This window comes from Bacteroides xylanisolvens, assembly GCF_018289135.1.
GTDB lineage: Bacteria > Bacteroidota > Bacteroidia > Bacteroidales > Bacteroidaceae > Bacteroides > Bacteroides xylanisolvens.
Genome location: NZ_CP072216.1, coordinates 6113175 through 6228517, shown reverse-complemented (window position 1 = coordinate 6228517; position 115343 = coordinate 6113175). Strand labels below are relative to the sequence as shown.

General features: G+C 40.9%; 59 protein-coding genes and 1 pseudogene (2 of these 60 cut by a window edge). 23 read left to right on the top strand and 37 right to left on the bottom strand.

Annotation, left to right across the window (positions count from 1 at the left end; genetic code table 11):
• The 14 genes and pseudogenes from INE92_RS25195 to INE92_RS25130 all read right to left on the bottom strand — a co-directional run.
• On the bottom strand, positions 1 to 416 hold the start of the coding sequence (locus INE92_RS25195; protein ID WP_008645532.1) for a DUF4450 domain-containing protein. It extends 2848 nt beyond the left edge of the window; only the first 416 of its 3264 coding nucleotides appear in the window; it begins with the start codon at positions 414 to 416; its stop codon lies beyond the left edge, outside the window.
• 16 nt (positions 417 to 432) lie between these two features.
• A complete protein-coding gene (locus INE92_RS25190; protein ID WP_008645533.1) occupies positions 433 to 2544 on the bottom strand; it encodes a hypothetical protein in 2112 nt (703 codons plus the stop codon).
• Between the two features lie 121 nt (positions 2545 to 2665).
• Positions 2666 to 4348, bottom strand: a complete 1683-nt coding sequence (locus INE92_RS25185; protein WP_008645534.1) for a hypothetical protein — start codon at positions 4346 to 4348, stop codon at positions 2666 to 2668.
• Positions 4348 to 7491 carry a SusC/RagA family TonB-linked outer membrane protein gene (locus INE92_RS25180; RefSeq protein WP_008645537.1) on the bottom strand — a complete coding sequence of 1048 codons (3144 nt, stop codon included), beginning with the start codon at positions 7489 to 7491 and terminating at the stop codon, positions 4348 to 4350. Before INE92_RS25180 ends, INE92_RS25185 begins: the two co-directional genes overlap by 1 nt.
• A gap of 21 nt (positions 7492 to 7512) precedes the next feature.
• The gene (locus tag INE92_RS25175) at positions 7513 to 9183 is read right to left on the bottom strand and encodes a hypothetical protein (RefSeq protein WP_008645540.1); all 1671 of its coding nucleotides are present in this window, start codon (positions 9181 to 9183) and stop codon (positions 7513 to 7515) included.
• Between the two features lie 3 nt (positions 9184 to 9186).
• Positions 9187 to 10893, bottom strand: coding sequence for a DUF5108 domain-containing protein (locus INE92_RS25170; RefSeq protein WP_008645548.1), 1707 nt, complete (start codon positions 10891 to 10893; stop codon positions 9187 to 9189).
• A gap of 17 nt (positions 10894 to 10910) precedes the next feature.
• The gene (locus INE92_RS25165) at positions 10911 to 12449 is read right to left on the bottom strand and encodes a RagB/SusD family nutrient uptake outer membrane protein (RefSeq protein ID WP_008645551.1); all 1539 of its coding nucleotides are present in this window, start codon (positions 12447 to 12449) and stop codon (positions 10911 to 10913) included.
• A 13-nt stretch (positions 12450 to 12462) separates the two neighbouring features.
• On the bottom strand, positions 12463 to 15714 hold the full coding sequence (locus INE92_RS25160; protein WP_008645553.1) for a SusC/RagA family TonB-linked outer membrane protein: 3252 nt from the start codon (positions 15712 to 15714) through the stop codon (positions 12463 to 12465).
• A gap of 20 nt (positions 15715 to 15734) precedes the next feature.
• Entirely contained in the window at positions 15735 to 17996 is a 2262-nt protein-coding gene (locus INE92_RS25155) for a fasciclin domain-containing protein (RefSeq protein ID WP_032842379.1), read from the bottom strand.
• 99 nt (positions 17997 to 18095) lie between these two features.
• Positions 18096 to 19781, bottom strand: a complete 1686-nt coding sequence (locus INE92_RS25150) for a pectate lyase family protein (protein WP_008645557.1) — start codon at positions 19779 to 19781, stop codon at positions 18096 to 18098.
• A 180-nt stretch (positions 19782 to 19961) separates the two neighbouring features.
• Entirely contained in the window at positions 19962 to 21074 is a 1113-nt protein-coding gene (locus INE92_RS25145; RefSeq protein ID WP_008645558.1) for a hypothetical protein, read from the bottom strand.
• A 69-nt stretch (positions 21075 to 21143) separates the two neighbouring features.
• Complete coding sequence (locus tag INE92_RS25140; protein ID WP_015532417.1) at positions 21144 to 23573, bottom strand: glycoside hydrolase family 88 protein; 2430 nt, start codon at positions 23571 to 23573, stop codon at positions 21144 to 21146.
• Positions 23574 to 23875: 302 nt separating this feature from the next.
• The gene (locus tag INE92_RS25135; RefSeq protein ID WP_004324943.1) at positions 23876 to 25186 is read right to left on the bottom strand and encodes a rhamnogalacturonidase; all 1311 of its coding nucleotides are present in this window, start codon (positions 25184 to 25186) and stop codon (positions 23876 to 23878) included.
• Positions 25187 to 25548: 362 nt separating this feature from the next.
• Positions 25549 to 25842, bottom strand: a pseudogene (locus tag INE92_RS25130) (right-handed parallel beta-helix repeat-containing protein); the annotation flags it as partial.
• A gap of 260 nt (positions 25843 to 26102) precedes the next feature.
• On the opposite strand from INE92_RS25130, the gene INE92_RS25125 reads away from it, so the two are divergent.
• Positions 26103 to 28073, top strand: a complete 1971-nt coding sequence (locus tag INE92_RS25125) for a rhamnogalacturonan lyase (protein ID WP_008645566.1) — start codon at positions 26103 to 26105, stop codon at positions 28071 to 28073.
• 96 nt (positions 28074 to 28169) lie between these two features.
• On the opposite strand, the gene INE92_RS25120 is transcribed toward INE92_RS25125, so the two are convergent.
• Genes INE92_RS25120 through INE92_RS25100 form a run of 5 tightly spaced genes read right to left on the bottom strand, consistent with a single transcriptional unit; the run spans position 28170 to position 38868 of the window.
• Entirely contained in the window at positions 28170 to 29759 is a 1590-nt protein-coding gene (locus INE92_RS25120; protein WP_004308514.1) for a fimbrillin family protein, read from the bottom strand.
• Positions 29760 to 29780: 21 nt separating this feature from the next.
• Positions 29781 to 30773 (bottom strand): fimbrillin family protein, encoded by a 993-nt coding sequence (locus INE92_RS25115; protein WP_008650787.1) that lies wholly within the window; start codon positions 30771 to 30773, stop codon positions 29781 to 29783.
• Between the two features lie 42 nt (positions 30774 to 30815).
• A complete protein-coding gene (locus INE92_RS25110; protein ID WP_149958675.1) occupies positions 30816 to 34058 on the bottom strand; it encodes a DUF4450 domain-containing protein in 3243 nt (1080 codons plus the stop codon).
• 38 nt (positions 34059 to 34096) lie between these two features.
• Entirely contained in the window at positions 34097 to 35716 is a 1620-nt protein-coding gene (locus INE92_RS25105; protein ID WP_004308511.1) for a RagB/SusD family nutrient uptake outer membrane protein, read from the bottom strand.
• An 11-nt stretch (positions 35717 to 35727) separates the two neighbouring features.
• Positions 35728 to 38868, bottom strand: a complete 3141-nt coding sequence (locus INE92_RS25100; RefSeq protein ID WP_149958677.1) for a SusC/RagA family TonB-linked outer membrane protein — start codon at positions 38866 to 38868, stop codon at positions 35728 to 35730.
• A gap of 302 nt (positions 38869 to 39170) precedes the next feature.
• Here INE92_RS25100 and INE92_RS25095 point away from each other — a divergent pair, with 302 nt between their 5' ends.
• The 5 genes from INE92_RS25095 to INE92_RS25075 all read left to right on the top strand — a co-directional run bounded on the left by INE92_RS25095 (position 39171) and on the right by INE92_RS25075 (position 49858).
• Positions 39171 to 43529 carry a hybrid sensor histidine kinase/response regulator transcription factor gene (locus INE92_RS25095; RefSeq protein WP_004312562.1) on the top strand — a complete coding sequence of 1453 codons (4359 nt, stop codon included), beginning with the start codon at positions 39171 to 39173 and terminating at the stop codon, positions 43527 to 43529.
• Between the two features lie 124 nt (positions 43530 to 43653).
• The gene (locus tag INE92_RS25090; protein ID WP_008642253.1) at positions 43654 to 44433 is read left to right on the top strand and encodes a hypothetical protein; all 780 of its coding nucleotides are present in this window, start codon (positions 43654 to 43656) and stop codon (positions 44431 to 44433) included.
• Positions 44434 to 45096: 663 nt separating this feature from the next.
• Positions 45097 to 46173: a glycoside hydrolase family protein gene (locus INE92_RS25085; protein WP_004312563.1), complete on the top strand. Its 1077-nt coding sequence runs from the start codon at positions 45097 to 45099 to the stop codon at positions 46171 to 46173.
• Positions 46174 to 46212: 39 nt separating this feature from the next.
• Positions 46213 to 46722, top strand: coding sequence for a DUF4450 domain-containing protein (locus tag INE92_RS25080; protein WP_004308507.1), 510 nt, complete (start codon positions 46213 to 46215; stop codon positions 46720 to 46722).
• On the top strand, positions 46688 to 49858 hold the full coding sequence (locus tag INE92_RS25075) for a DUF4450 domain-containing protein (protein WP_008642250.1): 3171 nt from the start codon (positions 46688 to 46690) through the stop codon (positions 49856 to 49858). The genes INE92_RS25080 and INE92_RS25075 overlap by 35 nt, the downstream gene beginning before the upstream one ends.
• Before the next feature lie 68 nt (positions 49859 to 49926).
• Here the strand turns inward: INE92_RS25075 and INE92_RS25070 are convergent, their stop codons facing one another.
• Positions 49927 to 51390, bottom strand: a complete 1464-nt coding sequence (locus INE92_RS25070) for a glycoside hydrolase family 28 protein (RefSeq protein ID WP_004308505.1) — start codon at positions 51388 to 51390, stop codon at positions 49927 to 49929.
• 220 nt (positions 51391 to 51610) lie between these two features.
• Here INE92_RS25070 and INE92_RS25065 point away from each other — a divergent pair, with 220 nt between their 5' ends.
• From INE92_RS25065 to INE92_RS25045, 5 genes are all read left to right on the top strand, one after another.
• Positions 51611 to 53512 carry a rhamnogalacturonan lyase gene (locus INE92_RS25065; protein ID WP_004308504.1) on the top strand — a complete coding sequence of 634 codons (1902 nt, stop codon included), beginning with the start codon at positions 51611 to 51613 and terminating at the stop codon, positions 53510 to 53512.
• Between the two features lie 14 nt (positions 53513 to 53526).
• Positions 53527 to 56490, top strand: coding sequence for a glycoside hydrolase family 2 protein (locus INE92_RS25060; RefSeq protein ID WP_004308503.1), 2964 nt, complete (start codon positions 53527 to 53529; stop codon positions 56488 to 56490).
• Positions 56491 to 56561: 71 nt separating this feature from the next.
• Positions 56562 to 56810 (top strand): DUF3791 domain-containing protein, encoded by a 249-nt coding sequence (locus INE92_RS25055; RefSeq protein ID WP_004308502.1) that lies wholly within the window; start codon positions 56562 to 56564, stop codon positions 56808 to 56810.
• A complete protein-coding gene (locus tag INE92_RS25050) occupies positions 56807 to 57331 on the top strand; it encodes a DUF3990 domain-containing protein (RefSeq protein ID WP_004308501.1) in 525 nt (174 codons plus the stop codon). Before INE92_RS25055 ends, INE92_RS25050 begins: the two co-directional genes overlap by 4 nt.
• Positions 57328 to 57534 carry a DUF3791 domain-containing protein gene (locus tag INE92_RS25045; RefSeq protein WP_004308500.1) on the top strand — a complete coding sequence of 69 codons (207 nt, stop codon included), beginning with the start codon at positions 57328 to 57330 and terminating at the stop codon, positions 57532 to 57534. The genes INE92_RS25050 and INE92_RS25045 overlap by 4 nt, the downstream gene beginning before the upstream one ends.
• A gap of 70 nt (positions 57535 to 57604) precedes the next feature.
• Here INE92_RS25045 and INE92_RS25040 read toward each other — a convergent pair whose 3' ends face one another.
• The 4 genes from INE92_RS25040 to INE92_RS25025 form a co-directional block, all read right to left on the bottom strand.
• On the bottom strand, positions 57605 to 61897 hold the full coding sequence (locus INE92_RS25040) for a hybrid sensor histidine kinase/response regulator transcription factor (RefSeq protein ID WP_149951306.1): 4293 nt from the start codon (positions 61895 to 61897) through the stop codon (positions 57605 to 57607).
• Positions 61898 to 62122: 225 nt separating this feature from the next.
• The gene (gene rhaM / locus INE92_RS25035) at positions 62123 to 62437 is read right to left on the bottom strand and encodes an L-rhamnose mutarotase (protein ID WP_004308498.1); all 315 of its coding nucleotides are present in this window, start codon (positions 62435 to 62437) and stop codon (positions 62123 to 62125) included.
• A gap of 19 nt (positions 62438 to 62456) precedes the next feature.
• Positions 62457 to 63866 carry a glycoside hydrolase family 88/105 protein gene (locus INE92_RS25030; protein ID WP_149951308.1) on the bottom strand — a complete coding sequence of 470 codons (1410 nt, stop codon included), beginning with the start codon at positions 63864 to 63866 and terminating at the stop codon, positions 62457 to 62459.
• A 3-nt stretch (positions 63867 to 63869) separates the two neighbouring features.
• Positions 63870 to 65711 (bottom strand): rhamnogalacturonan lyase, encoded by a 1842-nt coding sequence (locus INE92_RS25025; RefSeq protein ID WP_004312572.1) that lies wholly within the window; start codon positions 65709 to 65711, stop codon positions 63870 to 63872.
• Between the two features lie 244 nt (positions 65712 to 65955).
• Between INE92_RS25025 and INE92_RS25020 the strand changes: the two genes are divergently transcribed.
• From INE92_RS25020 to INE92_RS25010, 3 genes are all read left to right on the top strand, one after another.
• A complete protein-coding gene (locus tag INE92_RS25020; protein ID WP_004312573.1) occupies positions 65956 to 67095 on the top strand; it encodes a glycoside hydrolase family 88/105 protein in 1140 nt (379 codons plus the stop codon).
• 129 nt (positions 67096 to 67224) lie between these two features.
• Positions 67225 to 68859, top strand: a complete 1635-nt coding sequence (locus INE92_RS25015; RefSeq protein WP_195436060.1) for a rhamnogalacturonan acetylesterase — start codon at positions 67225 to 67227, stop codon at positions 68857 to 68859.
• A 712-nt stretch (positions 68860 to 69571) separates the two neighbouring features.
• The gene (locus INE92_RS25010; protein ID WP_004301572.1) at positions 69572 to 71332 is read left to right on the top strand and encodes an ATP-binding protein; all 1761 of its coding nucleotides are present in this window, start codon (positions 69572 to 69574) and stop codon (positions 71330 to 71332) included.
• On the opposite strand, the gene INE92_RS25005 is transcribed toward INE92_RS25010, so the two are convergent.
• The 8 genes from INE92_RS25005 to INE92_RS24970 all read right to left on the bottom strand — a co-directional run bounded on the left by INE92_RS25005 (position 71313) and on the right by INE92_RS24970 (position 89893).
• Complete coding sequence (locus INE92_RS25005; RefSeq protein WP_195436061.1) at positions 71313 to 74711, bottom strand: exo-rhamnogalacturonan lyase family protein; 3399 nt, start codon at positions 74709 to 74711, stop codon at positions 71313 to 71315. The genes INE92_RS25010 and INE92_RS25005 overlap by 20 nt on opposite strands.
• 171 nt (positions 74712 to 74882) lie before the next feature.
• Positions 74883 to 77018 (bottom strand): rhamnogalacturonan lyase family protein, encoded by a 2136-nt coding sequence (locus INE92_RS25000; RefSeq protein ID WP_015532405.1) that lies wholly within the window; start codon positions 77016 to 77018, stop codon positions 74883 to 74885.
• A gap of 77 nt (positions 77019 to 77095) precedes the next feature.
• The gene (locus INE92_RS24995) at positions 77096 to 78817 is read right to left on the bottom strand and encodes a RagB/SusD family nutrient uptake outer membrane protein (RefSeq protein ID WP_015532404.1); all 1722 of its coding nucleotides are present in this window, start codon (positions 78815 to 78817) and stop codon (positions 77096 to 77098) included.
• Positions 78818 to 78838: 21 nt separating this feature from the next.
• Entirely contained in the window at positions 78839 to 81889 is a 3051-nt protein-coding gene (locus INE92_RS24990; RefSeq protein WP_195436062.1) for a SusC/RagA family TonB-linked outer membrane protein, read from the bottom strand.
• 46 nt (positions 81890 to 81935) lie between these two features.
• Positions 81936 to 83948, bottom strand: coding sequence for a RagB/SusD family nutrient uptake outer membrane protein (locus tag INE92_RS24985; protein ID WP_004308490.1), 2013 nt, complete (start codon positions 83946 to 83948; stop codon positions 81936 to 81938).
• A gap of 21 nt (positions 83949 to 83969) precedes the next feature.
• Positions 83970 to 87149: a SusC/RagA family TonB-linked outer membrane protein gene (locus INE92_RS24980; RefSeq protein WP_004301566.1), complete on the bottom strand. Its 3180-nt coding sequence runs from the start codon at positions 87147 to 87149 to the stop codon at positions 83970 to 83972.
• A 59-nt stretch (positions 87150 to 87208) separates the two neighbouring features.
• Complete coding sequence (locus INE92_RS24975) at positions 87209 to 88834, bottom strand: fimbrillin family protein (protein ID WP_004301565.1); 1626 nt, start codon at positions 88832 to 88834, stop codon at positions 87209 to 87211.
• A gap of 45 nt (positions 88835 to 88879) precedes the next feature.
• Positions 88880 to 89893 (bottom strand): fimbrillin family protein, encoded by a 1014-nt coding sequence (locus INE92_RS24970; protein ID WP_157133807.1) that lies wholly within the window; start codon positions 89891 to 89893, stop codon positions 88880 to 88882.
• Between the two features lie 399 nt (positions 89894 to 90292).
• On the opposite strand from INE92_RS24970, the gene INE92_RS24965 reads away from it, so the two are divergent.
• Positions 90293 to 91471: a tyrosine-type recombinase/integrase gene (locus INE92_RS24965; RefSeq protein WP_032856251.1), complete on the top strand. Its 1179-nt coding sequence runs from the start codon at positions 90293 to 90295 to the stop codon at positions 91469 to 91471.
• Positions 91472 to 91594: 123 nt separating this feature from the next.
• On the opposite strand, the gene INE92_RS24960 is transcribed toward INE92_RS24965, so the two are convergent.
• Positions 91595 to 92746 carry an ISAs1 family transposase gene (locus tag INE92_RS24960; protein WP_008018700.1) on the bottom strand — a complete coding sequence of 384 codons (1152 nt, stop codon included), beginning with the start codon at positions 92744 to 92746 and terminating at the stop codon, positions 91595 to 91597.
• Positions 92747 to 93286: 540 nt separating this feature from the next.
• Between INE92_RS24960 and INE92_RS24955 the strand changes: the two genes are divergently transcribed.
• Entirely contained in the window at positions 93287 to 96418 is a 3132-nt protein-coding gene (locus INE92_RS24955; protein WP_004315619.1) for a SusC/RagA family TonB-linked outer membrane protein, read from the top strand.
• Positions 96419 to 96442: 24 nt separating this feature from the next.
• Positions 96443 to 98524, top strand: coding sequence for a RagB/SusD family nutrient uptake outer membrane protein (locus INE92_RS24950; RefSeq protein ID WP_195436428.1), 2082 nt, complete (start codon positions 96443 to 96445; stop codon positions 98522 to 98524).
• 92 nt (positions 98525 to 98616) lie between these two features.
• Here INE92_RS24950 and INE92_RS24945 read toward each other — a convergent pair whose 3' ends face one another.
• The 4 genes from INE92_RS24945 to INE92_RS24930 form a co-directional block, all read right to left on the bottom strand.
• Entirely contained in the window at positions 98617 to 99306 is a 690-nt protein-coding gene (locus INE92_RS24945; protein WP_008642203.1) for an SGNH/GDSL hydrolase family protein, read from the bottom strand.
• Between the two features lie 88 nt (positions 99307 to 99394).
• Positions 99395 to 100777: an alpha-d-galacturonidase gene (locus INE92_RS24940; RefSeq protein WP_015532398.1), complete on the bottom strand. Its 1383-nt coding sequence runs from the start codon at positions 100775 to 100777 to the stop codon at positions 99395 to 99397.
• 62 nt (positions 100778 to 100839) lie between these two features.
• Complete coding sequence (locus INE92_RS24935) at positions 100840 to 102930, bottom strand: beta-galactosidase (RefSeq protein WP_015532397.1); 2091 nt, start codon at positions 102928 to 102930, stop codon at positions 100840 to 100842.
• A 429-nt stretch (positions 102931 to 103359) separates the two neighbouring features.
• Complete coding sequence (locus INE92_RS24930) at positions 103360 to 105717, bottom strand: family 43 glycosylhydrolase (RefSeq protein WP_074706739.1); 2358 nt, start codon at positions 105715 to 105717, stop codon at positions 103360 to 103362.
• A gap of 243 nt (positions 105718 to 105960) precedes the next feature.
• Here INE92_RS24930 and INE92_RS24925 point away from each other — a divergent pair, with 243 nt between their 5' ends.
• From INE92_RS24925 to INE92_RS24900, 6 genes are all read left to right on the top strand, one after another.
• Positions 105961 to 108837, top strand: coding sequence for an exo-beta-1,4-galactosidase (locus INE92_RS24925; protein ID WP_195436429.1), 2877 nt, complete (start codon positions 105961 to 105963; stop codon positions 108835 to 108837).
• Between the two features lie 130 nt (positions 108838 to 108967).
• On the top strand, positions 108968 to 110206 hold the full coding sequence (locus INE92_RS24920; protein WP_008771097.1) for a rhamnogalacturonan acetylesterase: 1239 nt from the start codon (positions 108968 to 108970) through the stop codon (positions 110204 to 110206).
• Positions 110207 to 110254: 48 nt separating this feature from the next.
• Positions 110255 to 111790 carry a glycoside hydrolase family 28 protein gene (locus INE92_RS24915; RefSeq protein WP_195436430.1) on the top strand — a complete coding sequence of 512 codons (1536 nt, stop codon included), beginning with the start codon at positions 110255 to 110257 and terminating at the stop codon, positions 111788 to 111790.
• Complete coding sequence (locus INE92_RS24910) at positions 111741 to 112343, top strand: DUF4450 domain-containing protein (RefSeq protein ID WP_195436440.1); 603 nt, start codon at positions 111741 to 111743, stop codon at positions 112341 to 112343. Before INE92_RS24915 ends, INE92_RS24910 begins: the two co-directional genes overlap by 50 nt.
• Positions 112340 to 113743: a rhamnogalacturonidase gene (locus INE92_RS24905; protein WP_195436431.1), complete on the top strand. Its 1404-nt coding sequence runs from the start codon at positions 112340 to 112342 to the stop codon at positions 113741 to 113743. The genes INE92_RS24910 and INE92_RS24905 overlap by 4 nt, the downstream gene beginning before the upstream one ends.
• Positions 113743 to 115343, top strand: the 5' portion of a protein-coding gene (locus INE92_RS24900) for an alpha-L-rhamnosidase (protein ID WP_195436432.1). Its footprint extends 1210 nt past the window's final position; 1601 of the gene's 2811 nt are visible here — the first part of the coding sequence; it begins with the start codon at positions 113743 to 113745; the stop codon falls past the right edge of the window. Before INE92_RS24905 ends, INE92_RS24900 begins: the two co-directional genes overlap by 1 nt.

Genomic DNA, 115343 nt, shown 5'->3' with positions numbered 1-115343 from the left:
AAATAATAGGTACGTTTTCCAGCCGAATAACGGGATTCACAATGCCCGGTGCAGTCAAGCGCCAATTCTGTTCCGTCACGAAGAATGACTTTGAAACTTATATTTCCTCCGCGTCCGTTATTATAAAAAGCAAAAACCGGCCGGTCACTTGTTTCTACCCGAAAGGGACTGTGACTACCGTACAAAGCACGGGTATACCGATTCTTACCATTGACACAAACAAACTCATCACCATCGGGACGATATTGCAACGTCCTTTTTGTACCTCGCAGATGTTCATTCAAGGAGATGGATTCTTTAAAGTCACCGATCTGCTTTGCCTCTCTTTGAGCATTTAATGGCATCGCCGACAACATCAAGAGGCAACAAACAGTCAGCTTTCCTTGTAAAATAAGATTCAGATGAAAATAACTCATATTTTTTTGTGTTTGATTATGGTAATGGCTTCAATCCTTCCCAACGGACATTCCAAGTTCCATCTTTCGGAAATCCCGGATTAGTCTCCGTACATCCGTCCCAACCGGCACACATCATCGCAATAGCAGTCAGCAAGCCGCCATTACCCGGTAAATAAATACGTAAACGACCGTCCTGATAATTATGACCATTCGGCAAGTATGTGTTTGTACGTTTGTCCATCAGTAAAGCTCCGACGGCCTTTTCCGGTTCACCCAAACGGGCAGCATTCATAGCCGTCATCGGATAATCCCATCCCCAGGTTTTACCCCAATTCCAGTTATCCCAAATCCAGTGCAATGTATTTTTCATATAATCTTCCCGGATAAGTTTATTCATCGGAAGAATACCGACTGCACCTAATACTGCCATGTGGTCGGAAGTATAACGAATATCTTTATAAGTATCTATGGCTGTTTCAGCAGCCAGATAAAGTCCTTCATTATTAGATGCTAAAGGGGAAAGTTTATCGATCATTTCATCCCATTCCAAACTGCGTTGCTGTCCCATACGTTCACGCCATTGTTGGGCGGTCTGCATGGCAAAATGCCAGTAAGAAAGTTCAAAAGGAGGATTAACTGTTTCTGCAGCACGCAACGTTTCTTGTGCAGGAATGGCACCTTTCAATATGTAACGTCCTTCCAGTTCATCGTATGTAGCAAAAGAGTACATAAATTCTGCAGTCTCCTGTACCAAACGATTATATTTCTCCAATACTTCTTTAGTCGGATCAGCACGATAAAGTAATTCTGCCAAATAAATTAAATGAGGTTGTTGCCAAATCAGAAAACTTCCTACTTTGGAAGGGGCTTCTGTTCCTGAAGGATCGGTCATTTTCATCCAGCGAACACCATCAAACCCTTGTCTTTGAGCTATTTGACGCGCTATCGGTTCAGCCTTTTCATACCAGCCTAATGTACGGTCAAGTAAGTTGCTACGATTCCAAAGAGCAAATTGAGCCTCGTGCCACCAGATCATTTCAAGATGGAATTTGCCAAACCACGAATTATAGGTAAGCCCCGTCTCTTGCGGAGGAGTAGTACCTGCGCTCTGAATAGCAAGCAAATATTGGCTAAGTACCACACGTCGTTCCAGTTCTTTGGCCCGTGGGTCTGTACATGCCGAAAAGTCAACAGCTGCACCTTCCTTCCAAAACGAATTCCAATAGTTTTTTGCTTCTTCTTGAGTTTGTGCTACAGTAACAGGCTGCATTGAAGGAGCTGTACTAGTAAAAGCACATGCAAAAGCTAAATGATCGTCCATCGGAGTCAGGACAAAATAATGTTTTGCTTTCTCATTGAAAGTAGCCTTCCCTTCCCAATACAAAGTTACGAAATACTCTATGCTATCTAAAGTATGTTTCAAAACTGCGGAAGATTCATTTTGAGTAACAATAGTCGTTGTATGTTTATCAACGGCTTCCCAATTACATGCATCATCACAATGAGCGCCCGTAGGATACGGAAAGCGAAAACAAATCCCGGTATGCGCCTTAGAGGTAATATTTGCAGCAATCATATCATTAGAAGGATGGCAGACTGTCTCTACTTGATAATCTTCACCGTTTAATTTAAACCGACTTTCGATTTTTCCATCCCACAAGCAAAGTTTCTGATGAACATCAGTTACCTGTTCAATATCCGTACCTTCCTCCACGTCAAAACCGACAATTCCTAAATGAAGACGATGCGGATTGACACGAAACCAATTAGCGGCATCCTGCTGTCTGCCTTCTTCTTTGAATTGAGTAGCGTAAAGTTCTTTCTTTCCCCTGCCAAAATCGTATTCTTTCAGGGTTTCTTCCGAAGTAAGCCGGTCCGGATTGGCGAAGCTATGCCAACCCCACTGGCTCTGCGTTCCCAACGGAACTCCTTTTTTATAATTGTCCGGAAACGTCTGTAATCCGGTTATGTCTACCGTATAAGCAAACTCTCCATTTCCTACAGAAAGTGAAGCTAATGAATCGAATGCCGTCACAACAGGACTATTCCTTTCTACTAATGCCTCGCGGTCAATTATCGGCTGATTTCCATCTCCGCAAGCTGTCCAAATAAAAAGTGCTGCAATAGATACTGCGAATGTTTTCATGATTCTTTATTATTGTTATTTACAAAAGTATTTATTTTTGAAACAAATGACGCGGATTCTCATTCAAAAACCCGCGTCACTCCACCCTAATAATCCAATCCAAAGGATGATTTGAGGATCTTTATTTTAAATTCCATTTGATAAAATAGTCTCCATTCATTATTTTGGAACGAATGTCTTCAGCATTGCCGGTAGTTTCGTACTTTTCCGAAATATACTTCGCCATGAAACTATTATCATTATAACGTTTTGCCATACGAATCATAGCCGGATAAACTTTTCCTTCGCATGCCATTTCCAGCATCATTTCTTTCAATATTTCTTCGTCATTGTTTTGCTTATCGGAGGTAAAGGTACGTGATCCTAAACCACTATAACTTACTTCCGTTCCACGAATCCCCTTGTCACCATATTTACGGCTAGCGATTCCTGAAGTTCCATTTGAATAATTGTATACGGTACTAGCATTTGTCCAATGAGGGGTAAACCCATACCAGTTACCAGAATAAGTTCCTTCTTCATTAACGTCGAATTCACTAATATACCCACTAACACCAACATTAATTAAAGCGTCTATTACCGCTCTTCTACCCAACTGATTGAAAGCTTCCGCCAACATGAAATAGAGGTCTGCCCCTCGATAAGTATACACAAATACGTCATCACGATAAGCAGCACGCAAAGGACTGGAAATCGGACGAAATTTACAAACCACCCATTTTCCATTGTAATCATAAACCGTACGATCCATTCGGAAATCTTTGGTTTGATTACCCAGCGGATCGAATTCATTGTCTTTGAAACGTTCAACTGCCACTTCGGCCGGTGCTAACCAATATTTATTCGGATAATCAGAATCGAAATGTTTCAACAGATTGTTCGTCTGTCTGTTTTGATAGTCATACATGATTGCTGATGCAGATTCATAATCATACGGTGTCTCATTATTAAAAAAATTATTATAATGACTGAACAACATATCATTACGTAAAAAAGCAATAGATTGATTGTTGGTCTTTTCATACATACTATTCATTTTGTTAAGTATCATATTGATACACTGCTGGTATCTACCTAACCACAAGCAAATCTCTGCATATAAAGCATAATAAGGCGGAGTCATCATATCCCAACGACGATATTCACTGTTCGCTAATTCTGTGTCCGGATCTACCCAGTCTTTCCAAGCCGTTTCATAAGTTCCATCAATGTTATCAAAACCAATGTCTAACAAATTCTTACAAGCAACCATTGTTTCATCAAGATTCAACACGTCAAACTTTGACAAGTCTCTTAATGAAGTCATCGGTTTATCCACCCAAACTACCTCTCCATAGATTTTGGCAATTGTCATAAACATCCATGTCTTAACACGTAGCGTACTGCTGACCAACGCCTTGTAATGGCTTTCGTTAATAGAATTATTTTCTTCGTATGTTTTCAATTTTCGAAGATAATCGTTGCAAGCATTAATCACTTCGTAAAATCCGGAAGGATCTGCATACGAATTACCACTCAAATCATCATCATAATTATACAAGTTATAGAGTTCAGTGGGTGCCGTTGCAGTCGGCACCACCATTTCTCCACGAAGTTCATTCAGATAAATCACCTTGTCTCCAATAGCTTGCATTTTAGTCATAATACCAATGTAACCGGAGTACATCTCACTTTCTTCCGATATATAATCCTCATTATCGAGTGTAACATCCGTATCGGGATTAAAGAAATCATCACATCCTCCCAATAAGGTAGCCGCTAGAATGAAAGCGACATTTAATAATATTTTTTTCATCTTCATCATTAGAATTTCAAGTTAATACCCAATTTGACAGATTTCGGTTGCATTACTTTCGCATAATCAAATCCTTGTATTGCACTATTACCGGACGAGTAAGCAAATTCCGGATCCAGTCCCAAGTATTTAGTAGCAGTAAGCAGATTTTCTCCTGTCACATACAGTGTGCCGGAACGGAAGAACTTCCAAACTGGCTTATCAAAACTATAGCTTAACGTAACACTCTTCATGCGCAAATAAGAAGCGTCTTCAATCCAGCGAGAAGAAAATTTGTTATTGCCAATAGCGTCTCCATAATTGGCACGCGGAATATTGGTCACTTGTCCTTCCACACTCCAACGATTGGCTACAGCAACACTTTGGTTGGAAAAAGATGAAGCTGATTCCAATGTCTGTCTTACTGCATTGTAAGCTTCGTTTCCTTTTGAATATGAGAACTCAGCAGCTAAAGCAAACTGTTTGTAACGGATGTTGGTGTAAAATCCTCCAAAATAATCAGGAGTAGCACTACCCAAAGATACATAATCTTTAGAATCGATCCGACCATCATTATTCTGATCTACATAACGTACATCACCGGCACGGTATGGCTGATTACTACTGTTCAGCAATGCTGCCTCTTCTGCCTCCGACTGAGTGGAGTAAACACCCGTTGCCTGAAGTCCGTAAAACTCATATGGATTACCTCCTACTCGACTCACCAACATGGAACCGTCTTCATATTCAATTACTTCTTGTTCCTTGCCACCTAACGACTTGATTTTGCTTTCCATAAAAGAAATGTTACCTCCGACAATCCATTCAAAATCACGCAGGCGAACAAGTGAAGCCTGTAAAGAAAGCTCTACTCCATTATTGTCAATCTTACCGATGTTTGCATAATAAGCAGACGTACCATAAACTGCAGATTTACTAATGTTCATAATAACATCTTTGCTTCTTCCACGATAGTAATCAACCCCTACGTTAATACGATTTCTTAAAATACTTGCGTCCAAACTCAAGTTCATTTGTGAAGTTACTTCAGGTTTCAAGTGTGTATTCGGAATTTGTGTACGCAAAATACCTGACACTGCCATATATGGTGAACTACTATAATACGACTTTCCGTAATTGGAAGAAAAACGGCTGTTTCCCATCAGACTATATTCCGCGCGAATATCCAGACGATTTATCCAATCTTTATCAATCAGGAAAGACATGTTTTTCATCATCCAGGTGGCACTACCTGACGGATATACCTGGAAATGATTTGTATATCTTCCGTTGGCAGAAGAACCGTCAATTGCCATATTGAATGCAGTATTCAGAACATTATTATAAGTATAGTCGACATGAGCATAGATATTCGCCCAGTTCCATTTGTTCTGATAACCATCGAAATAACGACCAACAGCATTTGCAGATCCCAACACCTGATAGAAATCATTAGTAGTGTTACGGGCATATGCTCCGTCATATTCCTGCAAAGTAGTCATTGCCTGGAATCCTGCCATAACGTTCAGTGCATGACGGCTGTTGAACAACTTGTTGTAGCGCGCATTTAAATTATAAAAGTAGTTAGTGGCTTCCGCTACACCTTCTCGTATCGTATTTTCTTCTGTACCATATGAGTCGGTGATAGGAACAATGGTAAGATCCGTACGTCCCGGAACAAAAATGTGTTCTTTATTGTAATTATAATACAACCCAAACACACCACCAAGAGAAAATCCGGGAAACATTTTATAATTGAAACCAGCTTTGATATTGACGTCATACTGCCGACTTCTCGCATCTAATGTATTAACAATAGCCAGCGGATTACTTACGGCATAAGCCATATTCTCGCTAATTCCATAATAATAGGTAGAATAAACCGGAGTAAATATTCCATTATCAGATTTTTGGTAAGGGGCCAGCAACGGAGACTGTGCATAAGCAGTGAGTAACGGATTGGTACGCATATTCATTCCTTGTTCCTGATAATTGCCATTGATATATGCCAATCCGACAGTAGCATAGACTTCAAAATTCTTACTCACCAAGAAGTTTCCGTTCAACTGGGTATGGTAGCGATTCTGCTGGGTACTTTTCAATATTCCATCTTCTTTAGAGTACCCCAAAGATAAATCATATTTAGCGATAGCATCACCACCTTCTACCCGAAACAGATTCTCCGTTACGAATCCTCTCCGGTAGATTTCATCCTGCCAGTTCGTATTGTTATTGTAGTAGTTAGCATATTTGCTGTTATTAGGATCACTCATAAAAGGAAATTCAGTAAAGAACTCATCCATATTACCGAAATAACTCATACCCATATCCGACAAATACGAACGGTAGTTGATTCCGTTTAATAATGGCATACGCTTATTATTCCAATTGATACCAAATTGTCCATAGTAACTGATTTCCGTATTCATGTTGTCCGAATTAGCACCATCTGTCTCAATCAGAATAACGCCATTAGCACCCATAGAACCATATAAAGCAGCCTCTGCACCTTTCAAAATTGTAATATTCTGAATATCCTGCAGATTGTAAGCTTGGAAAATATTACGGCTCAATCCGTTAATCAACGGAGAATCATTCACGTCCGGTATATGAGGTATACCATTAATAACAACTAACGGAGCATTGTTACCCACAAACGAACGTACTCCACGGAAATTGAGATAACTTCCCTCTCCAGGCATACCGCTACCACGAGTTACCTGCAAACCGGCAATTTGTCCAGCCAAAGCACGGTCTATCTTCATGCCGGCAGGCACAAAGTCTTTTTTGGCAATATTCTCAGCGGAAGTAGTAACACCGTTTGTCTCAATACGGAAAGGCAACACCGTTGTCTCATTATACTTATACTCCGATTCGGGAATCAGAATAATAGACATCTCCTTACGGTTATTTACCGCCTGAAACACTGTATAATACCCGGCAGCCCAAACAGAAATATTGGCTTTCTGCGGATCCTTGCATTGAATTTGAAATACTCCATTTTTGTCCGTAGTGACATCTTCACTTCCGGTGACAGAGATTACCGCACCCTCAATCGGAATATTCAGGGTAGATAATATTTTACCGCTTATTTTGCCTTGTTCCTGCGCATACAGATTAGCTGCGAACAGGCAAATTAACAGGGCGAAAAATAAAACTTGTATCTTTTTCATGTTGTCTTTATTTTCATAAGATTAATAACAGTCCTTAGTTGGTCTTAGGCACCAATGATATAACGATGCGTGTTTCAAGTTGCTTCCAGAACCTTTAAAGCGTATCACAATTTCAGAAGCTTTATCACCTGGAATAGTAACTGTGCCTACAGTACCACCGTCACGATCGTATTTTGCTTTATCTTTAAATCCTTGTTTAACAGCTTCATCTATATTTTCCGGGTATCCCCCTTCTTTACCACGGTCATAATGGAGAGCAGAATTGTTGTTTAGTTTAGACTGTGAAAAAGTACCAACTTTAATTTCCTCTCCATCTTTGAAAATTGAAAAATCAATCGCTCCCAAGTCTTTAGCTTGCCGGAATCCCATAGCAAACGTGTAAGTTCCAGGTGGAATTTTGTATGAAGTAGCGACATAATCTTTTCCTACCATTTCACCTCTAAACGGAGTATAGTCCAGCGTATAATTTTTATTTTCCAAATCTGTCAGAGTAAAATAAAGTACCCTATATCCTATCTTGGGAAATCCTAATGCCGGCCATCCATTTATAGTTGCTTCGTCTGTTTCACTGATCTTTTCAAATGAAAGATTCGTAGTGTTGAAATACTTTTCTTTATCACTTGCGCTCAGATATTCATAGTTTCTGAAAAGTTCCTTGAGACGGTAAATCAATACGTTAGTCGGTATTTTCATTTTTGTGACACGGTAAGCCGTTCCGTTACTCATAGGAATCGGATTTTCAAGGTCTACTTCCTGTACAGTAGTACGCCATTGTTTATCAAATACAGAAGTCAGATCTTCGTTTGTTTCAAAATCTTCCTTGCTATAAACGTTGTTAAAAAAAGCAGCTTGGAACACCCAATTCTCCAAGATGCTGTCTGCGCGTACCATATTCCAATCAGCCAAATTTTTCCGTGCGGTACTCAAGGCCTGATTCACCACATCATTGGAAGGGAGCAACATAGTAGCAGTGAGATTCTCAGACATGATGTTGAATTTTCTATTCTCGAAATAAGGAGCTTTGACGGTAAATACAGAATCATACACAGTATTTCCCGTCTTATCTACTCCTATCACCGTACTTGCATTTTTATCAAATGTCAATACATAACGTGATCTGACCATATTACGAAAAATAGAATAATCGTCTCCCAAATTCTCAATAATTTCATACAGACTTCTCGGAGACTCTACAGCCTGATCCAATAAATACAAATATCCATTGGTTAGCTTAATAACTTTAGTAACATTTGCATTGTTGAAACGAACACCGGCAACTGCTCTAGTCTCAGGAGAAGTGGTAGAAATCTTTAGATACTTACCACTCCACATCAAAATACGCTGTCCGTCTTCCAAATTAGAAGGAGAGATGGATGCATCAGAAATATAGGTTTGAGCAGTATATATAGGATCATCCCCTGCTGCAATACCTGATTCTACAGCTAGAATAGTGTACATCTGTTCTTTCTCCAATAGTTGCTCCACCATACCTGTTTCGTTAAACAATTGGTACATATCGCTCAATGAAGGCTCCTGAGCCAAATAATCGGTAATGGTTGCATTAACTACAGAAATCTCCGTATTATTCACCTTACTGGTATCTTGGGCATAATGCTCATCCCATGTGTCGGTACAACTACTCCCTATCAATCCGATTAGAGCAATGCCAAATATATATTTTCTTGCTTTCATAATTTATTCGTCAAATATAGGTTCAAATAATAAGTAATCAATAAGTATACGATAGTTGGGGTCTTTACTTGCAGCAGGGTCATTCATCACTAATCGGAAAGTGTGAGTAGAAGTCTCTGTAAATTCCAGTTCAGGATAAAGCACATAGGAATAACATCCTAATGTTTTAGAAGGAACTGTCGTATAAGGAGCGCATGTAACAGAGTTTTCTCCATCAAAGCTGAAAATCATTTTCCCTCCGTTACTGCCGCCTGTACTGGTTCTTATAAATTCCATGGAAGTGGCGTAACCAAATCGTAATGTCACTTTGTACTTTCCTTTAATGATAGATGGCGTTTGCATGGAAACCCAACCTGTATTACCCAAGTTTAACATCAGGAAATCCATATTATTTGCAGTATTCCATCCATTATTGGTTCGGGTAGTAAAATAAGTGACATTGTAATAACTACCATAAGTTCCAGAAGGATTATTAAGGCTATATTCATAACAATTGAGACCTGAAACATCACACTTTTTCTCTGCTGTACCAAAAGATTCTTGGAATTTGATCCCATCTTCTCCGTTACCAGCCGCTATCCAATCGCCAATAATAGAATAATTGCATACGTCAAACAAAACAGTTTCCGGTTCGGCTTCCGCCACAGGCAAGTAAGAAGAAACTTGATGAATATAACCATTTTTAGCTTGTAAATTACAATAGTCTTCTACAAAACAAGCTCGATTCTCATCCCTGTAGTTCAAATAGAATATCTTGTCTTCTTTGCTGATTCTTATCACGCTTCCAGCATTCAGTGTATTCCATATTTTGGAGGTTGCGTCCGGTGTATCAAAGCTACGTAATTTACTCAAATCATAGCTTCCATCCAAAACATGATAAGCTACATATTGATACAATGCATTCTCTGGATTAGTATAATCACTGCCTGCTCCCAACAGCTGTACCAAGTCTTGCAAACTGTTGACACCTGCTTCCTTGAATACATCGTCCGATACTGCCAACAATGTATAATTGCGTTTCTGCTGAGTGGTCTGACCCAAATCATCTACTATATCATCATATATAACATCTAATTCCGCACCCACTCCTGTAGCATCCATTGCAGATTTCAGAATTGTGTAGGGACGTCCGCTTTCAGATATACGAGCATATACACTTTCTGTAAGTGGCGTCAGCGTATTTTCCAATACATATACATAACCGTTAGATACCTTATTTGCAAACTCTATTACATGAGCTTCATTATTCAAGTAAACAGACTGCATACCACCACCTCCAACTTCCGCACTTCCGAAAGATACCATCAAGACATCATCAGAAACGGTCCTTTTTGCTAATGCCCCTTCCTTCTCTATGAAAATTTCCTGACTAATGGTATCCTGTACTATGTGATAGGACACTAGGCTACGTGCATACTCTGTACCCAAATCTTCAATGGAAGAAACTCCTTTTCGATTATAAAATTCTTTTACAGCAGCATTATTAGGTACAAAAAGTGTAAAAGACTGTGTTGCCTGATTTACAGCATTGTACAAGTCTGCATACTTCATAATGTGAATCCATTCGGAAAAGTCGTCTGACCTGTTGGACAAATAAGTTCCTGCAGGCTGCATATCGAAAACAACATATGTATCTCCGTCATACGGATCATTGCAAGCTGCACATAAAATAATGAACAGCATCCAGTATATTTTTTTCATTTTTTTCATTGCATATCGTTATTTAATTATTCATAATAAGGATTTTGCTTCAATAACGAGTTGGTGGATATGTCACTGGCAGGAATTGGCAAATACCAAGCATTGTCGTTGTCTAAAACAGAGCCCAACCATCTGCTTTCCGCGGTAAGATTATTCTCCATTATAAGTATTTTGAAGCGACTTTTATATTTGAAGTTCTGTTGCTTGCCATATCGTAACAGATCGTACCAGCGCTTTCCTTCTGCAGCAAATTCCATATCCCGCTCGTCCAGCAACATTTCCAACAATATTTCCTCAGTAGCTTCATTAATATTTTCCGCACTGACTTCATCTCGTGGTCTCAACTCAGAACGTTCACGTATTCTATTTATGATAGCCAATGCTTCTGTCCAATTGGCAGAACCGCCAATACGAATCAAAGCTTCCGCTTTCATCAACATCACATCTGCCATACGATAAATAATATAGTTGGCATCCAAAATTGTACGTACTGCTTCCCGATCGGCTACACCCAACCCTGAGTATTTCCAAATAATACCATTTTCCGGATAGCTGGTATAAGTTATACCAGCAAACGAACCATAATAGGTACGATTTACTTCATCCTGATTTTGGTAGAATTCATTTATCAAGCGGATAGTCATCGGTTCTGAATACATATAAGTATTGACCGTGACGTCAGAGCCATAAGGAAGAAGTTTTGACGGACTTCCGCCTCCTTGTGCATAATTCGTTTCGTCATACTGTATCTCAAAGATAGATTCATTACTATTACCAGGATAAAATATATTGTACCATTGTCCAGGTGTTGACATAAACACGGGACGTATGGGAGCTGTGGAGTTAATCAAGTAATCAGCGTATGTAACACATTCTTCATAATCTTCCGCCCAAAGACAGGTTTCCGCCATTAGTGCATATAGAGCCCATTTGGTAGCACGTCCTTTAGTAGCCCATGTTCCGTTAAATGTTTCTTTAGCGGCATCAGTTGCCAATGCTGCACGTACATCACTTTTGATTTGTTCCAGAATCTCCACTTCGGAAGACTTTGGCACGTCAGTAGGCATGGCATCGTCTACATAAGGTTCAGTAATCAAAGGAACTTCCCGAAAGTTGCGTACTAAATATAAATACGACAGTCCACGCAAGAAATAAGCTTCCGTCAAATGTGAATCCATTTGCGATTGATAGTAACTCTCGTCTTTCTCAATTACCCCTGGTGCATATTTCAATACAGCATTTGCCATACCGATTACTTGATAGAATGTTCCCCATTGAACGGCTGATGTACTGGGCAATACTGTAAAATTCTGAATTTGACCAGCCGGAGTCGATCTTACCGGAACAATAACGGAACTTCCTCTCAATTCCCCCCAATCTATGATATAGGGAACGCAATCACGCAAACGACTGTAACCTTGTGCAAGAATTGCCTCTACATCTTCGGAAGATTCCCAATACATATCGGTGGATTGTTTATCTTTAGGCTGTACATCGAGCCAATCGCTGCATCCGCTCATTAATAAGCCACCGAATAGTAACAATATAGTAAATATTTTTTTCATTTTCGTAAATCTTTTAGAAACTTAAATTAAAGCCAGCAACAAGCTGAATAGAAGCAGGTGTAGTGGCTGTATCTCTGGCATACGTATTCTCAGTCTTTACCTCTGGGTCCTGCCCTGTGTACTTAGTCCATGTGAAAAGATTGTATCCGGTTACGTACACATCAATATTGTTGAATCCCCAACGCTGAATCGCTTTCTTCGGCAAACGATAGGTGAATGATAAGGATTTTAAACGCAAATAGGAAGCGTCTTCAACAAAGCGATCAGATCCTAGTGTATTGTACCCCTCTCCATAAAGTGCACGTGGAATGTCGGTTTGATCACCTTCATTACGCCAACGTCTGAGGACAGCCGTACTTTGGTTATCAATACCACGCATAGACTCATTATTCAAGCGAGTAGCGTTAACCACATCCTGCCCGTAACGCCCATAGAAAATAGCAGATAACTTAAACTGCTTATAGCTGACATTGAGTCCTGCACCTCCTGTAAGTCTCGGATTTGAATTACCCAAATAGACTATATCGTACTGATTGATAACACCATCATGATTTACATCTTCATAGATTGCATCTCCGGGAGCCACGGTATATGATCCATTCCTCATAACAATTGCATTACCGGAAATATCTTTCATCACGTTACCTTCAATGTCACGTGCATAAGTTGCGTCTTTATTTTGATAAACGCCTTTGTAACGATAACCATAGAACGATCCCATCGGACGACCTTCTTCTCTACGATATGCGTAATTACCATTACCGAAAGTATAATTCTCTTCGATATAATTATCAGGCATTTCCGTAATCTTATTCTCATTGTGGGCAATATTGAAGTAGACTCCCACACGCCAGTCTTTGTTTTGGAACGGAACAGCGTCAACACGGAATTCCCATCCTTTATTTGTCATTTTCCCGGAATTCATGTAGCTAATTTGATAACCATTTCCATAACCGATAGTGGTCGGCATCTTTACCTTTGGTTGTAACAGGTCTTTTACATATTTCTGATAGACATCAACAGTAAAGCGAAGTTTGCCTTTTAAGAAAGTAGCATCAAGCCCTGTGTTATATTCGGTTGTTGTTTCCCATTTCAGTTTATTAAGTTGCATAGAACTCGGAGTAATGGCACTCATATCCATGTAGTTATTCCCGGAAGCATAAGAACCCAGATAGAGTGAAGCACCACTGGCTGAATTCCCGGTCTGTCCCAAACTAAAACGAAGTTTGAACTCATCCATCCAGTCATTCGAAAAATCCATGAATTTCTCATCTGCCAAATGCCAAGCTAAACCAACAGTAGGAAACATACCAAAACGTTCCGATTTACCCATGGTCGAATTGCTTTCCATACCTAGTGAAGCATTGATAATGTAACGGTTCAATAAGGTATAGTTCATTAAAGCTACACCGTTAATATTGCGTGTTTTGGAATCACCAGAACTAATTTTGCGTACAGCACTTCCAATGGTAGGATCAGCAAGTCCTGAAGATACGTTACCAGAAGTTTCGCTTCCATAGCTGGATTTATTCGTTTCCGTAGTACGGAATACTGCAGTCGCGATAATTGCATGTTTATCGTTCCAGTTTTTGCGATACATCAACTTATTTTCCGTATTTATAGTTAATAAGTCAGAAGAGGTATCCGTACTACGATTTGACATTTTGTCTGTCCATGCAAGACCAGTAGCCACCTGTGGCAAAAACATACGCCCTTTAGTATTACGGATATTCATGTTAACATATCCTTCATAAGTCAGTCCATTCAAAATGTCATATTTAATACGAAAATTCATTTTACTTTCCCGCTGTATGGTTCGGTTGACACTCTCATTTGCCATAGCAATAGGATTATAGTACTTATCACCATTAAAAGCAGGATCCAATGTAGAATTTTCATTGTGATTGAAATACTGTGATGTACGATTCCCTGTCTCATCGTCAATGTAGTAAGGTGATTTGTTCGGTGCTTTGCGGAAAGCTTCCCCACGTACATTATAATAGTTATTATTTCTCTCAGATTGAGTATAAGAGAACTGTGCATAAAAATTCAATTTGTCAGAGAACTTATAATTTACATTCAATGAAGAATTCAAGCGGCTGAAATCGGTTCCGACAGTCGTACCTCCTTCGTCCAAATAACCCAAAGAAAAACGATAAGTCGCTCTTTCACCACCACCACTCATAGAAAACGTATTTTCCCATGACTGAGTATTCCGACGCACTTCGGACAGCCAATCTGTATTCTGGTTATACTCGTCAAAATATGTCCAATCCGGCTGATAACCGATCTCAGGAGAACCGTAAAGCATTTGCAAGTAGCTGGTAGAGTTGGCAAGACCAATATAATTGGCACTATTCCACAACGCTTCAGATACCAAAGCAGAATATTGGTTACCGTTCAACATCGGAATGGTTTCCGGCTCAAACTTAGCGGAAAATTTGGATGAGAAACTAAAACGTGTTTTCCCTTGTACCCCCTGCTTAGTCTTGATAACCAATACACCGTTGGCACCGGAAGTACCCCAAACGGCAGTAGCTGCTGCATCTTTCAACACTTCGATAGACTCAATATCTTGCGGAGAGATATTCAACAAGGCACCCAAATCGTCATTATTGATGGTAGAGAAATCAGTATTATCATCAATTTCTGCCGGATAAGGAACTCCATCTACTACAATCAGTGGTTCTGCATTAGCATTCAGTGTACTACCACCACGAATCTGTATGGAAGCACGTGCTCCAGGGTCGCCACCACCTAATACAATATCCACACCACCGAGCTGTCCTTGCAAGGCATCTTCGATGGAAGTTACAGGAGCAACAGCCACCAAATCTTCCATACTAACCTTCTGCGTTGCAGAAGATTGTTCTCTAGCACTGATACCTAAGTCATTCCGTTCGATTCGTTTTCCTTGCACAACAACTTCATTAATGGTCTGTGTATCATCTTTTAGGACAACATTCAACCGTGTCTGACCGTTGTATTTGATTCTTTCACTCTTTTTTCCAATATAAGAAAAAACGATGATCAGATTGTTCTCATTCGGGATCGGAAGGTTATAAATACCGTCCAGATTTGTGACAGTACCACCTAAAGAACGGTTTTGGGAGTTGAGAATATTTACGTTCACCCCTATCATAGGTTCTGCTGTCGTCCCGAACATCTCGGTCACTTTTCCAGAGAGGACTTTCGCTTGTCCGAAAGCTTCGCCAGTAGTTGCTGCGAATACGATAGCAATCAGTATGTATTTTAATAATTTCATAATCTCTGTTTTTCTGTTAATCAAAAGACATCATCAATCAGATGGAAACAACCTCCTTCGTATGCAAATGGGAAGTAATCGTAATCTGATACCACTTGACATTTGTTTCCACCTTCCAATTGGATACTTAGTGAAGTTCCATTATCTGTATAAATTAGCTGCGGTGCAGTAGCTCCTTCCGTCTGTACCACACGTTCACTCCAATAACGCCCACTTTTAAAATCGGATCCTATATACGGATAAGATGGAATAACGTTTTGAGCAGCAGTAATAAAATAGGAATTCAAATAATTTGCCAATTCTTTTGCATCAAATGTACCACTTAACTTACCTTCAGCATCAAATGAAGCATCAATCGCTCCTGGAATTTTATTTGATGCCAATGCCCGCTTTATAGCATCGTTAGTCGGGATAAATGCAACGAACCGTCCTTTACCAAATAAATTCATCATAATCTGATTGGATATAAGATTTGCCTCACGCAATAACTGAGCAAAACAGTAATAGGGATAATTGTGATCCGCACAGATAGCAATGTTATAAGCCAAATCCCCGCTCTCTGCTGCAAACAATTGTTCAGCATCAAAGCTATATGTACTTCCGTTACTTCCATTTTTAAGTTTAGTAAATGGTGTAAAAACTGTACCATTGAACTGAGGATTCAACTGTTGATTGAAAGTTGAGCTACAAGTGATGTTTCCATCTTTAACGAACCAGTAGTTCCAGGTAGACTCCGTAGGAATCACACGCGTTCCTCTTTCTGGTAATTCACTTGATTGTTCACTCGAGATACTAGCTGAATGCAAATACACGATATTTTGCTTGGCAGTATTGCTGATTTCCGCCCATCCATCATCTCCTTCTGCTTCCAACCCCTGTGTACTGTAAACCGTCCGAATGCCAGAGGCTTCAAATTGTTCGGCTGTAGGAACCAAGACAATATATTTACTCAAGTCAGACACATAAGAAGAGAACAGTGAACTCCCTAACAATGCGTAGAGAAAAGAACGTGCACTTTTATATTGAAACAAAGGTCCGATAACGGAAGCAAATGTGCTAGGTTCCTTAATTTCATCCATACCATAGAGAGCACCATTAACACACATCGTTTTTTCATTCAATGCAGCAGGATTAATATTAAGAGATGAGCCCGCCAAATTCTTCAATTCATCGTCTCCTAACTCTTCAGGGAATAACATACTACCTCCATAAATAAATTGATAGAGGAAATAATTCAACGCTAGCGCATCTACTTCCTGCATAGAAGAATAACCACCGATTTTCCAAAAGCTATCAAAGAAACTATTAATAGCAGTGTTTGACGGTGCAAAAATACTATAAGAAAGAGCTGTCAACGCCGTAAAATTCAAATAGCTGCTTGTAGGCCATTCACAAGCAATATTTGGCAATCCCCCATGCTGATACTGATAGAGCGTATCCACTCCGTATGCTTTAGCATATGACTTACTCAATTCATCATCTGCAACGTAAACGCCAAACGAATCATACAAATCAAGGAAAGTCGAGTATTTTTCTTTATTTTTCAGTTCCGTATAAATCGTTTCTAGCGGTTCAACGACTCGATCAACAGCATGAATATAGCCGTTATTAGCAATAATTCCATATTCTTTTACAGATGCATTAGATACATTGAAACCATCATCTCCCGTCCAAGTAGAATTGGGGTAGAAAGCCTCGTAATTATTTTTAGCATCTATACCTTTCGTCTGGAAATAACGGTAGGAAAATATAGGCAAATAACGTTCTAAGTGATACACCATGACAGAAGCCCCTGTAGGGGTTGTCTCAACAGTAGGAGCATCGCTACTTCTTGTGCGGTGTTTGTAATACAATCCTGCTTTTATGTTCTGCTCCTCTTCCGTTTCCGTACTTCCTGTTGGACGGAAATTGACTAGTTTCTCCTTATTATAAGAATAATAGAGCACGTGGTACCCAATCAATTTACTCACTTCGTTAACAGGCATATCACTGATGCTGGTAAATCCTCTCTTATTCAAATAAGTTTGAAAAGCATCGTCGTCTGGAGCAATAATAGTTAAAATTGCTTTACCCTCCAGCATTTGCTTGTAGCCAGCAATCTCTAGCCCCTGCAAGAAAATAGAATAGTTTCCGTGTTCACCGGAACTTAACACTTCCCATGCATTGTCTGCTACCCAATCAGGTACTTCATAGTGCTCATCCATGCTATCTTTACATGCAGTTAAGAGTAATGGAAGACATAGCAGCCAAAGCATTCTCCGTAAAAATACTTTGTTGTTCATTTTTTTTATTAATTTAAAATTAGGAGTTCTCTCTATCATTATTCAAAATTCAGATTAATTGATAATGTATAATCTTCATTATTTATTGTATTTCACTATTTATTCACCGTATGCTTCATTCCAAGCCTTTTCATACTCATCTGGGAATTCGAGTGAAAGAGCATAGTTTTCAATCATCGTATATCCGTTCTCTGCAATACGAACGGCATCTCCAGCATTATTTTTATTTAGCCCCCATTTGTCCTCAAAATCATCGGGTATGCCGTCGCCATCCGTATCTTTTCTAGCAGTGCCAACATTAATATTTTGCCAAGTCTTGGCAAGAGGGTATTGTGTCTCTATGTTTTGATTTCTAAAAATTGTTCCTTTAGTACCTAATGAAGTCAGTTCATCAATCATGAATTTATCTACCAAATCACGATTGGGTAAAACCGGTCCAACATTTTTAACAATCCAATGATAAGCTTCTGTAGCACTAGTTTTTATGCTGATTTCCGAATGTTGGCTATCTGGTTTACTCAGAAAGACAGGAGTGGCACTACAATAGGTTTGCCAATTACCCTGAGTGATTTCGAATCCATTTAATGTGCCGTCTTTATCGTTATCATAATAATTACCTACACAATAAGTATCAAAATCACCATCACCATTACCACCTATAAAAGGTTTAGTTGGATTTACTTGTTGATAAGTATCTACCAAATAATTTTTATTGTCACTACTTATTCCATTATAATGATATTTCGTTTCATCATCGAACATACTCTTATCTGTAGTTTCTATAGGATATGACGTATTCACCCATGTATAAGCTGGTCCTTTGATAAAATAATTATTTTCAATAACTGTGTTAGAGTGCCCTGAAGATTCCCCCCCCATATTATAAGCCGCTCCATTTCCCCAATTATAGATAACATTGTTAACAAATTGATTCAATCCTTTCACTTTAAAATTACGAGTTTTATTATCAATAAATAGATTTCGGAAAACAGTAACTCCTTCTTCATCACTAGTTTGAACTAAACCTCCACAAGAATGATTCTGGCATCCTTGTCCTAAAATTGAATTCTGCAATGTTATGTTATAGAGACCTTTCGGTTGCTTGTCATTATTGAGTGAAAAACATTCATCTGTTCCCCATGTGAAAGAACAATGATCATAAATTTGATCATGCCCATAGGCAGCTCCTCCTGCGTCTATGTTGTCACTGCCACTAACCTGGCGACCAGTACGCATACGCATATAACGTACAATCAGATTATTTGCATTGGTGGAAGAAGTCCTACCATTATAAAGTTCGATGCCATCACCGGGAGCTGTCTGAAACAAGACTGTTTGATTGTCCTTAAACACAAGTACTTCTTTATTCAAATCAATCACACCTGACACGTTAAACACTATAATTCTGTTTGCTTGACTAACAGCATCTCTTAACGATCCAGCACCACTATTATTCAAATTAGTTACTACATAAATTTCCCGGTTGTTACTACCACGTGCACCATCAGCGTTTCTACCATATCCTACTGCACCCGGAAATGCCGGTGCATAATTGGCTAAGACAGGAAATGCCGGACCAGAACTTGTATTACCACCACTTTCTTCCTCCTCTAGATATGAACTGTAAGGATTGATAGCAGGATCTGCATCCTCCTCATCTACAGGTTCTTTATCCACGCAAGCCGCTAACGACGAGAGTGAAAACAAAAAGAAATATAAAATGCTTGTTAAGCATCTCACGGCAATTGGACATGCCTTTTTTTGAAAAGTTGCTGTGTTTCTCATTTTATATAAAAAATAATTAATAAATACTCATTTGATTAATAAATTAAATTCAAACCTAAAAAATTGTATATCCGTTGTCAAGTATACTTAATTATTTTGCTATTTACGTAATCAGTAGTTGAATATCTATTTTAATATTGATCCTCATCTTTATACGTAAAAATCAAGACTTTTTAGTTATTAAGGTACAATGCCCCATTGTGATGCATAAGCATCCTGAATTTCTTTGGTATTGAAACATACAATCTCAATATTAGGATAATAATCAATAGTAGCATCTATCCTAACTGAAGATTCGTCTAATTCATCCATAGGATACCATTCTGAATATTCTCCGTCATCCCATTCTACTCTATAATAAGCTGAATACCACGAAACTTCTGTTTCGCCAATCATAGTATCAATATTTGACTGTAATTTAGCCCATATACCTGTTATTAAATATAATTTATAGCCAATATCATCACCATTTGGTAATCTTACCATTTTATGCCAACTTACATTATTAACAGCCATTCCATTCCTATCTATAGAAAAGTCTTGTTCACAATACCCTTTATAACAATATTCTTTTTGAGTAGAATTATATACAATTCCAAGAACAAAGTCAATATCAGTTGGCCTAGCTGGTTCAAAAATGGATCTCCATTGATAATAAGTATTAACACTAACATTTCCGTTTACATAAGGACCTGAAGAACCATCGTCGTATGTTTCATCATAAAATCCTAATGTAATATCTAATGTGTAATCATTGTTTTCAGTATAAGGAAAATCTACATCAAATTCAACAGTAAAGGCTGAATTTGTGAAAGAAGAATCCGCTCTTTTAAGAATAATTCTATCGTAGAGCACCGTACTTGCTTCACCGTTCTTTAAGGTTACCAAAGCATTGCATAGTTCAATCGGATATGTATATGATTTACCATCATCAATTTCTATATTCAATTTAATTCGATGTTTTCCGAAAGGTATCAAGAAATTACCTTTTACATTCTTTCCACTTTGTGGATAAAGGCATCTAGTAAGATCTTCCTGATTATCAATATATACAAAACACTCATCTACATGATCACCCGTATTATACTGATAATCAAAATAAGGTTTTGTGAATAAATTCAGATTAACCATACATGTATTATCACTTGTCCCATCATTTAACAGTCCTTGCTGCACATCTCCTTGCATCAATGCAGTCTCTTCATATTCCATAAGGCCATTACCATCACATGAGATAGCAAGCAAAGGAATAATTAAAAATAACATCGATTTGATAATTTGTTCTTTTTTCATGGTATTACATTTTATTTGTTCATTAATTGAAACTGTAGTCGAAAATTTCCTATCATTTCTATTTCTATATTATTTGTTCAGTTCAATACATCCCATAATGAAAGGTCCTGTTGCTTTAGCATCATTATCTCTCATTTTCTCTCCTATATAATACTCAAAACTACCGTCACGATAAGGCTTACCGCCTAATCCACCCACTTGGCAACATCTTGTCAATGTCAATGTTCCGTCCGAATTTGAGATTAGCAGTTTATTGCACAGCCCCTTAAAGGCTTTTTCTGCAATAGCACGATACTGACTATCAATGTATCCTTTATTCACAGCTTTCATATAGGCATACATACATTGCGCCGTAACAGAAGCTTCCGGGAAATTACCGGTACGTGAAGGTTGGTCAATTACCTGATACCATAAACCATTTTTATCTTGGTATTTTGAAAGAGTTTCTGCTAATTCTTTCGTCCATTTAATCATATCAGCATAGCCTGAATGATCTTGGGGAATATATTCCAAAGCATCTACCAAAGCCATAAACCACCAACCAATACTACGTCCCCAGAAATTAGGAGAATGGCCAGTTTCCGGATCAGCCCAGCGCTGGCTCCGGTCCTCATTCCATGCATGATAATAAAGTCCCGTCTTGGTATCGTATGTATGCTGATGGCAGAGAGTGAACTGTTTAACAGCCTCATCAATCCATTCCGGACGATTAAATTCAGCTCCATATCGAGCCATAAAAGGAGAAGCCATATACAATCCATCCAACCACATCTGATTAGGGTATATTTTCTTATGCCAGAAACCTCCATCTGTTGTACGAGGTTGCTTTTTTAGCTGATCTATCAAATTCTCGATAGCCAATTTATATTTCTCCTTTTTGGTTTCATTGTACAAATCAAAAAGAACTTTTCCGGAATTGATATAATCCAAATTATAGGTTTCTTTCTTATATAAATGAATCTCTCCTTTGTCGTCTACCAAAGAATCAGCCCATGCCTCTACATAATCAAAGTACCTACGGTCTCCTGTTTTCTTCCAAACTTGTAACATCGCACAACAACCTACTCCTTGCGCATAACCAAAATACAGGCGTTTTCCATGATCCAGTTGCCACGCTTCCGGAAAACGACGAATTTCCGAATCGGCAAACAGACGATAATAAGTGTCGGAAGAAAAAGTATCCGTACGGAAAGGAACTGCCGGAAGTCCGGCTTTATTAAACAGATTCACTCTAAAGAAAGTCCCATAACCGTAGCGTACAGCTACAGGTGCAGAGACATAAGTTGAAGAAAGTGTTATCAAACTTCCATCAATTACAGCTTCAGCCGGATAAAACCGCGCATCATTGCCGGCAATAAAAAATCCTTTTACCGGTTCATTGCCGGGTGTCTGCAGGCCACCTTCCGCAAATTCAAAATCTAATGTAATTTCTCCCCCATTCACTTTCATTGATTTGTAGAGAGGTCCTGAATAAACAATCTTTTTACCATATTGCTTTGCTAATGCCCAAGCTGCCAGCCGTTCGCCCGGTGCAACTTTATTTCGTGGATGTATGTCGGTAGAATCGGCTGCATCCGTCACTACTGCCATACCAATATTTTCAAGTCCACTTAACCATGTTTTTAATTGTGCTTCACGAATACCTGCCGGTTGCTTGTAATGTGGTGCAATCTGTACGAAATAGAAAGGCATATCCGGCTGATTCCATTCTTTCCGCCAACTATTAATCAGGTTAGTAAATACTTCCTGATATTTCTCATAACGAACAGAGTTGGATTCTCCCTGATACCAGATATTTCCTTTTACAGTGTACCCTACTATAGGAGCAATCATGCCATTCCACAAAGTAGCCGGAACCTTACACTTATCTTTTTCCCTACTCACCCTTTCTTTTGAATATTGTTTTAAGACATCAGCATACAGCAGATTGTTTTCCATCACTTTCATACTTGTCCAAGATTCAGCATGTGTTCCTCCCCAAGTAGACTGAATCAATCCAACCGGTGTACTCAATTCTTTATACAATTTACGTCCAAAGACAAATCCTACAGCAGAAAAGTCTTTCAGATTCTCCGGATTACAAACCACCCACTTTCCAACGCAATCTTCTTTCTCACTATCAGGTGCCAGTTGATGCTCTACATGAAACAGGCGGATTTCCGGAAAATCAGCATCTTTCATTTCTTCCGCTTCATTCAACATTCCTGTTTTCCATTTCACTTGCGGATTACGGGCTACGGGAAATTCCATATTTGACTGTCCCGTACAAAGCCAAACTTCACCTATTAATATATTATTGATCCGGATCCTATTATCACCTTTCAACATTACAGATTGTCCGGAAGTAGCAGCCGGTGTTTGTATCATCAGTTCCCAATGACCGTTTGCTAAAGCAGTCACCTTGTATTTCTTATGATCCCATGAAGTCTTTACCAAAATCTTTTCTCCGGGACGTGCTTTTCCCCAAAAACGTACTTTCGCATTTTGCTGAAGTACCATATTATTTGATAATATAGAAGGAAGTTGTATATCTGCATGAATACCTATTGGAAAGAAACAGACCAATAACCACAGACAAAAAATAATTCTACAGAATTTCATTGTATTTTATAGTTTTAGATTCAATATTTTACTGAATAAGCACATGTCAAAGATACCGCATTACATGGTAGAGTTAAAGAAAAGGAATATGGAGAATTCGACTTTCTTATGTAAATTCATATGTGTACAGCCCATCACACGCCTATTTTGTACGATTTTACAGGCTATGTACGATTTTCCAGTCTTTCTACCCTTCTTTTTTAATTCACTTTATTTATCTCAACCTTTCTCATAACCAATGCATCAATAATATCTTCATCTATCTTCACATCTTTTTTAGCCGTAATAGTCAAATTGTCAAAACAGAAATTGGATAATTTATATTGTTTTGATTTCTCTACAGCAAAAAAGGAATCACAATCCAGATGAATATTACGCATTGTAATATAGCTGGAATACGAGACTGGCATATCCTTGCGATCTTTCAAATCATAAAACTGTGTCCAAGGAGCAATAAAGATACAATTGCGGACATTTCCTTTTATGTCTTCAACGAGGATGTACTTATATTGTTGGGGAGTATCCGGACGCATTTTCAACCACAACAGGCGTTTAGCCTGGTCCAGATTGCAGCGTCGAAGAATTATATTATGATTATATATCGATTCGCTACCGCAAGTCAGCACTCCGTGACAGAATCCAAAAGTACAGTCTTCAATAATAATATCACAATTGCCACCATTATCGGGATTTTGATCAGCCCATGGTCCTTTGCCGCCTTTTAATGCAATTGCGTCATCATTAACCGACATATAGCATCCCTTGACAAGTACATTTTTACATGCATCAATATCGATTGCATCCGTACTTGGAGCCTTTACAGGAGAAGAAGGTGAAAAGATATGCAAATCCAAAAGTTTTACGCTATCACACTTATAAATGTGAGTTGTCCAAAACGGAGAATTAACAAGTCGCACATCTGAAACTTGTACATTATTGCTATGAGATATATGAAGTAGACGAGGACGCAATTCATCCATATTAGTACATTTAGGAATAACACGCCGCCGCAACCAAAATGACTTCCAATATCGTTCACCGTTTCCATCAACTTTTCCTTTTCCGGAAAGGGTGAAACCATCTACCTTATCAACATTAATCAAAGCTGAAAAGTACTTTAGGTTCTGTCCCTCCATCCGTGTTTCTATTACAGGAAAGTTGCTAATATCGTCACTACCTTTTAATATAGCTTTCTCTTCCAAATGCAAGTGTGTTCCCGGCTTAAAGAACAGCGCACCACTAAGATAAGTACCTTCAGGTATAACAATGACTCCGCCTCCATTATTAGACGCCAAATCTATAACAGCCTGAATTTTCTCTGTCTGTAACAGTGTACTATCATTCACTACTCCATAGTCGGTAATCAAGAAACTCTTTCCTAATCCATTTATATCAGTTTTTTCATTTTTGTAAAACCAATCCGGTATAATTTTACCATCGGGAAATTTTTCCTGACTAAACAGTTGCAGACTGCAACATGTCGCTACTATTAAAAATGCTGACTTTATCATTTTCTATATCTCGTTACTTTTTTGCAAAAGTACCGCATGTTTCCATTTGCCCCAAAGCAAAGGATATGGAGATATTGATTTTCTTATGGAGTTCTATACAAAGGATTCAAATACTATTTATCTATATACAATATTCCATATTCAGACTTATTTTTGTACATATATCGAATTAAAATAAAACGCTCTCTACAGTATCAAAAAAGCGCATCCTCTTTATAAATTTTGTAAACACAATCTCTCCTTTACGTCCGCCACCACGAAGAAAGATTTCATAAGTACTATTTCCTGATTCTTTTATTTTCAGCAGATCCAAATCCGTATTCTTTGTTTGTTCCCCGCGTATAACCGTTTTTAATACCCCTCCTGTTGTCCGGTCCAGTTCCACTCTTTGACATTTTAAACACCCGGCTCCAAGTAGTACTTCCCGCAGTATAATGTTCCATTATCTCTGCTTCCGTCACTCGATATGTACCTTGCCGGATATATACAGTATCTCCTGCCATCACTTTTGATTGTGCTTTACCCAACGTGGCAAAAGGCTTATCAATCGTCCCACTGTTTGAATCGCTTCCATTAGTAGCCACAAAATAATTCGTAGCCGAAAGAGAAAAGAGGAAACATCCTATAAAAAAAAGAAGAAGGCTAATACGTTTCATTGTATATTAAGTATTATGTAGCAGCAAAGCTACTGTTTTTTATACCATAGGAGCTGTAATATCGTACGTAAAGAATAGAATTTTGTCTTTTCTACTTCAATTATCAGACAAATTCCAGCATTAACAATCATAGTTCATAATAACAATAGTTTGATATAAGGATAAAAATGCATCCTTTATATACAAATTTGCAGGTGAATACTCTCCCAATCCACTTCCTTTGTAGAAAGAAAATATTCAATCTTTATAACAATATAATTATGAAAAACTTATTTTATGCGCTTACATTTTTTAGTTTTGTCACAGCTTGTAGTGATAATTCAGTCCAAAATCCAACACCACCTCCCGTGTCTGATAATGGTGATAACAATAATATGCAAGTTGTTGAGTTTCTAAGAAATCGTGCTATGGTGGCAAGTTATAACACTATCTTTCCTAATAAAGAAACAGAAAGAATAGAAAGAAAAGGCGTACTACTCAGCTGGAGATGGCTTTCCACCGATCCGGACGATATTGGTTTTGATATCTACCGCAAAGAAGGTAACTATAAATTCCAAAAGCTAAACAAAACTCCGATTATCAATAGTTCTAATTACAAAGATTTAACAGCAAACATTAATAAGATTCTCAAATACGAAGTTCGACAAGCAAATACCAATAATATTTTATGTTCATGTAACTTTACTCCGGAAATGGCACAGAACTTTTACCGGACGGTCCCATTAAACAATAATAATCTGCCATATCCCGATTTAGTATATAAAGCTTCGGATGCAGCTATTGGCGATTTAGACGGCGACGGAGATTATGAATTGGTTCTGAAACGTGAAGTGTCACCTCTTGACAATGGTAGCACGGGAATTGGAATTACTCCCGGAAGTTGCCTGTTAGAAGCATACAAGCTAACAACCGGGACATTTTTATGGCGTATCGATTTAGGCTCTAATATCCGGCAAGGTATTCATTATACTCCCTTCATTGTATATGACCTGAATGGAGATGGCAAGGCGGAGATCGCAGTCCGCACCTCCGAAGGTACCGTTTTCGGGGACGGAACGAAAATAGGCGATGTCAACCAAGATGGAATAACCGACTATGTAGACAGGGCTCCCCAAAGTGCCACTTATGGCAGAATTATCACAGGGCCGGAATTCTTATCTATCATTGAAGGCAGAACCGGAAAGGAAGTAGCCCGAACCGACTATATCTACCGTGGTGAAAAAAATAAATGGGTGACATATTGGGGAGATAATTGGGCAAACAGGATGGATCGTTTTCTGATGGGAGTCGGACACTTCAGATCTCAAAAAGGAATTCCAAGCCTACTCATGTGCAGAGGATATTATAAGAACTACCAGATTGTAGCTTTAGATTTTACTGATAACAAAATAACAGAGCGATGGCATTTTGATACAGCTGACAACTATTCGGATTATATAGGGCAAGGTAATCATAATTTAGCAGTCGGAGATATAGATGATGACGGAAAAGACGAAGTCTTATATGGGGCATGTGTCATAGACCATAACGGTAAAGGGCTATATAGCACAAAATTAGGACATGGTGATGCCATGCATTTGGGCAAATTTGATCCTACACAGGAAGGGTATCAAGTAGTAGTCTGCCATGAAGAACCCAAGGAGTATGGAAATATTGGAACAGAATTCCGGGATGCCAGAACGGGCAGGATATTACATTATATTCCCGGAAACGGCAAGGACGTAGGACGTTGTATGGTCGCAGATGTTGATCCGGACAGTCCCGGATGTGAATATTGGTCGTCAGAACCGGACGGTGTCATGTATTCCTGCAAAGGAAATGAACTGACAGGTAAAAGGGCACCTATAGCCAAAGGTGGTGATACATCATACAATATGACAATCTGGTGGAGTGGATCATTAAACAGGCAAATGCTTGATTACCTCGTTATTCACAGCTATACCGACGGACGTTTGTTCAATGGCAGCGATTGGGGTGTAAAAACAGCCAGCGGAACCAAAAACAATGCCTGTTTTTATGGCGATATTTGGGGAGACTGGCGGGAAGAAGTTATCTTCGTTGATGAAAATGATACAGAGCTAAGAATCTTTACTACTGATTTTGAAACCGACTATCGTTTCCATCCTCTAATGGACGACCATTTATATCGTTTAAGCGCTACACATCAGAACATAGGTTACAACCAGCCCACTCATCCGGGTTACTATATCGGTTCTGACTTGAACAAATAAAAAAGAAAGGCGTGTATGCTTTCCGCAAAGAACATACACGCTTTTTATAAAACTAACCCTATTCAAAACTCTATCATTTCCTTACCTCAATAAATATCAGAAAGCAAATACATATCGGGAGCTTACTCCAGGTCTGTCGTATTTCAATCCATCAACTTTGGTACTTCCACTGCTTGTCAACTGTACTCCAAATATACTTGTATTATTACGCTCTGTAGACGACCAATAATACATGTCATTTTTCAGTCCGTCACTACCTGTTATTTTTCCCAACTGCGTATTCATCGTTTCCCAATTAGTTACCATTGCCCTCAAATCACCGACAGAAGGAATAAACCAACCGGAAGAAATACTCGGAGCAACCAAATTATAGTTATTCAAGGAATTCACTAAAAGTGACTTATTCTTTGCTTCCGCATATTTTTTAATTACTTCCGTGTGATTATACCCTAATCGCTGATCCCTCGACGTACCATTCAATGTTCCGGTAGACGCCGATCCATCCCATCCCATCGGACTTAAATCAATATAGGAATTTCTTTCGGCAAACTCTGTACGATACCAAACTCTTATTTCATCTTTCTCCCCAAAAACAATATTGGTATTCTCTTTCAGCCCCAAAACCAATCCATGGGTACAGCCCGGATGATCACGCAATAATGCATCCTGACGTTCAGAATAAGTAAATTCATTATCTTCTGTAAAAGGATATAACACAGAAGGCATCGGATTACCAACAAAATAAACGACTCCTACACAATCATCGCTAACAGGAGCATTATCGTCAACAGAAGCCAACGCGCCATTAGAATATATCAGATCACCCACTTTCAACTCATGATCCACAGTTTGCAGTCCTCCGTCTATCTCACAATAAATATACTCTCCGGCTTTCAACTTTGTCGCATCTATCGAGTATTTTTTAAGCCCGTTGTCTACTGAACTGATAAAACTTCCTCCTATTTGCTCTACTTTTTTTGTCGGATTTACCAAAACACGGTAAGTCGTTGTTTCCTTATCATAATAAGGAATGATCACCTGCTCACCAATAGAAAATTTCACCTCTCTCAAAGATACACTGTAAGATGGCAGTTCAGGAGAAACCTCATTAGTGAAATTATAAGTAACAGAAGGCAGTTCGGCTACCATCAAGGCCATCCGATGATTCATTACAAAAGTTATTGTACTTCCGTCTGCTGAAGCCTCCCCTGTCATTAAATCATTATTTGTATATCTGTCACCACTCAGATCTGTGTCAACAGTCCAGTTCCCCACAATCGTTTCAAACGGATCCTCCTTCGTCATATCTATAGTTATATTTTCCTTATAAGGATAATACGCATAAAAAGTCACGGTTTCCAAATCTTCCGTACACGAAAGACGTCCTCCGTCAATTCCCCATATTCCATCATTATACGTCGCAAGGACATTTTTAATGAAAACTTCCTTATCACTATTTACCGCAAAAATACCAATCGCATCCCCGTCCGAAAAAGTTGTCTTGTAAGTCACATCAGTGACAGCACGACTTACATTGCCATTTTGTTGAATACTGGAATCAACCACCTCAATCTTTAATATATTACTATTGACGGCCAGCTTGGCATCCTCATCCTGCGAACATGCCACCATCAGAAAAGAACCGAGCAATACATAAATTACAAAAATGAATTTACAATATCTCATAATATTTCTTCTTTTAAATGTTTAATTATCATATAACTCCATACTTATTGACCTGCCCCCCTGACTCACAATAGTTTGAGTATTTCCCCCATCCCATTGTACATCTCCTGGTTCAACTCCTGTAATAGTATTACCGTCACTTGTATTAATTTCCTGACGATCTCCTTCAACCCATCCCTGAACTTCTCCAGATTCGACAGTTACATAAATCGTTTCATCCCTCTCACTGATTATTACAGTGTACGGATGTATGTGTCCGGGAACCAGGTCCATCTCACCAATCTTCTTGATAAAAGATTTCCCGCCCATTTCTATCTCAAAAGTAACCTCTGAAACTTTTTGAGGAAATACAATCAATGAAGTCCGCATATTTTCACCGGCCATAACCTTCTGAGATAACGCCAAAGCCGGTGCATCTTCGACAACAGCGGTCGTGCCGTCTATTGTATTGAAAGTTCCTTTAAGTTTCAAGCCAATCAACGTATAAGTTATGTCATCCAACGTCAAACCGTCTTTTCCTTCAAAAGAAAAATCAATCCTGCTCATCTGATGCGAAAAAGCAAAGTTGACATCCGGATTGTTCCGTCCGGCTTCCGTAGTCGCATAAAGAAAATCAATGGACATTTGCTTTTCCTGTGTTTGTTTATCCGAAGTCGTTTCCACTGTTATACAATCGGCAACCATAACGGAAGTCTCCGTAAATGGATAATAGGCGGACAATACATGTTCCTGTTTTCCCAGGAAATAAATAGACTGATTCTCGTCAAATGCTGCAAACGAAGATAAATTTCCTGTATATTTATAGGAAATATTTACATCATCTTCACAAGTTACCCCTATACGATCACCATCAGTCCACGTAGTACCAACAGTCCGGGACTTCTCCACAACCTCCGTGATTGTTCCCGAGATTGCCGCTTTCACCCCGACGATATCATCGCCGGAGTAATCATAGCTGCTACATCCCCAACATAAGATAGACAATGCAGCAATAAATGGCATTTTTCTTTTCATAATACTATAATTTAACAAGTTATATTTTCGGAATAAAGACTGTTATTGTAATGTTACGCTCATCAATCCAATCACTACATCATTAGCAACGGTTTCCAATGTCAGTTCTTTCAGAGTCTTATTCTTGTCCAACGGAATATCCAGCATGACACCGGCGCCACCTTCAAATCTGCGGTCGGCAGATCCGCGAAGTTTCAAAGCCTTTCCCAAATCACGACTCACGATTCCTGTTTTTAAATGAAACCGATACGGGCGAGGTCTGGGAGCATCAAAAGCAAAATCATCCAGATAAAAGTCCTGCTCAATCGGACACCAATTATCAGGGTTTACCAATTCCAGCACCTCTGAAGTTCCATCTGTATAATATACACGTACAATTCCGTTGGCTATCCGGCACTGCATATGATTGGTGCTCCCTACAAGCAACAAATAAGCATGGGAAGCTTTTCCAGAGAGAGGAACCTTCACCATATCCGGATAATTATCCCATAAAGAAGTGTAAGCGATATTGTTACCTTCTTTCATTACACGGAAAGGAATACCAAGTGAAGTTTTATACATATTATCCTTCACCAAGCTACGTAAGCCGGAATCATCAATTTCAGCAGTCAGCAATGGATGGCACCATTCTCCAATTCCCTGAGTCGGTAACTGCAAAGTTGTATAAGGAGAACGTGGAGATAAATACTCATTTTTAAAAATATCCGCTACAGAAGAATTAAACTGCTTATCCATGTTTACCACACGACATTTACCAGTTTCAATATTTTCAAATCCATTGTATACGACTTGAGGAACATTGACATAGACATTGACAGGTTGCCACCATTCCATATTCCCTTGACGAGTGTACACAAAGAAAGTATGATGTCCTTTCTTATCTTTATTCACTTTCGACGAAAGCTTGGTTGTGTTTACCTTCTTCGTTACCAGAACATTTTGCGGGTCATATACTTTAAGAAACGAAATACCCTGAGGAGCGTTCAAGTCTACCTGTCCTTCCAGCGTAGTAACAATTTCATCATTTGCAATCTGTTGTAAGACATTACCTTCCCATTGAATCTCGATTTCAGCTTTGGTGACAGCCGGTACAGAAACAACAATCAGAGGATACCCATTCGCAGCTTCTTCCGTCTTCCATTTCACAGCTTTTCCATTCACCTTTACCAAACGGATCTTATCCTTCACTGCATTCACTTGCAACGTCAAGGCCAATGGTTCTTTGAAACGTTGTGTCACATTATAAATATCCATATCACCCTTACGTAAGAATTCATAAGCTAAATCAGCCATTGACATAGACGCCTTATCCCACGCCATAGGAAATCCCGGGCGGATCACCAATTTTCCATTCAGAGCATCCGGCGAAACGCCATACAAGCCCTGTATCAAAGTGCGGGATGTTATACCTATTTGGTCTGCAAAATCACGGTAAGTTTCCCGGCGAACAGCATCATACAAACTTATTTGTCCGAAATTGCCAGGACTTTTCCCAAGGTACATCCCATCCAGAATAGAACCTTTCAACAAATTAAAACCATCGTCTCCACGCCCTGCCTGAAAAAAAGCAAGCGCAGTATGCATCACCTCGGCAAACGCCACATTATTCACACTCCACACATAAGGCATCCAGTTCGTAGTGGATAATGTTTCATAATCACGATCCAACCCATCTGCAAATACCGGAATATGCGGAATAGAGGTATCGACATACCGGGTTGCCTGATAAGCCTGGAAAGGATCGGCTGTTTCACTATCTATCGCGTGATAGATAGTCCACAAACCAGCGCTTTCATGTAAACGCTTATGCCCCATGAAATCTTGAAACTCGGCCCAATGCCCTTTATCTTTTATCCAAAGCCTTTCATTCATCGCTTTCAATATCTTATCCGCCTCTTTTTCATAGGGAGTAGCATCTTCCCCTATCTTTTCAGCCAGCATAGCGGCCAATTTATTAGCACGATAGTTATACGCTGACGAATGAGTTACAGCTCCACTGTTATAATAAAGTGCATCACTGGCCCAAATACAGCAATAAGCATCATACAGCCCGTCATTATCAGGGTCATAATTCAATTTTTCCCATGCCAGATGACTAGTCAATACAAGCCATATTTTACGTACATAGTCCAAATCGCCGGTCCAGTTGAAATGCCAGAGCAACTCATCAATGTAGCAAAGATTCATATCATAATGATGCATTTGATCCTTTCGGTAAGGAGTACGGCAAATATACCCGTTACTGTAATGCGGGGTACCCCATTTTTTTACCGAACGTGCCAAATGTAAAGCAGTATCCTGTGTAGGATGAGGTATTGTCGCAGGGACATCCGTAACCTGACTTGCTGCATACGAATCGAAATGCGTACGAGCCCTATCATGCCAGCCAATAAAATCACCGATATAAGCAGCACGCCAGCCATTTAATTGCGAACGCCAGCCAATAGCGCCGTGAAGCCATATTTTGCCATCCCATATTCCATCAGCGGCAGCCGCCAAAGCCCCTCCCAATGGATTAAAATAGGGATCCGGAGTAGAAATCTGAAGAGATGACTCTATCTCCGAACGCCACTTTTCAGACTTATCGTATAGGGAAGTTCCTTCAACAAGAGCTGGTAAACGTAACTCCTGATCTTCCACAACAATATAAGCAGTCGTTCCATCCAAACTCAATTTATAATGTTTCTGTTCTTTCGGAAGTTGGGGAGCATCAAAACTATCAGCACGATCAGCACCCATATCACCATTGCGGCTTAAATTCTTCGCTCTAATCTCTGAAATATAGCAATGTAAAAGAGCCCCCTCCGGCATATCCTTCATTGTAAACCGCCATATCCCTCCTTCTGCGTCAGGAAATGCCAGTACGGAGATATTTAATTCACCTTTGCCCAACAAAGGATCTGTCAGACGATAAGTACGCCTTCCCGCCCTGTATCTGGCCTCACAAAATTTTAAAGAATCAAGGGCTATACTTTGATTACCACATTGCAAGCGAAAACAGATATGCTTACTATCCTTCGGCTTATAAGCAGCAAACACAGGCCGGTCGCTCGTTTCAATCCTAAAGTCTGTAATACCTCCGTACAATGCACGAGTATAGCGATTCTTGCCGTTCACACAAACAAAATCATTACCATCCGGACGATATTGTATAGTACGTTTTATCCCTTTTTTACGTTCAATTTGGGAAATTGTCTTTGTTATATGCGCCCCATCTGTCGCTGCTTGTACAACAAGTGAGAACGCAGAGCACATCAGAAAACCAATCAAACAACTTTTATTCATATTTTCCTATCCTATATTTATTACATTTACTTCAATTTTTAACGATACGCTTCATTTTGTACATACAGCCCCTCTTTCACTTTCATCTGCGAATCGGGAATAGGATAGAGATAAGTTCCATCCTTTATTTGCCGGATATACAATAACAAAGTCGGACGTATGACATTACCATTGGCATCCACTGCATATTCCTGAAATTTATCACGAACAGCTTGAAGATTATTATGACGTACCAAATCATGCCAACGGATTCCTTCACAAGCCAACTCTCTCCGTCTCTCCTTGTCAACACATTCCCGGAATGCAGCCGGTTCCTTTTCGGCATTTGTCAATACCGGTATTCCTGCACGCCGCCGTATCCTGTCGACCATATCAACCCCTTTTGAAGTTGGACCTACAATCTCGGCATACATCAACATCACATCTTCCAAACGAATCAACGGGAAATTCAGAGGGAAATAAGTACGATCCACTATCTGCGCATTAATATCATCATACCCCAATGCTTCTCTTTTCATTTTATGTTCCAGGAATTTGATAAAGAAATCCTCACCTGCATATTTCGTCACACTATTAGGATTGTCATCATTCACAAACTTGGTCGTATCAATAGTAGCCAGACACCGTACATCAAGAAAATGTCCTTCTTCATCTTGTTCCTCTTTCAATAAATTATCAAGCCCCTTCGCACAAGCAATACTATTACCGGACATTTCAAGAGTAACATATTTCGAAGGTAAACGAGGCACGGAGTGAAATACCATCGGATTACCATAATCTTTAGCGACTATATATTGAATTTCAAAGATGTGATATTTATTATCATTCTCATTTATCCACATTCTTTGCCATTCACTTGCATTTTTAGCCCAAAATTTACCGGTTGCATCCGCATAATCAATTACTTCTTCAAGAAGCTCCCTAGCGAGTTCCTTTTTAGTTTCATCATACAGAGGAAATCCCGCCATTGTCAGATAAACTCTTCCTAACAATGCCTTTGCCGCAGTCAATGTTGCACGGCCACTGGCGGATTTCCTTCCTAGATAATCCTTCGGTTCCTCCGTCAGGCTTCCGACAGCATATTCCAAATCAGGAATAATAACCTTCTCATAAATTTCTACAGCCTCCGACTGCGGAGTCGACATTGCTTCTGAAATAGTCTGAGGAACAAGCGTCAAAGGAACACGCCCGTAATAACGAACCAAATCAAAATAAGCTAATGCTCTCAAAAAACGCGCTTCTCCTATTTGTTGTTCCTTTATTCCTTCAATAGTATAATTCACCCCATCTACCTTGGACAAAAACAAATTGGCACGCGAAACAATCTCAAACAAGTCATTCCATGCATCCCGAACTGTTGCAATGGTCGATATATTAGGATTAAAAGAACTGATGTCCATATAGTCACGCTGTGCCGTACTCAGTTCTCCGCACCATGTATTATCCGAACGAACCTCTGACATAAGTAAAGCATAAGTCGACAACGGAAGCAGTCCGTTATATACTCCTATCAACGCTTGCTCCATTTGCGACGGGGTCGTATAAAAGTTTTCAGTAGTACGGGTATCTACCGGAGTGACATCTAGCCAGTCACTACAAGAAGAGAATAACAATCCCATACTCATAGCTCCACTTAGTATATATTGATATAGTTTCATAGTTTCTTTTATTAGAATGTTACATTTACCCCTAAAGTAATAGTTCTAGCCTGCGGATATGAACCGTAATCATAGTCACTATTCTTTCCGTCATTATTTACTTCCGGAGAATAACCACCTTCATATTTATCCCACATCAGAAGATTTTCTCCCGAAATATAAACACGGGCATAATTAATTATCTTCTTATTTTTGATGGGAATACGATAGCCCAGCGTTACGTTTTTAATTTTAATAAAATCGGTACTATACAACCAGCGGGTATCGTACAGTGAACCTGTATTAGAGTTATTAATACCGGGAGTTTTCCCATCACCCGGCTGTTCCTCGGAAACCCACATATTTTTCCAACGTGACAATACATTGATAGATGCTCCCATACCCGGACGATCCATGCCACGACCGAGCAGACTATATATCATTCCCCCTGTCTGTCCAGTCAGTAATACAGACAGGTCGAAATCTTTATATTTAAAGGTATTTGTCATACCAAAAGTATAATCGGGATCCGGTTTACCAACCAACGTACGATCCTGGTCATTAATCTTACCGTCATCATTCACATCACGGTATCTCACATCACCCTGGATAGAATTGGACATTGTAGGATATTTCCTCAAATCTTCCTTATACTGATACACTCCTACAGCATCATACATATAATATGCCCTCAAAGGTTGTCCAACCATCAATACCTGTGTATTCGATTTATCCCATCCAATGAAAACCGTACTATTATCTTCTCCCAAACTCAACACCTTATTCTTATTATAAGCTATATTCAAAGAAGTAGTCCACTTGAACCTTCCTGTCAATTTTTGGGTAGTCAGTTCAATCTCAAACCCTTTATTTTTTATACTACCGATATTCCCCCATGCTTGTGTGAATCCCATTGTACCAGGAACAGAAACCTGATATAATAAATCTTTAGTCGTTTTATCATAATAATCGGCAGCAAGAGTTATCCTGTTATCAAAAAATCCCAAATCCAAACCAACATTCCAACTGTGTGTCTTTTCCCATCCAAGTTCTTTATTATCAATTGAACTGGGAGCAAAACCATTGGTCAGGCTTCCACCAATTGAATAGTTGGAACTACCCATCAGCCCGATAGCAGCGTTAGTAGAAATAGAATTATTTCCATTCATACCCCAGCTACCGCGTATTTTCATTTGATTGACCACAAACTTTTCCGGCCAAAACTTCTCGTTAGAGATTCGATAGGCAGCAGAAACAGCAGGAAACATCCCCCAACGATTATTCTTTCCGAAACGTGAAGAACCGTCGCGACGAATACTTGCTGTCAACAGGTAACGGTTATCATATTCATACTGGGCACGCCCGAAATAGGATAATAAGCGATTGGGAGTTGACAAGGTAGCTAACGCAACTTTTATAGCCTCATCACTTTGGTTGAAAACTTCAAGTGAATTATCCGGGAACTGTTGCGCAGACAAGTTTGTAGTGGCTCCCGAAGAACTTTCCATTGAATAACCTGCCATAGCGGCAATATTATGCTTGCCTAATTTCTTATCATAATTTAATACAGCCTGCAACAGATATTTGGATGACCGTATATCTATACGGTTGGCAGAACTATGATACCCTTCACCATCCGTCCAGTTCTTAATTACCGAACTCGGAGTAAAAGTGCGAGTCTGACGGCTTGTAAAATCATACGCACCTTTCACTTCCGCCCTCAATCCGTCAATAATATTGACTCTGATAAAAGCTGAAGAATTCAACCGGGCCGTTTCGATATGATTGGTGACCTGCTCCATATAAGCAATAGGGCTGATTTTTGTACTAGACCATAAATAAGAGGCATAAGGTTCCGCACCGGAATATATCCCAGCATCTGGCTCTGCAACTGGACACATTGTCAAAACCTGATTTGCCTGCTGATCTTTGCCATCCACACGCCCACCATCTTTCCAGTCCATTGACGGAGCCATATTAACGCCTAAAGTGATGCGATCATACAATTTTGTCTCCACATTAGCCCGCAGATTCAAACGTTTGTAAGCACTCTCTATAGCAATACCTTGCTGGTCTATATATCCCAGAGAAAGCCGGTATTGAGTATTCCCTCTACCATTTGAAACAGAAAGCTGATAATTCTGCATCGGAGCCAAACGATAAAATTCATCCTGCCAGTCAATTAGTCTTAATCCACCGTAACCGGGCTGTGTCCATCGCGGGTCATTCATATACTCATAGTTTACCCGATTACCATTCAAGGCATAACGGGTATCCCAATCATCATCTGCCGTAGCTCCTTTTCCTCCTAAAGCAGCAAGGTATCTACTATTGTTATAGGCAGTCCGGAAAGTGATCCACTCTTCCGGGCTTAGTACATCTATTTTCTTTTCCAATTGTTGGATACTGAATGCAGCAGAAAACTGTACCCGGACTTTATCATCCTTATTAGCCATTTTAGTTGTAATCAAAACAACACCATTAGCACCACGAGAACCGTAAATAGCAGAAGATGAAGCGTCTTTCAAAACTTCAATCGACTGAATATCATTTGGGTTGATACTTCCCAAATCATCTATCGGAATTCCATCTACTACATATAAAGGAGTGGCATCCGCATTAATGGAAGCAGCTCCGCGCACACGAATCTGTAATTCTGATCCCGGCGCACCATTAGTTGACCGTACTTCTACTCCCGCCAACTGCCCCTGCAATGAAGAGGCAAGATTGGGTGCCGGACGGTCTTCAAGTTTCGCTGCATCAACTTTGGCAATGGCCCCGGTCACATTCCCCCTTTTGGCTGTACCATAACCGATTACAACCACTTCGTCCATTTGCACGTCATTTTCGCTCATCCTGATGGCAAAAACACTCTTTCCTTTAATAGAAATAGTCTGTGAAGCATATCCCAAATAAGACACCTCAATTGTCTTAGCTTTATCAGGAACTGCAAGAGTAAATTTGCCATCCACATTGGTAATTGTCATTCCAGACTTCCCTTCTGCTACAATAGTTGCCCCGATCAACGGTTCATTTCGTTCATCAACCACCGTACCGGATATGGTACGTTTTTGTGCAAATACTGTGACCGAATGGAGAGCCGAAATCATCATCAAGAAGAAAAATATATATTTTCTTCTCCAACAGCTAATCTCACAAACAGTGCTTTTCATACATTCTAGTTTTCATTTAATAATATTAGTTTTATACAATCTCATAAACCATGGTAATACAAAATCCAGTTATCAATTCAACAGCAAATATAGCGGCATACATGAAGCTGCTCATGCATTTTTCTCCATATACCATGCACATTTGTCCACCTGAACATTCTTATATAGTCCCTCTTTCTTTTTTTCAGGTTATTCAAGAAATTCAATGCAAAAGTCTGAATTTAAACTTTAAAATTACGTGCTATTTATCTATCTTTACCGCAAATCTAAAAAAACACAATCATTATTATCACTATACAAGTATGAGATTCTTCATTAAAGCTACAATTTTCTTTTTTATATGTACATGTATTATATATCCGGCAAACGCCTCCATAGAAATACATGCTAGGAATCTGACTGCCACTGACGGATTAGCCAATAATTCTATCAGGCATATCTATCAAGACAGCAAAGGATTCATTTGGTTTTCTACTTTAAATGGCCTGAGCCGTTATGATGGAAATTCATTTGTTACTTTCCGTCCCCAGAGCGGTGAAGAACTGTCATTAGCGGATCATCGTATCAGAAGTGTACAGGAAGACTCCGACGGATTCCTATGGATTACAACTTCCGCGGAACAAATCAGTTGTTATGATTTGAAAAAAGACTGTTTTGTAGATTTCACCGGCAAAGGAGAAATGAAAGACCGTTATAATGAAGTCACAATCCTCCCTAATAAGGATATATGGCTTTGGGGAAGGGTGCAAGGCTGCCGGAAAATTACTTATAAAAACAACAAATTCAGTTCGGAAACATATTCTACCGACAACCATAAACTAAAATCCGACAATATACGTTTTCTTAGTGTATTTGATTCAAATTCCATTTGGATTGGTACAGGAAAAGGGCTGTATTTACTTAAAGATAACACGCTCGAATGTATAGATTCGACTCACTACTTCCTTCAAAGCGCAGTCATTGATAATACTATTTATTTCATAACATCAGAGGGATTTATTTGGAAATACAACCAGCAGCACCTCACGAAAGTTGCCAATACTGCCACATCAACTGATTTTTTGCTAACAGGCAATATTGTATTACGTAACGAATGGCTGTTATTTACCAAACAAGGCGGAATCTTATTCAATCCCAAGACCAATACAACCAGAATTGCTCCGGAAGAGCTCAATATCCGTAATGGATTGGTAGTGAAAGATAACCGCAACAACTACTGGGTTCATAATCAGACTGGATACATTAACTATATTCAAAAAGAATCCGGTAGTGTCAAAAAGATTGATGTAAGATCGTCAAAGCTTCCATATTTCATTGATTACGAACGCTATCATGTCTATCATGACTCCAGAGACATTATATGGATAACGACTTATGGGAACGGACTTTTTGCCTATAATCCTACTACTAAAGAACTGGAACATTTTACCGCAACCGCCAATCATACAAATCCCATCGCCTCAAACTATCTTCAATATATAATAGAAGATCACTCGGGCAATTTATGGACAAGTAGCGAATATTCCGGTATATCCCAAATTGAAATCATAAATAAAGGGGCTGCAAAAGTATATCCCGAAGGTGAATTAAATATCGACAGGGCAAATGCCATCCGCTTCATATCCCACATGCAAGATGACGAAGTATGGATAACAACGCGTGCAGGCGGATTATATATCTACGATAATAAACTAACAAAACAGAAAAGCAAAAAGTATTATGATATAAATATCTATTCTGCATGTGAGGATAGTAAAGGTAATATATGGTTGGGAACACGCGGGAAAGGGCTCCAAGTCGGAGACGACCAACACTATATACATCAGGCAACCGATACAAATTCCTTAGCTGCCGATCCAGTATTCTGCATTTTGCAAGACCGCAAACAACGTATGTGGATAGGAACGTTCGGCGGAGGACTTGATCTCGCTGTTCCTAAAAAAGACAAATACATATTCCGGCATTTTTTCAATAAGACTTATGGCCAAAAGGAAATCCGCACTATCTGCGAAGACCGTAACGGATGGATATGGGTAGGAACCAGTGAAGGTGTTTTTGTATTCGATCCTGACCGTATTATAAAAGACCCGAACGATTTTTACCAATACAATCTGGATAACCATGCCCTGAAAAGCAATGAAATAAAATCAATTATACAAGATAAGAAAGGCAGGATATGGATTGCCGAATCAGGTATCGGATTTTGCGTAGCCAATATAAAGAATGATTATAAAGATATATCCTTTACTCACTATACGGTCAATGATGGACTTGTCCACAGTGTAGTACAAGCTTTCATTGAAGATGATGAAGGAAATATCTGGGTATCCACCGAATATGGGATTTCTTGTTTTAACCCGGAAAACAAAATATTCAACAATTACTTCTTTTCTAATGATATATTGGGGAATGTATATACAGAAGGATGTGCCAAATTAAAAGATGGTCGTTTGGCTTTCGGCACCAACCACGGACTTATAATACTCAATACTAAGCAAATTAAAAACAAAGAGAAAATTCTGTCCGTTACATTTACAGACTTAAAGTTAAACGGAATATCAGTCCGTCCTGCCGATATGGACTCTCCATTGACAGCCGCTCTGGCATATACAGATGCCATCAGTCTGAAATATTACCAAAGTTCCTTTGTCATAGACTTCTCCACTTTTGACTATCCAATTTCGACTAATACAAGGTTCAGCTACAAACTTGAAGGATATGACGATGACTGGAGTATTCCTTCTACATTAAACTTTGCAGCTTATAAAAACTTACCGGCAGGTACCTACTATCTACATGTCAAAGCCTGCAGCGTATCAGGTATATGGAGTGATAACGAGGAGACACTTGAAATCAAAGTAACTCCCCCTTTTTGGGCAACCGGATGGGCTTTCTTTGTTTACATACTCATTGCAGGCATTATCATGTATTTTGTATATCGTACTATCAGGAATATTAACAACTTGCGGAATAAAATTAAAGTAGAAAAGCAATTAACAGAATACAAGTTAGTATTTTTCACCAATATCTCACATGAATTCAGAACTCCGCTTACACTAATACAAGGGGCTTTGGACAGAATCCACCGTACCCACAATATCCCCAAGGAGATACGTTACTCTATCAAACTAATGGACAAAAGTACCCAGCGTATGCTGCGTCTGATCAACCAATTACTTGAATTCCGGAAAATGCAGAACAACAAACTCGCCCTTTCACTTGAAGAAACTGACGTTATCGCTTTCTTATATGAAATCTACCTAAGCTTTCAGGATACAGCCGAATCCAAGAATATGGATTTCAAATTTATACCATCCGTCAATTCATACAAAATGTATATTGATAAAGGTAATATCGACAAAATCGCCTACAATCTTTTATCAAATGCTTTCAAATATACTCCTTCCGGTGGAAAGATAGAATTCAGCATTTATATTGATAAACAGAAACAGCTATTAATCATGAAAGTAACGGATACAGGTGTAGGCATACCCAAAGAAAAACGTAATGAGCTGTTTAAACGTTTCATGCAAAGCAGTTTTTCTAGCGACAGTATAGGAGTAGGTTTACATCTTACCCATGAACTGGTTCATGTTCACAAAGGGAACATCTGCTATGAAGAAAATCCGTCAGGTGGTTCTATTTTCATTGTAACTTTACCTACTGATTCTTCCATTTATCAATCTAACGACTTCCTTATTCCTGAAAATGCCATATTAAAAGAAGAAGCACAAAACCATCCTTCGCTTTCTGCTCTTAATGAGGAAAATGCTCACTCTGAATCAGAAGAAGAAATAGATAAAGAAGTAGAAAATATAGAGAAAGAACTAAAAACAGAACTGAACGCATCTGATCAAGAGGGTCCTCTAAACAAACGGAAAATACTTATTATCGAGGATGACAATGACGTACGGGAATTCTTGAAAGAAGAACTGACCCCATATTTCGAGGTTGCTGCCGAAGCGGATGGAAAAAATGGTCTGGAGTATGCCCATAATAATGATATAGACCTCATTATCAGCGATGTCATGATGCCTGGATATAATGGTTTCGAGATAACCCGTAAACTAAAAAGTGACTTTAGTACCAGTCATATTCCTATAATCCTACTTACAGCCCTGAATGCAGCGGAAAGCCATCTGGAAGGAGTGAAAAGCGGTGCAGACTCTTACATAACAAAACCTTTCAGTACCAAACTGTTACTGGCAAGCATATTCAAACTGATAGAACAGCGTGACAAACTAAAGGAGAAGTTTTCCAATGACTTGTCAGCCAAACGTCCTGTGATGTGTACATCGGATAAAGACAAGGAGTTTGTCGAAAATCTGACCAAGATAGTGGAAGAACAACTGACTAACCCTGAATTTACTGCCGATGATTTTGCTTCTATGATGTCACTGGGTCGCACCATCTTTTACCGTAAAGTGCGTGGAGTGACCGGATATACTCCCAAAGAATATCTTCGTATCATGCGAATGAAGAAAGCTGCTGAATTGTTGTCAACCAAGAAATATACCGTATCTGAAGTAACTTATATGGTCGGCATCAATGACCCGTTCTATTTCAGCAGATGTTTTAAGGCTCAATTTGGCATCTCTCCTTCCAGTTATCAGAAAAGATACCAAGAGGGCATAAGAGAAACAGAAATAAACGAAGATTAATAAATATATTTATGTGTTTGTGAACATATGTACATGTTTAATGGAATTTTTTCACTAGTCGGAATAAAAAGTTCAGACTAATTTTGTCTCAGAAAAAATTATCAACACATTTAATTATAGCATTATGAAAAGATCAGTATTAATTTTAAGCCTGGCAGCCTTTGTATTATCAAGCAACGCACAAGTATTAAAAAGCAATCTGCTAAATGGATATAAACAAGGTGATAAATTGGAAAAAGCTACATATAATAAAGCTGATGCTCCGATAAAAATAGATACCTGGTGTGAAGCATTCTCTTCCCAAACTGACAAGAATGCCGGTAGTCCCATTACCGGACAAGAGCTCAGTTATGAGGGATATACGGAAAAAGGAGTATCTATCAAAATAGGAGAACTCCCGGAAAATGTGAAAGGTTCAAGATTTAGCGTATATTCCATTTCTGAAAAGAATGACTATTGCAGGGGAACTTTATACCTTTCATTTTTGGCAAACTTTTCCTCCGTCGCTTCCAGTCGCTTAGGCGATTTCATTGCTCTTTCCCCTGTTCATACTGGCGGTAATCTGCGTGCCAGAGTATATGTCGGTAAGATAGACGATGAACATATCCGATTCGGGACTAATCTGTTAAGAGTTAATGCAGAATCCTTCAAAAGCCATGCGCTTAATAAGACGCATCTATTGGTTCTCAAACTGGATTATAAAAAGAACGAGGTTTCATTATTTGTAGACCCAGCCTTAACAGCAGAAGAACCTCAACCCGATGTGGTAGCGAAGGGGGACGAAGATAATAACAAATTAAAAGGGGGGATTCGTTCTATTTCATTTAGGAACCGCGATGATTTGACCGGAAATGTCGGTAACTTCCGCTTCTCTTCCAGTTGGGCAGGTGTGATAGCTCAATAAAAATCTATTTTTATTATTGCATTATGATGTAATATGGAGCATTGAATTGTGTACAATGCTCCATTGTTTTTACAATCATGTCACTTAAATTCACTTCTGTCATTTTACATCATAATAAGTATTATCCTCCTCCTTCACATAAAGAAAAAAAATGACTTATCTTTAATAGACAAGCTTTCTGTTTTTAATAAACTATTGAGGAGTTTATTAAAAACGGTATCCAAGTTTATTATAAATTATAAATTTCGATTTTAAGGTTCTCCCTGTACTTTTTCATAACAAAAAAGACTGCGAACCTTATAAAGATTTGCAGCCTTTAGCTTATACGGTAACTCTCACAGCTTAACTATTGTAAGGAGCTTCTGATATATTGTTATAATATTGTACTATTCTATTTTCATTCTTTTTTAAATTCTTTATCCATTAATCTTTCCGCTTGCAAATATACAAAATTAAAAAGGCTTTGTCAAGAGTGCGCTACTATAAGAAAAAGTATTTGTAACAAAGTTCCATATCTAATACCTTACAACCATAATATCGCTATTTGTGGATAAAACTACATACAAAATGGAATTTTTTCATCATAGCTATTTGCAGAATCAACCTAATTTTGTCATACAGGTCTAAAAGAATTATTAATCATATATAAATATCACAGAAATTATGAAACACATCCTTTTTTATGCATTATTCTTTATTTTAAAGATTGCGTCGGCACAAGCCCAAAGTCTTGACCAGCCGAAGAACTATCCAGCAGATGCTATTTCTTCTTTTGCTGAACGTTTGGAACCTATGGGACGCATCTTGGAAGACGATAATTATTATGTGTGGTGTTGTGCACCAATTATAGATGAAAAGAATAAAGTACATGTATTTTATTCACGTTGGGAAAAAAAGTATGAAATGAAAGGATGGCTGGGGCATTGTGAAATCGCACACGCCGTAGCCGACCAACCGGAAGGCCCATACAAATATGTATCAACAGTACTGTCCCCCCGCCCGGGCTATTTTGATGGTAATACATGTCACAATCCAAGCATTTATAAAATAGACGGTCGTTACTGGCTATTTTACATGGGAGCAACCAATGGTAAATTTGGAACGAAACGTATCGGATACGCTGTAGCAAACTCTATTTGGGGACCGTGGGAAAGATGCGAAAAACCATTATTAATGCCTGGAAATACAGGTGAATGGGATGATTATATTACCACTAATCCAGCTTTCTTAAAACATCCGGACGGAAAATACTGGCTTTATTATAAATCTTGTAATGAAAATGAATATGTGAACCAACATATCAATGGTATTTCAGGTAACCGGAAATATGGGGTAGCTTTTGCAGATAAAATCACAGGACCTTATCGACGATATGAAAAAAATCCGATCGTCGATTTCTCCGGTTTCGGAGAAAACAGGCAAGTAGAAGATGCGTATATCTGGTATGAAAACGGTATATTCAAAATGTTAATGAGAGATATGGGGTTCTACGACCATACAGTGGGGCTCTATTTCGAATCCAAAGACGGGCTGAACTGGCAAAACCCTCAAATTGGTTGGTTTGGAGCAGAGCATTATATCAAACAACCACCCGCTCCTAAACATCTCAAACGTTATGGACGTTTCGAACGCCCGCAAGTACTAATGAAAAATGGAAAACCGGCTTACCTTTTCACGGCTTCCCAAGGGGGAAAAGCAGAAACATCTTCAGGTTTCGTCTTTAAAATCAAGCCCGAATAAACGAACATAGAACTTAAAGTACACTTATAAAAAACTGTTATGAAAAAAATTATATTGATATTATTTACCTTGTTGCAATTCCCGGCAAACGCAAAAGACTTGCCTCACTCCTCCTATTGGCACGGAGAAGAAAGAACTCTTCGATATAAACCCGAAGGAGAAGAGTTTGTAATAACCAATGGAAATAAAAGATTTACTAGAGCTATTTATGGAACTAATACCGGCTTTCGTTTTGAAACCAGTGACTTCCCCGAATTCGGACTTTACATGCCTAACCTCGGTGGAAGTGTATATATGGCTATATCTACCCCCTCAAATATTACTTGGATAAAAGATATGGAATTCATTGAATCTCGTTTTAAATCCGGGCAACGCACCTACATTGTGAGAGACAGGAGACATCTAGGAAACGGCAGTCTGACAATTGATGCTGTAGCTATGTCCGATGGCGATGGATTAGTAGTAAGATACAAAGCCAAAGACATCCCTGCCGGCACTAAAATCTTGTGGATATATGGGGGGAGCCAACAATCAGAAATTCGGACGTGAGGGAGACTTGAATTCCGACCCAGCCGATTGTTTTTTCATTAAAGCCAACAATTGTTCCGGAAATATATATCAAATTAATCAAAACAAATTTACGATACAATACGGGCACCACACCAGCAACAGAGCCTCTCAACATAAAGTAATGTCCATAGCAGGAACCTTTCCTATCGGAACTGATATAAAAGAAGTGGATGGAAACCTTATTGACCAATTGGACGAACTTATCACATCCCGCAAATCAAACAAACCGGTTATCATAGCAAAATATCCGGTTAGTACCATTCCTTTCTATATTGAACTGCACAACCCTAAAAGTCATAGTGAGTTTCAATATAATGATCTCAGTAATGTTTTCAACAAAGGTGTTGAGTTCAGAACCCAAATAGCTTCCAGAATCAAAATAAAAACACCTGATCCATTTCTGAACACATTAGGAGGCACCTTCTCTGGAGCGGAAGATGCTGTATGGCAATCTCCATCGTATCTACATGGAGCCATCTGTTTCCGCGAATTACTTCTTACCGGTTGGAGAGGGGCTTATCTCGCAGACTTGATGGGATTAGAAGATAGGGCAAAAACTCACTTTAACGGTTATCTTAATTCGCAAGTTATAGATGTTCCCGTCACATTACCCCATCTTCAGGACACAGCCCTAAACCTCGCACGGTCTGCAAAAATATGGGGAACCCCCATGTATAGTAATGGTTATATAGGAAGAGTTCCTAATAGAAGAGACGTCATGCATCATTATGATATGAATCTAGTCTTTATAGACCAACTGTTGTGGCATCTCAAATGGACCGGAGATCTTGATTACGCACGAGAAATATATCCTGCCCTCCAACGTCACTTTACATGGGAAAAAAAACTATTCGACCCCGATAACGACGGGTTATATGATGCCTATGCTTGTATCTGGGCTTCAGACGCATTACAATACAATGGCGGTAAAGTGACACATTCTACTGCATATAACTACCGGGCAAATAAAATAATGGCAGAAATATCCGAAAAATTAGGAAAAGATCCAAGCATATACAAAAAAGAAGCAGAACTTATATTATCTGCCATAAACAAAGAATTATGGATAAAAGACAAAGGATGGTGGGCGGAGTTTAAAGATAATATGGGAAACCGGATACGACATGACAACGCTGCCATATGGACTATTTATCATGCAATAGATTCTGATATACATGATCCCTTCAAGGCATATCAGGCAACCCGATATATAGATACGGAAATCCCCCACATCCCCGTCATGGGAAAAGGTTTGAAGGATACTGCCAATTATGTGATTTCAACAACAAACTGGCAACCTTATATGTGGTCTATCAACAATGTCGCTTTCGGAGAAATCTCACATACCGCCCTTGCTTATTGGCAAACAGGACGTTATGAAGAGGCTTTCAAAATGTTCAAAGGAGCTGTTCTGGATGCGATGTACCTTGGTTCAGGTCCGGGAAATGTCACACAATTGTCATTCTATGACGCAGCCCGCAGAGAGACATATCGTGATTTTGCCGATGGAATAGCGACAGGGGTACGTGCTCTTGTACAGGGTATGTACGGTATCATGCCAGATCTTATTAATAATAGACTAACGATAAGACCCGGATTCCCCGATGATTGGAATTTTGCAGAAATTGAAACTCAAAATATGGCATATACTTTTGAAAGGAAAGGCAATATAGAAAGGTATTCTATAACTCCTAATTTACTCAAAAAAGATGTCAGCTTGTCAATGGAAATAAAAGCTATAAGAAACAAAATTAAATCTATCAAAGTAAATGGAAAAGATACACCCTATACTTTACTTACAACCACTATTTTATCTCCAGAAATTAAGTTTGAGGCAGGAATAGCTGACAAATACGATATCACGATAGAATGGGACGGAGAAAAAATAAACAGAGACATGATATCTGTCAATGTAGCCAATGGCAGCCAGTTCAGACTAAATATTCCTTATAAATCAGGAAAAATATATGACCCGCAAAACGTTCTGCGTCATGCAAACTTAAAGAATGACATACTAACCGGCACTATAACCGCTCAAAACGGACATCGCACTGTATTTGTCAATATCACCAATGGAAATATGAATTATTGGCTTCCCATAGATATAAATGTCAACAATCCGCTTGATATCGTTTGTGATTCTGAATCTTCTTCTCTTATTTTTACCTTGAAAAACAATATGGATAAAGTGATAAAAGGTGATTTGTATATCAATGGTAAAAAGGTGAATGAAAACATCAATATAGAAGCTCATGGAAAAAACAACTATGAATTTGATATTCCCATTGCATCTTCAGGAACTAATAGAATAAAAGTCAAATCCGGAAAAGACACTTACTCTTTTCGAGCCATCAATTGGAATATCTCTGTACCGGAAAAATCAGTTTATAAGACGGTAGACATGAAGAAAATATTTAATGACAAAGTAAGTAATATATTCGCTTATGGAAAATATATGTTCCCAAGATGGAAATACACCACATTACAAGTTCCGACCCAAGGTATGGGACAATGGTGTCATCCTCAAAGTATTTCTGTTATTGATGACCGTGGAATAAGAAATAAGGCTTCAAGAAATAACAATAGATTCATTATGCCACAAGGAATACCTTTCAGTACTCCAGGAGAAAAAGAATATAATAATATTGCATTCACCACATTATGGGATAACTACCCGACTTCCATTAATATACCACTAAACGGTAAAGCTTCTAAAGCCTATTTCCTCATTGCAGCTTCCACTTATTATATGCAATCTCATATAGTAAATGGCGAAATCAAAATAGAATATACAGATGGACAAAAAGAAGTACTGAAACTTATATTACCAGATAATTTAATTCCTTTAGATCAGGATATATTCGTAGATGGATATGCTTTCAACACTAAAGATCCACGTCCGTGGAGAGTACGCCTTAAAACAGGTGATGTAAGCAAATATCATGCAGGCGAACTTGGAAAAACAATATCGAACAACCCGATATCTATTGATGGTGGTATGGCTACAATGCTTGATCTGCCACTCAATCCAGTTAAAGAATTAAAATCATTATCTTTGGAGACGACAGCCAATGAAGTCGTGATAGGATTGATGGGAGTAACGCTAGTCAAATAGCCACAGAATGAGGGTGATCAATGATACACCCTCATTCTATATATTTCTGGACACTGTCCATAATATTCCTACTGATAACTGATTTCTATTTTACTATCAATATTGTATTCTTGTCTTACTTGACTCTTATCTTCCACTTCCAAATAAATTTCACTTAATCGAACTTTTTTTCCATACACTATCTTTCCCGCTGTTTTCACTTGTGCTCGAATATTAAATAGATAGAAGTTCTCAATACGTAAACTATCATTCCACCCCGAAGCTGTAATGAAACATTTAGATCTTTTCGCTCTTACATGAGAGAAATAAACATTGCGAAAGTGTGGATACCCTTTTTCTTTAGGTTCTACTGGAGTCAGCATTATTTTCCAATGTGCAGGAATCTCCCTACTTTCATATTCTACAGGTAATTTCGAATAACTATATTTTGGATGCCAGTTCAAATCCACCTCCAATACATTAGATACACTATCAGCCTCAACTCCTGTGACATAAATATTCTCTACTGTCCCACCACGATTCATAGACGATTTAAGCCGTAATACAGATCCTGTGCCATACGCTATCAGATCATGAGCCAGTACATTACGAATAGAACCGGAAGTCTCACTTCCGCAAGTCAGTAACCCTGCACCTTTACGGGCAATACAGTTACGAACCACCACATTCTCCGTGGGACGATTCACACGCAGTCCGTCGGCGTCACGCCCTGCCTTAATACAAATATTATCATCGTTGCAATCCACATCACAGTTTTCTACCAGAATATTGGTAGATGAATCAATATCAATGCCATCCGTACTTGGTCCGTGACCTCCTACATTATTATTAATAGTAAGTCCGCTCACCGAACAATGATCCGAATACAAAATCTGACAAGCCCAGAATCCCGTACGCACCAACGTAAAGTCTTTCAACGTGATATGCTTGCTGTTGGAAACCAGTACTCCCCTCACCCGCTTGCAATCATAATCCACAATCCAACGCAGATTCTTCTTCTCATATTCCTCCCGCATCGCCCAATATTTATCCCAGAATACTTTTCCGCGGCAATCGATAAAACCTTCCCCCGTAAGAGCGGCATTTTCCGCATCCATTATATTGATAACGGCCGAAGGCCATGTCATTTCGATACCGGCAATGCGGGAAGGAAATTCCGGATAGTCCTGAATATTATCACTCGCAAGCAAGGTAGTACCTTTACTAAGATGCAGGTTCACACCACTCTTGATAAACAAAGCACCTATTTTATAATACCCCGGGGCAACAACTACCGTACCTCCTCCCTGTTGGTGACAAGCATCAATAGCGGCCTGGATAGCAGGAGTACTGAATACGGAAGTGTCATTCCGCAACCCGAACTTTCCGGCATCCCATTCTGTGTTTTCCGGAGTCCTCTGCGCCCCCACCTGATCGGCCCACGACAAATCCGGCTCTGCAGATACACTTCCCCAATCATAAGCAGGAATCGTCTTTTTCGGAGTTGTAAAACCAATCAAGGCCAATAGTACAATAGATAAAAGATACTTCATAATTACTTCTTTTAGTTCACGTTGCAAAATTATCGCATATCATCAAAGAGGTAATGGACAGATGTACGCAAAAGATAGAATATTATATCATACGGACAATTAACTTGAAAGGGTGCACAATTGTATATAGTCTTTGTACATTTCTCCATTTCATACATCACAAAAAGGAGTAATTTTGCGAGTGAATAAATACAATAAGGTCCAAACCGATAAAACAAATATGAGAAGAATTGCAATTTATCTATTGTGCATATTCATGTTACTGCCTGTTGTAACAATGACAGCACAACCTGGTTATAACTACTCAAAGTTACAACGGGAGAAACTAAACCGCGGCGTAGTTGCCATTCGCGAAAACCCTTCAGAAGTAATCGTTTCGTGGAGGTATCTTTCTTCCGATCCGATACAAACCGGTTTCAACGTATACAGAGACGGGAAGAAATTGACAGACACTCCCATCACTGTCAGCACCCTGTTCCGTGATAAGAATAACAGTCAGAAAACGGCTGTTTACGAAGTGCGTCCTGTTCTAAAAGGAAAGGAGACGCATCACATTGACGGTACATACACATTCCCGGAAAACGCGCCTCTCGGCTATCTGGAAATTCCCCTGCAAAAACCGGCAGACGGAATAACTCCGGCAGGCGATACCTACACGTACAGTCCCAATGATGCTTCCATCGGTGACGTAGACGGTGACGGCGAATACGAAATTATCCTCAAATGGGATCCCAGCAATTCACACGACAATGCACACGAAGGTTATACAGGCGAAGTATACATCGATTGTTACCGAATGAACGGAGAACAACTATGGCGTATCAACTTGGGTAAAAACATACGTGCAGGAGCTCATTATACTCAATTCATGGTGTACGATCTGGATGGTGACGGCAAAGCGGAAGTAGTGATGCGGACTGCCGACGGAACAGTGGACGGAAAAGGAAAAGTAATTGGAAATGCTGATGCAGACTATCGCGAAGCCGGTACTTTTGACCCAAGCAGGAATCAAATGATGAAGCAAGGACGTATTCTGAAAGGCAAAGAATACCTGACTGTTTTTTCAGGAGACACCGGTGAAGCCTTACATACCATCGACTATATCCCTGCCCGCGGCAACGTTGCCGACTGGGGAGACGCAAAAGGTAACCGAAGCGACCGCTTCCTGGCTTGTGTAGCCTATCTTGACGGAGTACACCCAAGTGTTGTCATGTGCCGAGGCTACTACACACGCACCGTTCTGGCGGCCTTCGACTGGAACGGAAAAGAACTGAAGAACCGATGGGTATTCGACAGCAACCATCCCGGATGCGAGCAGTACGCCGGACAAGGAAACCACAATCTGCGTGTAGGCGATGTGGATGGTGACGGATGCGACGAAATTATTTACGGTTCCTGTGCTATCGACCACAACGGCAAAGGACTTTATTCTACCCGAATGGGACATGGAGACGCCATCCACCTGACACATTTTGACCCTTCCCGTAAAGGTCTGCAAGTATGGGACTGCCACGAAAACAAACGTGACGGAAGTACGTACAGAGATGCCGCCACCGGAGAAGTGTTATTACAGATAAAAAGCAATACCGATGTAGGACGTTGTATGGCCGCCGACATTGACCCGACTCATCCGGGTGTGGAAATGTGGTCAGGAGATTCACAAGGAATTCGAAACGTAAAAGGAGAAATCATAGCCCCTAAAATGAGAAATATGCCGACCAATATGGCTGTCTGGTGGGATGGAGACCTATTACGCGAACTATTGGATAGAAACATGATTATTAAATACGACTGGGAAAACAAAAAGTTTGTTCCGCTTGTCAAATTCACAGGAACTCTTTTCAACAATGGAACGAAATCGAATCCTTGTCTCCAAGGTGACATTATAGGCGATTGGCGGGAAGAAGTACTCGTACGCTCCGAGAACAACGCTGCTCTCCGGCTCTACGTTTCGACTATTCCGACCGAATACAGATTCCACACCTTCCTTGAAGAACCGATATACAGAATCAGTATCGCTACCCAAAATGTAGGCTATAACCAGCCAACACAACCGGGATTCTATTTCGGACCGGACCTTATAAAAATGAAAGGTACTTTCAGAGGATATCAATTCAAGTAAGTTAAGAGACTATCATGAAACACAAATTATTTCTTTTCACATTTCTCCTGGCTATACTGTCCGCCATTAATATACAGGCATCCGAACGCAAAAAATACAATTTCAACAGCGAATGGAAGCTGCGGATAGGAGACTTTCCTAAAGCCAAAGATACAAAATTCGACGACAGTAAATGGAAACAAGTAACTTTGCCCCATGCCTTCAATGAAGATGAAGCATTCAAACTTTCCATTGAACAATTGACAGATACAGTGGTATGGTATCGCAAGAGTTTCCAGATTCCGGAACTGAAAAGTAATCAGAAAGTATTCGTCGAATTTGAAGGAGTACGCCAACGCGGAGACTTCTATCTTAACGGACATTATCTAGGCAGACACGAAAACGGTGTTATGGCGGTAGGGTTCGACCTGACTCCACATATCAAAGAGGGTGAGAACGTGATTGCCGTTCGCACCGACAACGACTGGATGTACAGAGAAGAAGGAACTAACTCTAAGTTCCAGTGGAACGACCGCAATTTCAATGCCAACTATGGCGGTATTCCTAAAAACGTCTTCTTGTACGTTACTGATAATGTATATCAGACTCTTCCCCTATATAGCAACCTGAAAACGACAGGCGTATACGTCTATGCCCAAGACTTCGACATCCAAGGACGCAAAGCTACGATTCATGCCGAATCGGAAGTCAGAAATGACAGTAAAGCTACCCGGCAATTCAGCTATCAGGTGACTATACTTGATGCCGACGGCAAACTAATGAAAACTTTCCAAGGTGATAAAGTGACTTTGAAAGCCGGAGAGACTAAGACGGTAAAAGCATCTGCCATCCTTCATAATCTTCACTTCTGGAGTTGGGGATATGGTTACTTGTATACGGTAAAAACCGCTTTGAAAGATGATAATAATCAGATATTCGACGAAGTCAGTACCCGCACCGGCTTCCGCAAGACCCGCTTCGCGGAAGGAAAGATATGGTTGAACGACCGTGTTATCCAAATGAAAGGGTATGCACAGCGCACCAGCAACGAATGGCCGGCAGTAGGTCTGTCCGTACCTGCCTGGTTGAGCGATTTTTCTAATGACCTGATGGTGAAAGGAAACGCGAATCTGGTTCGCTGGATGCACGCTACTCCGTGGAAACAGGATGTAGAATCCTGCGACCGTGTAGGTCTGATACAGGCAATGCCTGCCGGAGATGCAGAAAAAGACCGTGAAGGACGTCAATGGGAACAACGGGTGGAGTTGATGCGAGACGCGATTATCTACAACCGTAATAATCCGAGTATCCTGTTCTACGAATGTGGCAACAAAGCCATCAGCCGCGAACACATGATAGAAATGAAAGCTGTCCGCGACAAATACGACCCGTTCGGCGGACGTGCCATCGGATCACGTGAAATGTTGGATATCCGCGAAGCGGAATACGGTGGCGAAATGCTGTACATCAACAGAAGCGAACATCATCCGATGTGGGCGACCGAATATTGCCGCGACGAAGGTTTAAGAAAGTACTGGGATGAATATAGCTATCCTTTCCACAAAGAAGGTGACGGACCACTTTATAAAGGACAACCGGCCACTGACTATAACCGCAACCAAGATGAACTTGCCATCACCATGATAGCCCGCTGGTATGATTATTGGCGTGAGCGTCCCGGAACGGGTAACAGAGTCAGCTCCGGCGGTACTAAAATTATCTTCTCCGACACCAATACCCACTACCGGGGTGCGGAAAACTACCGAAGAAGTGGAGTGACGGACGCGATGCGTATCGAAAAAGATGCTTTCTACGCACATCAGGTAATGTGGGACGGATGGGTAGATACGGAAAAAGACCAGACCTACATCATCGGACACTGGAACTATCCGGATAATACGGTAAAACCTGTGCAGGTAGTATCTACCGGAGAAGAGGTGGAGCTTTTCCTGAATGGTAACTCCCTGGGTAAAGGCAAACGCCAATACAATTTTCTCTTTACTTTCGACAACGTAGCCTTCAAACCGGGCAAACTGGAAGCTGTCAGCTACAATAAAGCAGGGAAAGAAATCAGTCGTTATGCTGTAAATACAGCCGGTGAACCTGCCAGTCTGAAACTTACCGCTATCCAAAACCCCGAAGGCTTTCATGCAGACGGTGCGGATATGACATTGATACAGGTGGAAGTGGTAGATAAAGACGGACAACGTTGTCCGTTGGACAACCGCACTATTCAGTTCACACTCAAGGGTCAGGCGGAATGGCGCGGAGGTATTGCTCAAGGTAAAAACAATCATATTCTTGATACAAACCTTCCGGTAGAATGTGGTATCAACCGCGCACTGATCCGCAGCACGACGGCTGCCGGAAAAGTAACTCTGACAGCACAGGCTAAAGGACTTCTAAGTGCCTCTCTCACATTGGAAACGGTGCCTGTAAAAGTGACCGGAGGTTTGAGTACCTATCTTCCGCAGGCCACTTTGAAAGGCAGACTGGATAGAGGAGAAACACCTTCTACCCCTTCTTACAAAGACAGCAAAAAGGGTGTACGAATCGTTTCGGCAAAAGCCGGTTCCAACAATAATGATGCTGAAAAAAGCTACGATGATATCGAACTGACCGAATGGAAGAATGACGGTAAACTAAGCACTGCATGGATTACCTATACATTGGAAAGAGATGCCGAAATAGACGATATATGCATCAAACTGCAAGGATGGCGTTCACGAAGTTACCCGCTGGAAGTATATGCCGGCAACACCTTGATTTGGAGCGGAAACACGGATAAAAGCCTGGGATATATTCATCTCAATGTAGAAAAGCCCGTACGTGCTAATACGATAACCATCCGCTTGAAAGGAAACACCAGTGACAAAGATGCTTTCGGACAGATTATCGAAGTAGAGGCTATAGCGGCCAATACAATGGAATTGGAAAAAAGCAGTAGCAAACACCAGTTGAGAATCATCGAAGTTGAGTTTCTCGAAACAATCAAATAAAAAAGTTCCGGCAATGTTGTTTATTTGCCTGCCATCAAGTATCTTTGTTCATAAACTGAATTTTAACGCTTATGTGTAAACAACCGGATATCCTAGAAAGTGAAAAGATTCACTTTGCAGTCATGGCAATAGAAGCTGGAGCACGCGAAATGGGAATTTCTCCTATGGAAATGCGCCGACGTTTAGAGAAAATGAATCTAATCAAACGTCTTCTACTGGACAATTACGAAGTGATGCACACACAAAGTCTAAAACATGTAGGCGAGGATGTGGTCGAGGCTTTGAAGAACTGGGAGGCACAGGAGGGCGAGAAGGGATGAAAATAACACTTTATCATGGCTCCACCCTTTCTATAGAGCATCCCTTAGCCAAAGTGGGACGTGCCGATTTAGATTTCGGTAGAGGTTTTTATCTAACCTCACTACGCTCACAAGCAGAACAGTGGGCTGCCCGCGTACAACTATTACGGGCAAGTACTACTGCATGGATTAATGTATACGAATTTGATATGGATGCAGCTATAAAAGCTGGATTCAAGCTACTTCGTTTTGATGCTTACGATCAGCATTGGTTGAATTTTATTGTCGCTAGTAGGAATGGAAAACAGCCTTGGAAAGATTATGATATTATAGAAGGAGGCGTAGCAAACGATCGGGTTATTGACACCATAGAAGATTACCTTAACGACATTATCACCATAGAGCAAGCCCTCGGGCAATTGGTATATGCACAACCTAATCATCAGATATGTTTGCTCAATCAGCAACTCATTGATACATATCTACATTTTGATAATAGTTTTCCACTGGATACTATGGACAGAAAAGGAGGTAACAAATGAGAGAACAAGTACTTTGGAGAAAAATCAGTCGCATCGTCCTATTATTATCAGCCCGATTGGAGATAAGCCCGGAAAGAGCATTAAATCTGTTTTATGAAACGAATGTATGTGCCATGTTACATGACTCCCGTTACGGACTGCATCTAATGAGTGATACTTATATTATAAATGATGTATTGCGTGAATTACAAGACAAGCAGTAATTTTAGAATATATTATGATACCAAGCAAACAAAATCTCTTCTTTTCATACCGTTCCTTTTTGAATCCTTATCACTCATTTTTTTCATTTATTCCTTCATTATTCACACCACGCTGATAAACCGATGGTGCCACCCCAAACTGTGCTTTAAAGCATTTGCTGAAATAAAAAGGATCACTGATGCCTACCTTGTAAGAGACTTCCGCAACCGTTAGATTATCTTCTGACAGCAACAACTCCGCCGCTTTCTTCATTCGCACCACACGCAAATATTCATTAGGCGAATATCCTGTTACGCCGCGTAATTTCCGATAAAAAACGGTTCGTCCCAACTTCATAAGCTGCGCAAACTCATCAATAGAAAATTCCGGGCGGGCAAGATTCTGTTCGAGAATGGCAGCCAAGCGGTCTGCAAATTCTTTATCCCGTTCGGTAGTACACATAGCCGGTCGCACAATACCCGGTTCGTTGGAGAACTTCTCACGCAATTTATCACGCTGTTCGATCAAACGGAATACACGTGCCAACAGCAGTTTAACGCTGAATGGTTTGGCGATGTATGCATCCGCACCTGCCTCAATTCCTTCCAGATGCTTTTCCGGTGAGTTCAACGCAGTCAGAAGGATAATGGGAATATGACTCGTATCAAAATCTGTTTTTAGTTTCTTGGTCACTTCAAATCCGGTCATTCCCGGCATCAGAACATCACAGATAATCAGGTCGGCATCATACGTACGGGCCTTTTCAAATCCGGACGTGCCGTCGGCAGCCACTTCCACTTCAAAGTATGCGCCAATTTCTTCCCGTAGAAACTCACGGATATCATTATCATCTTCAATAATCAGCACTTTCCGTTTGTTCAAAGGAGCAGCCATCTTTTCCGGGTCAGGAAGCTCTTCCGAAAGCTGTAACAAATGATGTACGTGACCGTCTGCCTCTTTCAGCAATACGTTGCCCGGAACAAGGAAGTCTTTCTCCGAATACACCGTCTTATCTGTCGGAATACATACGGTAAATACAGAACCGCCACCTTCATTGTCTTTATACTCAATCGTACCTTTATGCACCTGCACCAGTTCGTGGCTCAAATGCAGACCGACTCCAATACTGTCACCGGAGAAATTACTCTGCATAAACCGCTTGAACAATTCATTCTGTTTCTCTTTAGGAATCCCCACTCCCGTATCCGAAACCTGAATCTGCAATGTTTGCTTCCCTTCGTCCACATTCACCGAAAGAATAATCGTTCCGTTGGAAGGAGTATATTTAAATGCATTTGAAAGCAGGTTATAAGTCACCTTATCCAAATTACCTTTATCAATAAACATCTTATAAGATGGCACCGAAGGCAAGAAACGGAAGTTCATATTCTTCTGTTCCGCCACGTCGCCGAAACTCAAAAATATTTCATAAAGGAAAGAGATGACATCTGTTTCCTCTAAAGAAAGCGCCAGTTTATTATTCTGCATCTTTCTGAATTCCAATAACTGGTTGATGAGTCTCAACATACGTTGCGTACTCTTATCCATTGTTTTCAGAGGATATATCAATTCGCGCGGAATATCCGTGACACGCTGGATTTTCTCCAAAGCTCCCTGGATTAAGGTAAGCGGAGTACGGAATTCATGAGATATATTGGTGAAGAAGACCAGCTTATATTCAGTCAGTTGCTTCTCGACATTGATACGGTTGCGTAAACCATTGAAGTTGCGAACAATACGGAAGGCAAAATACAAGGCTACCATCAATAACAGAACATAGCACAACATTGCCCAGGTAGTCTTCCAAAACGGCGGGACGATTACAATCTTCAGTGTAGTTTCACTGTCGTTCCATATACCCGATCCATTGCTGGACTTGACATGAAGTATGTAGGTTCCCGGATTCAGGTACTTAAAGGAAGCGAAGTTCAGTGGAGAAGGAGCACTCCATCCCTGGTCATAGTTTTCCAGCCAATACATATATTTCGTATGTCCGCTATCCGAATAGTCGAAAGTAGAGAAATCTATCAGGAATGAGTTTTGAAAATATTTCAGTGTAATTTCATCTGAATAAGCAAGAGACTGTTTTAAAGGAGAATCCTCCATCTGCGGATTCATCTGGGTCCCATTGACGTACAAATCAGTGAAAACAACCGGAGAAAACGTTTCACTATCTTGTATCTTTTCAGGGTCGATCACAATTAATCCATAGTTTGTACCAAAAAGCAATTTCCCGTCTTCACGCATACAGGCACTATTCTCACTATACACATTACCTAAAGTATAGGAAGAAAAGAAATAGTTCTCAAAAGAACGGGTGGACGGGGTGAACTTGGAAATTCCATATTCAGTCGCTACCCAAAGGTTTCCTTTTCTATCTCCCAAAACAGACTGGATCACATCATTGACCAACCCTTCGGAAGTTCCGTAATGCTCATATTTCAATGAATGATAGTCGTCCTGCGGCGTACAGAGGTTCAATCCCGAACCGGAAGTACCAATCCACATACGTCCTTTCGTATCACGATAGATACATTTGATTTCATTACTGCAGAATTTTCCGTTTGTATAACTGAAGAGATGATAATTATCGCCATCTGCAATCAGTGAGTCCGGATGAAAGATACAAATCCCCTCACTGGTTCCTACCCAGACCATTCCGTTTTCATCTTCTTCTATCACACGCACCATCCTCATTCCGAACGTTTGCTGGAAGAAATGCCGGAATTTATATTTCCCGTCAGAAGTAGGTTCAGCCAATTCGAGCCCTCCGCCGAATGTACCCACCCACATACGGTCTTTGCGATCGCGATAAATAGCAAAAACGTTATTATCCGACAATGAAGTCGGGTCGGACGGGGTATTATAATACCAGGTATCTCCCACCTTCAATCCATTACCACGGGTTCCAGTCCACATCCGTCCCTGGCGATCTTCAGCGATTGCATAAATATTGGAATGAAAATATTGATTCGTCATTTTCGACTGAAGATTTGCGTCAAAGGTATAAAGTCCGCCTTTACGCGTACCTACCCAAATATCGCCATTAGACATTTTGGTCAACATACGGATGGTATTCGAACGGTCGAACAGTTCACGGGATTCGGGATAGATGCGGGAAGTTCCTTCATTCAACACTGAAATGCGGGATAAACCCGAATATTCCGAAGCTACCCAGATGCCACCGGCACGATCTTCCATGACATATTGCAGGAAATCCGAACTGATATGACTTTGATCGTTAATGTTGGCTACGAAATGTTCCAGTTTATCTTCGGCTGTGTTATAAGCAAAAAGCCCATTCCCATAGGTAGAAATCCAGATGATTCCGCGGGAATCATGTACGATATGATAACGTTCGAAGTCGATGTAACTGATCTTATCTTGAGGGATCAACTGGAAATCTTTACTTTCACCGGTTGCGGCAACCACATAGGTGAGGTGTCCTGTATGATTATATATCCAATAGTCTCCGTGGTTGTCGCGAATCAGTTCGCCCTTTTTAATATTCAGACGGGGGTCAGCGGCTACTTCTCCGGTCGTAAAATCATAAGTATATACTCCGGTCGTAGTCAGAATCATCCATTTATCTTTCAACAAGAAATTTCCGGTAGGTGACGTCTGCCCTGCAACGGTTGAAAGGGCAGCCAGCTTCTGCATCTTCTGCGTAGCCGAATGGTAATAATAAATATCTCCATCTGCCGTAAGGAAATACATGTCATCCTTATAAGCCAGAGAAGAAGTGAAATGAATCAACCGGTCTTCTATCCGATATTGTCCGTTGGAGACAGAAACCAATCCGCATTGAGTGCCTATCCAGATACGTCCACTGGCATCTTCATTCACGAATTTCACCCGGTTATCCGGCAGGTTTCCACGTTCTGTCCTGAATACGGTAGATGTCATTTCACCGTTTTTCTGATGCACCATACGTCGGCAACCATTGCCTTGATGTGATAACCATACGTCTCCGTTGGCTGTAACAAATACAGTAGAGTAATTCTGCCTTAACTCACCGCAACCCGTGTAATCAACAAAACGGGCACGTTGCAAATCATAGCAGCTATATAGTTCAGGTGTAGTGGAAATCCATAAAAAACCATCTTTATCTTCTGTGAGATCGTAAATCCGGTTGTCGGCCAAAGACACTTTATCTCCGGCTTCCGGACGAAAGGTCAGGAAAGAGTTACCATCATAACGACTTAATCCGTTCAAGGTAGCCAGCCACAAAAAACCTTTGCTATCCTGATAGATGTATCGGATAGAGTTGTTGGGAAGACCGTCACTAGTTCTCATTTGTGTAGAACGAAGCTCTATTGCACTATAAGCATTCAGTACAAAGCTAACAAGGAAAGTGAAAACTAAAAGGTGTCTTTGCGTCATAAAGATTCCAAGATTAATAATAAATGTTGGACAAAAATAATCAAGATAGTTGAGATAATAAAAGAAACACTCCATTAAATAGTAGGAAGCGGATATGCTAAAGAGCAATTACTACCATTATTTAGACGCGGATTACACGAATGACGCGGATTTTTCATTCTTAAATCTGTGTCATTCGTGTAATCCGCGTCTAAAAAATTACAGACTGATAGAATTACTGAAAACTCAATCCATGTGGAACACTTCCGGCAAAGGAATGGATACCGGTGAGTTATCCGGATTCACTTCCATGATATCCGCCATATAATCCCACCATTTCTGTACGATTTCCGTATTGCCTAAATCCTGCGAACCTGCTCCCCCTTCCGTTTTTTGGAAAGCAAACAGGATATTTGTTTCTTTATCCCAGTAAATCGAATAGTCCGACACTCCATTCTGTGAAAGCAGTGCTTTCAGTTCGGGCCAGATGGCAGCATGTCTTTTTTCATATTCGGCTTCACATCCGGGTTTCAAATACATTTTAAATGCTTCTCGTTTCATGGTTTCAATCTATTTAAAGTTAATCTTTCTTTTCTTCTGTGTCGATAGCAAAAATAGGTGCTGTCGTCTTTTGTTTCACCTGGTAGTATTGAACGGCACTGTCATTCATCTGTGGATATTGATTTTTCAACAAGCGAATCATTTCCGCACCTGCCCAAAGAACCGGTCCGTAACCATGTGCCGCATATACATTGACCGGACGGTAATAGTAAAAAGCAGGGTCGAAAGCCATTCCCGTACCGACACAGGTTCCTTCCACTTGCCCCTCCGCATTTATCTTGCCGGCTACGGCATGCCATCCCAGATGAGCAACCGGTCCGTAAGCAATGGCGTCAATCCATCCTTTATTGATGGCGTGTGCCAGGCAGTATACATATATCGCAGTAGCGGAAGTTTCCAGGTAAGAATCATTCCGGTCGAGCAGTTGGTGCCAAAGTCCTTCTCCGCTTTGCAAGGCTGTCACTCCACGTACATGAGCCCGGAAATAATCCATCACTTTCGCACGTTGAGGATAGTCTTCCGGTAGAACGTCGAGCAGTTCGCAAGCCGTCAGCATAGCCCAACCGTTGGCGCGCGCCCAACAAAAAGCAGGATGATCGCTACTGCTTTCCACCCATCCGTGACGATACAGTCCTTTTTCGGGGATAAACATGCGGTCGGCAAATTGCAGGAATTGTCTCACTGCTTCTGCCAGATATTTATCTTTTTGATCCTTGTCATAATAACTCATTTGTGCTACTGCCGGAATACCCATAAACATATCATCCAGCCAAAGAGTGTTATGCTGCGGACGGTTGCGTGCAAAAGTTCCATCTGCCAGACGATACTCTTTATTAATGATGAAATCAAAATAATTACATATCAGTTCATCCACAGGAAGCGAGGGATCTTTCAAACGGACTTTCACCATCGCCGCGCATACGGCTCCTGCGTCATCCAGTGCGTGCGGAGTGAGGATTTGAAGCAACTGCGGGTCCGTTGTCCCCTTTTCTTTATAAACACGCTTGAAATGCGGTGCTACTTCGGCCAGAAAACGAAAACGATTCTGTACATAATCCATATAGCGTATGTCGCCCGTAGCTTCGGATGCCGCTATCAAGGCAGAGTAGGTCACTCCCCATTCATAACTTGCCAAACGAAAAGCTCCACGCTCCAGTTGTGCCTCCTCTCCCATCGTTGTATAGTCGGTAATCACTTTACCCGTATTCTTGTCTACCACACGGGCGGGAGTCTCCTTATCTATATAAGCAAATACACGGTCTACCTCTTTCTTTACCTGTTCCGGTGTCAAATCACCATACGTGCCCTGATAAGCAGGTTGCAATAAATGCAAAGGGGTGTTTGAGTCATTCACTACAGTTTTCTTTTTCTGTGCGCTGACAGGCAAAGCTATCAGCAACAAAGTAATGGCTATGATACGAATATTCATATTTTATTTTTTAGGTATTTTACATCCTCTGAATAGGGTTCCCTGCAAATCCGGCCCAAAGTAGAATCCCGGTTGTGTCGGCTGGTTGTAGGCTACGTTCTGGGTAGCGATACTGATGCGATAAACAGGATCCTCCAAAAAGGTGTGGAAGCGGTAATCAGTGGGAATGGTAGAGACATAAAGTCGCAAAGCGGTATTATCGGCTGTGCGCAACAGTACTTCTTCCCGCCAGTCGCCTACAATATCTCCTTGCAGGCAAGGTGTTGCCTTCGTTCCGTTGTTGGAAAGAGCTCCTTCGAAAATGGCTATACGCTCACAGACTCCTTTCTTCCAATTATATTTGCTGACTATATTTCTATCCAGCAGTTCGCGCAGTAAATCACCGTCCCACCAGACAGCCATATTACATGACAATCCTCTGACACGGGCTTTCACCACTTCTCCTTTTATATTTCTTATTCCTCCGGAAGCAAGAGACCACATTTCAACGCCCGGATGGGTCGGGTCAATATCAGCCGCCATGCAACGCCCGACATCTGTACTATCTTTTATCTGGAAAAGTATTTCTCCGGTTGCCGCATCTCTGTACGTACTTCCGTCACGCTTGTTTTCGTGACAGTCCCATACTTGCAACCCTTTGCGGGAAGGATCGAAATGAGTCAGATGAATCGCGTCTCCATGTCCCATCTTCGTTGTGTACAGCCCTTTGCCGTTATGGTCGATGGCACACGAGCCGTAGATAATCTCATCGCATCCGTCACCGTCTACGTCACCTACCCGAAGGTTATGATTACCTTGTCCGGCATAGTCTTCACAACCGGGATGGTTACTGTCGAAAATCCAGCGTTCTTTCAGTTCCTTTCCATTCCAGTCGTATGCTGCCAATACTGTACGGGTATAATACCCACGACACATCACAACACTAGGATGGATGCCGTCGAGATAGGCTACGCAAGCCAAAAAGCGGTCACTACGATTACCACGATTGTCTCCCCAGTCCATCAGGTTTCCTCTTCCCGGTACGTAATCAATTGTTTGCATCGCTTCTCCTGTCAGTCCGTTGAAGACAGTCAGATATTCCGGTCCGGTCAAAATACGTCCCTGTTCATTCCGATAGTCAGCTTGCGCATCTCCAATCACTTTTCCTTTTCCGTCCACTGTTCCGTCGGCGGTTTTCATTACTACTTCCGCTTTACCGTCACCATCGAAGTCAAACACCATAAACTGGGTGTAGTGTGCACCGGCACGTATATTACGTCCCAGATTAATGCGCCATAAATGTTGCCCGTTTAATTTATAACAATCGAAATATACCTCTCCGGTGTAACCGTCATGCGAATTATCATGTGCGTTCGACGGATCCCATTTCAAGATAATCTCATATTCCCCGTCACCGTCCACATCGCCGATACTGGCATCATTAGGAGCATAGAAATAACTTTGCCCTGCCGGAGTCGTACCGTTTTCAGGACGATTCAGCGGAATGTTCAGATAACCAGCCGGAGCATCGGACGGCAATTGATAATTGCTTTCCGTTTTTGATTGGATAGCTTTGACGGTATAAAGTACGGATTCCGTACCTTTATATATATCCTGAAAGAAAGTCGCATTTCTTATCGGATATTTGTTTACCTTTTCACCGTTTCTATAAACATCAAAAGATTCGTCCATCGGGTCGGAGGACAGATAACGCCAAGACACGGCAACAGTAGATGGATTCTCTCTGATGGCAATTACCCCGCGTCCCAAATGTTCGCGTTTCAGTTTCGAAAAGTCATAGTTCGGCTGCGCCACTACAAAAGCAGCTATCAGACACAGACTTAAAAAAGCACTTATGCATTTCATAGTTTTATCGTTAATCAATTTACAACACAAAAGTAAGCGGCACAGCCTACTTATAAAATAGAATATTGTACAGATCTATGTAGAAATCATCATATAGCCCACTTTTAAACCGCATTATAACTACCTGGTGAACAAAAATGAATATATCTGAACGGAAATCCATTGAAAAAGAAAAGTGCGTCCCTTATCTTTGCCAATGAAAATTAGAATGAACACCCAATTAATAAAACAGAATTATTTCACCATGAAGAAATCACTACTCTCATTCTTTACAGTAACTCTTCTTTGTCTTATGACAGGAAAGCCGGTCATGGCACAAGAGTTACCTGCACAAAAAGAGACTTTAGAGACTATCGTAAAAGTAAACGACTACTTTATGAAAAAGTATGCCGATTACACATTGCCTTCTTTCTATGGCAGAGTTCGTCCAAGCAATATATGGACGAGAGGCGTATATTATGAAGGATTAATGGCTCTGTATGGCATTTACCCTCGTGAGGATTATTATAAGTATGCCTACGATTGGGCTGATTTCCACAAATGGGGAATGAGAAACGGCAATACCACCCGTAACGCAGACGACCATTGCTGCGGACAAGTTTATATCGACCTTTATAATATGTGTCCGTCCGATCCGAATATGATCCGGAATATAAAAGCAAGTATCGATATGGTAGTCAACACTCCGCAGGTGAACGATTGGTGGTGGATTGACGCTATCCAGATGGCAATGCCAATCTACGCAAAGTTTGGAAAAATGACCGGTGAACAGAAATACTACGATAAGATGTGGGATATGTATTCTTACACTCGTAACGTGCACGGAGAAGCCGGAATGTATAATCCTAAAGATTGCTTATGGTGGCGCGATCAGGACTTTGATCCTCCTTACAAAGAACCGAATGGAGAAGATTGCTACTGGAGTCGTGGAAATGGCTGGGTATATGCAGCTCTTGTACGGGTATTGGATGAAATCCCTGCCAATGAAACACATCGCCAGGACTATATAAATGATTTTCTCGCTATGAGCAAGGCACTTAAAAAATGTCAGCGTGAAGATGGTTTCTGGAATGTGAGTCTTCATGATCCGACGAACTTCGGAGGTAAAGAGACTTCCGGAACAGCACTGTTTGTATACGGCATGGCTTGGGGAGTGCGCAACGGACTGCTCGACCGCAAAGAATATCTTCCCGTCCTTTTAAAAGCATGGAACGCTATGGTGAAAGATGCCGTACATCCGAACGGATTCCTGGGATATGTGCAGGGAACAGGCAAAGAGCCTAAAGACGGACAGCCGGTTACTTATAAGAGTGTGCCCGACTTTGAAGACTACGGAGTCGGTTGTTTCCTGCTTGCCGGAACAGAAGTTTATAAATTAAAATAACATAGACAGTTTTTTCATTAGGTTTAAAGATAATCATTCATTAGGTTTAGTTAGAGGTTAGTTAGTAGCTAGTTCCCTCACTGACTGTTTAGACACCGGTCAGTGAGGGATTTCAAAGAAAACAGATTCATGAAAAACAAATTATTCCCGTATATATGTTGGCTGATGGCCATTACATTTAGTTTGCAACTGCAAGCGCAAAATAAAGTTTCCGCTCCCATGGCAGACGTCAATCAAGTAATTGACAACACGCTGGACAGCCTGAATAAAGCACGTACCTCGCGACCGGAAGCCGGTTCGAGCCGGAAAGGTGACAACCCTGTTCTGTTCCTGGTAGGTAACTCTACCATGCGTACCGGAACTTTAGGAAACGGCAACAACGGACAATGGGGATGGGGCTATTATGCAGGTGATTATTTCGACTCTAACCGGATTACTGTAGAAAATCATGCACTGGGTGGAACCAGTAGCCGTACTTTCTATAACCGTTTATGGCCGGATGTAATCAAAGGAGTACGCCCGGGAGACTGGGTTATCATCGAACTAGGGCACAATGACAACGGCCCATACGACAGCGGACGTGCCCGTGCTTCCATTCCCGGAATTGGCAAAGATACACTGAACGTAACGATTAAAGAAACCGGAGTAAAAGAAACCGTATATACCTACGGGGAATATATGCGTCGTTTCATTCAAGATGTAAAAGCCAAAGGTGCTCATCCGATCCTTTTTTCGCTTACTCCCCGCAATGCTTGGGAAGACAAAGACAGCACCATCATCACACGTGTCAACAAGACTTTTGGATTGTGGGCAAAGCAAGTAGCCGAAGAACAGCATGTTCCTTTTATTGATTTGAATGATATCAGTGCCCGCAAATTTGAAAAGTTCGGCAAGAATAAGGTGAAATATATGTTCTACATCGACCGTATACATACAAGTGCTTTCGGTGCTAAAGTAAATGCTGAATCTGCTGCTGACGGAATACGTGCGTATGAAGGACTGGAATTAGCCAATTATCTGAAACCTGTTGAGAAAGATACAGTGACAGATTCCAGTCGGAAAGAGGGACGTCCGGTATTGTTTACTATCGGAGATAGTACGGTCAGAAATGAAGATAAAGACAAAAACGGTATGTGGGGTTGGGGAAGCGTAATTGCTGACGAGTTCAATCTAAATAAAATTTCTGTAGAAAATCGTGCGATGGCAGGACGTAGTGCACGTACTTTCCTCGATGAAGGTCGTTGGGATAAGGTATACAATGCCTTGCAACCGGGGGACTTCGTTCTGATTCAGTTCGGACATAATGATGCAGGAGATATAAACAAAGGGAAAGCCCGTGCCGAATTGCGCGGTTCGGGAGATGAGAGCAAAGTCTTTCTAATGGAAAAGACAGGCAAATATCAAGTTGTTTATACTTTCGGCTGGTATCTTCGAAAGTTCATCATGGATGTTCAGGAGAAAGGTGCCATTCCCATCGTTCTTAGTCATACGCCACGCAACAAATGGAAAGATGGAAAAATAGAACGTAATACCGAGTCTTTTGGCAAGTGGACACGTGAAGCTGCGGAAGCTACGGGAGCTTATTTCATTGACTTGAATAAGATTAGTGCCGATAAACTTGAAAAGAAAGGTGTGAAGAAAGCTGCAGCTTACTACAATCACGACCATACACATACTTCTTTGAAAGGAGCGCACATGAACGCCAAAAGTATTGCTGAAGGGTTGAAAAAGAGTGATTGCCCGCTAAAAGAGTATTTGAAATAATACGAAAGAGAATCCTGTAAAGATAGCAAAGGACTAAAGGGAAATATAGACTATCCGGACTGTTTAAATATTCTATCTTAAAAAAGGAATATTTAAGCAGTGCAGAATGGAGAAAACAGCATAGCAGATGAAGAAGAATAAAAAAGCTCCGACATTTGTCAACACGCAAATCCTCATTCTTATCATTTATAGAGTTTATCTAGCATTTCACACCTATTTTATCCTACAACACTTGCAAGTCGATATCGATTCAGGGATTAATCTTCCATTATGTTATTATTTTCTTATTCAAAAGTCCAGATAAATCAGAGAAAAACTAGCTTAAAAAAGCACATTTATATCTTCCTCACCGATGAAGGACAAGTTCATCGGTGAGGAAGATAGCGTTCATCGGTGAGGATCACCCTGTTGGTTTAAACCTAACGAACTCTTTTTCCGTTAGAAAAGACGCATATTCTGTCTGATATTATTCACTTTTCGCCTATATTTCTGCATATTATTGCACTTATTTATGCAGTTTTTTCTCTGATTCATCAATTTCGCAACGGTTATTTTCTAATATAATCTTAAAAACAGAACATCTGGACAGGATATGTTCATCCCCATTCAAGGGAAAAATGAATGTTCGTATCCAACATAATACAGTCGCAAATCATTGATTTATTCCACGGAATAGATTAACTTTGCCTGTACAAATTAAAAGCCTGCCAATATGAGCCAAGTGAAAGGAATACCATACGGAATATCCGACTTCAACCGGATGCGGAACGAAAACTTCTATTTCGTCGATAAAACCATGTATCTGCCCCTTATCGAGGAAATGCCCAGTTACCTTTTCCTTATTCGTCCGAGACGTTTCGGAAAAAGCTTATTCCTAAGCATGATGCGTACTTATTACGACATAATACAGAAGGATAACTTCGACAAGTATTTCGGTGACTTATGGATAGGAAGCCGTCCAACCAAACAACATAACAGTTTCCAAGTCCTTTTCTTCGACTTCTCAAAAGCAGGCTGCTCACTGCCGGGAGCAGATTTGATGAGTAGCTTTAATGAATATTGCAGTATCATCATCAACCAGTTTGCCCATGCATACGCATCTTATTATGATGAAGATTTCAAGTCAACAGTAGAAAGCATTGAAAGCGCTAAAGCAAAATTATCATATATAGAAGTAAAGGCTAAAGAAAAAGGATATCCTCTCTATCTGATAATTGACGAATATGACAACTTTACCAACGTCATATTGAGCGAACACGGACAGAAAATGTTCCATGACCTGACTCATGCCAGCGGCTTCTACCGTGAATACTTCAAGCAGTTCAAAGGTATGTTTGACCGAATTTTCCTAATGGGAGTCAGCCCTATCACACTGGATGATTTATCTAGCGGGTATAATATTGACTGGAATATATCGACTGATTCCCGTTTTAATGCCATGATAGGATTTGATGAAACTGAAGTACGTGAAATGCTCCGTTATTACCAACAAAATGGAAAGCTGGTCGGTGATGTAGAAGCGATGATTACAGAAATGAAACCGTGGTATGACAATTATTGCTTCGCCAGAACATCTTTGGACAACGACCGTGTGTTTAATTGCGATATGACTTTATACTATTTACGTAACCAAATTGATTTTCACCGTCCACCCGAAAATATGGTAGACAAGAATATCCGTACGGATTACAGTAAACTGAAAATGCTGGCACGCATTGACCACGACAACACCCATGAGGGAAGCCGCATGAGTACTATCGAAGAAATTGCGGCAAAAGGTGAAATACTGGTAGACTTACATACTTCGTTCCCGTCAGAAAAGATAGCAGATATAGAGAACTTCCGAAGCCTGCTCTATTATTATGGTTTACTTACCATGTGCGGCACCCGTGGCGACCGTCTGAAAATGTGCATACCTAACAATTGTGTGCGCGAGCAGTACCTTGGATTCTTGCGCGACTACTATCAACAGGCCCATACCCTGAATCTTTCACATCTGAAAGACTTGATAGATGATTTCGCCTTCGATGGTCATTGGCAACCATTCTTCGAAACCATCGCCCGTGCCTATCGGGAGAACTCTTCCATACGAGATGCGATAGAAGGGGAAAGAAACCTGCAAGGTTTCCTAAAAGCCTATCTTGCCATTGCTTCTTATTATCTCGTACAGCCGGAACTGGAAATGAACTATGGCTATTGTGACTTCTTCCTATTGCCGGACAAAATGCGTTATTCCGATATAGAACACAGCTATATCCTGGAGTTGAAATACGCTACACGTACAGCTACCAATGCTGAACTTGAAGCCCAAGCAGAAGAAGGAAGACAGCAACTGTTGCGATACAGTAAGGATAAAGTTGTGCAGAAACTGGCTACTGGAACGACACTTCACCTATTATTAATTCAGTTCCAAGGTTGGGATATGGTGAAATGTGAAGAAATAAATGCTTCTGCTATTCATCCTTCGGAATAACTTCCTGCATATAAATAGCATCCAAGCTCCAAAGAGCAGCATCATTCGTGCTAATGCTCGTACATTCATCTAATGGAGACGGTACTTCCGGCGGAAGTATGGTAGTGATGCGGAAAGGCGGTGCAGGTGTATGTTCCAACCGGGTAAACAAATCTTTCCAGGCTTCTTCAGCCATTTGGGTATTACGCAAGTGATAAGCTGCGTAAGCCATCAGGCGGGAAACACGAAAACGGCTATGGCTAAGCTCCCATGCTTTCTTCTTGTAACGTGCAGCATGGTCAAGCCAGGCGTCTTTCCATTCGGGTATATCAATCATACGCATCATTTCATTGGCTATCTCAAATCCGCCCATGATCGTCATTAAATGGTTGGTTGTTTCCAGTTTGGGGTCACATTCGGTTGTGATGATCCCTGTTGACGGATCAAATCCTAGAGCTTTGGGGCCGGTAAAAAGGCGGTTAGGCAGGGCGGCAATGCTTTTCATTCCTGCTATTATTTTATCACGATAAGTTGTGTTACCTGTGCGCTCCCATTCTGTCATCCAATTACCGGCATAAGCCAGCCAATCGGGGCCAATACGCAAACGGGCGGGAGCAGTACAAGGATATTCACTGCGAGGTTGGGCCAGGCGCATAGGGTCCAAGTCATAGAGTTTGCGGTCGGCATCCTTCACTTCAGTCATTAAATCACCGCAACGTTCGTCTGTAGTAAGGTAATAGTAGAAACGGTTCCAGGCGGCCTGGCTGATTCGCGCTTCTTTAGCTCCGCATCCCCAATGACTTACATTATGCCGACTGCCTAATCCGGCATTGGGACCGATATGATAGACATCCACTTCGCCTGTATGACGCGTCATAGCTTCTGCCATACGCCAAATATCAATACGCCCGGTACGCAGGAAATTATACCATAGCCACATATTAGAAGCCAGTTCCGTATTGTCCCAGGCAAATCCTCCGACATCGTAACGCCAGGTATGACGAACAGGGTCATAAGCGTGCATCACATCACCATAATTCCAGAAACCGTACCACTTGTTTTGTTCGATTGCTTTCTGATAGAAGTCAATGTAAGCATCCAAGCGGTCTTCTACACGAGTACGGAATGGAGTAGTACGGTCGGGGAGACTCCATATCCCGAAAGCCTGGCGGGCATGAAGATAATTCGGGGTTGGCATTAACAGACTAGGGCTAGAAAATTGTTTGGCATAATCAGCAAAAGCCTTTTTTCCGGCATAGCCACTTTGTGGGATCAGTGTCAACGTAGTTGTACGGGCAATGCCGTATGGCGTGCTCATACCTTCCTGGACATCTTCATAGCTGGCATTCAGGTCATGAGCTATACGATCATAATGCCGTAAATCCATAGGCTCGGACTCCGGACTCCACAACCAGGCGGTAAGGGTAGCTACCGGGGTTCGTGCGTCTGAAATTTCAATAGAAGAGGGATAAGACTGCCAAAAGTCATGCATACAAAGTCCTAATCCTCCGGTAATATCTCCGACAAAAATATATCCATCGCTACGTGTGCCGGAAAAGGTTCCTATCCAAGGATTATCGTTATTGGCACGTTTACGAATGGAGAAAGCATCGGCAGTGAGTTGAGACAGACGGTAGTCATTCCATGAAGCCCAGTTATCGAGCAGAGAGCGGTTCTTTTCATCGAAAGATTCATAAGGCGGAATACGTTTGCCTTCCATTTGCTGCTGTTGCAGGGAGGGTTCATCAGTCGGCATCTGTTGTGCATCTTTCTTTTCATTACTGTTTTTCTTATTATCTGTCTTATTTAAAGTGAGTATGCGACGCCCTACCAATGGTTGTACCGGCTCGCTCCACACTCCTCCATCTGCACACGAAAAAGCAATATGACGATTATACAGAGCTTCACGCATAGGAACATCGAAACGGATACCCAAACTACGAATGAAATCTTTCTTCTGATCTCCGTCATAGATGAAGCTATGTACCATTTTGATCTGTTCACTACCACCATAAAAGTAGAGACGTACCACAAAAGGAAGCCACTCACGGTTATTCCGTTTGTTCATATCAGAGTTATTCGCATAGTTCCCTTCCCCTTCAGAGTGATTCGTATCAATCTTCTTATTCCTGTTCCGATGTATCCCTTCCAACTTTACAAGTGCCCGTACAGAGCCCAGACGTTCTATGGTTACTGATTTTATTTCTCCTATGTAATGAGTAAAAGATATTTGAGATGTATTTTCTTGAATCGGCTCGTTTTGCGTATTACAAATCAGACGCGCTTTCTCTCCTACTTTAGTTCCCTTATATAATAGGCTATCAATCAGGAAATCTCCGCGTCGGGGAATAAATACGGAAATTAGCCCTGTTTCAATTTGAATATCTTCAGGCGTTTCAGTGATTGCAATAGAAGCATTAGGCTGTTTATTGATAGTTTTTGCTTTCCGGGGGGCTTTTTCTAATGTCAGTCTTTCTGTTCCGGCAGGAATGACTCCGGCAACTCCGCTCCATTTCACGGAACCATCCGGCCAGTAAGCCAATGGCCAAGTATCTACCGGAATCTCTTGATTTCTATCTGTTTTTAGTCGCAATGAAGTTTCAGGAAATAGGTAGCCTTCATCAAAAGGAACTCCGAAGCTTACAGCTTTGTCTTGTTCAGGAGTATTGCCGATCCAATGTAAAGGAACAGTAGACGTTTGGGGTGGTAAACATTCATAGTGGAAGTTTGTAATGCGGGTACGGGATAAGGTGGTGCGAAAGCCGAACCATCCTTCTGTCAGAGGTTCGGCATCGCGGAAGTCCACCAGTCTCTTGCCGTCTATGTAATAACTAACCCTATTATTTTCATTTGTTATCTTAATGTGATACCAGTGATTCGCTTTTAGCAAATGTTCGGTATCTGTATATTCTTTCAATATGGCAGGACGTACTTTGGGATCTGTGATTCCTGCTTCATTGCCGTCATAACGACGGAAGCGTGTAGTAGAGTTATAATTTCCACCATATCCCATGTAATAGAGTTGCAAAGAATAACAATTCAGAAAGATTCCGCTACGCCACTTCTCACGTTTCCATATATTATCAGGATATTTGGGATCCGAAGCCATCCAAAAGCAATTCAGGTCACTCAAACGGTCTCCTTCTTTTTCTACAACTACACATGCATCATATTCAATGGTTACCCGCCCGCTCATCTTTTCTTTCCTCCATAAAGTAAGGCCTTTAGGAGACAGTATTTCAGCGGTATCACCCTGAAATGTCACTTTATAATCCGGAGATTCCGACTCTACCTTCCAATATTTATGAAACTGGCGGGCGTTGAGGCCGGAAACTTTATTGTTTTGTGCGTTTGTTCCTAAAGTGATGAAGAGGAACAAAAGGATAAAGAGTTTTTTCATATGTATATTTGCTATCTCACCTTACAAAGGTAGGGAGAGCCGATCAATTAAGAAATAGAATATTATCCATATATATGGCGATTCGTTCAACTATGAAAAAAAGAACAACCCGACACTGTAACCGGATTGTTCTTTCCTTATAAACTTATACTAAATAGAATAAGATTTTTCTTATTCTTTCGGTTCTTCCGTTTCGGATGACTTCAAAGTTTCGGCGCCTACATAATAACCCAGGTTAGTTCCCTGATTATATCCCATGTTCTGCATAGCCTGAGACATGTCATAGTTATGGTCGGTCATCAAGTGTGGCAGACGGTGTGTAGTAGGATGATTCGTTGAGAATATATAGATTGATTTATAATCACTTGAGCCTAAAATAACCTCTTCACGGTAATCACCCAAAAAATCACCATAATAACAAGGATTATATTTTGAGGCATGATTTCCCTGATTACTACCATAAAGGTCAAAAGATATCAGACGATTCTTATTTGACTTGTTTACATCAGGGTTCGCTTTATAGCTCACAATACAACCGCGGTCTAACATTTCCCTAGTAGATTGACCACTCCAATAAATAGCCACATTATACATCACTCCGCTACCAATTCCAGTAGGATATGTAGTAGAAACCAATCCGGTACCATTACAACTAAACATACCTTCTTGTGTAGAAGACCAATATTCAAAATCCGGACTATCCGGATCAACATCCGCTACTATACAACGCCCAACATCACTTGCATCTGCCGGTAAATTTCGTCCATGACCGGTAATCATACTACCATCTCTTGCATTCATCACCTGACAGGCATATCCATTTCCCTGACCTTCATAATCTTTTGACTCTTCAAAAGAAGCAACAATCTGCAATCCGGAACGGTCTTTTATGAATTTTCCGACATGCAATATATCTCCATGCCCATTTCCACTACACCATAACTCGCTTCCATTATCGTCAATAGCTGCCGAACCATACAAAATCTCATCCCTTCCATCACCGTCCAAATCAGCAACACGGAAACAGTGTGAACACATCCCTAACCATTTAGACGAATGATCTGCTGTATCAAACTTCCAACGTGGAACCAATTCATTACCTTTTAAGTCAAGTGCCCAAACCTGCCAATTCTTATAAATACCTCTACTGATTATCAAACTAGGATTAGCCACTCGCGCTCCGGTTGTTTCATCAGGAATACCATCCAAATAAGCAACACCGATAAAGAAGCGATCCATACGATTGCCAAAATCATCTCCCCAATATTCACTCCAATACTTGGCACGTGATACTTTCGATCCTTCTCCTCCACGTGGAATATTATCTATACGAGTTATTTCACGTCCGTCATATCCCCTGCAAATAGAGATATATTCGGGACCCTCCATTATCAAACCGCAAGTAGTAGCTGTAGACGGGTCATTCTGATCTCTCGCAATAGCCGCTCCGGAGTACCAACCTTTACCATCTGTTTGACGATTACGATAATCATTCACTTTCCCATTTGCGTCAGTGATAATCTTGCCATCGGCAAACTTTGTACCTTCGGAAGTACGGAAAGCAATTTCACACAAACCGTCACCATCAAAATCATACAAGATATAAGAAGTATAATGTGATCCGGAACGGATGTTAATTCCCAAATCAATCCTCCACAAGAAAGTCCCGTCCATTTTATATGCTTCCAACAGAGTAGTACCATTAAACCAAACTCCCATATTCGCTCCGTCGTATGGTTCTCTCTTCACCACAATCTCTAATTCACCGTCACCGTCCAAGTCACCTAGCTGAATATCATCAGGAGAATATGTAATCGATGCATCGGGTACATTCATGTTTAATCTAATTTCATGATAAAACTTTTCTGCCATTTCAGAAGTAAATGTATAATCGCAAAGCGTTTCAGCCTGATTAGCAAGAGTAACCCGATATACATTCGTTTTTGATACATCAATATCTGCATCCACCCAGGAAGTCGTATTTGAAATAGGTTCTTCATTCAATTTCACTTCCGTCTCACCGTCTACTGATTTATAAATATCAAAAGCAACATTAGACGGATCGGTCTTCAATAATCTCCAGCTAATCAATGCGGATGCAATCCCTGATGCGTTATTGGGATCAGAAGCCGAAATAGGATCATAACTCACCCACATGGCGCGGCTACCCGTTATGACTTCGGTCGGCAGAGGAGGCAATTCTTCTGTTTGATTGCCATTGTTCACTTCAACGACGGGGTCATTATCTGAGCAAGCAACTATAGCCAGCAAATAAAACAGCCCCAATATTATATAATGTATCTTCATTTCTTTCGTTTTTTATTCTATAAACATCCGTTCTATGCAAGAATATCCTATTTCTATTCATCAGTATTCCGGTTAAGTTACCAACCCGGATTCTGCTCCAAATTAGGATTTTTCGATTTTTCACTCTGAGGAATCGGGAAGAAATACATCTTATCATCCCAACTTCTTTCTTTTACCTTACGCTCATACGTATAAATATCATCCCCATTTTTCGTAATTTTCATTTCAACAATGTTCTTGAAATGTTTGTCCCCCTCCTTCCAACGACGTACATCCCAAAAACGATGTCCTTCAAAAGCCAATTCTACCATACGTTCATTCTGATATTTCTTCCAGAAAGCATCATTGGTCATCCCTTGAGGGAATCCGGGCATTCCGGCACGTGTACGGACTACTTTGATAGCATCTACAGCCGAAGTTGTAAATTCACTGTCCGTTGCATACGGACTACCCAGATACTTATATACAGCTTCCGCATAATTCAAATAGAACTCTCCAAAACGGAACGTAATCCATGAATGATAGGTCTTTGAAGCTGTACCGGCACGCAAATCTACTGCCGTCTGACAATACTTCTTCAGATAATAACCTGTCGGAGTTCCGCCACTCAAAGGTTCCGCATTTAATCCGCCCTGATAGGTTTGCAGAGGAACAGTATTCCAGTTAGGCCATTTTTCGTCTCCATTCTTGGCAATAGTCAGATAGAAACGAGGGTCGCGGTTGGTATAATAAGGATTAGTAGGATCGTAGTTATCCAACTCGTCCGGGCGCAACCCTGTATCCTTCATCTCATACGCATCCACCAGTGTCTGTGTGGGACAGTTTCCACCTTTACAATTTTCCAACCCTACCGGGAAGTTATATCCCTCAAAAGAATTAGTGGTAGTAGTGGCACGACGGAGAAAAATCAATTCACTAGTAGCGTCATTGTAATTATCCTTACTCCAAAGTGATGAATAATCCTCCACTAAGAGTTTTGCCTTTTCAGCAAATCCATTACTGTCATCTAAAATTTCCTTATTGGCTTTAGCTGCACGATACCACAGCTCTTTATTATCAGTCGGGTTAAACAAAGGACTTGCCGCATACAACGCAGCACGAGCTTTCAAGGCCAATACCGTTTTACGGTTGGCACGTCCTGTTTCCGCCGGACTACTAGGCAATGCCATATCTCCCAGTTTACTGTAATCGACAATAATCTTATCCTTTATATCATCACATTCGGCTATGATATAATCAAAAATCTCCTGTGCCGGCCTGCGCGACAATGTATTCGATTCTTCGGCTGTTAATATATGGTCGCTAAACGGCACATCTCCATATTGCCGTACCAAGTTAAAGTAGAAATATGCACGAAGGAAACGCACCTCATACTGGTAATTGGTATAACGGAACATTTGTTGTGCATAATCACTGTTCAAAGCCAACTCGGGAAATGTCAGTCCGGTAAACTTCTCCAGATATAAATTACAATTGGCTATCCCTTCATAACAGGACGTCCACATACTACTTTTAGCATTTGACGGACTCCAAGAACCATTGTAAAAGTCTTCAATCTGATTTCCCGAATAAGCATATTCAGCCTCATCAGTAGCAGAACCAAGAATTGCCCCGCTATAGTTTCCAAAGTCCACATCCATGGACAAATAGATATTTGTTATCAGCCCTCCCACATTACCGAAGTTGAGCTTCACAAAATCCTCATCATAGTTATTGTACTCATGATATTCCATCTTATCTGAGCAGGAACCGAGTGTGACTACACACATCATTCCGTAGATAATGTTTTTCAGTTTCATTCTTTCGCTTTGTTTTTATGATTAAAAACCAATCGTAACACCGACTACTACACTCTTATTCAGCGGAGTCGCTACACCATAACATTCCGGATCTGCCACATCAATGTGATCTGAACAGAACAAGTCTGTTCCTCTAACATATAACTTGGCACTCCCCAATATCTTAGTCTTCTTCATCAATTCTTTCGGGAATCTGTAATACACCTCCGCATTACGCAACTTCAAGAATGACCGGTCTGCCAACCAAACCGTATTAGCCTGATAGTTATTGGCATTACTCTGTGAACTCAAACGAGGATATTTGGCATTTTGATTTTCCGGTGTCCAACGATTCTCATAATAATGAGTAGAAAGTGTCGTATTATTTATCAATGGCCAAAACATACTCTTCGTATTCAATAAAGCAGAATAGTTACCTGTTCCCTGAAACATTACATCTACCCCAATCCCTTTCCATTCGGCTCCCAAATGGAAAGAATAATAAATTTCCGGGGCTGTCGTACTATAACCAATAGCAGTTTTGTCATTAGCATCAATGATTCCGTCTCCATTCACATCTTTATATTTTATGTCTCCCGGCACTACCGTAGTAAAGTTTTGTGTAAGGCTGTTTGCTATATCTTCTTTATCTTTGAAGAAACCTTCAGCTACCATTCCATATACTTGGCCCAACCGATTTCCTGTTTGCACAAGATTCTTATACAAACGCGGTTCTTCCAGTTGTTCCTTAATTTCATTCTTATTCCAAGCAAAATTACCGCCAAGATTAAACACTACATCTCCTAACCTTTTCGTATAGTTAAGTCCTAGTTCCATACCATAGCTATCAACGATTCCGGCATTCTCGAACGGAGCATCAACTCCCAGTACATCGGTATATTTACCCTCGGAAGAAACCCAAATATCTTTTCTCCGTTGATAATAGCCTTCTGCCGTCACATTCAATCCATTGAACAACATAGCATCAACACCAACATTATATTTATACGCTTTCTCATGTGTCGAATTAGCAGTTGCCAAGCGACCGATAATAGTACTTCCGAATTCAGAGTCGTAACTACTGTTAAACTTATATTGCGTACCGGTAGTCGTATAAATCTGGTCCCAATAGTCATATACGGTAGTACTTCCGTCTTTAGGCAGATAATCAACATTGATCACTCCAAACGAAGCGCGCAATTTCAAGAAGTTCACCCAAGACACATCTTTCAACCATTTTTCTTCCGAAAGTACCCAAGCAGCAGAAATGGTAGGAGAAAAAGCCCATTTATGTCCCGGTGCCAATAAACTGGAAGCCGAACCAACCAATGCCAGATCCAAATAATAGCGATTAGAGAAACCTACATGATTATACCAAGAAACATTTTGCCGATAAATAGTAGTGTTCAGACCGTATGAATCACGATATTCATAATCCCATTTCAATTGAGAATACACATCCCACTTTTGGAATGAACGATTATAATCTACACTACCTGCAAAATTAAATTGACGCGCCCAATTGTCAATACCCGCACCCGAACCCATTTCACTGGATTCGCCACCTGAAATGGCAGTATAAAACGGCCCGTTAGTTGTCCAGCTTGTTGCATAACCGGCATACGTATAAGTTTTGCTATGATCTTCCAGAATATTGGAATAGTTGTCATAAGCTAAACGAAAGTTAGCTCCCAATCCTTTCAGCAAACCAGACAAATCTTGTGACAAGGTAAGGTCGGCAAACAAACTACGAGAGTGTCCTTTAGAATAAGCAGCTCCCTGCGATTGTGCGACAGGATTCGACGTCCCCGCCCAAGTAGTACTTCCTCCCCAACTGCCATCTTCCGTACGAACCGGAAAAGCTGCAGAAGGAATCGAATAAATCATATCCCATAGGTTAACCGAAGCCCCCGGAATCCGAGATTCGGACAAGGTACCGAGAAGATTCAACTTCAATTTGGTAGTGGCGGTTAAATCAATATCCAGATTTGTACGCAAATTAGCACGTGAATACATATTTTGTGTAGAATATCCGTCATTTGCATTCGGGGTTTTGATAAACCCTTTGTCTGTTAATAAATTCGCCATAGTATAGTAGCGGAACTTTGCTCCTCCTCCACGGAATTCGATCGTATATTTATTAGACACTCCTCTGTCTTTAAAGGTTTCATCAATCCAGTTCACATTAGGATAGAGATAAGGGTACATACGGGAAGCCCCTCCACTGCCTACTCCATTACGGAAAGCATCGACTTCTTCCGGAGTATACCGAGCTCCCAAACCTTCATATCCACGCGCTTCATTCACTGCAGAAGCATACGTAGCCGCATCCACAAATTCCGGACGTCGAGACTGTGTGTTAATGATATGATCATACGTAAAGGTTATCTCTTTTGTTTTGTACTTACCACGCTTCGTCGTAATCAAGATCGCACCGTTCACTCCTTTGTATCCGTACAATGCCACAGCCGCGGCATCTTTCAGGATGGAAACGGATTCTACTTCTTCCGGACTCACCAAGCTCATGTCTCGTTCCAAACCGTCAACCAGCACAAGCGGTGTACTACTTGACAAGCTCTGCAAACCACGTACATAAAAGGTAGGATCTGCCATTAACCCGGTACTGACCGCATTCTGCAAAGTAGTAAGGCCCAATCCATATCCATATAAAGAATTGGATATATTCCGGGAAGACCGCTTATTAAACTCTTCATTATAGGTGGTAGAAACTGCTGCCGTTGATTCATGACGATTGAATGTCCGGTTAGCTCCCACATCAATAGTCTGAGCTGCATATCCCATCACAATGGTCATCGGACCATCAGTCTTTGCCACAACTGTGGTAGAGCCTTTGTCGACAGAAACGACACTCAAGCGTTGTCCTTTCTCGACCGCAATCTCGAATTTACCATCTTTATCAGTTTCAACCCGGGTCTCCACTGCGCCACCTTCCACATTAACGGACGCTCCATAGACTGGGTTTCCCGATTTATCAACAACAATACCTATAATGTTGTTGTCTGTATTCTGCGCTCTGACCGGAATGCTCAAACAAACCAGTAAAGCCAGTATCAGAATCTTATTTTTTCTCATATAAATCAATATTCAATATTGTTTTAATCTATTTCGCTGTCTCACATTACCAACCCGGATTCTGAATCAATCCATATCCTTTGTTAATTTCCGTTTGCGGGAATGGAGAAAGATACCATTTGGGATCAAATCCGTATGTCCACCAACGACGGACCGGTTTGGATAACTCAAACCTTTCATATTCAAAACGAGTAGGCTGCAATGCTCCCTTGTTCTTATCTCCTTCATTCCATTTAGCATTTCCCGTTATACGATTACCGGTATCATCCAAACGATAGGTGAGCAACCCGTGCAGGCGCTTCTCGAAACGATCGGCACGTTTGTAACGGATAAGATCAAAGTAACGGCTATCTTCAAGCCCCAATTCCCGAACACGCTCGCACAGCAATTCTTCCAATAAGGCTGCTTTGTCAGAAAGTAAATTCTTATCTGTAACACACTCCGCCAAATCTTTCTTCAATCCTACACGGGCACGTACTATATTCATTTGGTTAATAGCGCCCCGGTGATCATTCTTGGCTTGAAGCAAGGCCTCTGCATAAGTTAAATAAATGTCAGATAAACGAAGATATACCCAATGCGTATACTGACGTTGGTACTCTGTTCCCAAATAATATTTCATATTTTTATAACCAGTCGCATAGTTACCTGATTCAAGCGCTGCATTTTGTCCTTCATCGTATCCTCCGACCCACAGTTCATAAGGTAAACCGGACATTGTTCCTGCACTCCAGTCTAACATCTTCGGCAATCCGTTTACCATGCAATGCTCATACAGACGAGGATCACGGGTTAATACGATTTCCGACAATAGTTGTTCTCCATTTTTGAATGTTCCGGTCAGGAACATTGCATCCAACTTACCTTCTGTTTCCGCCTTTTTCCAGTCAAACGGAGTACCGTCGGCCCATGGGAACATCTCCACATATTCCTGTGTAGGCGGATATTCGGTACGACAAAGTGACGGAACAGCCCAGGAATGCCACATATAAGAACTTGAGTTGAAAGCGTCCGACATATTCGTGCGGACAGAATGCAAGACCTCCTTGCTGTTCTGACGAATATATCCCATACGATATGCCTGCCGATACTGTTCCGGTGTTTCTTCCGAAGCCTTATTCAGGCTATACCCGCCTTGACTCTCCAGCTCTTTAAAGAATGCTTCACAAGCCTTCAAACAGTTATCCCAAAGTTCCGCATGGTAGCCGCCGTACCATACCAGATGCTGCTGTTCAGCCTCTGAGTTTCCTCCTGCATATCCGTTGACATCGTTAAACAACGGAGAAGCGGCAAATTGCCAGATTTTGCATTTCAATGCCATCGCACCGGCCTTTGTCCAGTGTCCGGCCTTGCTGGCAAGATCGGCATCAGCATAAGCCCACACCAATCCACCGGAATTGATAGCATCATCCAACATCTTTATCATGTAGTTAACAGTCTCCTCTACCGTAGCACGGGGGATTTCATAACCTGACTCCGTACCGGTGAATGAAGCATATAACAATGGAAGACCTCCATAATGACGGAACATATCAAAATAGCGTGCCGCAATCAGGCATTTAGCTTCTGCCACCAACTGAGTTTTTTCAGTGCTATCCATGCCCGGCACTCTATCTATATTTTCCATTAACAACCAGCACCAGCGCACTACTTCCCATACCATTTCCCGTGTATATGGGAAAATATTACCACGCGTGCCATAGTTGGCATTGAGAGAACCCAAATAATACTGCTGATATACAGTTGCGTCACTAAAATAAAGTGACCAGCAGTCTGTTAGCGCATCCTTCTTTCCTAAATAAGGACTGGAAGAATCAGGAATATTACCGTTACTGTCCGTATTATAGGGTAATCCGTAATACTGTCTACTGTAACAGGTGTTCAAAAATTGGCGCGTATATTCCGCACTATTGAACACTGTGTCAATAGTAGCATTTCCGCCCGGTGCCTTATCCAAAAAAGAGTTTCCGAATTTAATTTCGTCCACACATGAAGTGGAAACCAAACAAACTGCCGCTCCCAACATCGCACCGATGAACCATTTATTTTGTAATTTCATTGTATCTTTCCTTTATCTATTTTAGAATCCTAATTTCAAGCTCAACGTATAAGTCTTGGACAATGGATAAGAAGGTGCATTAGTAGCTCTTGCCTCCGGATCACCCCACAAATAAGGTGTAATAGTCCACAAATTATATCCTGCAAAAGCCAACTGGCATGTATTCAGTCCAAGTTTCTTCATCAATGGGAAGTGAAAATTGTATGCCACCTGAAGAGTTTTCAAACGCAGGTATTTTGCATCTTTCTCATATAAGGTGGAGGTAGCATAGTTATTCTTCGCATTGTCAATGGTAGCTCTCGGATACTCCGAAGATTGTGACGGATTTTCCGGTGTCCATGTATGGTCCAAATGGTATGCCAACAATCCTCCCTGCTCGCTATTGGAAGATGAATAAAACGGTTGACGAAATACATCCGAAATCATACGACTTACATTCCAGGCCCCTGTCCATTGAGTACTTATTTCCAGATTCTTCCAACTGAATCCTAAATTAATACCTAGCATATATTCAGGATCGTCTGTAAAGCCATAGTCATAACTTGCATCATTTGCATCAATCTTACGGTCACCATTCAAGTCAACATATACTGCATCTCCATTTTGAAGAATACTCTCGTGAGTGGGGAACGGACGATTAAATGTCTGCTCATATAGCGCAGGTGTATCCTCATCATAGAAGCGCCAGAAAACATATTGACTACGCGAACCGATACGGTGTCCCTTCTGATATTGATATAAATTATTCTGCGGTGCTTCCTTCTTTTCAAGAATCTCATTCTGATTATAAGAAAGGTTAATACCCGCCCAATAACGGAAATTATCGCCAATCTTATCGTTCCATTTTAAAGAAAGTTCCCAGCCCCAACTGTCTACACTTCCTAAATTTGAATAGGGAGTAATGAACCCTAACATTCCCGGAGCTGTACCGTCACGCAAAAGGATGTCATTACGACGTTCTTTATAATATTCAAAGGTTGTTTTCAGACGGTCATCAAGGAAGTTAATATCAACACCATAGTTCCGTTTCAGAGCTTTTTCCCATGTCACAGCAGGGTTATTCTTAGCTACCTCACGCGCACCCAGACTAACAGTACCATTATCTGTTCCGAATCCATATCCCCAGGCGTTAGTTGCTCCTCCACTTGCCGTTACACGATTTGCCAAGTCACCTAAACCGACATTATATGGATCAGCCATATACATAAACCGCGATCCTCCAATATTATCGTTACCTACCAAACCGACACTGGCACGTAATTTCAAGAAGCTAACCACCGACTTCAAAGGACGGAAAAACTTCTCTTCACTCATCACCCAACCTATAGAACCAGCCGGGAAATAAGAAAAGCGCAAATCGGACGCAAAGTTTTCCGAACCGTTATAACCCACATTAAACTCTGCCATATAGCGGCTCTTCCAATCATAAGTGACACGTCCGACTAATCCGACATATCCATGAGGAATGTCCGAATATAATTTCGGATAATACTCTTTCTGTTGATTATACAAAACTAAGGCTGTCACCGTATGATCACCAAAAGTACGATTATAATTAAAGCTGGCTTCCATATACCAATTACGTGCTTTGCCTGTAGTATACGAATACTTCACATCTGTATTCTCTCCAAACTTACGATAAGCAATACTACCGTCATCCATCAATACAGGAGTGTATGTAGCAATAGACCCACCAGAACCGACTTTATTAACTGTAAACGAGCTGTTATAAGATCCCTTCACTTTAAAAGAAAGTCCTTTAGTCAAGAAGTCCATTTTTTGATCCAGAATCACATCCACATTCAGCGAATTGTTGCTGGTCTGGCTGAACCCATTTCCATAATATCCCATACCTGTACCTCCTGTAAATGGTAATTTCAGTCCGTCTGAATAAGTCTCATCGCTCGAATTTACCAATTTTCCATCTATGATTCCCGGACTGGAGAAAGGAGTAGCATAATACATATTTTTAATCAATCCGGAAGATCCCTGACTCGTACGCGGTTGATCTGAATTATTCACATTACCACTAATATTGAATGACAAAGTAGTCGTTTTAGTGACATCCATATCCAAGTTTGTACGATAGTTAAACCGACGGTACTGATAGCTTAAATTATAAGGAAGATCAAACTCACTAAAAAGTCCTCCTTGCGTATAAGCACCTGCAGAGATGAAATAACGTACTTTATCTGTTCCTCCCGAGATGTTCAGATTATGCTGGCTCTGAAGCGTAGAGCTTTTCATAATATAGTCAGCCCATTGTATATTTGGGAAACGAATAGGATCGGAACCATCTGCAAATTTTTGAATCACGCCATCACTAAATAAGGCAGATTTGCCATCACCGGACATCATTTGATTATGAAAACGGGCATAGTCATAGGAACTTGCCTGTTCTACCATTTTTGTAGGCATCAATACAGAAGCAGAAGTAGTAAACGAAATTTTCGCCTTTCCTTCCTTTCCTCGTTTAGTTGTAATCAAAATGACCCCATTTGCTCCACGAATACCAAATACGGCTGTTGCCGAAGCATCTTTCAAGATAGAAATGGATTCAATTTCATTCGGGTCGATATCACTCATACTTTCACGATCCACACCGTCTACCTGAATTAACGGTGAAGAATTTTCCCAAGTAGCTTTACCACGAATAAAAATTTCAGCGGCATCCGCTCCCGGCTCACCGGAATATTGTACGGTAGTCAAACCTGTCATCTGCCCTCCTAATACATTGGAAACCGAACCTACAGATACACGGGTCAATTCTTCTCCCTTCACACTAGCGATAGCTCCTGTCATGGTCACTTTCTTCTGCGTACCATAAGCTACGATTTCCACCTCTTCAAGTGCTGTCACATCCTCTACCAGAATGACTTTCATGTCATTTTTCGCTACTACTTTTTTATCGGTATAACCTATAAAAGATACTTTCAATTTCGCACCGGGACGTACATTTATTCTAAATACACCGTCAATATCGGTAATTGTACCATTAGATGTTCCTTCCGCAAGTACACTTGCTCCAATTATCGGTTCGCCTTGGCTATCTACTACTGTTCCTTTTATAGTACTTTGCTGCTGTACAACTTCGATGGCTGCCGAAGCTGTTTGCAATCCCCATGCAGGTGCAAAAGTTGCTATAGTGAAAAACAGAGCGACAGGTAAGGTTGTCCCCTTTATAAAGTTTTTCTTATTCATATATGTATATGTTCATGATATAAGTATAATTTTAACGGACTTTATATACCGTCATTATTTTAGAATGCAAGCATCATACGGAAATAACCGGCACGCGAATCACGTTCACAAATTATGTGATATCTTCCACCAGCCATACCGTGTGTCCATTGGTTGGCTGGAGAACGCTGTGTGCTACTCCAATAGTGTCCACTGTTAGTTCCTGACTCGACAGAGGTCATCTCATCACCATTTACATTCTTGAGACAACGGTTAATAACACTCAAATTCTTAGCGACTGTATCCCAACACATTATAGAGGGCAAATACCAAGGAGTCACATTTGCCGGAATAGCTTCCGCTTCACGATAAGCCTTGATATACGCATAAGCATGGTCGCAAGTAGAAGGACTACCCATACCTTCGTAACACATAGTAAGTAACTGTGTATTATTGTATCCCATTAGTGCTGGGAAAACCAATGAAGCATCATTCTTGTTAACATCCTTCTCTGTGTTACAACCTACAAACTTGTTTGCCCAATTCTCATCTGAAGTAAACCAGTCTGAATAATAACCGGACTTACTTGAATGGAACATTTTCAAAGCAACATCATTTTGTTCACTATCTTTTACCACAGAATTCTTAATAGATAGCACTATACCGTGCGTACATGCAGGGAAATCGCGACGCAAAGCATCAACTTCTGCTGAATAGAGTTCAGTATGTGTTACACTGGGTTGTGAATTTCCTACATAACATACAATACCAATCACATTCTCCGGCACCGTTTCCGCATCTACTGAAACTATTTTTCCATCTGCACAAAAATAGTCTCCTACCTGCAAAGTATGGTTGATTTTACTTTTATCTTCGATGGTATACATTTTCGCCGTTCCTCCTTCCAGCGTACCTTTAGCTTCATATTCCATCTCACTTACTCCAGAATAAGTACCCTTAATTGAGAATTCCTTCTTCGGATTAACCAAGAAACGGTATGTATCCGTACTTTCCTGATAATAAGGAGTTGCTTGAGTATTGTTCACTGTAAACGAACCGGCTGTTAATGGTAACAAATAATCATCTATACCGCCATTTGTAAAGCTATAGGTCAAATTAGGCATCTTCACTACCGCAAGAGCCATCCGATGTTGCATAGTAAAAGCGATCTGTCCTTTCAAACGATCCCCCTGAACACTACCCGTACTCGTCATCAAATCATATTGTGTATAATTTCCTTCATTTTGTTCACTGCCTATTTTCCAATTGTTGACGTATGTTTCAAAAGGATCCACCTTCGTCGGATCAAAAGTCACATTCGCATTATACGGATAGTATGCATAAAAAGTCATCCGCTGAAATTGTGAACCTTTGTATTCAATAGGATCCCCTCCATCAGTCAATTCCCAATAGCCATCTGTCAGTGTGAATTTCCGATTCTTGATATCCTCTACCACCGTTTCTCCTCTTACCGCAAATATACCGATAGCATCTCCGTTAGAAAATCGGGTAGTATATCCATTCTCTGTAGCACGTGTCTTACCACTTTCGTCCATAAATCCTTCATCAGACACACTAATCTGAAATCCCTGCAAAGAATCCGGTGTTTCTCCGGTGAGTTCTTCATTTTGCGAGCAAGACGCAACTATGGCTGCGCCAGCCAGAAAAAGCATTGATATATAATTATATATTTTCATAAATCTCATGTTTATATTTTTAGCATTTTTATCTATATTAGATTGGTAAACAGATCACTTCACAACAGGCTGTGGAGTTACGGTTTCTTCTGTAATATTCCAACTAGGATTAGTTATCTCTGTTCCAGTTTCAGCTATACTCGGGTCGGATGTTATAGGATCGTGGTTTTCATCCTCCCATCCTATTATTTGCGTTTGTTCTGTAATTGTCAACACATAATTATTGTCCTCGTATTTATTTGTCTTGATGATGTAATTATAAGAAAATCCTGATTTCAATTCTGTCAAGTTAGCAAACTCGGCTTCATAAAGATAACCGTTCATTCTAGCTTGGATAGTTACTTTGCCTTGCACCTTCTGTGGCAGTAAAATAGCTTGTACTGTATAATTATCCTGCTCTCCTATTTTATCCCAATAAATATCATCTTTATCCGTAACAGGGTCTTCACTGACTGTTGTCTCCCCTGTTTTAGGATTAAATGTACCATTATTCTTAAGCCCAATAAGATAACAAGTTATATCTGCCAAGTCCACACCTTCGCCAGCTTGAAACTCCAATCTAATACGACTCATCACATGATTGAATGCTAATGTCACGTTCGGGGTTTGTGATGTAGCCTTCCCTTTAGCAAAAAGAAAATCTATCTTCGCACGTTCTTCTGCTGTAGCTTGATTGTCACTGGCTGTAGTCACTTCCAATACAGGTTGTTCTTCACCTGATGTACCAGAAAATGGAGCGTATGCCACTACATCATACTCTCCGGAACCTAATACCCAAATCTCTTCTGCATTTCCTCCTTTTGCCGCAAAAAGACCATTGCCCTTGTATTTGTAATGAATATTCACTTGTTCCGTACCACAAGTGATTCCTACCGAGTCTTCTGCCTCCCAGTTTGTTTCCGTAGCTCTTGTAACAAGATTGCTAGCCTCATGATTGTTTATTACTGCACTAAAAGAAACTTTCGCTCCCGTATCACCGGTAAACTGAATATCAGTTTCTTTAATATCGTTGCTACATCCTGCTAAAAGTAGTAAGGCAACAGCAGTTGTGACATAGTTTTTTTTCATACCATGTTTTTTAAAGTTAAACATATTTTTGTTGATTAGTAAAATCGTCGTAAAGTAAAAAAGACAATGGCTGCATTCTTTTCCAAGCAGCAATTGAAATAAATGAAGCATTTTTTTTATTGTTTTCCATATCTATTAGGTACATCTGTTAAGTTAAACAAAAGTTAGATTCTCTTTTTAAAAGTAATTTTTCACACTCTACCTGTGAAAAAGTGTTGCAAACATAACGACTTAATCAAGATATAGCAATGCAGAATCGTACAAATGCATGGAAAATACCGTCTTTTGCACGATATTCCATGCTGTAGGAGCGATTTTCGATTAGTACCTAATGACTATGAACCTTTTTGTTTCTATTTTATTGTATGGAAAATAGTAATTTATAAACCTAAAAATGATATGGCGAATTTTTCAATTGTAGTTGTTCCAACTAAAAAATTATCAAATGGCAGACATCGAATAAGGATAGCCGTAGCACATCATTCTCAAACCAGATATATATCTACCCAATTTACTTTGGATTCTGCCAATCAACTAAAAAATGGTCGAGTAGTAAGGCATGAGAATGCAGCGAATATGAATGCCTGTCTTCGGAAACTAATCAATGAGTATGAAGAAATTGTTACATCGATCAGCTATTTACCAGCAATTTCATGTACCGAACTTATACATATAATTACTTATGAACAAAAGAAAAAAGGTATAACCTTTCAAGCTGTTGCAAAAGAATACATGAATTTCATGAAAGGAGAAGAGCGGGAGAAATCTTATAAACTTTATAAGATAGCTTCCGAAAGATTAGTCAAATATATGAAAGGGGATTTTCCTTTAATTCAATTGACACCTATACATATCCAAGGATTTGCCAAAGTTCTTCACGAGGAGAATCTGGCAGATACAACTATCAGAATATATCTGACTTTAATAAAGGTGATAGTAAATTATGCCGGTAAGATGAATTATGTATCTTACTCCATTCATCCTTTTGTCCTCTTTAAGATGCCGACAAGTAATGTGCGGGAACTTGATTTGTCAATAGATGAACTGAAGAGAATACGTGATGTCCGGCTTTTAAAGTCTTCTTTATCCATGGTGAGAGATATTTTTATGCTTACCTATTATTTAGGCGGTATCAACCTGAGAGATTTATTAGCATATGATTTTAAAAATAAGAACGATATGCGTTATGTGCGTCACAAAACACGTAATAGCAAGAAGGGAGAAAATGAAATTGTATTTACTTTGCAGCCTGAAGCAAAAGTGCTTATAGATAAATATATGTCGAGAAATGGGCATTTGCAGTTTGGTAAATATTCATCTTATAAACAAATATATAGTTTAGTCTTCCGACATATAAATAAGGTAACAGAACTTTCGGGGGTAAAGAAAAAGGTTACTTACTATTCCGCCCGAAAGACATTTGCACAACACGGATATGATTTAGGCATTCAAATTGAAAAAATAGAATACTGTATCGGACACAGTATGAAAAATAACCGTCCTATCTTTAATTATATTAAGATTATGCAAGAACATGCCGATAAGGTGTTCCGTGCCGTACTTGACCAATTGCTATAGTATAGATAGTTTTTCACTGCTATTTTTAGTTCCTTCTTTTGCTAATCGATTTCATTCCGATCGCTATTCTTTTTTCGTTCCACTATAGTTATCCGCAAAGTACACTATAGCAGGGCAGACGCATTAAAAATTATTGTTCTGTAAAAGTTGTGACAAATATTTTTCATCCCATCCGGCTTTTAGTCTTTTCAGATTCATACTTCCTTTTGTTGTTTTATCCTTCTTTAGTATGGTAAGTGCCATCTTTGTTGCCACCGAAAAGTTTCTGGCTGCATTTTTCACCTTTTTACTGTAGTCTTCTCGAAAGGTAACATCCAATTGCCAATGAAGATTATTCTCAATAGACCAATGCTGTCTGATGGCAGATGCAATCTCCTCCGGTTTGGTATTATCAAGTGAAGTTACATAGTATCTGACCTCTTGAGTATATTCTCCTGTTGCTACTATTGTTCTCTCCGACTTTATCCCTACAATAGACTTCAACCCCACAAGTTTCTTCTTAAACATTTTCTCCATTATAGAACCATAACTGACTACAGTACAGGTTCTTTTCTCAACTCTTCCATGTCCGGTATTTTCCGACACATGCCTGGTGACTCTATTGATTATTTCATCTCTATCCTGATAATCGTCAATAATTTGTTTAGCTAGTTGATAATTTTTTTTCTTATTCTCCTTTATAGCTATAATATAATTTGCATCACGCTCAATAATGGTCTGGGTTATATCTTTCTGGCATCCCATCGCGTCAATTGTAACAATACAACCACTTAGTTCCAAAGAGTTAATCAACAATGGAATAGCTGTGATTTCATTGCTTTTATCATCTACTTTTACCTGACCTAAAGAAATTCCATTAACGGCAGACCAGGCGGAAACCATCCATAATTTGAATCCTTCTTTTCCCGTAGTATGCTCTCCATCACATTGGCTTGGACCACGCATGAGCTTGCCATCTATAGCTACAACGCCTTTCACCTCCTGACAAACTTGTTTTACCCAATTACGAAAGATCAACTCAAAATACTCGGGCTTTATTATACTGAAGAATCTATTAAAAGTATCATGACTAGGGATGAACTCCAGGTCAGGTATGCGACTTTTGAAAAAAGCAATTTTCGCATTGCCAAATTCCTCAATCTCATTCCAAGACTGGGCGCCACAGATTACAGCAGCAATGGATATATAGATAATAGTTTCCATTTTATGTACTTTTTTGCGGTTCATCCTAGGATCTTCTATTTGTTTACAAAGGTCAATTATGCCAATTTTCATGTTAGTTTATGTTTTATAATATCTTATAAAGATAAGGAAAATAATCGACATATACAATAGATAATACACTAATAGTCAATAATATAAAAATAAAATACAAGTTGTAAGATAGTAAAAAATATAATGCGTCGACCCTGTACACTATAGTTACCCTTGCGGATAACTATAGTCAAACGCAAAGATAACTATAGTGGAACGAAGAAAGATTCGCATGCCGGATAACTCATAATAGGTAAAAAAGAAATTAATGGTACTAATTGTTCAAATCCTATCCTCAATTGATTGCTAGCTATATGTAGTCGTTTGATGTGCAGGCAGTTATGTTTAAAAAGAGAATCTAACTTTTGTTTAACTCTATAATAAATATGCTATGTAAATATATTAATATCATACAATATATTATACTACTAAACCTCTATAAAGTACTACGTTACAGGAATATCCATATAAAAAGAAACAAAGAGTCTTCATTAGAGGATAAAAAGATAAATCAACAATAAAGGATCTATAAACCAATATTTATAACTTAATAATTAAAGTATGAAAAGCAACAAAAAAGGTAATCACCTGTATGCCTATAAGGATACTATCCGACGGCTATTTCTTCTCACTTTGTTCTCCTTTTTAATAGTAGAATCCTATGCCCAAAACAAAACGATTTCGGGTACGGTTACAGATTTTACCGGAGAACCGGTTATTGGTGCCAGTGTGTTGGTTAATGGTACTACTAATGGTACAATTACTGATTTAAATGGCAAGTTTTCTCTTTCCAATGTACCAACCAAAGGTACAATCACTATCACTTATATAGGATACAAAAAGCAAGAAGTATCCGTAGCAGGAAATACTAACTTCAAGATAACTCTTCAAGAAGATACTGAAACGCTGGATGAAGTAGTAGTTGTGGGCTACGGTGTACAGAAGAAAAGCGATGTAACTGGCGCTATGGCCCGCGTAGGAGAAAAAGAATTAAAAGCAATGCCTGTAAGAAATGCATTGGAAGGAATGCAGGGCAAAACAGCAGGTGTGGATATTACATCTAGCCAACGTCCCGGAGAAGTCGGTAACATTAACATTCGTGGGCAACGCTCTATTAATGCAGAGCAAGGACCACTGTATGTCGTAGATGGTATGGTAATTCAAAATGGAGGTATTGAAAACATCAATCCTTCCGACATTGAAGCTATTGACATTTTGAAAGATGCTTCGGCCACAGCCATTTATGGTTCACGTGGTGCCAATGGTGTAATTCTCGTAACTACTAAAAAAGGAAAAGAGGGAAAAGTAACCCTGAACTATTCAGGTACTGTTACTTTTGAAACATTACATGATGTCACAGAAATGATGTCTGCCACAGAATGGCTGGATTATGCTCGCCTAGCCAAATACAATGCGGGTTCTTATGCTTCGGCCACTCCAACTTTTGAAGCAGATAAAGCAGCATTCGGCAGTGTAAGCGCTTCGTGGAAGAATATCGAGCAAGCATGGTCAAATGGCAATTATGATCCCTCAAAGGTCGGCTCCTACGACTGGGCATCTCACGGCAAACAGACGGGTATCACCCACGAACATACCTTAAGTGCCTCCGGAGGTTCGGACAAATTCCAAGGTTATGCTTCATTCGGCTATCTAGATCAAAAAGGAACACAACCAGGACAAGCCTATGAACGTTATACATTAAAGACATCATTTGACGTAACTCCTGTTGATTGGTTCAAAATGGGTTCTTCAATTAACGCATCATATTCTACTCAAGACTATGGATATAGTTTCTCTAAATCCGTAACTGGTTCCGGTGACTTCTATAGTGCATTAAGAAGCATGATCCCATGGACTGTGCCTTACGATGAAAACGGGGAATATGTCCGTTATCCAAGCGGTGACGTAAATATCATCAACCCCATCCGGGAATTAGACTATAATACCAATCAACGCCGTACTTTCCGTGCTTCTGCCAGCATGTACTCACAGATTGATTTCGGAAAAATTTGGAAACCACTGGAAGGTTTATCCTATCGTCTTCAGTTTGGTCCCGAATTTCAATTTTACACTCTAGGAGTTGCTAACGCTGCTGATGGCATCAATGGAGATGGTAACAACGGTGCACAATATAAGAACGAACAAAAGCGTGCATGGACATTGGATAATCTGATCTATTACAATAAAACTCTAGGTCAGCATAGTCTAGGAATGACATTGATGCAATCCGCTTCTGCCTATCATTACGAGATGGGAGATATGAGAGCCACCAATGTAGCCTCGTCGGATGAGCTTTGGTATAATATGGGATCTGCCGGTACATTGAATTCCTTTGGTACTGGGCTAACCGAAACTCAGATGGCATCTTATATGGTTCGACTGAACTATGGTTACAAAGATAAATACTTGTTAACGGCATCTATGCGTTGGGATGGTGCCTCTCAATTAGCCGAAGGGCACAAATGGGCAAGTTTCCCCTCTGCAGCTATTGCATGGAGAATGGATCAGGAAGATTTCATGAAAGACATCAGTTGGTTGAATCAGTTGAAACTTCGTGTAGGTATGGGTGTCACAGGCAATGCAGCTATCAAAGCATACGCAACCAAAGGTGCCATCACCGGTTTATACTATAACTGGGGACAAAGTGATTCATCTTTAGGTTATGTACCTTCCGATCCTTCACAAAAAGAGCCTGCTAAAATGGCTAATCCAACCTTAGGCTGGGAACGAACTACACAATACAATGTCGGTATTGACTATGGTTTCTTTAATAACCGACTTACCGGTAGTATTGATGCATACAAAACAAAAACCAATGACTTATTATTAGAAATGTCAATCCCTTCATTAACGGGTTATGTTTCTACGTATGCCAATGTGGGTAAAACATCCGGATATGGTATTGATTTGCAAGTAAATGCAATACCAGTACAAACCAAAGATTTTACCTGGAGCACTACTTTAACATGGTCTATGGATAGAAACCGAATTGACGAATTATCTAACGGCAGAACTGAAGATGTGAATAACAAATGGTTTGTCGGTGAAGAAATCGGTGTTTATTACGACTGGGTATATGATGGAATATGGAAAACGGAAGAAGCTGAAGAAGCTGCTAAATACGGACGTAAGCCAGGACAAATCAAAGTAAAAGATTTAAATAATGATGGTGCAATAGATGCTAACGATGACAAGCAAATTGTAGGGCATACACGTCCACGCTGGACAGGTGGATGGAGCAACACTTTCAGCTATAAGAATTTTGAGCTTTCCTTCTTTATTCTGTCACGCTGGGGATTCACAGTCCCGCAAGGAGCTGTAACGCTCGACGGTCGCTATATGCAACGTAAAGTAGACTATTGGGTGGCTGGTACAAATGAAAATGCAAAATACTATTCACCCGGTTCCAACGGCGAAGGAGCCGATGCTTTCAACAGTGCAATGAACTATCAAGATGGATCGTACATTAAAGTACGTAATATTTCATTGGGCTATAATTTTACCCCGCAACAATTAAAGAAGTTGGGTATCAATAATCTGAAGCTATATGTTCAAGCCATGAACCCATTCAATATCTATAAGGCATGTGACTTTTTAGATACAGACTTGGTAAACTATGACAATAATACCAAGACATTTGGTTCACCTACCACTTTGAAGAGTTTTGTAATAGGTGTCAACATCGGATTCTAATCAACAAATTAAAGTAAAGACATTATGAAATTAAATAGAATATTATTTGCTGCTTTAATAGCCAGCGTAACAGGAAGCTCGATCACATCGTGCAGTGAGTCTTTCCTTGATGAAAATCTTACGACTCAATATAGTACAGACCGTTTTAAAACCCAGGAAGGTCTTGATGAATTGGTAACTGGCGCCTATCAGAAACTTAAATTTAAATTCAATTATATATGGGGAATCCAATGTTACAATATGGGAGTGGACGAGTTTACCGATGCTAACAATGTAATTCCTGCATGGAATCACTATAGCCAGGATTTAAACTCATCTGAAAATGGTGCCAACCAACCCATCTGGGATAATTACTACGGACTAGTTGAACCCGCAAACATATTGATTCAGAACATACCTCAATATTATAATCAGAGTTCACCTACATACAACACCCGTTTAGGAGAAGCACATTTCCTTAGAGCTTATGCTTATTTTGAATTAGTAAAACAATTTGGTGGCGTACCTTTGAAATTAGCTCCGTCTACAAGTGCCGAAACATATTTCACACGGAATTCTGCTGAAGAAATATACACACAGGTTATATCTGATTTTGGAGAAGCCTACAGACTACTTCCCAATAAAGGTGAATCAATCGGACGGATTAACAAATATGCTGCCGCACATTTCCTTGCAAAAGCACATTTGTTCCGTGCGTCTGAATTGTACAGCGATTGGAATAGTAATTATGTAGCATCCGACCTCGATGCTGTTATTCAATATGGTTCGGAAGTTGTAGATGCACATCCGTTGTGTAGTGATTATGTAGAACTTTGGGACTATGAACAGCCAAACGGAGCCAATGAAAAAGTAAGTGAAGTGATTCTAGCGGCTCAATTCTCTAATGATGAATCAACATGGGGACGCTTTGGAAATCAGATGCATCTTTATTATCCGGCCGTATATCAAGGCAATGATATAGGTGGATGTAAACGTGACATCTCAGGAGGACGTGAATTCTCATACGTAAGTGCTACAGAGTATACCATGCAGGTATTTGACCGTGTCAATGACTCTCGTTTCTGGAAATCATTCATCACCTGTTATGGAGCCAACGAAACCAAAAGCGCTCCTACCTGGACAGCAGAAGATATGCCATACGCTCCGACAGGTGTAAAAGAAGGTGACAAACGTTTTAGTGGAGGTGAACTCGGTATGAAATACATCGTTAATGACCCGGGAGACAACCGCTATGAGAAATATCCCAATGCTCCGGCATATACTGTTTTGAAAGATGGAAAAATGTGTAACACGTATACATATGTACGCTATTTCAAAGGGCAGGAACACAGTTGGAATGTAAATGAAAAAACAGGTAATTATTACGATATCATACCCCACAAACGTTCCGTAGCTTTATCTAAATTCCGTGATGGTTACCGTGTTTCTATTGCGTCTCAATTCGGTACTCGTGATGCTATTATCGCCCGTTCGGCAGATGATGTACTAATGGTTGCTGAGGCATATATTCGTAAGGGGGAAGCCAACTATGACAAAGCTATCGAGTGGATGAATAAATTACGTGAACGTGCCGGTTATAAAGCAGGCGAGGATCGTAGTAAGAATGTAGATGGCGGACAAGCCTATAAGAACAATCCTTATTGTTCGGGAAAGGGGGGCGGTCATTCTTCTGAAGGTGCTATTTACTGGGAAGAAAATACTTATTACGAGTCAAACAATATAGAACAGGAAACCACTGCTTCTACCAAAACAACAATGAAATTAAATAGTGTATCAGATGTATATAATTCTACAGTAGATGTCCCTATTTACAACGAACTGGGCTGCACATCCAATGCTGACAAAATGATGTGCTTCCTGTTGAATGAACGTACAAGAGAACTTTGTGGCGAATTGCAACGCTGGGAAGATCTGGCACGTACCAAGACGTTAGACGCCCGTTGGCATAAATTCAACGATGGTGCCAGCAGAGGTCTTGGCGAATTCAAATCGGAGAAACATTACTATCGTCCGATCCCCCAAGCCTTCTTGGACGGTATCACCAATTCAAATGGTTCTGCATTAAGCAATGAGGAAAAGAAAGCAATGCAAAACCCGGGATATTAAGGTAAACAACTAATCCTATTGCCACTTGTCACTCTTCGAAATAGAATTTCTAATCAAAGAAGAACAAGTGGCAATATTTTTTAATGCTCCTTTCACTTCGTCTTCTTCACCATGAACTCTTTAATCTGTTCACTAATCTGCTCCATTCCCTTTATTGAAGGATGCCCACTCTTTTTGTCAATGTCATGCAATTCTATGCAATCAATATTATAATGCCTGCAGATAGTTCTGACTGATTCATTAAACTCTTCCTTTAAACCGGAATTCAATAGAAAATAGATTTCAACATTAGGATAGCGATCAATCATGTGATCGAGCATATAAGCCATAGCCGGACGAAATTTATACAAATCATCTTTAGCCCACCCCACATACTGATACTCCCCAAGCGGAGAGCCAGCCCAACAATCATTAGTTGCGCCAAAAACAAAAATTACATCCGGACAACCCAGTTGATCCATACGGGTTATAAAAGAACGATCCGAGTAATCCTCGTTGCGATAACCCGTATTACAAATCGTTGCACCCGAAAATGAATTATTGACACAAAGGCGGTAATTATTCTCTTTAATGAATTTATGCCACCACGTCTGTTTTACTGAAGTCACATCTGTTTGTTGTCGTGGAGAGACATAATACCAAATACTATTCGTATCTGGTTGTAGATATCCTTCAAACGTTGAATACGAATCGCCTAAAATAGAAATAGATTTCAGGCTTTGGGCAAAACTTATACTGCTACATAAAATAGTTAGTAGCAGCAAAAAACAGGATTTCTTCATACTAGAATAAAGTTTTCAATTTTGCCGCTAATATACTACATTATGCTAATATGACAGTACGATTTTTTCTGCCAATTTCAGAAAATGATTATTTTACTTCCCTTTCATAGGTCACATTCTTCTCTACTACATTCTCCACATTATTCACTTTCTTCACGAACTTCTTCACTTCCCCTACCTTCACATTCTTGATTGTTACATTCTTCACCGGAAGTTTTGCATCTCCTTTCAATTCGTAAATAGCGTCTGCCGACTCACAAGTGACTTTATCCATATAAATGCCATCAATACGGGTAATTCGTTCTTCATAAGTAGGTACCAAATCTTTCCATTGATAAAGCACTTCGGTATCTATTTCAAGTACACGTTGAGCCGTTCCTGCCTGTACGTTCTTCATATAAACGTTTTCTATAAACCCACCTCTACGATGATTGGTTTTTACGAAAAAAAGACGCATTACTGAATTCGGAGCTGTGCAATCATGCATATAAATATTCCGTATTCCTCCGGAAATTTCACTTCCAATACCAAGTAATGTATGTCCTTTAAGAATCTGGCAATTACGGATAACAATATTTTCGCAAGGAGTATTTAATCGCCAGGCATCTTGATTACGTCCGGCTTTAATCACTACTGCATCATCACCCTGATCGAAAGAACAATCTTCTACCAGAAAATTACGGCTCATTTCGAAATCAATACCGTCATTATTATCTCCGTGCGCTTTTACATCCAGATTACGTACCAGTCCTCCGTCACACATATAAAGATGAATGGTCCAGAACGGACTTTCACGAATCTTAAACCCATCCAATAAAACATTCTTGCAGCGATTGAAATGAATCAAGTGCGGACGAAGGTGGTTCTCTCCTACCGCCATTTGACGTTCAATAACAGGAACATCGGTCGAAGCTTTCGTATATAACTCTTTCAATGCCTCCAAATGAGGTTGAGGACGTTTGAACCATACTTTCCAAGTATCCATCTTCGGCTGAAGAGTCCCTTTACCTGTAATTGCCACATTCTCACATTCAAAAGCATAGAGTAATGGAGAATAATTATAACATTCCAAACCTTCCCATGAAGTCATCACTGCCGGAAGATAATCAGAAGGATTATCCGTAAAATTCAGAATTGCATTCTCCTCCAAATAAAGATTTACATTACTTTTAAAATGAATTGGCCCAGTTAACCATATACCTGCCGGAACAACAACACGTCCGCCACCTGATTTATGACACGCTTCAATAGCGGCAGCAATTGCTTTTGTATTGTTTACTTCACCTCCGTTTTTTGCTCCGTAATCTGTTATCAAAAAGTCTTTGTCCGGATAGATAAATACTTTAATAGGTTGCATAGGGAAAGGAGCTTTCACCTTTACCATTTTATAATTATCAGCGGCAAAAGTAAAGGAAGCTGTCAATAAGCAAAGGCAGACAACTACCATCGGTTTCAGTAAGTAAGTCTTCATTACAATATCATATTTTTAATTCTTCAAACACATCAAAGATAAGAATATTAATTTATAGCCGGTCACATTGAAAACACCAATACACCCGCTGTAGGAATATTTGTAGTTCCAATCAATGCTTTGGCTCCTTTCGGCAAGTTGAAGGCATAGGGCTGGTCTGAATAGTTCAAAACAATTCCCAAGCCATTCCGGTATTCCATTGTCACGCCATAAGGCAAATCCATTACCGGGATATTCAGCTGTGCATATAGTTTTTTCAATATATCTTTTTCCAATGCTCCGTTGTGGCTGTCCACTCCAACATAAGTAATCGTACCTTTCCCCAGTTTGCGGAAAGTCACGGCCGGACTTCCTGCGTAGAATTCGTTTTTATAAGTAGCCCATATTTGAGCATCTGCCGGAGGATTCAGAATCTCTCCCCATGTATTCCAGGCATACTCTTTTCCGTTCATAACAACAGTACCGGGATCTTCGGGAAGAAGCAAATCATAAAAGTTCATTTCATTTCCGGTCAGCGGAGTAATCATAGAGCCAAAAGGAGCCTCCGGGAGACGACCATAACGATCCTTCTGCGCCGTACGACAAGTCAGAATGAGGTTTCCGCCATTCTTCACATAAGAAGTCCATTTGTCCACCAGTTCTTTATCAGCTAATTGATAAGCCGGCGCAATGACGACCGGATAATCGGATAAGTTCTTGGCTTCTGATATAAAATCGACGGGGGCTCCGAATGATTTTAAGGTACGGTAATACTTTTCAATATGCACAAAAGTATCCCAAGTCCGGTTTTGCTTCTGTCGCTCAATGCTCCAGGAGTTTTCAGGATTGAAAAGAATAGCTGTACGACGTGCCAGGTAATCAGCAGGCTTCGCCTCACGGGGAGCATAATGCTTACGAAGTTCACGAATCTCTTTTATAAAAGTTTCATACTCTTTTCCACCGGGGGTAACAGTCACTCCGTCTGTTCCTACTATTCCATAATGATACTGTTCTGTACCATAGAGCGGTTGGCGATAGCGGTAGGTACAAATAAAATCACTTCCACCGGCAAATACACTCCACATCCATAGACGGACAGCTCCCGGAAGAGGCTGGGGATTGATACTGCCCCAGTTCACTTGTCCCGGTTGCAGTTCCATTACACCATACGTTCCCTGTATCGGACGGAAAAAATCATTCGCCCAAGCAATACGCAATGGATTACCTACACGATAGCCCCGACGACCGATTCCCTCATTATCTCCATATACCATGTAACGGGTATAGCTTTGGAAATCCAACGCAGGACTACCACCAATATGTCCTTCATCATAGTTCGGTATATAATTGGTTGTTACCCATTGGTTCTTTGCATATTTCTTGATTAGCAGGCATTGCTCATTCAGAAAATCATTGGTTTGCGTTGCTGCAAAACGACGGTAGTCCAGGATTTGATGATGGTTCATAAACATCTGTACACGCTTGGGAAGCGTTATTTCATCAAAAGAAGAATAAGCCTCACTCCAAAAAGCAGTTCCCCAGGCATTATTTAAAAATTGAATGTTATTATTGTATTTGGCACGAAGAAAATCACGGAAAGCAAGTTCCGCTTTCGGATTATAGTCAAACTGTACGGCAGGCTCGTTATCGAGTTGCCATCCGATAACACGAGGATCGTTACCATAGTGCTGCGCCAGTTTTTCAATCATCTTATAAGATAACTCTCTGTAAAGAGGAGAAGCAAATGAAGCATGCTGACGGGCACCGTGGTCAAGTACCGTTCCATCTTCATTCTTCAACAGAATTTCAGGATATTTCCGGCTCATCCATACAGGAGGAGTGGCAGTAGACGTACACATTATAACTTTTAAATCATATTTGGCAGCTAAAGCTACCGCTCTGTCAAGCCAGGCAAAATCATAACGTCCTTCTTCCGGCTCCAACTGCGCCCAGGCAAACTCGGCAAAATGAGTAAATTCAAATCCCAGTTCATGCATTTTCTTGAAGTCACGTTCCCACTGGTTTTCATCCCAGTGTTCAGGATAATAGTAGACGCCTGTCAGTGTCAGATCTTTGTCATTAAACCAAGAAGAGGGTTGTGCTGTAGTTGAAAGAGTCAGCAGGCAGGCGGCACAAAAAGTTGCCAGCATTTTACTTTTTATCATATACTTCATAAATTCAATTGATTATTAATGTTAGCTATTCTTTATCATTCGTTTTATAAATGGGAATTTAGGGGCGTAGCGCCCCAACAAGGTTTCCATTCGGCATGTTATCGTTTTAGACATACCCTAAAGGGTGGAACTGTATCTCTTTCAGGGAATACCGAATGGAAACCTTGCTCCGGCGCTACGCCGGTAATGAGAATTTATCGGTTAGGCTGAAAGCCTTACAATCATATATTTATCGGGATGCCCTGAAAGGGCTTAATTATATAGCGTAGGGCAACGCCCTACGAGAAAAACACACCAGCCACAAGCCCTGAAAGGGCGGAACCGTATACAATTATGCCCTTTCAGGGCGCAAATTCAGATTGTCGTTTTTACGTAGGGCGTTGCCCTACGCTATATAATTAAGCCCTTTCAGGGCACTCCGCAAAATTATCATTTCTCATAGATTTTCCATTCCCACAATCCAGCATCTCCCCTGCGGATATGAAGACGAAGATAACGGGCCTCCCCTATCTCCTTCGCCAAATGCGGGGAGCGCACTTCTACTTTAGCTTGTTCGGCACATGTCCGCCAGTTTTTTCCATCCATCGATTTTTCTAACCGCCACGTATGTCCTTCAGTAGGGCGGGTAAAGTAAAACTGACATTCGTTGACATTGCGAATCCCTTTTAAATCCACCGTAATGAATGGACTGCTATCCGTATCGGCTGCCATCCAACGAGTTCCATTCGATTCATCGGCTACATGAGCAGCCTGATAAGTATGCGTTCGAGTATAATTCTTCACGGAGGCTTTCTCCGGTAGAGGCTGGTTAGGCTGTGTTTCAATGCTAACCACAGAAGTGCGCGGTTCTTTCTCGCTGGAAGCATAAAAATGTGACTGCAAAGACAAATTCGTCCGTTTCTCTTGTGGAGCTGCCAGGTACCCCACTCCACGCATATCAGGAACTAAAATTTTAATTGTTCCGTCATCATTAAATTCCATCCGGTTAGCATATACCTGCCGGGTGGTTCCACCATCTCCGTATTCAAGATAAAGAAAGATATACTCCTCCGTTCCTTCATCGTAGAACACATTGCCATGCCCCGGTCCCCACACTTGATTTTCGGGAGAAGAAAACAAAAAGATATCGTTGCCTTCCGGTTTTACAAAACCTGTAAGAGGAGATTCGCGGCTCATCATGTATGCATTTGCATAATTCTGATGACCGCTCAATGTATAAATATAATAATAGATACCTTTACGTTTAAACATTACGGGGCCCTCGGAATATCCCTGACGGGCTGTTTTCAATGTCACCGGTTCCCCATCCAGATGAAGCCGGTCAGCAGAAAGACGTGCCGCATTCCGACGACGCCAAAAGATATATCCCGTACCGTCATCATCAATAAAAGGCTCTCCGTCGATATCATCAATAATGGCAGGGCTATCTACTTCTTCTCCGGAAACAAAAAGCCCTTTTCCTTCAATAAACCGGAAAGGACCCTCCGGACGATCTGCAACAAGCACATAAGTCCCCATCTTATCACCGGGCTTGACAAAGGTAACATATAAATAAAACTTTCCATCGTGTTCAATCACTCTCCCGGGAGCCCAATACCGGAAATATCCTTTTTTCTTTTCACCTTTATCATTCGTATATTCATATCCCTTCGACCAGTCGAAATCACTAATATGAGAACCCTCAAAGCTCCAGTTTACAAAATCTTTCGACTTCCACACAACAGGTGTTCCGGCACGTTCAAGACCATAATCCAAATCAGTGGTTCCGTAGAGATAATAGGTATCACCAAACTTAGAAACGGAAGGATCCGCCACATTATCGGGGATTAAAGGATTATAAGTACGATTGGCTATCAATGCCTCCACCACGGAAGCATCTACCACAAACGCCGTTCCATGACGGATACCTCTCGGAAAAGAGACTTGATCGGACACGTCTTCCCATGTTTCGCCATGATCTAAAGAGCGAACGGCACCATAACGATGATCACGGTATTTATCGAAATAAACATAAAGCGTATCACCGACAAAAAGAGGAGCAGGTCCTTCCGCCCAATACTTTCCTGTAATAGGCGCCGATACTTTGGTCGGGAATCCTTTTTCTATCTTTTTTGTACGCGTAACGCGCAAATTCTTTTCCGGCGGATTGGAATTCTCATTCTTGACTATCATTATCAGGTCTCCCAGCTTCGGATCTTTCACAATGGCAGCGTCAATCACGCTGAAATCAGGATTGAAGAACATCTTTGTCTTTGAGAAAGTGCAGAAATCCTTTGTTGTCACATAATAAATACGATGATTCAATCCCTTTTCGCTTTCGCTAGTAGGTATTTCCTTGTGACGACCGGGGATGGTAGTTGCCCAAAAGATATAGTAAGTTTGCGAAGGTTCGTCATAAAAGAGTTTAGGTGCCCAACAATTATGGGCAGTCGGCTCGTGCATCATCACCGGAATAGCCTGTTGTTCACTCCAATGAATTAAATCACGAGAAGAAGCATGGCCGATAATCCGATCAGTCCAACTGGAAGTCCAGACCATGTGGAAAGTTCCGTCCGGAGCCTGGCAAATACTCGGATCTCGCATTAATTTATCTTTACCGACGGAAGGTATCAGATAAGACTGTCCGCCATTCAAAGGCATCCAGTTCAACCCGTCATAACTATAAGCTAAATGCAATCCATCTTTACTGTCATTGATGAAATAAGAAAAGAGATAAGCAGTCTTACCGGCGAAGATTGTCATTACCGAGCAAAGACTTAGAGCCATCCAAACAACTACTTTTTTCATGGTTCCTTTTAAGATTAAAAAGTTTACCCCGCAAAGATAAGGTATCTCCCAACCTCCTCAAAGATAAAGAGCATGGACAATATTTCAAATCCATGTAGTTTTGTACACCATCCGTCCTATAAGTGCATTTTGATACAATATTCTATGTATCTGTACATCTTTCTATTTACTAAACCCTTAAAAAGCTCTACTTTAGCGGCAGATTTTAAAATAGAGATGAAAAACATATCAATTCTATATATCATGAAACAACTTTTAGTAAGTATTGCCATCGTATTTGCCTCTATACTGACCGTAACGGGGCAAAATCATTCTTTCAGTTTATCCGGCAAATGGAATTTCCAGATAGACCGGGAAGATATCGGCACCAAGGAACAATGGTTCAAAAAAAGCCTTGATGATCAGATTAATCTCCCCGGCTCCATGCCCGAAAAGCTGAAAGGAGATGAAGTAACCGCCCGCACCCGGTGGACCGGAAGCTTGTATGACAGCTCTTACTATTTCAATCCATACATGGAGAAATACAGAATAGAAGGACAAGTGAAACTTCCCTTTTTCCTGACTCCCGACAAACATTATATAGGGGTAGCCTGGTATCAAAAGAAAGTTACAATACCTTCCAACTGGAAAGAAGAAAGAATCACTCTTTTCCTGGAACGCCCGCACATCGAAACGACCGTATGGGTCAATCAACAGGAACTCGGTATGCAGAATAGTCTTTGTGTCCCTCATGTGTATGATCTGACTTCGGCTGTTACTCCCGGCAAAACCTGCCTGATTACTATCCGCATCGACAACCGCATCAAAGAAATCAATGTAGGCCCCGACTCTCACAGCATCACCGACCAGACCCAAGGTAACTGGAACGGGATCGTAGGACGAATTGAATTACAGGCCACTCCTAAAGTTCATTTTGAAGACATCCAGATATACCCTGATTTAAATAATCAGAAAGCACTGGTACGCATGAACATACAGTCTGCCTCTTCCACCAAAGGAGATATTACACTTTCTGCCGAAAGTTTCAATACAGACACTCAACACAAAGTAGCTCCTGTTCAGCAAAGCTTCCATATCCGTCCGGGAGACAATGCGATAGAGATGGAACTTCCTATGGGAAAAGATTTCCTCACATGGGATGAGTTCAATCCTGCACTGTATAAACTGACGGCAAAACTGACCAACGGTAAACAGGCCGACATCAAACAGGTACAATTTGGAATGCGCGATTTCAAGATAGAAGGAAAATGGTTCTACGTCAATGGCCGCAAAACAATGCTTCGCGGCACAGTGGAAAACTGTGATTTCCCATTGACCGGTTATGCTCCGATGGACGTAGCTTCCTGGGAGCGGGTGTTCCGCATTTGCCGCAACTATGGTTTGAATCACATGCGTTTTCATTCTTTCTGCCCGCCGGAAGCTGCTTTTATCGCAGCCGATCTGGTCGGTTTCTATCTGCAACCGGAAGGTCCGAGTTGGCCGAATCACGGACCAAGACTGGGTAACGGTCAGCCAATTGACAAATATCTGATGGACGAAACAATTGCCTTGACTAAAGAATACGGAAATTATGCATCTTACTGTATGTTAGCTTGTGGTAACGAACCTTCCGGACGCTGGGTGGCATGGGTGAGCAAGTTTGTCGATTATTGGAAAGCGACAGATCCGCGTCGTGTATACACAGGAGCTTCTGTAGGAAACAGCTGGCAGTGGCAACCTCACAATGAATACCATGTGAAAGCCGGAGCACGCGGTTTGAGTTGGGCAGGTGCGCAACCGGAAAGCAAATCGGATTATCGTGCAAGGATAGACACCGTGAAACAACCGTATGTATCACATGAAACAGGTCAATGGTGCGTATTCCCGAATTTCAACGAAATCCGCAAATATACCGGAGTCAACAAGGCGAAGAACTTTGAGATTTTCAGGGATATTCTGAATGATAATCACATGGGAGGCCAAAGTTATGATTTTATGATGGCTTCGGGCAAATTGCAGGCACTTTGCTATAAACATGAGATTGAAAAGACATTGCGTACCCCCGATTATGCAGGTTTCCAATTGCTGGCTCTCAACGATTATTCGGGTCAGGGAACGGCATTGGTCGGCGTACTGGATGTATTTTTTGAAGAGAAAGGATATATCAACGCGGAACAATTCAGACGTTTTTGCAGTCCGACTGTCCCCTTAGCCCGTATTCCGAAGTTTGTATATGCCAATGATGAAACATTCCATGCCGACATCGAAGTTTCCCACTTTGGTGCAGCCCCTTTGCAAGGAGCAAAAACTAGCTATACCATCAAAGACAAGTTCGGAAAGGTGTATGCCAAAGGAACTGTCGGCACACAAACGATTCCTATTGGAAACCTTTGTACACTAGGCAGCGTGGATATGAATCTGAAGGGGATCGATACTCCACAGAAACTAAATCTGGAAGTATGTATTGAAGGCAGCGATGCCGTCAATGACTGGGATTTCTGGGTATATCCTGCACAAGTGGAACTGACACAGGGAAGTGTATATACTACCGACACACTGGATGAAAAAGCCATTTCCGTACTGAAAGAAGGGGGAAATGTCTTGATTACGGCAGCTGGCAAAATACAATACGGAAAAGAAGTTAAACAATACTTTACTCCGGTATTCTGGAATACTTCCTGGTTCAAGATGCGCCCGCCGCACACAACTGGTATTTTCCTGAATGAATATCATCCTCTTTTCCGTGAATTTCCTACGGAATTTCATAGTAACCTGCAATGGTGGGAATTATTAAATAAAGCCCAGGTGATGCAATTTACCGACTTTCCGGCAGAATTCCAGCCAACCGTTCAAAGCATCGACACCTGGTTCATCAGCCGGAAAATCGGAATGTTGTTTGAAGCAAATGTATTGAACGGTAAACTGATGATGACCAGCATGGATATCACCTCTCAACCGGAGAAACGAATCGTTGCCCGACAAATGCACAAGGCAATCCTAGATTATATGAATTCGGATGCTTTCCGTCCGGCAGAGAAAATATCTCCTGAGCTGATTCAGGCATTGTTCACCAAAGTGGCAGGAGATGTAAAATCTTATACCAAAGATTCGCCGGACGAGCTCAAACCGAAAATTAACTAAAAAGGAAATTATCAGGCACAGATTACACGAATTACACTGTTGCTTTATAGAAAGCGTAATTCTAAAAACCGTGAAATCCGCGTAATCCGTGCCTAAATTCTATAAACAATATACATTCATATTATTTATAATGAAAACTACCATCATAGGCTTACTACTCTTGGCTACAATAACCGTCCATGCCCAAGAAGAAGTCCGAACCTACCAACTGTCGGACGCACCCCGATATAGCGAGGAGACGGGATACGGATACGACCTCACCGCCACACCCGAGAAAGGGAGTAAATCACCTTTCTTCTTCTCTGTCCGTGTTCCGGACGGGAATTACAAAGTTACAGTACGCCTGGGAAGTAAAAAACAGGCAGGAGTGACCACCGTAAGAGGTGAGTCACGCCGGCTATTTGTTGAGAACCTGCCAACTAAAAAAGGACAATTCGTAGACGAAACATTTATCATCAATAAGCGTACCCCTCGTATCTCCGAAAAAGAATATGTACGAATCAAGCCCCGTGAGAAAGCGAAACTGAACTGGGATGATAAACTGACATTGGAATTTAATGGAGATGCACCTGTGTGTCAAAGTATCCGTATCGAACCTGCCGATCCGTCGGTCATCACTGTTTTTCTGTGCGGAAACAGTACGGTAGTCGATCAGGACAACGAACCTTGGGCTAGCTGGGGACAAATGATTCCTCATTTCTTCGGAACAGATGTTTGCATCGCCAATTATGCGGAATCCGGTGAATCGGCCAATACTTTTATCGGAGCAGGACGTTTGAAAAAAGCATTGAGCCAGATGAAAAAAGGCGATTATCTCTTCATGGAGTTCGGACATAACGATCAGAAGCAGAAAGGTCCCGGAAAAGGAGCTTACTACTCTTTTATGACCAGCCTGAAAACATTCATCGACGAAGCACGAGCACGTGGAGCATATCCCGTACTGGTTACTCCCACCCAACGCCGGAGCTTTGACTCAACCGGACATATCCGCGATACACACGAAGATTATCCGGAGGCCATGCGCTGGCTGGCCGCCAAAGAAAATATACCTTTGATTGACCTCAACGAAATGACTCGGACACTATATGAAGCGTTAGGCACGGAAACATCCAAACGCGCCTTCGTACACTATCCAGCAGGAACTTATCCCGGACAGACCAAGGCTTTTGAAGACAATACCCACTTTAACCCTTACGGCGCTTACCAGATAGCCCAGTGTGTGATTGAAGGTATGAAGAAAGCCGTACCCGAGTTAGCCAAACACTTAAAAATAGACCCGGCATATAACCCGGCACACCCGGATGATGTGAATACTTTCCACTGGAACGAATCACCTTTCACAGAAATAGAGAAACCGGACGGAAATTAAGAGATAAGTATTAGGTATCAAGTATTAAGTATCAGGCATTAGATAAATATGAAAACCAAAAGCATCTTTCCCCTGTTCCTATTGGCAGGCACACTTTTGACAGCAGCTTGCGTCACCCCAACGGCCAAACAGGCAGGAAGCAACAGCTTCGAATGGGGGCAAGTACCGCAACAACCGGATTTGTCATGGGCTGACAGTGTAGGAAGCCGGCAAATGCCCGGAAACAGTCTTATTTTATCCGCCAATTCTTTTGGCGCAGTAGCAGACAGCACGGTGCTTAGCACAGAGGCTATCCAGAAAGCAATCGACAGTTGTTCCGTCTCCGGTGGAGGCACGGTCACCCTTCAACCGGGATATTATCAGACAGGGGCATTGTTCGTAAAAAGCGGTGTCAACCTGCAACTGGATAAAGGAGTGACTCTACTGGCTAGTCCTCACATTCATCATTATCCCGAATTCCGTTCACGGATTGCGGGAATTGAGATGACATGGCCCGCGGCAGTAATCAACATTGTCAACGAAAAGAACGCTGCCGTCAGTGGAGAGGGAACGCTGGATTGCCGAGGCAAAGTATTTTGGGATAAATATTGGGAAATGCGGAAAGAATATGAAGCGAAAGGATTACGCTGGATTGTAGATTACGACTGCAAACGTGTACGGGGTATTCTCGTGGAACGCAGTTCGGACATTACCCTCAAAGGATTCACCCTGATGCGGACAGGCTTTTGGGGATGCCAGGTTCTTTATTCCAATTACTGCACCATAGACGGACTGGTCATTAATAATAACTTGGGAGGACACGGCCCCAGTACGGATGGTATCGACATCGACTCGTCCACTAATATTCTGATTGAAAACTGCGACGTCGATTGCAATGATGATAATATTTGTATCAAATCGGGACGCGACGCAGACGGATTGCGTGTCAATCTCCCCACGGAGAATATAGTAATACGCAACTGTATAGCCCGCAAAGGCGCAGGCCTCATCACCTGTGGCAGTGAAACCTCCGGCAGTATACGAAATATATTGGGATACAATCTTCAAGCAGTCGGCACCTCGGCTGTACTACGGTTAAAGAGTGCCATGAACCGCGGAGGAACGATTGAAAACATCTATATGACCGACGTAAAAGCAGAAAACGTACGCCACGTGCTGGCTGCGGATCTGAACTGGAATCCCAGTTATAGTTACAGCGTATTACCTAAAGAGTATGAAGGGAAAGATATTCCGGAACATTGGAGAGTAATGCTGACTCCAGTAACACCACCCGAAAAAGGTTATCCGCACTTCCGCAATGTGTATGTATCGAAGATCAAAGCAGAAAATGTAGATGAATTTATCTCTGCTTCCGGCTGGAATGACTCGTTACGTCTGGAAAATTTCTATCTTTATGCCATCGAAGCGCAGACCAATAAACCGGGAAAAATCTGCTATACAAAAAACTTCAATTTGTCTGAAATCACATTGGATATGAAAGACAAAAACGCTATTGAACTAAAGGAAAATGAACAAAGTAATATCCACTTCAACTATGCTGAAACAACTCCTGACCACCGTACTGCTGGGAATCTTGCTCATTGATGCGCAAGCACAATCCCTGACTCCGCCTGCCGGTACTTTCCGGCTGGGAATATCGAAGGGAAATGAAAGTCACTGGCTGAAGCCTAAAGAAAAAGTAGAAGGAATCCATTTCCAATGGAAAGCCCTGCCCGATAGTCATGGATTTATTCTGGAAGTAGAAGTGACTTCCACATCAAAGGCGGATAAGCTCTTTTGGAGCTTCGGCGATTGCCAGCCGGATTCGGATATCAATGTCTTCAGTGTGGAAGGACAGGCTTTCACTTGCTATTATGGAGAAAGTATGAAATTACGTACTTTACAGGCTGTCACTCCCAGCGATGATATCCGCTTGAGCAACGGACATAAAGATGAAACTCCCCTGATGCTTTACGAATCGGGCAAACGGACCGACCGACCGGTATTGGCCGGACGTTGCAATCTCTCTCCACCCCCCTCTCAAGAAAAGGACACCAAGCCACTCCGACTTTACTTCTGCTTCTACGAACAGAATGAAAAAGCGGATTACAACTATTATATGTTACCGGATATTTTTGCCAAAATCGACAAAAAATGAAAAGAGCTTATTTATTATTCACTCTGTTAATTGGTTGCATCCATATACATGCAGCCATTTATAACGTTAAGGACTTTGGAGCCAAAGCGGATGGAAAAACCATCGATTCTCCTGCTATCAATCGTGCGATTGAAGCAGCTGCAGAAGCCGGAGGAGGTACGGTTTACCTACCAGCCGGAGAATATGCCTGTTATTCTATCCGGTTAAAAAGTAACATTCATTTGTATCTGGAGCAAGGTGCGTGTATTCTTGCCGCCTTTCCCGGAAAAGAGGAAGGATATGATAGTGCCGAACCGAATGAACATAACAAATATCAGGATTTCGGGCACAGCCACTGGAAGAATTCCTTAATTTGGGGAATCGGGCTGGAGAACATAACGATCAGTGGGCCCGGACTTATCTACGGTAAAGGGCTGACTCGCGAAGAAAGCCGTCTGCCGGGTGTAGGCAATAAAGCTATCAGCTTGAAGGAGTGTAGAAATGTGACTCTGAAAGATTTATCCATGCTGCATTGCGGACATTTCGCCCTGCTTGCCACAGGAGTAGATCATCTGACTATTCTGAATCTGAAAGTAGACACAAACCGGGATGGATTCGATATTGATTGTTGCCGGAATGTGCGTATCAGCCAGTGCACGGTGAACTCGCCCTGGGATGATGCCATTGTATTGAAAGCATCCTACGGTTTAGGACGCTTCCAGGATACGGAAAATGTGACGATTAGCGATTGTTACGTAAGTGGTTATGATAAAGGAAGTGTATTAGATGGCACCTGGCAACTGGATGAACCGCAAGCCCCCGATCATGGTTACCGCACCGGACGCATCAAACTGGGAACAGAAAGTAGCGGAGGTTTCCGCAATATTGCGATTACTAATTGTATCTTTGAACATTGCAGGGGACTGGCATTGGAAACGGTAGACGGAGGACATCTGGAAGATATTGTTATCAACAATATAACGATGAGGAATATTGTCAACGCTCCTATCTTCCTCCGGTTAGGCGCACGTATGCGTAGCCCCGAAGGTACGCCTGTGGGCACCATGAAGCGCATTCTCATCAGCAACATCAACGTTTGGAATGCCGACAGCCGTTATGCCTCCATCATCAGCGGAGTGCCGGGTGCATGTATTGAGGACGTAACTTTTCGAAATATTCACCTCTATTATAAAGGAGGATATAGCGAAGAGGATGGCAAACGTATTCCGCCCGAACAGGAGAAAGTATATCCCGAGCCCTGGATGTTCGGCACTATTCCCGCCAAAGGATTTTATATCCGCCACGCACGGAATATTACCTTCGACGGCATCCGCTTCCACTTTGAACAACCGGACGGACGACCGCTTTTTGTAACTGATGACGCAGAAAACATAGAATACTATAACACACCGAAAGAATAATGAATAAAAGACAATTGATAGTTCTTTGCCTGCTCGCCGCAGGTGGAGTAATGCAAGCACAACAATGGCCGGACACTCCGGTGGAAGCACGTCCCGGTGCCAGATGGTGGTGGCTGGGAAGTGCCGTAGACGAAAAGAATCTGACGTATAATCTGGAAGAATACGCACGCACCGGAATGGGAGCAGTAGAAATTACTCCTATCTATGGGGTGCAAGGCAATGACGCGAATGAAATTCAGTTTCTTTCTCCCCGCTGGATGGAAATGCTTAAACATACACAGGCGGAAGGAAAACGTACGGGTATCGAGATTGATATGAATACCGGAACAGGATGGCCTTTTGGCGGACCTGAAGTCAGTATCGAAGATGCGGCTACCAAGGCTATCTTCCAGACATACGAAATAGAGGGCGGCAAAGAGATTGAACAAGATATCAAGGTGACCGATCCCAAGCAACAACCATTTTCCGTACTAAGCCGGGTGATGGCATACGATGAAAAAGGCAAATGTATCAACCTGACTGCTCACGTCAAAAAAGACAAGCTGCAATGGAAAGCGCCTGCCGGCAAATGGAAAGTGATTGCTCTTTACATCGGGAAAACAAGGCAGAAAGTGAAACGGGCAGCTCCGGGAGGAGAAGGCTATGTGATGAATCATCTCTCAAAAAAGGCGGTAAAAAATTATCTTTCCCGCTTTGATCGTGCTTTCAAAAGTAGCAAGACAAGTTATCCACATACTTTCTTCAACGATTCATACGAAGTTTATCAAGCTGACTGGACAGATGATTTCCTGGAACAGTTCGCTCGTAGACGGGGGTATAAACTAGAAGAACATTTCTCCGAGTTTCTGGATGAAAACCGTCCGGAAGTTAGCAGACGTATCGTGTCGGATTACCGGGAAACCATTTCCGACCTCTTATTGGAGAACTTCAGTCATCAATGGACAGACTGGGCACACAAAAACGGTAGTATCACCCGTAATCAAGCACACGGTTCGCCCGGTAATCTGATTGATATCTATGCTTCCGTGGATATTCCGGAATGTGAAGGTTTCGGACTGTCGCAGTTCCATATCGAAGGATTGCGTCAGGACTCATTGACCAAAAAGAATGATTCGGACCTGTCTATGCTGAAATATGCCTCCTCGGCAGCTCACATTGCAGGAAAAACGTATACTTCTTCCGAGACATTTACATGGCTGACGGAGCATTTCCGTACTTCCCTGTCGCAATGTAAACCGGATATGGATTTGATGTTTGTTTCCGGAGTCAATCACATGTTTTTCCACGGTACTCCTTATTCTCCGAAAGAAGCCGAATGGCCCGGATGGCTGTTCTATGCTTCTATCAATATGAGTCCGACGAACAGTATTTGGCGTGATGCCCCTTCTTTCTTCCATTACATAACCCGTTGTCAGAGTTTCCTGCAAATGGGACGGCCGGATAATGATTTCCTGATTTATCTTCCGGTATATGATATGTGGAACGAGCAACCGGGACGATTGTTACTGTTCACCATCCACCACATGGATAAACTCGCTCCCAAATTTATCAATGCTATCCATCGTATTAATAACAGCGGATATGACGGGGATTATATCTC

Coding starts and splice junctions, on each gene's coding strand:
- INE92_RS25190 (WP_008645533.1), bottom strand. CDS start 2,544: ATGAAAACATTCGCAGTATCTATTGCAGCACTTTTTATTTGGACAGCT.
- INE92_RS25185 (WP_008645534.1), bottom strand. CDS start 4,348: ATGATGAAGATGAAAAAAATATTATTAAATGTCGCTTTCATTCTAGCG.
- INE92_RS25180 (WP_008645537.1), bottom strand. CDS start 7,491: ATGAAAAAGATACAAGTTTTATTTTTCGCCCTGTTAATTTGCCTGTTC.
- INE92_RS25175 (WP_008645540.1), bottom strand. CDS start 9,183: ATGAAAGCAAGAAAATATATATTTGGCATTGCTCTAATCGGATTGATA.
- INE92_RS25170 (WP_008645548.1), bottom strand. CDS start 10,893: ATGAAAAAAATGAAAAAAATATACTGGATGCTGTTCATTATTTTATGT.
- INE92_RS25165 (WP_008645551.1), bottom strand. CDS start 12,449: ATGAAAAAAATATTTACTATATTGTTACTATTCGGTGGCTTATTAATG.
- INE92_RS25160 (WP_008645553.1), bottom strand. CDS start 15,714: ATGAAATTATTAAAATACATACTGATTGCTATCGTATTCGCAGCAACT.
- INE92_RS25155 (WP_032842379.1), bottom strand. CDS start 17,996: ATGAACAACAAAGTATTTTTACGGAGAATGCTTTGGCTGCTATGTCTT.
- INE92_RS25150 (WP_008645557.1), bottom strand. CDS start 19,781: ATGAGAAACACAGCAACTTTTCAAAAAAAGGCATGTCCAATTGCCGTG.
- INE92_RS25145 (WP_008645558.1), bottom strand. CDS start 21,074: ATGAAAAAAGAACAAATTATCAAATCGATGTTATTTTTAATTATTCCT.
- INE92_RS25140 (WP_015532417.1), bottom strand. CDS start 23,573: ATGGTACTTCAGCAAAATGCGAAAGTACGTTTTTGGGGAAAAGCACGT.
- INE92_RS25135 (WP_004324943.1), bottom strand. CDS start 25,186: ATGATAAAGTCAGCATTTTTAATAGTAGCGACATGTTGCAGTCTGCAA.
- INE92_RS25125 (WP_008645566.1), top strand. CDS start 26,103: ATGAAAAACTTATTTTATGCGCTTACATTTTTTAGTTTTGTCACAGCT.
- INE92_RS25120 (WP_004308514.1), bottom strand. CDS start 29,759: ATGAGATATTGTAAATTCATTTTTGTAATTTATGTATTGCTCGGTTCT.
- INE92_RS25115 (WP_008650787.1), bottom strand. CDS start 30,773: ATGAAAAGAAAAATGCCATTTATTGCTGCATTGTCTATCTTATGTTGG.
- INE92_RS25110 (WP_149958675.1), bottom strand. CDS start 34,058: ATGAATAAAAGTTGTTTGATTGGTTTTCTGATGTGCTCTGCGTTCTCA.
- INE92_RS25105 (WP_004308511.1), bottom strand. CDS start 35,716: ATGAAACTATATCAATATATACTAAGTGGAGCTATGAGTATGGGATTG.
- INE92_RS25100 (WP_149958677.1), bottom strand. CDS start 38,868: ATGAAAAGCACTGTTTGTGAGATTAGCTGTTGGAGAAGAAAATATATA.
- INE92_RS25095 (WP_004312562.1), top strand. CDS start 39,171: ATGAGATTCTTCATTAAAGCTACAATTTTCTTTTTTATATGTACATGT.
- INE92_RS25090 (WP_008642253.1), top strand. CDS start 43,654: ATGAAAAGATCAGTATTAATTTTAAGCCTGGCAGCCTTTGTATTATCA.
- INE92_RS25085 (WP_004312563.1), top strand. CDS start 45,097: ATGAAACACATCCTTTTTTATGCATTATTCTTTATTTTAAAGATTGCG.
- INE92_RS25080 (WP_004308507.1), top strand. CDS start 46,213: ATGAAAAAAATTATATTGATATTATTTACCTTGTTGCAATTCCCGGCA.
- INE92_RS25075 (WP_008642250.1), top strand. CDS start 46,688: ATGGGGGGAGCCAACAATCAGAAATTCGGACGTGAGGGAGACTTGAAT.
- INE92_RS25070 (WP_004308505.1), bottom strand. CDS start 51,390: ATGAAGTATCTTTTATCTATTGTACTATTGGCCTTGATTGGTTTTACA.
- INE92_RS25065 (WP_004308504.1), top strand. CDS start 51,611: ATGAGAAGAATTGCAATTTATCTATTGTGCATATTCATGTTACTGCCT.
- INE92_RS25060 (WP_004308503.1), top strand. CDS start 53,527: ATGAAACACAAATTATTTCTTTTCACATTTCTCCTGGCTATACTGTCC.
- INE92_RS25055 (WP_004308502.1), top strand. CDS start 56,562: ATGTGTAAACAACCGGATATCCTAGAAAGTGAAAAGATTCACTTTGCA.
- INE92_RS25050 (WP_004308501.1), top strand. CDS start 56,807: ATGAAAATAACACTTTATCATGGCTCCACCCTTTCTATAGAGCATCCC.
- INE92_RS25045 (WP_004308500.1), top strand. CDS start 57,328: ATGAGAGAACAAGTACTTTGGAGAAAAATCAGTCGCATCGTCCTATTA.
- INE92_RS25040 (WP_149951306.1), bottom strand. CDS start 61,897: ATGACGCAAAGACACCTTTTAGTTTTCACTTTCCTTGTTAGCTTTGTA.
- rhaM (WP_004308498.1), bottom strand. CDS start 62,437: ATGAAACGAGAAGCATTTAAAATGTATTTGAAACCCGGATGTGAAGCC.
- INE92_RS25030 (WP_149951308.1), bottom strand. CDS start 63,866: ATGAATATTCGTATCATAGCCATTACTTTGTTGCTGATAGCTTTGCCT.
- INE92_RS25025 (WP_004312572.1), bottom strand. CDS start 65,711: ATGAAATGCATAAGTGCTTTTTTAAGTCTGTGTCTGATAGCTGCTTTT.
- INE92_RS25020 (WP_004312573.1), top strand. CDS start 65,956: ATGAAGAAATCACTACTCTCATTCTTTACAGTAACTCTTCTTTGTCTT.
- INE92_RS25015 (WP_195436060.1), top strand. CDS start 67,225: ATGAAAAACAAATTATTCCCGTATATATGTTGGCTGATGGCCATTACA.
- INE92_RS25010 (WP_004301572.1), top strand. CDS start 69,572: ATGAGCCAAGTGAAAGGAATACCATACGGAATATCCGACTTCAACCGG.
- INE92_RS25005 (WP_195436061.1), bottom strand. CDS start 74,711: ATGAAAAAACTCTTTATCCTTTTGTTCCTCTTCATCACTTTAGGAACA.
- INE92_RS25000 (WP_015532405.1), bottom strand. CDS start 77,018: ATGAAGATACATTATATAATATTGGGGCTGTTTTATTTGCTGGCTATA.
- INE92_RS24995 (WP_015532404.1), bottom strand. CDS start 78,817: ATGAAACTGAAAAACATTATCTACGGAATGATGTGTGTAGTCACACTC.
- INE92_RS24990 (WP_195436062.1), bottom strand. CDS start 81,889: ATGAGAAAAAATAAGATTCTGATACTGGCTTTACTGGTTTGTTTGAGC.
- INE92_RS24985 (WP_004308490.1), bottom strand. CDS start 83,948: ATGAAATTACAAAATAAATGGTTCATCGGTGCGATGTTGGGAGCGGCA.
- INE92_RS24980 (WP_004301566.1), bottom strand. CDS start 87,149: ATGAATAAGAAAAACTTTATAAAGGGGACAACCTTACCTGTCGCTCTG.
- INE92_RS24975 (WP_004301565.1), bottom strand. CDS start 88,834: ATGAGATTTATGAAAATATATAATTATATATCAATGCTTTTTCTGGCT.
- INE92_RS24970 (WP_157133807.1), bottom strand. CDS start 89,893: ATGAAAAAAAACTATGTCACAACTGCTGTTGCCTTACTACTTTTAGCA.
- INE92_RS24965 (WP_032856251.1), top strand. CDS start 90,293: ATGGCGAATTTTTCAATTGTAGTTGTTCCAACTAAAAAATTATCAAAT.
- INE92_RS24960 (WP_008018700.1), bottom strand. CDS start 92,746: ATGAAAATTGGCATAATTGACCTTTGTAAACAAATAGAAGATCCTAGG.
- INE92_RS24955 (WP_004315619.1), top strand. CDS start 93,287: ATGAAAAGCAACAAAAAAGGTAATCACCTGTATGCCTATAAGGATACT.
- INE92_RS24950 (WP_195436428.1), top strand. CDS start 96,443: ATGAAATTAAATAGAATATTATTTGCTGCTTTAATAGCCAGCGTAACA.
- INE92_RS24945 (WP_008642203.1), bottom strand. CDS start 99,306: ATGAAGAAATCCTGTTTTTTGCTGCTACTAACTATTTTATGTAGCAGT.
- INE92_RS24940 (WP_015532398.1), bottom strand. CDS start 100,777: ATGAAGACTTACTTACTGAAACCGATGGTAGTTGTCTGCCTTTGCTTA.
- INE92_RS24935 (WP_015532397.1), bottom strand. CDS start 102,930: ATGAAGTATATGATAAAAAGTAAAATGCTGGCAACTTTTTGTGCCGCC.
- INE92_RS24930 (WP_074706739.1), bottom strand. CDS start 105,717: ATGAAAAAAGTAGTTGTTTGGATGGCTCTAAGTCTTTGCTCGGTAATG.
- INE92_RS24925 (WP_195436429.1), top strand. CDS start 105,961: ATGAAACAACTTTTAGTAAGTATTGCCATCGTATTTGCCTCTATACTG.
- INE92_RS24920 (WP_008771097.1), top strand. CDS start 108,968: ATGAAAACTACCATCATAGGCTTACTACTCTTGGCTACAATAACCGTC.
- INE92_RS24915 (WP_195436430.1), top strand. CDS start 110,255: ATGAAAACCAAAAGCATCTTTCCCCTGTTCCTATTGGCAGGCACACTT.
- INE92_RS24910 (WP_195436440.1), top strand. CDS start 111,741: ATGCTGAAACAACTCCTGACCACCGTACTGCTGGGAATCTTGCTCATT.
- INE92_RS24905 (WP_195436431.1), top strand. CDS start 112,340: ATGAAAAGAGCTTATTTATTATTCACTCTGTTAATTGGTTGCATCCAT.